A 115343-nucleotide genomic window follows, 5' to 3' on the forward strand; every position below is an offset into this window, starting at 1 on the left:
TCTCCACGGTCTCGTCCTCGTCGACGAGGATCTTGGTGAGTACGCCCGCGACGGGTGACGGAATCTCGGTGTCCACCTTGTCGGTGGAGACCTCAAGGAGCGGCTCGTCCACCTCGACGGTGTCGCCGACGCTCTTGAGCCACTGGGTGACGGTGCCCTCGGTGACGCTCTCACCCAGGGCGGGCATGGTCACCGACGTGGTCGGGCCCTCGTCGGAGGACGAGGCCTGCGCGTCGGACCCGGCCTTCGGCTCCGGGGCGGGCTCCGGCTCCGGCTCGGGCTCCTCGGCGGCCTGGGGCTCCGGGGCGGACTCCGGCTCGGGCTCCTCCGCGGACTCCTCGGCGGCGGGCTCGGCACCGTCCTCGTCGGCGCTCTCGCCCTCACCGCCGATGACGGCGATCTCCGCGCCGATCTCCACGGTCTCGTCCTCGTCGACGAGGATCTTGGTGAGTACGCCCGCGACGGGTGACGGAATCTCGGTGTCCACCTTGTCGGTGGAGACCTCAAGGAGCGGCTCGTCCACCTCGACGGTGTCGCCCACGTTCTTCAGCCACTGGGTGACGGTGCCCTCGGTGACGCTCTCACCCAGGGCGGGCATGGAAACGGAAGTCGGCATGGGTTTCCTCGTTGGATCTGGGCGCGGTCTCTGCCCAACCCCTTGATGGGCAGCGCGGATGTGTGCGGGGGCGGGCCCTCGCGGCCCGCCCCCGGTGGTGCGGTCAGTCGTGGACGTGCAGCGGCTTGCCCGCCAGCGCGAGGTGCGCCTCGCCCAGCGCCTCGGACTGGCTCGGGTGCGGGTGGATCAGCTGGGCCACCTCGGAGGGCAGCGCCTCCCAGTTGTAGATCAGCTGCCCCTCGGCGATCAGCTCGCCGACGCGGCTGCCGACCATGTGGACGCCCAGTACCCGGCCGTCCTTCTCGGCGATGACCTTCACCGCGCCCTGCGTCTGCAGGATCTGGCTCTTGCCGTTGCCCGCGAGGCTGTAGTTCATCTCCACGACGTCGTGTCCGCGCTCCTTGGCGACCTTGGTGGTCAGGCCCACGGACGCGACCTCGGGCTCGCAGTAGGTGACGCGGGGGACACCGTCGTAGTCGATCGCGGGCGGGTTCTGCCCGGCGATGTGCTCGGCGACGAAGATGCCCTCGGCGAAGCCGACGTGGGCGAGCTGGAGGGTGGGGATGAGGTCGCCCACGGCGTAGACGTTGCCCACGCCGGTGTGCAGGTTCTCGTCCACCTGGACGAAGCCGCGGTCCAGGGTGATGCCCTGCTCCTCGTAGCCCAGGCCCTCCGAGACCGGCCCGCGGCCGATGGCCACCAGCAGGACCTCGGCCTCCAGGGTCTTGCCGCCCTTGAGGGTGACGGTCACACCGGAGTCGGTGGTCTTGACCGACTCGAACGGGGTGCCCAGCTCGTACTTGATCTTGCGCTTGCGGAAGGCGCGCTCCAGCAGCTTGGAGCTGGACTCCTCCTCCACCGGCACCAGGTGCGGCAGGGCCTCGACGATGGTGACGTCGGCGCCGTAGGAGCGCCACACGCTGGCGAACTCCACGCCGATCACGCCGCCGCCCAGGACGATGACCGACTCCGGCACGCGGCCCAGGTCGAGGGCCTGGTCGCTGGTCATGACCTTCTCGCCGTCGATGTCCAGCCCCAGGGTCTTGGGCTGGGAACCGGTGGCCAGGAGGACGTTGCGGCCCTTGTAGACCGTGCCGTCGACGGTGACCTCGTCCTTGCCGGTGAGCTTGCCCTCACCCGCGACGACGGTGATCTTGCGCGACTTGACCAGGCCGGTCAGGCCCTTGAACAGGCCGCCGATCACCTTGTCCTTGTAGGTGTGCACGGCCTCGATGTCGATGCCCTCGAACGTGGCCTTGACCCCGAAGTTCTCGCTCTCCTTGGCGGAGTCGGCGACCTCGGCCGAGTGCAGCAGGGCCTTGGTGGGGATGCAGCCGCGGTGCAGGCAGGTGCCGCCGAGCTTGTCTTTCTCGATCAGGACGACGCTCATGTCCAGCTCCGCGGCGCGCAGTGCCGCCGCGTAGCCGCCGCTGCCGCCGCCAAGGACGACGAGGTCGAAGGTGCCGCCGCTCTCACTCACGGGAACGAACTCCTTGTTGTGGCTGGTGATGGGTGGTGGGCCGCGGCCGGGCCCCGCGCGGGCGGAGGGAGGGTGTGCGCGGCCGCGGTGGCCGGGAGGGGCGGCGCTCCGGCTGGTGGAGGGCCGCCCCCTGGGCGGGTGCTACCCGGCGTACTCCTCGGCGATGCGGACCAGGGTGCGCGTGCCCGCGCCGGTGCCGCCCTTCGGGGTGTAGCCGTGCGGACCGCCCTGGTTGAAGGACGGACCGGCGATGTCGAGGTGCGCCCACGTGACGCCCTCCTCGATGAACTCCTTGAGGAAGACGCCCGCGGAGAGCATGCCGCCCCAGCGCTCGCCCGCCACGTTGGCGATGTCGGCGACCGCGGAGTCCAGGCCCGCGCGCAGCTCCTCGGGCAGGGGCATCGGCCAGGAGGCCTCACCCGCCTCGGCGGCCGCGGCGACGATCCGGTCGCGCGCCTCGTCGTCGTTGGACATGACCGCGAACACCCGGGTGCCGAGCGCGACCAGCTGGGCGCCGGTCAGGGTGGCGATGTCCACGACCAGGTCGGGCTCGTCCTCCTGCGCCCGCACGAGGGCGTCGGCCATGACCAGGCGGCCCTCGGCGTCGGTGTTGAGCACCTCGACGGTCTTGCCGCCGTAGATGGTCAGCACGTCGGAGGGGCGCTGGGCGGTGCCGCTGGGCATGTTCTCGGCCACGGCCAGGTAGCCGACGACGTTGACCCGCAGGTTCAGGGCGGCGATGGCGCGCATGGCGGCGAGCACGGAGGCGGCGCCCGCCATGTCGGACTTCATCCAGTCCATCGAGCCCGCGGGCTTGAGGGACAGGCCGCCGGAGTCGAACGTGATGCCCTTGCCGACGAAGGCGACGGTCCTGGTGGCCTCGGGGTGGCTGTGGGCCAGGCGGACCAGGCGGGGCGGGTTGGCCGACCCCTGGCCGACGCCGGTCAGGCCGCCGTAGCCGCCCTCGGACAGGGCGGCCTCGTCCAGCACCTCGACGCGCAGGCCGGACTGCTGGGCGATCTCCTGCGCGGTGGCGGCCAGGTCCTCGGGGACCAGGTCGGCCGGTGCGGTGTTGACCAGGTCGCGGGTGAGGTTGACGGCCTCGGCCAGGACGGCGGCGCGCTCGGCGGCGTCCGCGGCCTCCGCGGCGGAGCTGGCCAGGACCAGCTCGGCGGCGGGCTTGTCCTCGGCGCCGGTGCGGTACCGGTCGAAGCCGTAGGCGCCGAGGCGGGCTCCGAGGGCGACGGCGCCGGCCTCGGCGGCGGTCCCCGCGGGCAGGGCCAGGACGACGCGGCCCGCTCCCCCGGGACGCGAGGTCAGCGAGCGCAGCGCGGCACCGGCGGCGCGGGACAGGGTGTCGGGGTCGACGGGGCCCTCGGCGGGCGCCGGGCCGAGACCGACCGCGACGACGACCGGGGCCTTGACGGCTCCGAGGGAGGCAAGGGTGTGCACCTCCTCGGGGGCGCCGCTCGCTCCCAGGAGCGACAGGGTCTGGGCGAGGCCGCCGGAGAAGGCGGCATCGACGTCATGAGCGCCCGACGCGGGCTCCGGAGCGTCGCCTCCGGAGTGGTAACCGACGACAACCGCGTCGGCGTCGAGCGAACTGGGGGACTCCGTATTTACTGACAACGACGTGCTCACGTCCCCGATGCTAGTCGCCTCGCGCGCCCGGCGGGGACGCGGCGCCCCGGGGTCGCGGGGGCCCTGACGCGGCGCTGCGGGGGTCGCGGGAGCCGGGGGTGTGCGGGGTCGGCTCCGGTCCGCGCGCGCGGCGAGGGTGCCTCTGGCCGCCGGTGAAGGGTGTCGTGGGCCGCCTCCGGGGCGGACTCCGCCTTCCCGCGCGGGAGAACCGTGAAACCCGTGTGAAAAAATGTGATGATCGCGACATCGGGAACCCCCGATCGGGTTACCGGCTGGTAGGAAACCGCCTGGTGGGACGCCTCGCGGCCCGCGGACCGGGGCCGTGAATCCCCGTGCCGCGCCTCACAGCCGGACCGCGGCCGCCGCGGACACCACCAGCGCCGTCGTCACCGCCGTCTCCGCCAGTGCGCCCAGCACGTCGCCCGTGACACCGCCCAGCCGCCGCACCGCCCGGCGCAGCACGAGGCCCGCCGCGAGCAGGCCCGCCGCCGCGGCGAGCACGCAGGCCAGCGCGAACCCCGGCGCGTGCGCCCAGCCCGTCAGGCACACCAGCAGAACGGGTGCGGCGGCCAGCAGCGCGCCCGGAAGGCGCACGGTCCCCGCCACGAACGCGCCCAGGCCCTCGGGCCGCGCCGAGGGTACGCGGGGGGTGCACGCCAGGGTCACCGCCAGCCGCCCCGCTGCCCCGGCCGCCGCCGCGCCCGCCAGCGCCGCCTCCGCCGAGGCCTGCGCCAGCTGGCCCAGGGCCAGGGCCTGCGCGGCGAGCACGACCACCAGGGTGACCACGCCGAACGGGCCGATGTCGGACCGCCGCATCACCTCCAGGGCGCCCTCGGCCGGACGCGCGCTGCCCAGCCCGTCTGCCAGGTCGGCCAGGCCGTCCAGGTGCAGTCCCCGCGTCAGCAGCGCTCCCAGCCCGACGGCGAGCACCGCCGCCAGCGCGGCGGACAGGCCGACCGCCGTCCCGAGCACGGCCGCGGCGCCGGTGAGGCCGCCCAGGAGCGCGCCCAGCACAGGTGCCCACACCATCGCCCACCCGGCCACGCGGCGGTCCAGCCGCCCCGCGCGCACCGGGAACACGGTGAACGTCCCCAGCGCCATCCGGGCCCCCGCGACCGCGTCGGCGGCGCGGGAGGGGCCGGAGGGGGAGTCGCCGGTCGGGGAGCGGTCAGGGGAGGGGCCGTACGCCGGGGAGCCGTCCGGAAAAGGGTCGCCGGAGGGGGAACCACCCGACGGCGAGCCGTTCGGGGGAGGCCCGTCGGAGGAAGGGCCGTCCGGAGGGGGACCGGCGGCACCGCTCACGACAGCTCCAGGACGCGGCCCGCGGTCACCAGCACCACGTCCTCGGACTCGGCGCCGATCCACTGGTTCAACCGGCCCAGGTGGTCGCGGAACAGACCCCCCGCGCGGGTCGCGGGCACCACGCCCGACCCCACCTCGTTGGTGACCGCCACGACGTAGGCCTGGGAGGAACGCCAGGCCTCCAGCAGTCCGTGGACGGCCGCCTCCACCTCGTCCTCCGCGCCGGGGGGAGGGCTCTCCTCCCACAGCCCCGCCTCACCCATCACCCAGGTCAGCCAGGTGCCCAGGCAGTCCACCAGGACCGCGCCCCGGGCGCCCTTGAGCAGCGCGGCCAGGTCGGTGGTCTGCTCGGTGCGCCACCACCAGGGGCGGCGCCGCACGTGCCGGGCCACCCGGTCGGCCCAGTCCGGGTCCGCGACCGGGTCGGGTACCGGACCGGTCGCCGCGTACAGCACCTTCGGCTCCGACATCAGGCGCAGTTCCGCCTCGGTGGACTTGCCCGAGCGCGCGCCCCCGGTCACCAGGGTCCGGTGCGGCCCGCGCGGCCGCGACTCCGGCCACACCACAGGAGGGCACGACAGGACCTGCCCGTCACCCGGCACCAGGGCGCCCCACAGCCGGGCCCGGCGGGCGAACTCCCAGGGGGAGCGGACGCGGTGGTCGCCGCCGACCGCCACGACGGCCGTGGTCACCCCGATCACACCCGAGCGGCGCAGCTCGCCGATGACCTCCGGGCGCTGCGCGGCGTCCACGATGACCATGTCCACCTGCTGGTCGGGGCGGGTGGAGGAGTAGCCGGAGGAGCCCTCGGCGCGCGCCTCCGCGGGGGGGACTCCGGGCAGGGGGCCCGGGCCCGTGCGCGCGTACATCAGCCTGCCCCCGTCGGGGCCTTCGACCAGGACGCCGTCGGGGGTCGGGGTCACCGAGTACCCCGGCGGCACAGGGCCGACCGCCCCGGCCTCCCGGACGCGGAAGCGGTCGTCCACCGTCACGCGCAGGGGCAGTCGGCGCTCGGCGAGGGCCTTGTTGCAGGAGGCGCAGGTGCACTGGGGGGCGGGCCACCCCGAGTGCCCGGCTGTCCCGAGAAAACGGATACGCACCAAAAAAGTAAACAGCATGGTCAGCCAAGCGTCTCTGATCAGCTTGGTAATCCCAGGTAAGACGTGGTGTCTGGTAACGGGATCTGCCCCCGTGGTGGGGTGGCGTGGGCGTGCAGGTGGAAGCCCGCGCCCAATGCCGCCCCTCTCGGCCTGTGCCGGATGGTGGGTGTGCTGATCGTGTTCACGCCCTGGTGCCGGTGGGCCGCTCGGGGCAGCCGGGACCGGTCCGGTGGTGCGTGTCCCTCCGGACGTTGACCCGCCCGACCGTGTGGTCTGGTGGGGGAGGGCGCCCTGCGTCGCCTGGGCGCAGGGCGTGTGAGTCGTCGCCGGGTGGGGCCGGTCTTGGACCGATCCCTCTGGCGGGTTCTTGTGGTGGCGGGTGCGGTGACCGCGCGGGTTTCGAGCGTGTCCACCACCGTGCGGATGCCCATCGCCCCCGTGGCGTGGTCGGTGACGGTCCTGGTCTGGTGGGTCAGGCCGCGTGCGGCCACGCGTTGCCAGGCTCCGGTGTCGCGGTCGCCCTGCCGCCCGCAGCCCGAGTCGGGGCACAGGGCCCACTTCCACCCCCGGGTGAGCCGGTCAGGGGTCTTACGGTGCCCCAGTGGGGCCAGGCAGCGGGGGCAGTGCTTGGAGGTGCCTCGGGCGGGGACGGTGACCACCGCGATCCCCACCTCGGCGGCCGCATGGTGCATCCGCCCCACGACGCGTCCGCGCACCTGCTGGGACAGGCGGGTGTTCATGGTCCGCCCCATACCCCGCGCCTCTATGGAGCGCAGGTCCTCCACGTAGATCACCGTGGCACCGGCGGCGACGGCCTGGTCCACCGCCCACCGGGCGGCGGAGGCGGCCAGGGCGTCGTTGAGACGGGAGCGCTTGGCGGACACCCGCCGGGCCTCTGCGGCCAGGACGGCGTGTTTGGTGTGCAGGGGATGTGCGGCGTCCCCGGTGGTGAGCCGCTGGTGGTGGTCGGTCTTGGCGTGCAGGAACTCGCCCTGGCGGCGCAGACGGTGCTGCTTGGCCAGCACACCACCGGCCCGGAACATCGCACCCGAACCCAGGGCGGTGATATGCCCATCGCCGTGCAGCCGGACCGCCCCGGCGGACAGCAGGGTGTTCAGACCCCAGTCCACACCGAGCGCAACCGTGTGCCCGCTGCGGCGAGCTTGGGGCACAGCATGGCTGTAGGCCACATCTGCGCGGACCTTCCCATCGCGTGGGCGCAGAGCGGGCAGGTGCAGCACCGCGCTCGGGGGAACGGTGGGCGGCAACGCCAGGGGGCAAGCCACCCACGTCCAGTCCGCATACGTGCGCGGGTCAGGGCGGGTGGGCAGCTTGAGCCGCAGCAGGATCCGTCCCGGATCACTTTCGTGCCGTTCCAGGGTGGCCTGCTGGGCATCGCACGCCGACAACACCAGCATCCGCGCGGCGCGGGGCACACCCTCCAGATCGAACACGTCAACCGGCATCCGGCCGTGCTTGTGGGCGAACGCGGTGATCTGCCGGGTACGGGAACCGATGATGGTGGAGGGCAGGTGCTTCCCACCGGACACCCGCGCACGTACCTGGCCCCACTCGGCAGGAGTGCGCTTGGCCGGGTCAGCAGGCCAGACGGCCAAGACCCCGGTGGTGAGGTCGGCGCGCCACTGCGCGGAGCGCAAAATCCGTCCGGCCATCTCCTGGGCCATGCGCATGATCCGGTCGTTGACCCGCACACCCTGCGGCGGAGCGATGGACCAACCCAAGCGGCGCGGCGCCATCCATGCGTTCGAGGGCAGCCTTCTACCGGCCGCGTCCACCCCCGCGGCCAGCGTGTTCACGTCGGCGGCGTTGAAGTGTGCCTTCAGTAGTTCGGTGGTCATGGCCGACACCAGGTCGGCGCACCAGCCCACACGCTGAGCCAGCACTGAGGCTGACACGGGCTCGCCGGTTCTCTCCTCCACTCCGGTGCGCAACACGACCGGGGCGCACGCGGTACGCGAGGTCTCGCCCGGGGCGAGAGGCACCTTGCGGCTCACCGGATACCATCCCGACCAACTCGAACCAGTGCACCCGGTCCGGGGCGGGTGGCCCCTACGGCCACTCGCCCCCGGGAGATCCCGGACGTGTGCCAGGAAAGGGTGTGCATGAAGGGGACCATGGCATGAGGAAGCGACAGACGAAGGGGTTTCAGCGGAACCCCGCGGTCAGTACATTCCGGCCAGCCGGAGCGAAGTTGAAGAAAACCGAGGGCAACCGAGAAAACTGATATGCCTTGGCTAAGCTCGGGCCAGGATCACGGTGACCGGCGCTGTGACCTCCGTGACGAAGGGGCGGTCGAACATGGCGTGGACCTGGCGGTACTTCGAGGCCGACGGAGCCGACCCGTTGGGGGCGGACCTGCCCTCGGAGTCGTTCACCTCGCGTGGCGACGCGGAGAGCTGGCTGGGGGAGAACTGGCAGGAGCTCGCCGAGGGCGGCGTGGGACGCGTCGCCCTGCTCGACGGCGACAAGGAGGTCTACGCGATGTCCCTGGATCCCGTCGAGTAGGACCCGAGCCGCCCGGCCGGGGCCGCGAAGGCCCCCGGAGCGGTGGGACGCCTCCGTGACAATGGGGGCGTGATCCCCGCTCTGCGCAACCTGGCCGTCCTGGAACTGGTCAACATCCCCCTGTTCGCGACGGTGCTGTTCCTCCTGCTGGGTGTGCCCGCCTCACCCGCCAACCTGGTCGGCTTCGCCCTCTTCGCCCTGCTGCTGGCGGAGGGCGGCGCCTACTGGTGGGTCAAGGCGCGCCAACTGCGCGCGCGGGCCCGCCGCCCGGCGGGCATGGCGCTCTTCCGCGCCCTGGGGCGGGCCAACATCGCACTGTTCCTCGCGGGCGGCGCGGTGGTGGCCGCGGCCCTGCTCGCCGACGCCCCGTGGACGAGGGTGTGGCCGGGCCTGGGCCTGTGGCTCTTCGCCCTCCTGGAGCACGTCAACTACTTCCACGTCCAGCTGTCCCACCAGACGCGCGCCGACCTGGCGCGGCTGGTGCGAACCCGGCGCCTGCACCGCTCCCACCTGTCACACGACATGGCGCGCTGACCGTCCCTGCGCGGACGGTCGGCCGGGGCCCCGGGAGAGGGTCAGCCGGTGCCGGAGAGGGAGCGGCGGCCCTGCCACGGCCAGCGGTTCTCCAGCTCCACCTCCAGGGAGAAGCTGAGGAAGGTCCGGATGAGGACGATCCCGGCGAGCACCCCCACGCTGGCGAAGGTGGGCGACACCGCGACCGTGCGGATGATGTCCCCGGCGACGAGCAGCTCCAGACCCAGCAGGATCGCCCGGCCCAGCCCCTGCCGGTAGGGCCGGTAGGCCGCGTCCAGCCCGTGTCCGCTGACCCACCGGTACAGGAACAGCGCGGTCGCGCCCAGTGCCCCGACCACGATGACGCCGACCCCGGCGACGTCGACGGCGGTGCCCACCGCCTCGATGACGTGCGCGATGTCCATGGAGCCCCCCTGTGCCGCGTGCGTGCGGGCCAGCAGCTACCCAGGGCTGGCGGCGTGACACCAGGGGGAGGACGGACGCTTCGGGCCGGGCGACCCGGCCAGCCGCGGACGGCGGGAACGCGAACGGGCCCGGCCGCCCTGGGGGCGGCCGGGCCCGCTGCGCCGAACACGGACCGGAGGCCGGGGGCGGGCCGGCGGCGGTCTAGCCGCGGATGTTCTCGGGGCTCCTGGTCAGCGCAGGATCGCGCTGGACGCTGTCGCCCAGGACCTCGTCGATCCCCGCCATCAGCTCGGCGTCCAGCCTGACCCCGGCCGCCTTGACGTTGCCCTCCACCTGCTCGGGGCGGGAGGCGCCGATGATCGCGGCCGACACGTTCGGGTTCTGCAGCACCCAGGCCACGGCCAGCTGCGCCAGCGTCAGGCCCGCCTCGGCGGCCAGCGGCTCCAGTCTCTGCACGCGCTCCAGCAGGACCTGGTCCTTCATCTGCTCGCTCAGGAAGCGGCCGCCGCCGGGGTCGGCGGCGCGCGAACCGGCGGGCAGCTCCTGTCCTGGCCTGTACTTGCCGCTCAGGACACCGCCCTCGATCGGCGACCACACGATCTGGCCGACGCCCTCGCGCTCGGAGAGCGGAACGACCTCGGGCTCGATGACCCGCCACAGCATGTTGTACTTCGGCTGGTTGGAGACGATCCGGTCGAAGCCCAGCTCGTCGGCGATCTTGAGCGCCTGCTCGATCTCCTCGGCGCGCCACTCGGAGACGCCGACGTAGAGGACCTTGCCCTGGCGGACCAGGTCCTCGAAGGCCCGCACGGTCTCCTCCAGCGGGGTGGAGTAGTCGAACCGGTGGGCCTGGTACAGGTCCAGGTAGTCGGTCCCCAGGCGGCGCAGGGAGTTCTCCACGCTGCGGACGATGTGCTTGCGGGACAGGCCCCGGTCGTTCTTGCCCTCGCCCGTGGGCCAGAAGACCTTGGAGAAGATCTCCAGCCCGTCGCGGCGCTCGCCCTTCAGCGCGCGGCCGAGCACCTCCTCCGCCCTGCCCCCGGCGTAGCCGTCGGCGGTGTCGAACGTGGTGATACCGGCGTCCAGCGCGGCGCGGACACAGGCCTTGGCCGTGTCCTCCTCCACCTGGGAGCCGTGCGTGATCCAGTTCCCGTAGGCGATCTCGCTGACCATGAGACCGCTGTTGCCCAGATGCCGAAATTCCATGTCGAGCACTCTAGTGGGGGATTGTGCTCGTTCGCGAGGTTCCGCGCAGGGCGAGTGGAAGCGCTCCCAACCACGGGGCGGCGAGGACTCGGGAGAGGGAGTGAGGGGCCGGTGCTGTGACCGGCCCGGGCTCACGTCGTCGGGGAGGCGGTGGTGGGAGGCGTCAGCGCGTGCGGCGGGGCGTGGGGTCCTCGCGGACCTTGAGCCGCGGCTTGGGCAGGCGCAGGCGGCGGAACTGGAGCTGGCGCATGGCCGCGTACATCCCGATGCCCTTGATGGCGGGGTCCTCGGGGAAGTACTCGGCGGCGCGCTTCTTGACCGTGCGGCCCACCATGACGCCCTCGGCGATGATGGTGACCATCATCAGCGGCCACAGAACGTAGGCCACGCCGATCTGGAACATCGGGTTGTTGACGAACAGCAGCGCGATGATCACGATCGAGAACGGCAGGAAGAACTCACTGGCGCTGCGGCGCGAGTCGACGAAGTCGCGGGCGAACGCCCGGGCCTCGCCGAGGTCCTGCTGCCGGTAGTAGCGCGCCTCGTCCTTGGGCACGCCCTTGATCGCGGAACTCGCGGTGCCCCTCCCGCGTTGGCGGTCGAGACGGTCCCGGTAGGCCTGGTAGGCCTCCTTGCGCGTCTCGGGCGCCTTGAGCGGTCGGCGGGGGGCCACCTCGGACTCCCTGCGCTTTGGGGTGGGCACACCCTTCTTGGGTGTGTATCCCTTAGGTTGGGTGGACTCAGTGGCCTCAGGGCTGGCGGATTCGGCGGAGGCCGGATCCGTGGCTGCGGAAGCGGAGCGACGTCGGAACACACCTTCAGGGTAGCCGGTCATAGCTTTATGGCGACCGCGGACCAGAGCGCGTAGGGTTGGGCAAAGCGCCCGCTGGGAACAGCCGATGTACGCACCGAGAAGGGGACGGCCACGCCGATGAGCGTGTTTCAGCGACTTTCGATGATCTTCAAGTCCAAGGCCAATAAGGCCTTGGACGCAGCCGAGGACCCAAGGGAAACCCTCGACTACTCGTACCAGAAGCAGCTTGAGCTCCTACAGAAGGTGCGACGGGGTGTGGCCGACGTCGCGACCTCCCGTAAGCGCGTCGAGCTCCAGATCCAGCAGCTGGAGCAGCAGTCCGGCAAGCTGGAGAACCAGAGCCGCGCCGCCCTGACGCAGGGGCGCGAGGACCTCGCCCGCGAGGCCCTGACCCGCCGCTCCGGTCTGTCCCAGCAGATCGAGAGCCTGCGTGAGCAGCACGCCAACCTCCAGGGCGAGGAGCAGAAGCTCACGATGGCGGCCCAGCGCCTCCAGAGCAAGGTGGACGCCTTCCGCACGCGCAAGGAGACCATCAAGGCCAACTACACCGCGGCCCAGGCCCAGACGCAGATCAGCGAGGCCTTCTCCGGCATCTCCGAGGAGATGGGCGACGTCGGCATGGCCGTCCAGCGCGCCGAGGACAAGACCGCCGAGATGCAGGCCCGCGCGGGCGCCGTGGACGAGCTCCTCGCCTCGGGCGCGCTCGACGACGTCACCGGCACCGCCAGGGACGACATCCAGAGCGAGCTGGACCGCATGGCCAGCACCACCGGCGTCGACGCCGAGCTGGAGCGCATGAAGATGGAGCTCGGCCAGGGCAGCGGCGGTTCCACCCCCCAGATCGAGGGCGGCAACGGTGCGGGCAGCACCGGCAGCACCGGCAACCGGGAGGGCGCGTGATCGTCCGCATCATGGGTGAGGGGCAGCTCGACCTCACCGACGCCGACCTCGAACTGCTCAACTCCTTCGACTCCGCGCTGGAGTCGGCGATCGAGTCGGGTGACGAGGCCACGTTCCGCCGTGCCCTGCACGACCTCCTGGCGAGGGTCCGCGAGGACGGTCGGCCGCTGCCGCCCGACGCGCTGGAGCCCTCGCAGTTCATCCTCCCGCACGCCGACGCCACCATGGAAGAGGTGCGGGAGATGCTCCAGGACGACGGACTCATCCCCGGTTAGGACCGGCTTCTCCGTCCGGCGCACCGTCTCCGTCCAGGTGCGTCCGGACCGGTGAGTGCGCCCGGCGGGCCGCCGGGCGGCCGGTGCGACGCTCGGTGCCCGCGCGCGTGTTTCCAGGCCGTCGTGACCACGTGTCACGGCGGCCTTCGCATGTCCGGGGCACGCGGGCCGTGCGACGGGACCGCGCATGACGCGGTCGCGCCGGGGCACCCGTGACGGAAGCCGCGCGCGGGTCGTGTGGCGTGCGCCGCCCCCGGCAGAGGAACCCCGGCGGGGCCCCCGTCCGTTGGACGTGGTGGAGACGCGAGGGGGAGAACAGGGGCCGCGCCCGGTCCCGCGGGCAGGGGCCGGCCGGGGGAGGACCGGCGAACACGCGGCGGGCGGACCGCCTCATACCCTTTCCCACCTGGGCGAACTACACTCCGAGACAGTCGACGCGTCGGCGGAGAGGACTGCGGCATGGCCGGATCCAAGTTCAGACCTGACCGGGGACTGACCGCCCGCATGGTGACGACCATGGGCCTGCTCGCCCTCGTCTACGCGGCCTTCGTCGTCGGGCTGGTCCTGGTGGGCCTCAACGTGTGGCTGGTGCTGGTCATCGTCGTCGGGTTCGCGCTGTTCAGCTACTTCGCCTCCGACAGGATCGCCATGTTCGCCATGGGGGCCAAGGAGGTCTCCCCGGAGCAGGCACCCGAGCTGCACGCCCTCATCGACCGGCTGTGCGCCATGGCGGACATGTCCAAGCCCCGCGTGGGGATCGCCGACACCGACGTGCCCAACGCCTTCGCCACCGGGCACAACGAGAAGTCCGCGGTCGTGTGCGTGACCACCGGCCTCATGCGCCGCCTCGACGGCCCCGAGCTGGAGGCGGTCCTGGCGCACGAGCTGTCCCACATCGCCCACCGCGACGTCATGGTGATGACCGTCGCCGGGTTCCTCGGCATCGTGGCCGGGTTCCTGACCCAGGCCGGGCTGCGCTTCGCGATGTTCGCCGGGGCGACGCGCGGCAACAACAACAACGGGCCCGCACCGGCCGCGGTCGCCCTGCTCGTCGTGGTCGTCAGCGCCGCGGCCTGGGCGCTCAGCTTCCTGCTCACCCGGGCGCTGTCGCGCTACCGGGAGCTGTCGGCCGACCGCGCCGCCGCCTACCTCACCGGGCGCCCGTCCGTGCTGGGCAGCGCCCTGACCAAGATCACCGGCGACATGTCCCGCATCCCCACCCGCGACCTGCGCCAGGCGGAGCCGTTCAACGCCTTCTTCTTCGCTCCGGCCTCCTCACGCAAGGGGTTCAGCTTCAGCCAGCTGGTCGCCACCCACCCGCCCGTGCAGCAGCGGCTGGAGCAGCTGTCCGACATCTCGCGCCAGCTCGGGCAGGGGCACTGACCCCGTACGCGGAGGCCTGCCGGAGGGGACGACCGCGTCGGGCCGCTCCCTCCGGGAGCGGACGGCGGCCGTACCGATCCGCCCCGGAGCGGGGCCGACCCGGCCCGCGCGGAACCGACACGACCACGACGAGAGGACCGGCCACGATGAGCTTCTGGCGAGCGCTGTTCGGGCGCTCCGAACCGGCCCAACCCGACCTCGACGCCCTGTTCGGCCTGCCCTCGGCGTCCGTCACCCTGCGGGCCGCCGCGGGCTTCACGCCCACCGGCACCGGATCCGTCGCCTTCCGCGCCACGGAGGGAGCCGCCTTCGCCGACCTGGAGCGCGACGTCACCGAGCTGCTCAACGCCGACGGGGGGCCGCCCGTAGGACAGGTCACCGACGACTACGGCTACACCTGGCTGGTGGTCCGCTCCGGTCAGCCCGCCCAGGAGCCGGGCGGGGCCGCCGCCCCCGACATCACCGGCCTGGTGACCGACCTGCACGCCGTCAACTCCACGCTGGAGGCCAACGGCTACGGGCCCTCGCTCCTGTGCTCCCTGGTCGGCTTCACCGACGGCACGCGCTCACTGGGACTGGTCTACCTCTACAAGCGCGGCACCTTCTACCCCTTCGCCCCCGTCGGCGACGGCCGCCGCCGGGACAACGCCCTGGAGCTCCAGGCCGAGGCCGCCATCGGCCGCGACCTGCCCCTGGAGGAGGACCGCTCCCGCTGGTTCCCCGTCTACGGGGCGCCCGGCCTCTGACCAGCGGGGGGTACCCCGCACCGGGATGAATGTGGCCTGGCACACTGGTGCGGTGCGTATCCTCATCGCTCCTGACAAGTTCGCCGGTACCCTCTCCGCCCTCGAAGCCGCGCAGGCGGTCGCCGACGGCTGGCACCGGACCGATCCCTCCGCCACGACGGACCTGCTGCCGCTCTCCGACGGCGGCCCCGGCTTCGTCGAGGTCCTGCACACGGCCCTCGGCGGCAAGGTGCACCGGACCCGGGTGACCGGCCCCCTCGGCGCGCCCGTGACCGCGGAGTACCTCCTGGACGGCGACACCGCCTACGTGGAGAGCGCCCAGGCCTGTGGTCTCCACCTGGTGCCCGCCGGTGACCGCGACCCCGGCCGCACCACCACCCACGGCGTCGGCGAGCTCGTCGCCCACGCGGTCCGCTCCGGCGCCCGCACCGTCGTCGTCGGCCTCGGCGGCAGCTCCACCAACGACGCCGGAGCAGGCCTCCTGGCCGCCCTGGGCGCCGCCCCCGCCGACCGCCTCAGCCACGGCGGCGGCCCCCTGGCCGAGACCGGGGACGTCGACCTCGACGCGGCCCGCCGGGCACTGGCCGGGGTCCGCGTCGTCGCCGCCACCGACGTCGACAACCCCCTGCTGGGCATCCACGGAGCCAGCGCGGTCTTCGGGCCCCAGAAGGGCGCGGACCCCGACCAGGTGCAGCGCCTGGACGCCGCACTCACCGCCTTCGCCGACCGCGTCGACCCCGCGGGCACCGTCCGCGACACCCCCGGAGCCGGTGCCGCGGGCGGCCTGGGCTTCGCCCTGCTCCTGCTCGGCGGCACCGTCGAGTCGGGCATCAGCCGCGTCCTGGACTCCGTGCGCCTGGCCGAGCGCCTCTCGGGGGCCGACCTGGTCATCACCGGCGAGGGCTCCTTCGACTCCCAGTCCCTGCGCGGCAAGCTGCCCCACGGCGTCGCCCAGGCCGCCAACAAGCACGGCGTCCCCTGCGTCGTCACCGCGGGCGCGGTCAAGGTCGGCCGCGCCGAGGCGGCCGCCGCCGGGATCACCGAGACCTACTCCCTCGTGGAGTCCTCGGGCTCGGTCGAGGCCGCCATGACCCGTTCCGCGGACGAGCTGCGCGCCCTGGCCGCCGACATCGCCCGCCGCTGGGCCCGCTGAGCCCCGGGTGACGCCTGGTCTCGGGTGACCCCGGGCCCGGTCGGCGCTGAGCCCCGTCGAACACGGCGGGGGGTGGGGACGGCTCCGGGCCGCCCCCACCCCCCGTCTCTCCTGCTCCCGCGCTCCCAGCGTCCCCCGCGCCGTGGAGCTCGGCCGCCCGGTGCGGGACGCGCGCAAGAGAGAGCGGCGCCCCGGGAGGACCTCCTCCCGGGGCGCCGCTCCGTGCCGTGACGGATCAGGCCGTGTGCGGCGCGGGCCGCTGCGAGCCGTTACTCCTCCAGGGCGTGCTCCTCGTAGGCCAGGATCTCGTGGCCGTCCTCCCCGTAGTGGAAGATCTCGAAGGTGGCGGCGGTCGGGTCGCCGTTGTCGTTGAAGTCGATGTTGCCGCTGACGCCCTGGTAGTTGATCTCCTCACCGTCGGCCAGCAGGTCGCGGCACTCGGCGAAGGTGCCGCACTCGGTGCCCTCGGGGCGGCTGACGTTGGGCAGCTCGGCGACGTACTCGGACGGGTTCACGCTGCCCGCGGCCTCGGCGGCCAGGGCGATCACGGTGACGCAGTCGTAGACCTGCGGGGCGAACTGGAAGACCTCCAGGTCCTCGGCGAAGCTGGTCAGGCCCTCCGTGAACTCGGGGTTGTCGGCGCTGGGGGCGATACCGGTGATGCCGGTGACGCTCTCGGGGTTGTCGGCGCTGACGGTCTCGCCCAGGTTCGGGTCGTTGAGGCCGTCGGTGACGTAGAGCTGCTCGCCCTCGACGTCGCTCTCCAGGAGCTGGGCGATGACCTGCGCGCCCTCCTCGAAGGCGATGAGCGCGACGGCGTCCGGCTCCTCGCTGGTGACGCTGGTGACGACCGAGTCGAAGGTGGTGGCCAGCGGGTCGTAGGTCTCGTTGACCACGACCTGGGCGCCCAGGCTCTCCAGTTCGGCCTGGAGGGCGCCCGCGTAGCCGCCGCCGTAGTCGTCGGCGCGCGCGACGATGGCGATGTTCTGGTTGCCGTTCTCGACCATCGTGCGGGCCATCACGACGGCGGAGAGCAGGTCGCTCGGCGCGGTGCGGAAGTAGTAGCCGTTGTCCTCGATCTCGCTCAGCTCGGCGGCGGTGTTGGAGCCCGAGCACTGGACGATCTCGGCACCGGTGATGGTGTCGTAGGTCGCCTGCGTCATACCGGAGGCGGCGGCGCCGATGACGGCGTTCACCTGGTCGGAGACGAGGTTGTTGGCGGCCTCGTTGGCCTGGGCGTTGTCGCCGGCCTCGTCGCCCTCGACCAGGTCGGGGACGTCGGTGCCGAGGATGCCGCCGGCCTCGTTGATCTCGGAGATCGCGTACTCGGCGGCGCGGAGCTGCGGCGGGCCGAGGAAGGCGAGGTTGCCGGTCTGCGGGTAGAGGATTCCGTAGGTGAACTCCTCACCGCCCTCACCGCCGCCGCCTCCTTCGCCCCCGTCGCTGCCACACGCGGTCAGGCCGAGGACGAGGGCCGCGGTTGCGGCAGTGAGGCCTAGGACCTTCTTGCTAGCCATGATCGTGGTCACTCCGTTCAACCGGCGAAGCACGCGCTGCGCGGGGCAGCCGTGCCATGAGCATGCGCGTCCTGAATGTCCGTGATGTGTGGCATGACTTAATCAGGAGCGTTAGCGGAGCTTAATCATGAAAGTTCTGGTGCGGAAAGGACGGAACGGGCGTTGGTGCCGACTCGCCGTCAGGCTGTTATGGCTCTGTAGTCATCATTGACATCCGGTGTTTCGTCTCTGTACAGATCACAGCTTTCCGTGCTCGCGGGGTAGCGAACTGTCGCGGTGAGCAGGGATGACGAAGCCCGACCGTCAAGGGTGGCGGCCGGGCCGGAGGAAAGCCACAGGCGGGCTACACGAGGGTGTGAAGCGGTCCTTCCTTAAAACGAGAAAACCCTTGACCGCTATACGCGGCACGGAAGGCGCGACCACACCGGGGGGACCACACCGCGGTCCTGTCCCAGGGCAGCCGTCGGCGGGTTCGGGACGGGCCGCGGACGGCGGGTCCGCCGGATGCGGAACCGCCCCGCCGGACCCCGCTACGCCTCAGGCAGCTCGCGCAGCATGCACGTGAGCCGGGAGGTGCACACCTTCCGGCCCCCGTCGTCGGTGATGGTGATGTCCCACGTGGCCAGTGTCCGGCCCAGGTGCACCGGGGTGGCCACCCCGGTCACGTACCCCTCGGTGGCCGAGCGGTGGTGCGTGGCGTTGATCTCGATGCCGACCGCGACCTTGCCGAACCGGGACGCGTGGGCCGTGGCGCCGATCGACCCCAGGGACTCTGCCAGCACGCACGACGCGCCGCCGTGCAGCAGGCCGAACGGCTGGACGTTGCCCTCCACCGGCATCCGGCCCACCACGCGCTCGGCGGACGCCTCCGTCACCTCGATGCCCATGCGCTCGCCCAGACCGCCCGTCAGGGCGCCCGTGTCGAGCATCCGCCGCATCGCCTCGGAGTCCGTCGTCATGTGCCCTCCGCCTCCTCGGGACCCCGCCGCGGCCGGGCCCGGGCCGCGCCGGACCGGGGGCGGCGTCCCCGCCGTCGTGTCACTGCCCTCGCGGTATGGCCGCGAAGTGTCTCCGTCGCATCCTAGGATTCGTCTGTGGTGACCAAGCGAGAGACCCCCGAACAGACATCCCGGACCGGCGACGGCGGCAGGCGCCCCCGGCTCCTCCTCCTGGACGGCCACTCGATGGCCTTCCGCGCGTTCTTCGCGCTCCCGGTGGACAAGTTCGGCACGAGTACCGGGCAGTCGACCAACGCCGTGTACGGCTTCGCGTCGATGCTGGTCAAGCTGCTGCGCGACGAGGAGCCCACCCACGTCGCGGTGGCCTGGGACCTGTCCGGCCCCACCTTCAGGCACGAGGAGTACGCCGAGTACAAGGACGGCCGCTCCGACACGCCGCCGGAGTTCCCCTCTCAGGTGCCGCTCACCCAGGACCTGATGCGGCTGATCGGCGTCGCCAACCTGTCCGCCCCGGGGTTCGAGGCCGACGACGTCATCGCCACCCTGGCCCACCAGGGCGGCGAGGCCGGGATGGAGGTGCTCATCGCCTCCGGCGACCGCGACGCCTTCCAGCTGGTCACCGACTCCTGCACGGTCCTGTACCCGGGCAAGAGCCTGTCGGACCTGCGGCGGATGGACCCCGCCGCGGTCGAGGACAAGTACGGGGTCACCCCCGAGCGCTACCGCGACCTGGCCGCCCTGGTGGGGGAGAAGGCCGACAACCTGCCCGGCGTGCCCGGCGTGGGCCCCAAGACCGCCGCCAAGTGGATCACCAAGTACGGGTCCCTGGACGATCTGGTCGCCCACGCCGACGAGCTCGGCGGCAAGGCGGGGCAGAGCTTCCGCGACCACCTGGACGACGTCCTGCGCAACCAGCGGCTCAACCGGCTGGCCACGGACGTGGAGCTGGACGCGGAGGTCACCGACCTGGCCCTGGGCGAGGCCGACCGCACCGGGATCGACGCGCTCTTCGACAACCTGGAGTTCGCCTCCAACCTGCGCGAGCGCCTCTACGCCGTCGTCCGCCTGCCCGAGGACGGCTCCGGGGAGGCCGGGGCCGAGGCGGTCGAGGGCTTCCGCGTGGAGCTGACCGTGGCCGGGACCGGTGAGCTGGCCGCATGGCTGGCCGCGCACGCGGCCCCCGACGACGCGGTCTCCGACACCCTCACGCCCACCGCGCCCGCCGGGCTCGCCCTGGACGGAACCTGGGGGCAGGGCACCGGCCGGGTGGACGCGCTGGCGATCAGCGTGCCCTCCGGCGACGCCGTGTTCGTCGACCCCACCGCCCTGGACCCGGCCGACACCGAGGCGCTGGCGGACTTCCTGGCCGACCCCCGCCGCCCCAAGGCGGTGCACGAGTACAAGGGCGCCCTGCTGGCCCTGGGCGCGCACGGATGGGAACTGGGCGGGGTGGTCAGCGACACCGCCCTGGCCGCCTACCTGGTCCAGCCGGGCCAGCGCCGCTTCGACCTGGCCGACCTGTGCCGCAGGTACCTGGGCCGGGAGCTGGAGGAGGACTCCTCCGGCGACCAGCTGACCCTGGACCTGGGCGACGAGGGCGGGGCGGGATCGGGCCGCCAGCACCTGCTGGCCGTGCGCGCGAGCGCCACCCGCGACCTGGCCGGGGTCCTCTCCGCCGAACTCGACAAGCGCGGCGGCACCCACCTGCTGCACGAGGTCGAGCTGCCGCTGGTGGACGTGCTGGCGCGCCTGGAGCGGGCGGGGATCGCCGCCGACCGCGCCTACCTGGAGGAGCTCCAGGGCGAGTTCGCCGCGGCGGGCCGGGGCGCGGTGGAGCGCGCGCACGAGATCGTGGGCCGCGAGTTCAACCTCGGCTCGCCCAAGCAGCTCCAGCAGGTCCTGTTCGAGGACCTGGGCCTGCCCAGGACCAAGAAGATCAAGACGGGCTACACCACCGACGCCGACGCGCTGGCGTGGCTGGCCGCCCAGACCGACAACGAGCTGCCCGCGGTCCTGCTGCACCACCGCGACCAGACCAAGCTGCGCACCACGGTCGAGGGGCTGATCAAGACCGTCGCCGACGACGGCCGCATCCACACCACCTTCAACCAGACGGTGGCGGCGACCGGGCGCCTCAGCTCCACCGACCCCAACCTCCAGAACATCCCGGTGCGCACCGACGTGGGGCGGCGCATCCGGCGCGCGTTCGTGGTGGGCGAGGGCTACGAGGAGCTGCTCACCGCCGACTACAGCCAGATCGAGCTGCGCATCATGGCGCACCTGTCGGGTGAGCAGGCGCTGATCGACGCCTTCAACAGCGGCTACGACTTCCACGCGCAGATGGCCGCGCAGATCTTCGACGTCGAGGTCGAGCGGGTGGACGGCGAGGCGCGGTCCAGGATCAAGGCCATGAGCTACGGCCTGGCCTACGGGCTGAGCGCCTACGGCCTGTCCCAGCAGCTGGGGATCACGCCGGAGGAGTCCAAGCGCCTGATGGAGGACTACTTCGCCGAGTTCGGCGGGGTGCGCGACTACCTCAACGCCGTGGTGGAGGAGGCCCGCCGGGTCGGCTACACCGAGACCATCCTGGGGCGGCGCCGCTACCTGCCCGACCTGACCAGCGACAACCGCCAGCGCCGGGAGATGGCCGAGCGTATGGCGCTCAACGCGCCGATCCAGGGGTCGGCCGCCGACATCATCAAGGTGGCCATGCTCCGGGTGGACGCGGCCCTGGCCGAGGGCGGGTTCACCTCGCGGGTCCTGCTCCAGGTGCACGACGAACTCGTGGTGGAGGTCGCCCCCGGCGAGCGCGGGGAGGTCGAAAACATCGTGGCGCGCGAGATGAGCTCCGCCTATGATCTGCGTGTGCCGCTGGCCGTCTCGGTCGGCAGCGGCCAGAACTGGCACGACGCCGCGCACTGACAGGGTCCGCGGCCCGCGTACGACGGGAGGGCGGGGAGGGTGACGACACGGGGCACGGCTGACGAGGGGCTGAGCGCGGGTCCGGTGACCGTCCCCGCCGACGCCCTCACGTGGCGCTTCTCACGCTCCTCCGGGCCCGGCGGCCAGCACGTCAACACCTCCGACACCCGGGTGTCGCTGTCGTTGGACGTGGCGACCTGCCCCGGCCTGGGCGGCACGCGGCGCCAGCGCGCGCTGGAGCGGCTCCGGGGGCGCCTGGTCGGGGGCGTGCTCACGGTCACGGTGCAGACCCACCGCTCGCAGTCGCGCAACCGGGCCGAGGCCCGGGAGCGGATGGCCGCCCTGCTGGAGGAGGCGATCGCGCCGCCCGCCCGCGAGCGCCGCGCGACCCGCCCGAGCCGCAGGGCCAAGCAGCGCCGCCTGGACGCCAAGAAACAGCGGAGCGCGGTCAAACGGTCACGCTCCAAGCCTTCCGCGGACTGACCGTAACCGGCTCTTCGTACTTTTTTCTTCCGGGGTCCGCGCCGGCGCTCCAACCGCCGGCGCGGGACCGTCCACGGGGACGAAACCCCCGTTCGGACGTGGGTCTACCCCCCAGTTGATCTTGACCGCCATGCTCGGGTAAATTGCCGCCATTGCGACCTACGCCAGGTTGACCGCCCTGGGTTCCGATTGACCAGGACGCCCTTGTCTCATATTCTGGCGGGAGCGTTGTGGGTTCTTGCGTGCGTCCGCTGTCTCCGGTGAGGGTCGGCGGGGTCGCGCCGCTCCGGTCGACACTCTGCACCTGGCGATTGGCGTCCAGGCGGTTCATCGCCGCCTCGGCTCCACTCCCCGGACGACGGATCGACGGGTTCGAACCCGCGATGTGACCATCTTTCTGAATCTGTCCGTATCCGGAGTCCACCCACACATGACGAGCAGCACCGAGGCCACCTCGACACCCCAGGTAGCGGTCAACGACATCGGGTCCGAGGAAGCCTTCCTCGCGGCGATCGACGAGACCATCAAGTACTTCAACGACGGTGACATTGTCGAGGGCACCATCGTGAAGGTCGATCGAGACGAGGTCTTGCTCGACATCGGCTACAAGACCGAGGGTGTGATCCCCTCCCGGGAACTCTCGATCAAGCACGACGTCGACCCCGGCGAGGTTGTTGCCGTCGGTGACCAGGTCGAGGCCCTCGTCCTCCAGAAGGAGGACAAGGAAGGTCGCCTGATCCTGTCCAAGAAGCGCGCCCAGTACGAGCGCGCCTGGGGCACGATCGAGAAGATCAAGGAGGAGGACGGCGTCGTCACCGGCACCGTCATCGAGGTCGTCAAGGGCGGCCTCATCCTCGACATCGGTCTGCGCGGCTTCCTGCCCGCCTCCCTGGTCGAGATGCGCCGTGTGCGCGACCTCCAGCCCTACGTCGGCCGCGAGCTCGAGGCGAAGATCATCGAGCTGGACAAGAACCGCAACAACGTGGTCCTGTCCCGCCGCGCCTGGCTGGAGCAGACCCAGTCGGAGGTCCGCCAGACCTTCCTCAACACCCTCCAGAAGGGCCAGATCCGCAAGGGTGTGGTCTCCTCGATCGTCAACTTCGGTGCGTTCGTGGACCTGGGCGGCGTCGACGGCCTGGTGCACGTCTCCGAGCTGTCCTGGAAGCACATCGACCACCCGAGCGAGGTCGTCGAGGTCGGCCAGGAGGTCACCGTCGAGGTTCTCGACGTGGACATGGAGCGCGAGCGCGTCTCCCTGTCGCTCAAGGCGACCCAGGAAGACCCGTGGCAGCAGTTCGCCCGGACCCACCAGATCGGCCAGGTCGTTCCCGGCAAGGTCACCAAGCTGGTTCCGTTCGGTGCGTTCGTGCGCGTCGAGGAGGGCATCGAGGGCCTGGTCCACATCTCCGAGCTGGCCGAGCGCCACGTCGAGGTGCCCGAGCAGGTCGTCCAGGTCGGCACCGAGATCTTCGTCAAGATCATCGACATCGACCTCGACCGCCGCCGCATCAGCCTCTCGCTGAAGCAGGCCAACGAGAGCGTCTCGCCGGACCAGGTGGACTTCGACCCCACCCTCTACGGCATGGCCGCGGAGTACGACGAGCAGGGCAACTACAAGTACCCCGAGGGCTTCGACGCGGACAGCGGCGAGTGGCTCGAGGGCTTCGAGGCCCAGCGCGACGAGTGGGAGCGCAGCTACGCCGAGGCCCAGGCCCGGTTCGAGGCGCACCGCAAGCAGGTCGAGGAGGCGCGCGCGGCCGAGGCCGACGCCGCCAACGCTCCTGCCCCGGTGGAGGAGGACGACTACACCGGCGGCGGACAGAGCGCCAGCTCGTCCGGCTCCGAGTCCTCCAGCGGCGCCCTGGCCTCCGACGAGGCCCTGGCCGCCCTGCGCGAGAAGCTCGCGGGTGGCGAGGCCTGACCGGCTTTGAGACACACCGGCTTCTGAGGCAGTACTGAGAAGCAGCCTGGGGCCGTCCCCTCTCCGGAGGGGGCGGCCCTTCGCCGTGCCCGGCCCCGGCCGGGTTCCGCGGCGCCGCCGGGACCGGGGGCTAGGCTCGTGGCGTGTCCCCGACGGAGGGGCCCTTCAGGAGGTGACGTGTTCGACATCCACCCGGCCGCCCCGGCCGACGCGGGCGAGGTCTTCACCCTCCAGCGGGCGGCGTTCGTCGACGAGGCCCAGGCCTTCGGCGACCCGTTCGTGCTGGCGCTGACCGAGAGCCTGGAGAGAGTGGAGAGACTACTGGGGCAGGAGGACACCCTCGTGCTCAAGGCGGTCGCCGGGACCCGTCTGGTCGGCTCGGTGCGGGCGCGGGTGATGGGCACCAGCGCGGTGCTCTCCCGTCTGGCGGTCGTGCCCGACCTGCGCCGCAGGGGGATCGCGCGGGCGCTGCTCGCCGACCTCGAAGACCGCCTGCGCGAACGCTACCCCGACCTGGCCTCGCTCACCCTGTCCGCGGGGGCCCAGGACACCGGGCAGCAGCGGCTCTACCGCGGCCTGGGGTACGCCGAGACCTCCCGGGAGCGCGTCGCCGAGCACCTGGTCATGGTGCACATGCGCAAGGAGCTCACACCGGCAGGAGAGCGCGCGGACGGCGACGCCCGGGCCGCGCGGTAGGCGGGGGCGCCGTGGACCGGACCGGAGCGGACGTCTAGGGTTTCGGACATGCTCAAAGTGGGACTCACCGGCGGGATCGGCTCGGGCAAGAGCGCGGTCGCGGCCGGACTGGCCGCCTACGGCGCCACCGTGGTCGACGCCGACGCCATCGCCCGGGAGGTCGTCGAACCCGGCACGCCGGGCCTGGAGGCGGTCGTCGCCGAGTTCGGTGAGGGGGTGCTCACCCCTGAGGGGCGGCTGGACCGGCCCCGGCTCGGGGAGATCGTCTTCGCCGACGAGGACAGCCTGAACAGGCTCAACGCCATCGTGCACCCCCTGGTGGGCGAGCGCAGCGCCCAGCTCATGGAGGAGGCCGTCTCCTCCGGCGTGGAGGTGGTGGTCTACGACGTCCCGCTGCTGGTGGAGAACGGCCTGGGGCCGCTCTACGACGTGGTGGTCGTGGTGGATGCCCCCGACGCGGTGCGGGTGGAGCGGGTCGCGACCGACCGCGGCATGCCGCGCGAGCAGGTGGAGGCCCGTATCAGCGCGCAGGCCGACCGGGACACCCGCCTGGCCGCCGCCGACCTGGTGGTAGACAACTCCGGCACCCGTGAGGAGCTGGACGAGCGGGTGGCCGAGCTCTGGCGCGAACTCCTCAAACGGGCGCGGTAGCGCGCCCTCCCCCGACCCCGCCCGCGCCGAGGGCCGCGACGCCCCAGCAGATCAGGGCGGCCGTCAGGTACAGCAGCGCCGTCGCGACGTCGCCCGGGTGCAGGAACAGGTCGGGAGCCAGCTGCTCCACCAGGTACACCGCGACGTCGCGCAGGAACGGCATCAACCCGACACAGGCCACGGCCGCGACCACGGCGTACGCCGCGGCCTCACCCCAGGGCATCCACTCTCCCCGCCGCAGCCTGGCCCACACGACCAGGACGCCGACCGTGGTCCAGCCCAGGACCAGCAGCAGGTGGAAGGCGTCGTACCAGGTCAGTGACAGGGCCGCTCCACCCAGGAACAGGAACCCGGCCAGGGCGGTCGCCACCCGGGACGCGGGGCGCGCCCTGCCGGGGCGGCGGACCGCCTCACGGAGGTCGGCGGCGGAGGGGGTCGGACTCCACAGCCCGGCGCCGGGTTCGCCGAGCTCGGCCGCCCGCCTCCGGAACTCCCGCTCCAGCCGCTCCGACGCCCGGCGGGACCTCCACGGCCCGGTCGGGGAGACCGTTCCCCGGGCGGCCTCCGCCAGCCGCCTCCACTGCCGGTGCGCCTCGACCGCCCTGTGCGCAGCCAGACCGAGCCGGAGCGTGCGGCGGACGTCCCCCTCAGAGAACTCCAGTGGTCCGGGGGTGCCCCTCCTCCGGGCTCCGCGGCCGTACCGCAGGTTCACGCGCACGAACGCCGCCCACTCCTCCCGCCGCGCGAGGGCGACCGCCTCGGCGGTCCCGCTGTCGGGCCCCAGCACGTGGTGGGCCTCGACGACGCGGTCGGTCGCCTCCTGGAGGTCGAGCAGGAGGCGGTGCTCGGGCCAGGGCTCGTCCGACCGGCCCGGGCCGCCGCCCACGTGCGGCAGCAGGTAGTCCGCTCCGTGGACGAGCGTGCCGTCCCCCTGCCGGGCAGGGCCGAGGCGGGCGGTGGCCAACAGCACGAGGGCGGTGATGGCGAACAGCAGGGCCGCGGCGGTGTTGGGCACGGCCCCGGGCATGAGGGACGCGAGCACCCGCGCCAGGAGGGAGTTCAGCAGCGGCGGCTCGACGGTGACGGGGCTGGACACCGCAGCCAGGAGGACGAACTGCCGGGTGCTGAACCCCGGATACCTGTACCGCAGGCCCATGAACAGGTAGACCCACCCGCCGACGCCCAGGAGCAGGGTCGCCACCGCCCCGGCGAGGGGCTCTCCGGAGAACAGGAGCAGCACGGCGGCGCCCGAGCAGACCGCGGCCAGCCACGAGTGCAGGTGATCGCGTGGGGGCGGCCCCTGCGCGGTCCGGCCGGCGGGGCCGCCGCGGGGGGCGGCCGTGTGCGGGGGCAGGCCTTCGGCGAGCTCGATGGGCAGGTCGGGGTGCAGGGTGGCGCGCGCACGCATGGGGTCCTCGTGGGGGAGCGGAGTCCGGTTGGGTGGAGGAGAAGGCTAACCCGCGGGCGCCCGTACGGAGACGGGGCGGCCGCGCGCGGCCGCCCCGCCCCCTGGGCCGTCGCCTGCCACGGGCACCGTCTCCGCCACCGCCACCCCTCCCCTCAGTCCCGCCCGCGGCGCAGGACCTCGGACAGGGACGACCCGGCGGCCACGGCCTCGCGCACCAGCTCCTCGCGGACCGAGTGCGCGGCCTCCACGCTGAGCAGGCTGTCGTCGATCTCCTGGGGACGTACCTGCTCCCGCGCGGAGGACAGCGCCAGGTCGGCGTAGTCCCCGGCGCGGTCGGCGATCTCCTGGCACTGCTCCCACTCGCGGTGCGCGGTCACCGCCGCGTGCACCCGCTCGCCGTAACCGGTCAGCACCCCGACCCGTTCGGTGAGCGCCTCGTGGGCGCGGGCCACCGCCTCCTCCTGCGGCTGGAGCGCCCGGGTGACCTGCTCGGACACGGCCTCGCGCCGGCGCGCCACCAGCTCCCTGCGCAGGGAGCGCAGCCGCAGCAGCTCCTGGGACAGCCGCCACTCCTCCTCGCGGAGCAGGGGCAGGGTCTGGGCGGCGTCGAAGGAGTCGCCGAGCACCCGGACGCCCTCCTCCACCCGGTCGGTGGCCTGCTGGAGCGCGGCGAACAGGTGGGCCTCGGGCTCCTCGTTGCGGGAGGCGTAGCCATGGGTGCGGCCGAAGTCCTGGGGCAGCACGTACCGGTCGGCGTACTCCGAGGCCAGGCGGGCGACCATGCCGGGCCGCAGGATGGCCCCGGCGCCGCCCGCGGCGGCGGTCAGGTAGAGGGCGGCGGTCGCGGGGTCACCGGGAACGGCGGCGCCGACCGGCCCGAGTGCCTGGTCGAGCAGTGTCCGGGCGCCCAGGACGCCCACGGTGGAGGCGGGCAGCGCCCAGAAGGCGTGCATGACCAGGTCGGCCCAGTCGTCGGTGAAGGAGCCCCTGAGCGAGGCCAGGCCGAGGACGGCCGCGGTCGTCCCCAGGCAGAGCAGGGCCACCAGGACGACTCCCGCTGCCGGGGAGAGCAGGGCGAGGGCGGCCAGGGAGGTGCACCCCGCGGCCGTGATCGCGGCGCCCTGGCGCCAGGTGGGCCCGCGCCGCGGGCGTGCCGCGGCCGGGAGCAGCTTCTCGGGACGGGCCCGCATGCGCGCGACCGCGCGTGGGGGGAGGTCCGGGTCGAAGGTCGGTCTGGAGGGGTGTGACACGGCTGTCACCTCGCTTCGGACGCAGAGCGCTGGTCTCGATGGTAACTCCGCGCCCGCGACCGGGAAGGGATGTCGTACGCGGTCTGTAGCGTTAGGGGTGAGGGACACGCGGGCGGCGGGGGCGGCCCGCAGCTCGATGGGAGAAGAGGCGACGTGCGACCGGTCAGCGACATCAAACGCAGCGAGGCGCCCTTCGAGGTGGTCTCGGAGATGACCCCGGCGGGGGACCAGCCGAACGCGATCGCCGAGATCAGCAGGAGGGTGCGGGACGGGGAGCCGCACACGGTGCTGCTCGGCGCGACCGGCACCGGCAAGACGGCGACCGTGGCGTGGACGGTGGAGCAGCTCCAGCGGCCCACCCTGGTGATGCAGCCCAACAAGACCCTGGCGGCGCAGTTCGCCAACGAGCTGCGCCAGATGCTGCCCAACAACGCGGTCGAGTACTTCGTGTCGTACTACGACTACTACCAGCCCGAGGCCTACGTCCCGCAGAGCGACACCTTCATCGAGAAGGACTCCTCGATCAACGACGAGGTCGAGCGGCTGCGCCACTCGGCCACCAACTCGCTGCTCACGCGCCGGGACACGATCGTGGTCGCCTCGGTCTCGTGCATCTACGGCCTGGGCACCCCTCAGGAGTACGTGGACCGGATGGCGCAGCTGGCGGTGGGCATGGAGGTCGACCGCGACGACCTGCTGCGCCGCCTGGTGGAGATGCAGTACTCCCGCAACGACACCGCGTTCACGCGCGGCACGTTCCGCGTGCGGGGCGACACCATCGAGATCATCCCGGTCTACGAGGAGCTGGCGATCCGCATCGAGATGTTCGGTGACGAGGTCGAGCGCCTGCTGACCCTGCATCCGCTCACCGGCGAGGTGCTGGGTGAGAGCCAGGAGATGTTCATCTTCCCCGCCTCTCACTACGTGGCCGGTGAGGAGCGCACCGAGCGGGCGATCGCCACCATCGAGGCGGAACTGGGCGAGCGGCTGGCCGAACTGGAGGGCCAGGGCAAGCTGCTGGAGGCTCAGCGGCTGCGCATGCGCACCACCCACGACCTGGAGATGATGCGCCAGCTGGGCACCTGCTCGGGCATCGAGAACTACTCGCGGCACTTCGACGGCCGCGAGCCGGGCAGCCCGCCCAACACCCTCCTGGACTACTTCCCCGAGGACTTCCTGCTGGTGCTGGACGAGTCCCACGTGACCGTCCCGCAGATCGGCGCGATGTACGAGGGCGACGCCGCGCGCAAGCGGACCCTGGTCGAGCACGGCTTCCGGCTGCCCTCGGCGATGGACAACCGGCCGCTGAGGTGGGAGGAGTTCACCGAGCGCATCGGACAGAGCATCTACCTGTCGGCGACGCCGGGCCGCTACGAGCTGCGCCAGGGCGGCGGCGAGGTGGTCGAGCAGGTCATCCGCCCCACCGGGCTGGTCGACCCCGAGGTGCTGGTCAAGCGGACCGAAGGGCAGATCGACGACCTGGTCCACGAGATCCGGGTGCGCGCCGAGCGCGACGAGCGGGTGCTGGTCACCACGCTCACCAAGAAGATGTCCGAGGACCTCACCGACTACTTCACCGAACTCGGCATCCGGGTCCGCTACCTGCACAGCGAGGTGGACACGCTGCGCCGCGTGGAGCTGCTGCGCGAGCTGCGCGTGGGCGAGTTCGACGTGCTGGTGGGCATCAACCTGCTGCGTGAGGGCCTGGACCTGCCCGAGGTGTCGCTGGTGGCGATCCTGGACGCGGACAAGGAGGGCTTCCTGCGCTCGGAGACCTCGCTGATCCAGACGATCGGGCGCGCGGCGCGCAACGTCGCGGGCCAGGTGCACATGTACGCCGACAACGTCACCGACTCCATGCGGGCGGCCATCGACGAGACCAACCGGCGCAGGGACAAGCAGCTGGCCTACAACGCCGAGCACGGGATCGACCCCACGCCGCTGCGCAAGCAGATCGCCGACATCCTGGACACGCTCAACCGCGAGGACGTGGACACCGAGGAGCTCATGTCCACCGGGTACCGCAGCCCGGGGGGCAGGGGCGGCCGGGCGCCGGTGCCCGCGCTGGGCGAGCGTTCGGCGGACGTGTCGAACATGCCGCGCGCGGATCTGGCCGGGCTCATCGAGCAGCTGAGCGAGCAGATGCACCAGGCGGCCACCGACCTCCAGTTCGAGCTGGCGGCCCGGTTGCGCGACGAGATCGGCGAACTCAAACGTGAGCTTCGCGGCATGGACGCGGCCGGGGTGAAGTGACGCCAGTGCCCATGGGGTAGCGTTTCCAGCTCTGGGAACACCGGGGTCAGATCGGCACTCACATCTCGGAACGGAAACTTTTTGAGAACGGTGAGGTCGCGCAGTTACCTCCGCGTGACATACTCTTGGCTTCGCGCAAGCCGTATGTCGCAATTGCCGGTTATCCGGTTGTGGGGGAGAACATGAGAGTTCGGCTTCTCGTGGCCGCGGGCGGCGGCCTGCTGATCACAGGCCTCCTTCCCGGCTGTGGTCTGGCCTTCGGGCACGAGGACGTCGAGCCGCCCAACGGCGCCCCGGGCACCGAGGGCGCCTCCGGCGAGGACGGGCCCGACATGCCCAAGCACAACGTCAGCACCGAGGACGTGCTCATCGTCGTCGACGACGGTGCCGAGGTGAGCGAGGACTGCGGCGAGCGCGAGGTCGTCGTGACCGCGGACGAGGCCGTCGTCGTGCTGCACGGCGACTGCGGACTGGTGCGCGCCACCGGCCGCGGGTCCACCGTCGACGTGGGATCGGCGGACAAGATCGTGCTGGTCGGGGTGGACAACAGGATCTCCTTCGCCTCCGGTGAGCCCGAGGTGATCAACCACGGGCGCAACACCACCGTGGCCGAGGGCGGCACCGCGCAGCGGTGATCCCGCGGACGTGGGCGCGCGTGCCGGGGCCGCGCGTCGGGAGGTCCGCGTCGGGAGGACCGTGCGGTGGTGGTCCCGCTGCGGCGGGTGCTGGGCGCCGGAAAGGCCGTGTCGGGGAATCCGTGTCGGGGCGTTGACCGCCCCGGCACCCGAGAGTGATCTTCGATCCGTTACCGTGGTGCGCGTCCGTGCGCGCGCAGGAAACGGCGGCGCGGGGACGCCGAGGCCGAGCGGGCGTGGCGACGCGCAGTGAATTCTTGGTTGCAGTTGGCTGTTTCGTCCTCCTGGCCGGCTCTGAGGCGGTACGGTCGTTTCGTCCCGCCTGCGGTGCGGCCTGTTCCCGCCCGGGTGGCACGATCCCGCCGGGGTGGCACGACGGCCCAGGTGCGGCGCACGCGCCCTGCCGGAGCCGTTCCGAGGGCGCGCGTTCGACGTGAGGACCCGCTAGGGGAGGGGTGGATGAGCGGTTATGTCGCACGGGTGCGGCATGATGAGTCGCCCGGGGGCGACGTCGGCCTGGACCCGTTGGTGAGCTCGGCCGCCCAGCGCTGGGCGGCCGTGGATTCGCTGTTGCCCGAGCCGATCAACTTCGCTCCGGGCTCCTATCCCCTCCTGACCGTCAGCGACGAGGACGGCCGCGCCGTCGCCGCTGGCACCATGCACTACACCTGGTACCAGCCGGGCGAGGTCGGCCGGATATGGGGCGTGCCCGACCAGCACTGGCTCACCCCCATCGTGGGCGGCCCCGACCCCGGCCGAGCCCTGGACTCGCTGCTGACCAGCTGGCGCGACCAGCTGGAGGACCTGCCGACCGGCACCGGGTCGGAGTCGGCGGCCCTGGTGAGCTGGCCCGCCCGCGACGTGTGCGGCATCATCCCGCTCCAGCGCCACGGCCTGCAGCCCTACACCGTGCTGGCCGCCCGTCAGCGCCGCCGCGGCGTGCCCCCGTCGCTGCCGCCGCGCGACGTGACCATCCGGCTGGCCGACCGCAGCGACCTGACCCAGGTGGTCGGCCTGCTGATGGAGGAGCACCGCTACGAACAGCACTTCGGCGGGGTGTTCCTGCAACCCGACACCGCCGAGCAGACCCGTGAGGTGGCCGCCAGGGCGCTGAACCGCTCGCGGTCCTGGATCTGGCTGGCCGAGCGGCGAGGCCGCGCCGTGGGCCTGCTGTGGGTGTCCCCGCCGGAGCGCTCCCGTTGGGCCAAGTCGCTGGTCAACGCGCGCCCGATCGCGCACATCGGCTACGGCGTGGTGACCGCGGCGGAGCGCGGCAGCGGGATCGGCACCGCGCTGGTGGGCCAGGCGCACCAGGCGCTGGACAGCCACGGTGTGGGCGTCTCGGTGCTCAACTACGCGGCGATGAACCCGCTGTCGGGGCCGTTCTGGCACCGCATGGGGTACCGCCCGGTGTGGACGACCTGGGAGGTCCGCCCCGCGCTCGCTCTGCGCTGATCCGGCTCGGAGGCGGACCAGCGCCGGGGACGCGCGGTGGGCCGGGCGCCGGGCTGCGGCGGCGGGAGGAGGCGCGCCGGTCCGGACAGCGCGAAACCGGGCAGCACGAAACGGGGAGCTGGGGATGGCCCCCCGGTATCCAGTACACCGCGCTCCGCCCGTCCCGCGCCAGCCCGTTCCCGTGCCTGTGGACAACGGGAGGCGGAGCCCGGGGCGGGCCCGCCCCCCGGGGCTCCACTACCCTGTGCGCTGACGCAACGGCGCGTGGAAGGGGACGGACGATGGCCGCCAGCGACAGCGGGCCCGAGGGCGCGGAGCACGTCGAGATCGTCGAGGTGGGGCCGCGCGACGGCCTCCAGAACGAGGCGAGGACCCTCTCGGTCGAGGACCGGATCGAACTGATCGACCGCGCGGCGGCCGCCGGCGCACGCCGGATCGAGGCGGTCAGCTTCGTCAACCCCAAGCGCGTCCCCCAGATGGCCGGGGCCGAGGAGATCATGGCGGGCGTCACGCGCGCGCCGGGGGTCTCCCACATCGGACTGGTCCTCAACCGGCGCGGCCTGGACCGCGCGGTGGCCGCGCGGGTCTCCGAGGTCAACGTGGCGGTGCCCGCCACCGACGGGTTCTGCGTCCGCAACCAGGGGTGCACCGTCGAGGAGATGCTCGCCGCCCTGGCCGACATCGACGCCGCCCTGGAGGGGACGGGCATCCCGCTGAGCGTCACCGTCTCCACCGCGTTCGGCTGCCCCTTCGACGGCGAGGTGGCGCCCGAGCGCGTGGTGGAGGTGGTCCGCCGCGTCGCCGACACCGGCGCGGTGGAGATCGCCCTGGCCGACACGATCGGCGTGGGCGTGCCCCGCCAGGTGACCGGACTCGTGGCCGCGGTCGGCGAGGTCGCTGGCGGCCGTGCGCTGCGCTGCCACTTCCACAACACCCGCAACACCGGTTACGCGAACGCGCTCGCGGCCGTGGACGCGGGGGTGCGGGTGCTCGACTCCAGCCTGGGCGGCTTCGGCGGCTGCCCGTTCGCGCCCGCCGCCACCGGCAACATCGCCACCGAGGACCTGCTGTACGCGCTGCACCGCAGCGGCCTGCACACCGGGATCAGCCTCTCCGGGACCGCGGCCCTGGGCGAGTGGATGGGCCAGCGCCTGGACAAGCGGCCGCCCGCCTACCTGGGCCGCGCCGGGGCGTTCCCGGCCTGAGGCGCCCCTGTGGCGTTCGTCGCCCGGCCCCCGTCCTCCGCCGACTCCGCGGGCCCCGGCCCCCGGGGCGCCACGAACGGTTTCCGCGCGCCGCTCCGGGGCCCGAACCTCTGCGGAGAAGGCGATCGCGCTGGTGGCGGGAGGGAGCAGGGGGGTGTACGGCGGTCTCCCCGGGTGTGGACGTCCGGGGTGCCTGTTATCCTGGTGCCCCGTGGAGTCCGGCGGCCGGAGCGACGATTCAACCGCCCGCAACCGGACCGCCGCACGGCCGCTCAGCCCGACCCGAGCCCGCCGTAGCCACTCAACCCACGGGAGCACCACTTTGGCATCCGCCGCGAGTACCAAGCACCTTTTCGTTACCGGCGGCGTCGCCTCCAGTCTCGGTAAAGGCCTGACCGCTTCCAGCCTGGGACGACTCCTGAAGTCGCGCGGCCTGCGGGTCACCATGCAAAAGCTCGACCCCTACCTCAACGTCGACCCGGGGACGATGAACCCCTTCCAGCACGGCGAGGTCTTCGTCACCGACGACGGGGCCGAGACCGACCTGGACGTCGGTCACTACGAGCGCTTCCTGGACACCGAGCTGTCCGCGACGGCCAACGTCACCACCGGCCAGATCTACTCCAGCGTCATCGCCAAGGAGCGCCAGGGCGCCTACCTCGGCGACACCGTGCAGGTCATCCCGCACATCACCAACGAGATCAAGGCGCGCATCTACGCGATGGACGCCCCCGACGTCGACATCGTCATCACCGAGATCGGCGGCACGGTCGGCGACATCGAGTCGCAGCCCTTCCTGGAGGCGGTCCGCCAGATCCGCCACGAGATCGGCCGGGACAACTGCTTCTTCCTGCACGTGTCCCTCATCCCCTTCCTCGGCCCGTCGGGCGAGATGAAGACCAAGCCCACCCAGCACTCCGTGGCCGCCCTGCGCAGCATCGGCATCCAGCCCGACGCCATCGTGTGCCGCTCGGACCGCCCCATCACGCAGAGCCTGAAGTCCAAGATCAGCCTCATGTGCGACGTGGACGAGGCCGGGGTGGTCTCCACCCCCGACGCCCCCTCGATCTACGACATCCCCAAGGTCCTGCACCGCGAGGGCCTGGACGCCTACGTCGTGCGCCGCCTGGGCATGCCCTTCCGGGACGTGGACTGGACCGAGTGGGACGAGCTGCTGCGCCGCGTGCACCAGCCCGACCACGAGGTCACCATCGCCCTGGTCGGCAAGTACATCGACCTGCCCGACGCCTACCTGTCGGTCAGCGAGGCGCTGCGCGCGGGCGGCTTCGCCACCGACACCCGCGTCAACATCCGCTGGGTGGCCAGCGACAACTGCGCCAGCCCCTCCGGCGCCGCCTCCGAGCTGGACGGCGCGGACGGCATCCTCATCCCCGGCGGCTTCGGCGTGCGCGGCATCGAGGGCAAGATCGGCGCCATCCGCTACGCCCGTGAGAACGGGGTGCCGCTGCTGGGCATCTGCCTGGGTCTCCAGGCCGTCGTCATCGAGTACGCCCGCGACGTGCTCGGCCTGGAGGGCGCCAACAGCACCGAGTTCGACGACAAGGCCGCCGACCCGGTCATCGCCACCATGGCCGACCAGACCGACGTCGTCGCCGGGGAGCGCGACATGGGCGGCACCATGCGCCTGGGCATGTACCCGGCCGCGCTGGGCGAGGGCACCGTGGTGCGCGAGCTCTACGACGGCGCCGAGGCCTCCGAGCGGCACCGCCACCGCTTCGAGGTCAACAACGCCTACCGCGCCCAGCTGGAGGAGGCGGGCCTGGTGTTCTCCGGGCTCTCCCCGGATGGCAAGCTGGTGGAGTACGTCGAACTGCCCCGGGACGCCCACCCGTTCTTCGTGGCGACGCAGGCGCACCCGGAGCTGCGTTCCCGCCCGACCAAGGCCAACCCGCTCTTCCGCGGGCTGGTCTCGGCGGCCCTGGAGTACCACAACTCCTGACCTGGTGGCCGGGCGGGCGGGGCACGAGTGAGTCCTGAGAGGCGGAACCCATGCCCAGTGACACCCACCCGGCCTTTTCCACGGGGGCGGACGCGAAGGTCGCGGACGCCCCCGAGTCATGGCCGGTGGAGCGCTCCGAGGAACGCTTCCGCAGCGTCAAGTGCGGCATGCGTACGGACTGGGTGCGCATGGTCGGCAGCGACGGCGAGGGCACGACCGTGGCCGCCCGCGACTACATGGAGCACCCCGGCGCCGCCGCGGCCCTGGCCCTGGACGCCGACGGCCGGGTGCTGCTCCAGCGCCAGTACCGCCACGCCACCCGGCACACCCTGTGGGAGCTGCCCGCCGGGCTCATCGACGAGGAGGGCGAGGGGCCGCTGCGCACCGCCCAGCGCGAGCTGGTCGAGGAGGCGGGGCTGCGCGCCGGGCGCTGGCACGAGCTGGCCGACTTCTTCCCCTCGCCCGGGTTCTCCGACGAGCGCATCCACGTGTACCTGGCCCGGGACCTGTCGGTGGTGCCGCCCGAGGAGGTCGGCTTCGAACGCGAGCACGAGGAGGCCGACCTGGTCGCCGAGTGGGTCCCCCTGGAGGAGGCGGTCGCCCTGGTCATGGCGGGCAGGCTGCACAACGGCGCCACCGTCATCGGCGTCCTGGCCGCCCAGGCCGCCGCCGCGGACGGGTTCGCCTCCCTGCGCGAGCCCGCGGAGGACTGACCCGTGGCCGACCGGGCGGGCGAGGGGGAGGAGGATCCGCTGGCTCGGGTGTGCGCCGCCTTCCTGGACCACCTCAGCGCGGAGCGCGCCCTGGCCGACAACACCCTCGCGGCCTACCGGCGCGACCTGAAGCGCTACCGCGGGTACCTGGCGGAGCACGGCGTCCTCTCGCCCGACCGGGTGGGCCCCGCCCGGGTGGGCGACTTCCTGCGGGCCCTGCGCGAGGGCGACGCCGACCACCCGCCGCTCGGCGCCGCCTCGGCCGGGCGGGCCCTGGCCGCCGTGCGCGGCCTGCACCGCTTCGCGGCCCGGGAGGGCTGGGCCGCCACCGACCCGTCCGCCGACGTCTCCCCGCCCGCGCCGCCGATGCGCCTGCCCAAGGCGGTGCCGCTGGCGTCGGTGGAGCGACTCCTGGACGCCGCCGGGCCGGCCGGGTCCCCGGCCTCCGGCGACCGCGCCGGGCTGCTGGCCCTGCGCGACCGGGCCCTGCTGGAGGTGCTCTACGGCACGGGCGCGCGCGTCTCCGAGGCGGTGGGGCTGGACGTGGACGACGTCGCCGACGCGGTGGAGGGCGACGAGGCCGTGGGCCTGGTGCGCTTCCGAGGCAAGGGCGGCAGGGAGCGCGTGGTGCCGCTGGGCTCCCACGCCCGCCGTGCGCTCTCGGGCTACCTGGTGCGGGCCCGGCCGGGTCTGGCCGCCTCCGGCCGGGGCGGTCCGGCGCTGTTCCTCAACGCGCGCGGGGGCAGGCTCACCCGGCAGGGCGGCTGGGGGATCCTGGCGGCCGTGGCCGAGCGCGCCGGGGTCGAGGGCGTCTCACCGCACACCCTGCGTCACTCCTTCGCCACCCACCTGCTCGACGGCGGTGCCGATATCAGGGTCGTGCAGGAGTTGCTGGGACACAGTTCGGTCACCACCACACAGATCTACACGCTGGTGACGGTCGAGCACCTGCGCGAGGTGTACGCGTCGAGCCATCCCAGGGCACGGCGCTGAGCGGGGACGCGACCGCGCGGGGCCCGCGCGCGGGGGCGAAGCGGAACAACCCGGTTCGAGGTTCCGATTTCCCCCAGGGGCGCAGGCGTGGGATTCTACCCGTACGTTTTGTTGAAGTGCGTCGTGTCGGCGTTCTAGAGTCGCCGCGCGGAGGTACGTTGCTGTCGACATATTGAGTTTCCGACGGCGGCCAGGGAGCAGGGGCGCGCGGCATCCCTAGCCGTGGCCGATCCGTAGGGGAGGTCAAGGGTTGTGAACTGGGACAACGAGGCTGCGAACACCGCACCTGTCGGCGAGGGGGAGCGCGTCGACCCGGTGACCAACCCGTGGGGGACGACACGCAACACGGGGGTTGATCTGCACACCTCAAGACCCGACCGGGCCTATCCGGAGCCAGGGCCCGTCGACGAACACGGCCCGGCACGGATTGTAGCACTCTGTAACCAGAAGGGTGGGGTCGGCAAGACCACCACGACGATCAACCTCGGCGCCGCCATCGCCGAGTACGGAAGACGGGTGCTGCTGGTCGACTTCGACCCGCAGGGCGCGCTCTCCGTCGGCCTGGGCCGCCTCGATCCGCGCGAACTGGACCTGACCGTCTACAACCTGCTCATGCAGCGGGACGTGACGGTCGAGGACGTCCTGCTCAAGACCGACATCGACGGCCTGGACCTGATCCCGAGCAACATCGACCTGTCAGCCGCCGAGGTGCAGCTGGTCGGCGAGGTGGCGCGCGAGCAGATGCTGGGCCGCGCGCTGAGACCGGTCATCAACGACTACGACGTCGTCCTGATCGACTGCCAGCCCTCGCTGGGCCTGCTCACCGTCAACGCGCTCACCGCCGCGGACGGCGTCATCGTGCCGCTGGAGTGCGAGTTCTTCGCGCTGCGCGGTGTGGCGCTGCTGATGGACACCATCCAGAAGGTCCAGGAGCGGCTCAACGAGGACCTGGTCATCGACGGCTTCCTGGGCACCATGTACGACCCGCGCACGCTCCACGCGCGCGAGGTGCTGTCCACCATCATCGACGGGTTCGGGGACAAGGTCTACGGCACGGTCATCAACCGCACCGTGCGCTTCCCCGACGCCACCGTGGCGGGCGAACCCATCACCAGGTTCGACTCGTCCTCGGCCGGGGCCAACGCCTACCGGGAGCTGGCCAAGGAGGTGCTGGCGAGGTGGCCTCTCAGCGGTCACGGCGTGTGACCCTACCCGGGGCGGACGAACTGTTCTTCCGTCCCAGCGGCACCGAGGAGGTGCCGGAAGAGACCGACCGCCAGCACAAGGCACCGGAGCAGGGCAGCAGGGGCGAGGCGTCGTCGCGCTCCAACGGCAGCAACAGGGGCACGTCCGCCGCGAAGGCCGCACGCGCGCCCAAACCGAGCGGGCGCCAACGCCACGACGAGAAGATCACCGTCTACATCTCCGGGCCCGAACTGCTGGCGCTGGAACAGACCCGGCTCTCGCTGCGCGCCGAGCACGGGCTGTCCGCCGACAGGGGGCGCCTCGTCCGCGAGGCCGTCGCCGTGCTGCTGGCGGACTTCGAGGAGCACGGACCGGCCAGCATGCTGGTACGCAGGCTGACCGAGGACTGAAGCACGCGCACCGGTACCGGAGGGGGTGCCGGTTCGATGACGGAGGGGGCACGGGTGTCACCGGCGGGTTCTGGCCGGTGACACCCTTGTCTCATGAGGAAGACGACGCGGGGCCGGTGCCATGGGGGCTGAGGGGACGTCGGCGGACACCGGCGCGGAGGTGGACGACAACGCCTTCCAGGTGCACCTCGACAACTTCGAGGGGCCCTTCGACCTGCTGCTGGGGCTGATCTCCAAGCACAAGCTCGACATCACCGAGGTGTCGCTGTCCAAGGTCACCGACGAGTTCATCGCGCACATCCGGGCGCACGGAGACGACTGGGACCTGGACCAGGCCAGCAACTTCCTGCTGGTCGCGGCGACCCTGCTGGATCTGAAGGCGGCGCGCCTGCTGCCGCGCGGCGACGTCGAGGACGAGGCCGACCTGGCCCTGCTGGAGGCCCGCGACCTGCTGTTCGCCCGGTTGTTGCAGTACCGGGCCTACAAGGAGGTCGCCTCCTTCATGCGGGTGCGGCTGGCCTCGCAGGGGCGCCGCTACGCGCGCGCCGTCCCGCTGGAGGAGCGCTTCGCGGGGCTGCGGCCGGACGTGCTGTTCAAACTGGGCCCCCAGGAGTTCGCCGCCCTGGCGGGGATGGTCTTCACGCCCAAGGAGCCGCCCAGCGTCCCGGTCACCCACATCCACCAGGCCAAGACGTCGGTCAAGGAGCAGGGCGAACTGATGGTGGCGGAGCTGCGCGAGCACGGGCGGCTGACCTTCGCCCAGCTCACGGCCGCCTGCACCGGTACCTTCGAGGTCATCGCCCGCTTCCTCGCCCTGCTGGAGCTGTACCGGGCCTCCAACGTGGGCTTCGACCAGCCCGAACCGCTGGGGGAGCTGCTCGTCTCCTGGACCGGCGGCGAGGGCGAGGTCGAGCTGGAGAGCGAGTACGACGAGGCCGACGGCGCCGGGGACACCGGCGGCGGGAGCGGGCCGGGGGAGACGGAGGAGCGCCCATGAGCGTCCGGGACACGACGGCGGGGGACACGGCGGACCGGGAGGCGGTCGGCGCGGCCGGAGCGGTCGGCGGGGAAGCCGCGGGGGAGGCGGCCAGAGCGGCCGTGGAGACCGCCGGGGACGCGCCGGCCACTCTGCGCCGCGACCTGGAGGCCGTGCTGATGGTGGTGGACCAGCCGGTGTCGGAGTACGACCTGGCACGGGCCATGGACGTGCCCGTCACGGTGGTCGTCGGGGTGCTGGAGTCGCTGTCGCGGGAATACACCGAGCAGGGCCGGGGTTTCGACCTGAGGGCGGTGGCCGACGGGTGGCGTGTGTACACGCGGCCCGAATGCGCCGACGTCGTCGAGCACTTCCTCCGGGAGGGGCAGGAGGTGCGGCTCACCCAGGCCGCACTGGAGACGATGGCGGTGGTGGCCTACCGACAGCCGGTCTCCCGGGGCAGGGTCTCCGCCGTGCGCGGTGTCAACTGCGACGGGGTTATGCGTACCCTCGTACTGAGGGGCCTGATCGAAGAGGCCGGACACGACTCCGAGTCCGGTGCGCTGCTGTATCGGACCACCTCCTATTTCCTGGAACGGTTGGGCCTGCGAGGCCTCGACGAGCTGCCTGATCTGGCGCCGTTCCTCCCCGACGACATCGAAGGTCTAGACGACACCGGTGAGCACACCTAACAACAGTTCCCGCGGTGCGCGGGACGACGCCCCGCGCGGTGAGCGCGGCGACTACGACAAGCGCGGCGGACAGGGCCGCGGCGACAGCCGGGACCGCCGGGACGACCGTCCCCGCGGCGGTCACCGGGACGACCGCGGCCCCCGGGGCCGCGACGACCGCGGTGGTTTCCGCGGTGACCGCGACAACCGTGGCGGACGCGACTCCCGGGGCGGCCGCGACGGTCAGCGCGCCGAGGGCCGTTCCTTCGGCGGCGGCCGCGACGACCGCCGTTCCCACGGCGACCGCGACAACCGCGGAGGCCGTGACTTCCGTGACGGCGGGGACCGACGTTCCTTCTCGGGCGGTCGTGATGACCGTGGCGGGCGTGACTTCCGGGGCGGTCGTGATGACCGTGACCGTGGTGGTTTCCGTAGTGACCGCGGTCCGGGCGGTGGCCGTGACGACCGCGGCGGTTTCCGCGGTGACCGCGACAACCGCGACAACCGCGGCGGGCGCGACTTCCGCGGCGGCCGCGACGGCCAGCGCGACGACCGCCGTTCCTTCGGCGGCGACCGCGACAACCGAGGTGGGCGTGACAGCCGTGGCCCCGGCGGCGGCCGTGACTTCCGTGACGGCGGGGACCGGCGTTCGTTCTCGGGTGGTCGTGACGAGCGCGGCGGCCGCGGTCCGGGCGGCGGTCGTGACGACCGCGGTGGTTTCCGCGGCGACCGCGACAACCGCCGCTCCTTCGACAACCGGGACAACCGCGGTGGCCGTGACGGCCAGCGCGGTGAGGGCCGTTCCTTCGGTGACCGGGACAACCGTGGCGGGCGTGACTTCCGGGGCGGTCGTGATGACCGTGACCGTGGTGGCTTCCGCAGTGACCGCGGTCCGGGCGGCGGCCGTGACGACCGCGGCGGTTTCCGCGGTGACCGCGACAACCGCGACAACCGCGGCGGGCGCGACGGTCAGCGTGCCGAGGGCCGTTCCTTCGGCGGCGGCCGCGACAACCGCGGTTCGGGCGCTCGCTCCTACGGTCGTGACGACCGTGGCGGACGCGGCCCGGGCGGCGGCCGTGACGACCGCGGTGGTTTCCGCGGCGACCGCGACAGCCGCGGCGGGCGCGACTTCCGCGGCGGGCGCGACGGTCAGCGTGCCGAGGGCCGTTCCTTCGGCGGCGGCCGCGATGACCGCCGTTCCCACGGCGACCGCGACAACCGCGGTTCGGGCGGCCGTTTCCAGGATCGTGACGAGCGCGGCGGGCGCGACTTCCGCGACCGCGAGCCCCGTGAGGACCGCGACGGCCGCCCTGGCGGCGACCGCTCCGGCGCCAAGCGCGTCACGAGCGAGAACCAGCTCTCCAAGGCGGCCCGTGAGCGGCTCAGCGCCCTGCGCGCCGACTACGACCCCAAGGACGAGGACCACGCCGACGAGGCGCGCGACACCTACACCGACGTCGAGAACGGCATCCGCCTCCAGAAGGCGCTCGCCGCGGCCGGGGTCGCCAGCCGCCGGGCCAGCGAGGAGATGATCGCCGCCGGACGCGTCAGCGTGGACGGCCAGGTCGTGCGCAGGTTCGGCGCCCGGGTCGACCCCGAGTCCTCCGAGATCCGCGTCGACAACATGCGCGTGGTCACCGCCCCGGACAAGCTGTACTTCGCGCTCAACAAGCCGCGCGGCGTCGTCAGCACCATGTGGGACCCGGAGGGCCGCCCCACCCTGGCCGACTACACCGGTCAGACCGAGGAGCGGATCTTCCACGTCGGTCGGCTCGACACCGAGACCGAGGGCCTCATCCTGCTGACCAACGACGGCGAGCTGGCCAACCGGCTCACCCACCCGCGCTACAAGGTCGTCAAGACCTACATCGCCAAGGTGCCCGGTCCGGTTCCGCACCGCGTGGTCCGCGAGATCCAGAAGGGCGTGGAGCTGGAGGACGGCCCGGTCGAGGTCGACTCCTTCCGCGTGGTCGACAACGACCCGCCCAAGTCGCTCGTCGAGATCCGGCTGCACGAGGGCCGCAAGCACATCGTGCGCCGCCTGATGGAGGCCGTCGGCCACCCGGTCGCCGACCTCGCCCGCACCCAGGTCGGCCCGATCGACCTGAACGCCCTCAAACTGGGCACGATGCGGGCGCTCACCTCGCGTGAGGTGAGCGAACTCTACGAGGCGGCGGGCCTGTAGATACAGTTGACGGCGGTCGCCTACCCGGACACCGGGCGGCGGCCGCCGTTCCCCTTTTCCGGGGTACGGCACGGTGAACGAGGACGAGGCGGGATCGAACGTGGCGGTACGGGCCATCCGCGGTGCGGTGCAGGTCGACGCGGACGAACGCGAGCAGGTGCTGGAGGCCACGGCCGAACTGGTCTCGGAGGTGATGCGGCGCAACGCCCTGGAGACCGACGACGTGATCAGCGTGCTGTTCACCGCCACCCCCGACCTGAACAGCGAGTTCCCCGCGCTGGCCGCGCGCAAGCTCGGATTCTCCGACGTCCCGCTGATGTGCGCGACCGAGATCGCCGTCCCCCACGCCCTGCCGCGTGTGGTGCGCCTCATGGCGCACGTGGAGACGGACCGGCCGCGCTCGGAGCTCCAGCACGTCTACCTGCGCGGGGCCCAGGCCCTTCGGCTGGACATCGCCCAGTAGTCCCCGCCACCGGACTCCGGGCAGGTCGTAGGCTTGGGGGAACGGGTACGCGTCGGAGGCGGGAGAACAGTGGACGACAGCAGCGGTGCGCGGGGGGACGGGGAGCAGCGGCTCCCGGTGCGCCGGGTCACGGTGGTGGGGACGGGGCTCATCGGTACGTCGGTGGCGCTCGCCCTGCGCTCGCGCGGCGTCGACGTCGCCCTCTCCGACCCCGACTCCGCCTCCCTGCGCCTGGCCTGCGACCTGGGCGCGGGACATCCCCTGGAGGAGTCCGACGACCCGCCCCCGGCCCCGGCCGACCTCGCGGTCATCGCCGCGCCGCCCGCCGTCATCCCCTCCGTGCTGCGCCGGGCGCAGGACCGGGGGCTGGCCCACGTCTACACCGACGTGGCCAGTGTGAAGGCGAGTGTGCTGGCCGAGGCCGAGCGGCTGGGCTGCGACATGGCCACGTTCGTGGCCGGGCACCCCATGGGCGGCCGGGAGAAGCAGGGCCCCGGCGCCGCGCGCGCCGACCTGTTCCTGGGCCGCTCGTGGGCGCTGTGCCCCACCGGCAAGGCCGACGCGCAGGCCGTCGCCGTCGTCGCCGAGGTCGCCCGCATGTGCGGCGCTGACCCGCTGGTGCTGGACGCGACGGCGCACGACCGGGCGGTGGCGCTGGTCTCGCACGCGCCCCACGTGGCCTCGTCGGCGGTGGCGGCGCGGCTGCTCTCGGGCGACGACGCCGCCCTGGCCCTGGCGGGGCAGGGCGTGCGCGACGTCACCCGGGTGGCTGGCGGCGACCCCGCCATGTGGTCCGAGATCCTCACGCACAACGCCGCCCCGGTCGCGGAGGTCCTGCACGCCGTGGCCGCCGACCTCGCGGCGACCGCCGACGCCCTGCGCGCGCTGGCGGACCGGCCGGAGGCGGTGCCGGCGTCGGACCTCGCTCCGGTGCACGACCTGCTGGAGCGGGGGAGGTCCGGTCACGGCCGCATCCCCGGCAAGCACGGCACGGTACGGCTGCCCGACTACACGGTCATGCCGGTGGTCATCCCCGACGAGCCCGGAGCGCTGGGCCGCCTGTTCGCCGCCGCGGCGGATGCCGGGGTCAACATCGAGGACGTGCGCATCGAGCACACGCCGGGCCTGCCGCTGGGCGTGGCGCAGTTGTACGTGCTGCCCGCGGCGGTGGACACGCTCGCGCGGGCGCTGGCCGCCGACGGCTGGTCGGTCCACCCCGGACTGTGAACCCCCTTCGCCGTGATCTCGTACTCATGGCGAGGATCGGCGCTCCACACTCGCCAAGACACAGGTCAGGGGGCTCGTGTCACACCAGTGGCGGTTCCGGCCCGTCCGGGTCCGACAGGGGCCGCGCGGTCCCGCGCACGCACGGGCCGCGGGTAGGGTTGGGCGTCGGCAACAGTGAACGCAAGCGGGAGTCAACGGCAGTGAGCGCGCAGGACAGCACCGAGGGCATCGTCATCGCGATCGACGGTCCCTCCGGGTCGGGCAAGTCGAGCACCTCCCGGGGTGTGGCCAAGGCGCGGGAGCTGCGGTACCTCGACACCGGCGCCATGTACCGCGCGCTGACCTGGTGGATGCTCTCCCAGGGCGTGAACGTCAACGACGCCGACGCCGTGACCGCCCTCGTCGACACCCCCGTCATCACCATGGGCACCGACCCGGGCGCGCCCTCCGTGGCGGTGGACGGCCGCGACGTCGCCGCCGAGATCCGCGGCAGGGACGTCACCACCAACGTCAGCGCGGTCTCGGCCGTGCCCGCGGCGCGCGAGCGCCTCGTGCGCACCCAGCGCGAGATCATCGCCGCCGCCAGGGCCGAGAGCGCGGGCATCGTGGTCGAGGGACGCGACATCACGACCGTCGTCGCCCCCGACGCCCCGGTCAAGCTCTTCCTGACCGCCAGCCCCGAGGCGCGTGCCCAGCGCCGCAGCCGGGAGGTGCGCAGCGTCGACGTCGCCGCCACCCAGGCCGACCTGGCCCGGCGCGACGCCCTGGACTCCAGCCGGGCGCACTCGCCCCTGCGCCAGACCGAGGACGCCACCGAGCTCGACACCAGCGGGCTGACCCTGGACGAGGTCGTCGCCCTGGTGGTCAAGCTGGCCGACGAGGCCCGCGGCCACTGACCCACACGGCTGGGCGCCGCCGCGCCGCGGCGGACGGGGACACTCCTCGGCCGTAACACCGGACACATCCGTCCCCAACAGCCCCTTCGGGGGAACACAACGACATCCGCGGGGGTTCCTCCCCGTGGCCAGTACACGGGCGCCGTCGGCGCCCGCGTCGACCCGTGCGGCCCGGGACACCGGGTCGGGTCGGCCCTTCGCATCCTCGCGGCACGCATCCTGGGCGCGCGAGGACCCAGAACCGGGAGCAGTTCATGAGTGACTTCGACATCTCCGACGTCGTCCACGGGGGAGCGGACGCCGAAGAGCCCGCCGCCCTCCCCGTGGTGGCGGTGGTCGGGCGCCCCAACGTGGGCAAGTCCAGCCTGGTCAACCGCATCATCGGCCGCCGTGAGGCCGTGGTGGAGGACGTGCCGGGCGTGACCCGCGACCGGGTCGCCTACGACGCCGAGTGGCAGAACACCAGGTTCACCCTGGTCGACACCGGCGGCTGGGAGACCAGTGTCAGCGGCCTGGCCGCCATGGTCGCCCGCCAGGCCGAGTACGCCGCGCAGACCGCGGACGTCATCCTGTTCGTGGTCGACGCGACGGTGGGCGTCACCGACGCCGACGCCGCCGTCACCCGCGTGCTGCGCTCGACCAAGCGCCCCGTGGTGGTGGCCGCGAACAAGGTCGACGGCAGCAGGCAGGAGGCCGACGCCCTCGACCTGTGGCAGCTGGGCGTGGGCCAGCCCTTCCCCATCAGCGCCCTGCACGGCCGCGGCACCGGCGACCTGCTGGACGCGCTCGTGGCCGAGTTCCCCGAGCAGCCCCTGGGCGAGGAGGAGGACGAGGGCGAGGACGGCCCGCCCCGCATCGCGCTGCTGGGCCGCCCCAACGTGGGCAAGTCCAGTCTGCTCAACCGGCTCGCCGGCGAGGACCGGGTGGTCGTCGACGCGGTGGCGGGCACGACCCGCGACGCGGTGGACGAGCTGATCGAGCTGGGCGGGCGGACCTGGAAGTTCATCGACACCGCCGGTATCCGCCGACGCTTCCGCGCCCTCCAGGGCGCCGACTACTACGCCACCATGCGCACCGGCACCGCCCTGGAGCGGGCCGAGGTCGCCGTGGTGCTCATGGACGTCAGCGAGCCCCTCGCCGAGCAGGACATCCGGGTCGTCGAGCAGGTCGTGGAGGCGGGCCGCGGCCTGGTCCTGGCCTTCAACAAGTGGGACATCCTGGACGAGGACCGCCGGACCTACCTGGAGAAGGAGATCGACCGCCAGCTGGCGCGGGTCTCCTGGGCGCCGCGCGTGAACGTCTCGGCGAAGACCGGCCGCCACATGGAGAAGCTGGTCCCGGCGATCGAGACCAGCCTGGGCGGGTGGAACCAGCGCATCCCGACCGGGCAGCTCAACAACTGGCTCAAGGAGCTGGTGGCCGCCACCCCGCCGCCGGTGCGCGGCGGCAAGCAGCCCAAGATCCTGTTCGCGACGCAGGCGGGCTCGCGCCCGCCGCACTTCATCCTGTTCACCACCGGGTTCCTGGAGGACAACTACCGCCGCTTCATCGAGCGGCGTCTGCGGGAGGACTTCGGCTTCGAGGGCTCCCCGGTGCACATCAGCATGCGCATCCGTGAGAAGAAGGGCGGGGTCCAGGGCCGCGCCTCCAAGGGCAGCGTGCGTCCGGACCGCAAGCACCGCCGCCGGTAGCCGTACCGCTCCGGCCACGGCATGAGGAAGGGGGCTCCCCGGTCGGGGAGCCCCCTTCGCCGTGCGCACGGGGTGTCCGGGGCCCGGCTGTCCGGCTTCCCGCACCCGCGGCCGTCGCGTGCGTCGGCCGTCGCGTCCGGGTGCTCAGGCGTCCAGGGAGGCCCAGAAGTCGCGCAGCACGCGGGCGCCCCGCTCGGGGTCCTGGAGCATCCAGTAGTGGGTGAGCCCGTCCAGCTCCTGGAACCGGGCGCCCAGGCGGCGGGCCACCTCCCTGTCCTGCTCCGGGTGCGCCATCGGGTCCCCGGTCGGGGCGAGCACGAGCCCGGGCGCCTTGGCGTGGCCGTCGAGGTCCTGGCCCCAGTCGGCGTGGAAGTTGGGCCACGCCGAACGGTAGAGCGCCAGAACGGCCGCGCTCATCTCCTCGTCGTGGACGTCGTCGACCTCCCGGGCCAGCTCGGGGCTCATGCCGCGGGGCTGGAGGAGGTCCCCGAAGGTGCCCCCGCTGCCGGGAGCGGCCTCGCGCAGCCCGGCCAGGGACTCCTCGCCCCCGGGACTGCTCTGCCAGAGCGTGGCCGCGTCGTGCCACCGGTAGTCGGGGTGCCAGCCGTGGGCGACGTCGGAGACCCAGCTGCGGACGGGGACGTCGTGGGCGGAGACCACGCGCATGGCCAGGTGGGCGCCCCAGTCGTGGCCGACGAGGTCGATCGGCCCGTCGACGGCGCGCAGCTCCTCGGCTAGCCAGGTCGCGTAGTCCTCCTTGCCGCGCATGCGGGCCGGTCGGGGGCCGCCGAAGCCGGGCAGCCGCAGCGCCACGCTGGCCTCGGGGAGGAGCGCGCGGACGGGGTTCCAGACCGAGGGCGTCTCGGGGACCCCGTGGACGAACACGATGGTCATGCCTACTCCTGGGGAGGAAGTTGATAAGCTATCCACTTCAACGTAGCACGATAAGTCGATAAGTTATCCACTTCGTGGACCGAGGAGGCCCCATGCGGGCGGACGCCGCGCGCAACAACCGCAGGATCTTCGAGGAGGCGCGACAGGCGGTCGCCGCCGGGGAGACCGACCTCACGCTCAACGCGCTCGCCCGGCGCGCGGGTGTCGGAGTGGGGACGGTCTACCGCCTCTTCCCCACCCAGCGGGCGATGCTGGAGGCCGTGGTGGAGGACGCGGTGGTCGAACTCCGCCGCCTGGCCGCCGAGGCCGAACGCGAACCGGACCCGCGCGGCGCCCTCGACGGGTTCCTCCGGGCCGCGTTGGCCGAGGCGCTCGCCCGCCCCGGCCTGTTCACCGTCCTGATCGCCCTCGACGACGAGAGGGAGTCCCTGCGACGGGCCAAGGCCGAACTGGTCGGGGAGACCTCGCGCCTGCTGGGACGCGTCCACCCGCAGCCGCCGCTGACCGGTGAGAACCTGCTCAAACTGCTGTGCGGCCTGATCCACGCGGTCAGCGAGCACCCGGCCGACCGGCGCTCCGCCGCCACCGACGCCTACCTGAGCCTGCTCCGGAACGGCCTCATGCCCGCGGGCGCCGCCTGAGCGGTGGGCGCGGCCCCGGCGGCGAGCAGGTCGACGCCTTCCCCGTGCCCGGGTCAGGACTCCCCGGGCAGGCGGCGTACGTTGCCCTGCGTCGGGCGGCTTCCCGCCGGTCCGCCCTTGCGGGTGCGGGGCGGTCGGCCCGTCTCCTCTCCGGGGACCGGGATCGCGGGGGCGCCGGGCAGCGGGCGGTTCGCGCTCTCCTTCATCCGCCACACCACCACCAGCCCCACCACGCCCGCGACCATGAGCAGCCACGCCGGTGCGTACAGGTTCCCGGTGGACTGCACCAGCGCCTCGGCGACCAGCGGGGTGGTGCCGCCGAACAGCGCCACCGACACGTTGAAGCTGATGGCCAGCGCGCCGTAGCGCACGCTGGTGGGGAAGAACGCCGGGAGCGCCGCGGGAGCGCCGCCGGAGAAGTGCACCAGGGTCACCGCCAGCACCACCATGCCCAGGGCCACCGTCCACAGGCCGCCCCGTTGCAGCAGCCAGAACGCGGGCAGGGCCAGCACGATCGAGAGCAGGCTGCCCGAGAGCAGCACGGGCCTGCGCCCCACGAGGTCGCTCAGGTGCCCGAACCCGGTCACCGCGAACAGCATCAGCACCATCGCGGCCAGGGTCAGCACCAGGGCCGTGGTGGGGTCGTACCCCAGCTCGGCCTCCAGGTAGGTGGGCATGTACGCGGTCAGGACGTAGTTGTTGACGTTGAAGACCAGCACCAGGCCCACGCACAGCAGGATGTGGCGCCACTGGTCCACGACCGTCGCGCGCAGCTGGCCCTCGCGGTGCCCGCCGTGGGAGTCCTTGGCGAAGCCCTCGGTGTTCTGCTCGAAGACCGGGGTGTCCTCCAGCTTCACCCGCAGGTACAGGCCGATGGCGCCCAGCGGCAGGGCGATCAGGAAGGGGATGCGCCACCCCCAGTCCTGCATGGTGTCCGAGCCGAGCAGGAGGGTCATCACGGTGACGACGGTGGCGCCGCCGACGTAGCCGCTGACCGTGCCGAACTCCAGCCAGGAGGCCAGGAAGCCGCGCCGCCGGTCCGGCGCGTACTCGGCGATGAAGGTCGTGGCGCCGCCGTACTCGCCGCCGGTGGAGAAGCCCTGGAGCATCCGCGCGACGAGCAGGAGCACGGGTGCGGCGAAGCCGATGCTCGCGGCCGAGGGGATGAGCCCGATCGAGAACGTGCTCACCGCCATGAGCAGCATCGTGAAGGCCAGGACGCGCTTGCGGCCGATCCGGTCGCCGAGGGGACCGAAGAACAGGCCGCCCAGGGGTCGCACCAGGAAGGCGGCGGCGAAGGTGGTGAAGGTGGCGATGAGCTGGGTGCCCTGGGTCTGCTCCGGGTAGAACACCAGGCCGATCGTGACGGCCAGGTAGCTGTAGACGCCGAAGTCGTACCACTCGGTCGCGTTGCCGACCGCCGCGGCCACCACGGCCTTGCGCGTCGCCCTGCGGTCCGTGGCCAGGGCCGTTCGCCCCTGCGGCTGCGGCTCGTTCACGTCTCCCCCTCGCTGCCCCGCGGTCCTGGTGCTCCCCCCACTTAATCACTCTGGGTGACGAGAGTGTGTGCTCTGTCCGTGTCGCCGCCCCGGTAGCGTGGTGGCGGCCGAGAGGGGGAGTCCATGCACAGGGTGCTGGTCAGCGCGTGTCTGATGGGACGCCGGGTGCGCTACGACGGGCGCGCGAAGCCGGTCGAGGACGACGTGGTCGCCCGCTGGCGCGCGGAGGGGCGCCTGGTGGTGCACTGTCCGGAGGTCGCCGGCGGTCTCCCGGTGCCCCGGCCGCCCGCCGAGATCGAGCCCGGCGCGAGTGCCGCCGACGTGCTCGCGGGCCGCGCGCGCATCCTCACCCCGGAGGGGCGGGACGTGACCGGGCACTTCGTGGACGGTGCCCGCGCGGCGCTGGCCACCGCCCGCGCGCACGGCGTGGCGGTGGCGGTGCTCAAGGAGTCGAGTCCCTCCTGCGGGGTGCACCGGGTCTACGACGGTGCCTTCGGCGGGCGCAGGGTGCCCGGCGAGGGGGTCACCGCGCGGCTGCTCGCGGACGGCGGTGTCGCGGTGTTCACCGAGGACGAGATCGCCGGGGCCGCCGCGCGCCTGCGCGAGCTGGACGGGGCCTGAGGGGCGCCGACAGGACGCCGTCCGCGCTCCCGTGCGCGTCGGGCGGCGCCGGAACGCCGTCGAGGTGCCGCCGTCGGCGCTCGGGGCGCGGCGCCCGCCCCGTGTGTACCGGGGGAGCGGTCCCGTGTGGCGGGGACGCCCGTCCGGGCCGGGGCGGAGAGCGGCAGGCCCCGGGGCCCGGCCGGTGGTGCGCGGGCGGGCCCCGGTTCGGGAGCGAGGCGCGGGTTCCGGGAGCCCGCCGGTGGCGGCGGGCCCCGCGCACCCCGGGTCAGGAGCGGACGACCTCGTAGCGCATGCAGGCGAAGTCCCCGGCCCGGTGCACGTCCAGCACCCTCAGGTCCACGCGCCCGGCCAGCAGGGGCGAGCCCGCGCCCAGGGTGACCGGGGCGACGGACACGACCACCTCGTCCAGGAGGCCGAGCCGGGCCAGGTCCGCGGCGACGCCGCCACCGCCGACCACCCACACGTCGCGCCCGTCGGCCGCCTCGACCATCTCCCCGTGCAGGTCGCGCAGTTCCTGGTCGGTGTCGGCGCTGGCGAAGCGCAGGTCGCCCTCGACCTTGGGCAGGTCGCGGTGGGTGAGCACCCAGGTGGGGACCTGGTAGGGCCAGGGATCGCCGCCCTCGTGCTTCAGGATCCACTCGTAGGTGCCCGCACCGGACACGATCGCGCCCGCCCCGCGGATGAAGGCCTCGGTCTCGTTCAGGGCATCGCCCCCGTCGGCGGCGAACAGCCACTCCAGGGAGTGGTCCTCGGTGGCGATGAAACCGTCCAGGCTCGTCGCGGTGTTGTAGACCGTCCTGCTCATCGTGTACCTCCGTCGTGGTGTCGGTCCTGAAGCCATTCGATGGGGTCGCCGTGGTCCACCTCCAGGCCCTCCGCGCGCAGCATGTGGCGCACGAGCTGCCTGCGGTGGGCGGAGAAGGTGAGCATGTGCGCGACGACGCTGCCCAGCACGAAGCTCTCGGGCGGGTCGCACAGGGCGTCGATCAGCCGGTCGCCCCAGGCTCCCCTGCGCCCGATGTCGTCGACCGCGGCGATCCAGCGAGCCCCCGCCAGCGTGTGCCGCTCCGCCAGCGCCTCCACGCCGTCCGCGCCCCGTTCGGGCAGGTCGGCGCCGTCGATCGAGGCGAGCCACATCTCCTTGGCCCGGACCAGGTGGTCCAGCACGGCGGCCACGGACTCCTCCGGCCCGTCCCACTCCAGGACGGTCTGTCCGGGAGCCCGCACCCGCCGGTAGGCCTCCTCGGGCAGCTGCCCGGCGAGGCGGATCAGGTGGGCGGTGTCGTCCACGTCGTGGTGGACCTGGAGGGTGGTCAGGTCCATGCCGGGACGCTCCCTGGGGCTGTCCTCGATCCACAGGTGGATCGGCGGATGGAAGTGGATGCCGTTGGGCGCGGGCAGCCACGTGCCGCTGCCCGCCGTGGTGGCGCTGGGCGGGTGCCCGAAGGCGCGTCCGAAGGCGCGCGTGAACCCCTCGACCGACTCGTATCCGGCCGCGAACGCGGCGTCGGTCACGCTGCTGCCCTGGCTGATCTGCCAGGCGGCGCGTTCCAGGAGCACCCGGCGGCGCAGCGCGACCGGTGACTCCCCGGTGTCGCGGGTCAGTCTGCGGGTGAAGTGGAACGGTGAGGCGAAGGCGTGGTCCGCCATGTCGGCGAGGCGGGTGTTCTCCTCGTCCAGGACCGCGTCGAGCAGTTCGCGCAGGCGGTCCCGGCCTGGGGTGGGCTCGGTCATGGAACCCAGTATGTTCACCGGCGGCGCGCGGGCGCCTGACCGATCTTGCCCACCCGGGCGACCGGTGCGGCCCGGGGCTTGGCGGACTCTCCGCCGGTGCGAGCGCCCCGGCGGATGCGGTAGAGTCTTCTGCGTCGGCGGGGCCGGAAACGGTGACCGCTCGACGAACGGGACGTAGCGCAGTTTGGCAGCGCACTTGACTGGGGGTCAAGGGGTCGTGGGTTCAAATCCCGCCGTCCCGACAGAGGAATAGCAGGTCACGAAGGGGCTCGCCGTGAGGCGGGCCCTTTTCTGCGTCTCCGGTGGGCTGGGAAGTGGGGTTGAACCGGGGTCGGGTGGGCCGTCAGCCCACGTCGTGCAGGATTTCGTCCATGGCCTTGGCTGCCGACCGGCGCACCGGCCGGAGCTGGTGGCGGTAGACGCGTTCGGTGGTGTCGGTGCCGTCATGGCCGACCAGGAGTGAGATCTCTTCGATGCTCACGCCGTGGTCCGAGAGCAGGGACACGAACGTGTGGCGCAGTTCGCGCGCGGTCCATTCGTTCTCGTTGAGTCCTGCCTTTCCGATGGTCCGTCTCAGGTCCCGCAGGACGTTGTGGCGGTCCAGCGGGGTCCCGTTGCTCGTGCAGAACACGAGATCGTTGTCCTGCCAGAGTTCGGCTGCCGCGAGGCGTTCGCGGGCCTGCATCACCCGATGGGTGTTGATGGCTTTGACGGCGATGGAAGGCAGTTCCAGGGAGCGCCGTGACTGCCTGGTCTTGGTGTCCCCGTCGCCGCGCACTGACGTCCACACGTGGATCGTGGGGATGTCACCGGTGGTGTCGACCTGGTCCCACGTCAGGGCCCGGATCTCCTCGGTTCACGCGCCGATGACGAGGGAGAGCACCAGGTAGGCGTACCACCGTGTGCCCTCGGCCGCACCGAGCACTGCGACCGCCTGTTCCAGCGTCATGGACTTGGAGGGCCGTCCGGGCTTGTCGCCTTTGAGCCTGCCCCGCTGGTCGAGTCTGGCCAGTTCCGCGACGTTGCGGGCGACCATCTCCTGTACCTGTGCGTAGCGGATGGCGCGCTCCAGCAGGTTGAGCACCAGCCGCAGCGTCCGCGACGACAGATGCCGCTTGCGTCCCCGCAGCCACGCCAGCACATCGGCCACTCGCAGCTCTGCCAGCAGGTACCGGCCGAGGTAGGGCGTGATGTGGGTGTTGGCGAGCCGTGTGTAGTTGTCCTGGGTGTTGGGGTCCAGGTCCGTGATCTGGTCCCGCAGGAACTCTGCGACGCAGTCGGCGACGGTGTAGCGGGCGGGGGAGTTGACCCCCTGGTCCAGCTCTTCGAGGACCGTGGACAGCTTGTCGTAGAGGGTGTTCTTGTTCTTGCTGCTGACCTTCTTGACCTGGCAGCGGCCGGTGTGCGGGTCCTGCCGGAGGCGGATCTCCGCGCGCCAGAGCTTCTTGGCCCGGTCGAAGTAGACCGAGACGTCGGGCCGGTCGGTCAGAAATGCCCTGGTGGGCTTGCGTGGCGTCCTGGGCACCACTCCTCGTCTTTCCCGGGAACGGTCCCGTACAGCCTAAGCCGGTGCCTGGTCCTCTATGAGCTGGTTGACGTAGTCCTCCAGAGCCGAACGAGGAATGAGCCGCCGACGCCCAACACGGACCGAGGGGAGTCGCCCGGTGGCGATGAGCTTCTTGACCGTGGTCTGTCCCAGACTCAGAGCCTGTGCTGCTTCCTCGACCGAGTACGCGACCTTCTCACCCACTGGCACTGCCTCCCATCGCGATTGCTGCTCTCATCTACTGGTTGCGATCGAGAGGGCCTTTCTGGGCCATGTGCTCGGGGGTCGTGTCGGGATCGTTGCGTACGCAGGGCGTGAGCGGACAGCAGTGAGCCCCGCCGCTGGTGCGCGGCGGGGCTCAGGGGCGGTTCAGGATCAGGGCTTCCAGTTCACGGCGCGTTCCACGACGTAGGGCTCCAGATTGCTCACGGTCGCTCCGCACATGTGGTGGCGCTGGATCTCGACCAGGGCCGAAGCGATCAGGATCGCGCTGCGTCGGGCGTCGACCTCGGTGCCTCCGGTGGGGATGACACGGCGCACGTGGTGGCACTGCCCTCCGTCCACGTTGTGGACGAGTCCGACGACGTAGGTCCGTGCCAGACGCCGAAGGGCGACCATGCGGGGGATGGGCTGACGAAACCGGCAGCGGACCCGGGTGCCCTCGGAGTCCGTGGCCTCGGCCTGGAAGGTGATGGACCGCCAGTCCTCGGCGACTTGGGTCACCTTGGCGTTCATGGATCGTGCCCATGATTCGAGCACCGCGCGGTTCTTGGCGGTGAACGTGGTGGTGTCGCTCATCGCTCCTCCCGCATCGCCAGATAGCAGCGGGTGAGAGCGGCGAGTTCGTCGAACTCACCGGGCTGGTGCCGCGTACGCGAGACCCAAGCCAGCGCATCCACACTCTGACGCTGATGGGTTGATCGGGGCGTTCGGCGGGGGAGGGGCGGGGGCGTTCCGCGGCGGTGATGCCGTCCCTGCGGACCGGACAAAGGTCGTGTCAGCATCGCCCAGAAACGGGCGATAGTGTGCGTCATGTCAGCGCTCCTGGTAAGCGTTGGCCGTGCCCCCGGACGCCTCATCCGCGTTGCGGGGGTCGATTCGTTGCCTGACGCTAGGTCGCCGGACATGACTCAGGGGGCACAAAGTGTGCCCCCTGCCGTTGATCGGTGGCTACGCGAGAATGCCGATCTTGTCAGCCAGTGTGTTCGCTTGCTCTCGCCGCTCCCGTTGCCGGGAATCCAGCTCTTCGAGAATCATGCGACGTGCGTACCCGTTGTACCTGATCGTCTCCGGCGCTGCCTCGTGTGCCTCAGCCAGAACGCGAAGGGCTTCGTCCGGTTGGGCGTCCAGGTAGAAAGCACGTGCCCTTTCGATCTGGTGCCGTGCTCGTCGGGGGCGCGACGGGATGACGTCCGACGCCGTTCGTCCGGCCTGGCGTACGCTCTCGCCGCCATTGCGCAGTTCGACCGCCACGGTGACAGCGTGGGCACCCATGATCGCCTGGGAGAACGACGTCACCGAGTGGTAGTAGCAACCGGGAAGCCGGTCAGCGACCTGTTGGGCGGTGTCCCAGTGTCGCCATGCGTTTCCGGTCTCACCGCGCCGTGCGGCGGTGTATCCGGCTTCGAATTGCAAGGCACCCCAGATGGCGAGAACGTCATCCGTGCCGTCCTCGAGGTTGCCGCTCAGTTGCCGTGTGGTGTTCGTGGTGACCACGTCGGCCGCATCCCAGTCGCCGGCGTCCCGGTGAGCTTGGGCCATGAGCCAGGCGGAGACGCCCAACGCGTGCGGGTCGCCTGATTCCTGGGCAGCGACCACGCTTCGCTCGCACACACGCCACAGGAGGCTCTGTGCGGGCTGGTAGGCGATGAAGAACTGTGCGAGCGCGTACACCTCGGACAGCACTGCCTGAGCCGCACGCCGTGTCGGTCCGTCAACCGCTTGGTGCACGGCGAGTTGTGCGTCCTCGATCAGCCCGGGAAGGAGATCGCCTAGCACTTCACGGTGGTTGGGCGCGGAGTGCCTTGCACTCCATGCCCGCGACAGACGGGCCTTGAGGTGGGCGACCGGAGGAGCGGGACGCGAGATGACCATGGGGAAGGCGTTGATCGCCGCTGTCACGGCCGGAAGGTGAGCGTGCCCGGGGCCGGTGAACAGCTCGACAGGGACGGACTGCTCACCCGTCAGTTCGGACAGGTCGCGTATACGCAGCGCTTCCGCAAGCCGGAGCAGGATGGGTAGCTTGGGGGTTCCCAACCGCCCGTTCTCCAGCGCCTTCACCCAGGACGCGGACCGTCCGACCAGGCCGCCGAGGACCTCGCGGGTCATGCCACGTCTGGTGCGGTTGAGCTTGAGCCGGGTACCGAAGGGGACCTCGATCTCGTGCGGGTCCGGAGTGCCGTCGAGGGGCATGGCGCCGTCCTTCCCTGGTCAGGTCGCGGTTCCCAGGCTACGGCTCAGCCCCCTGAGGGGACAGGGCTTTCCGGAGGTTGTCGGACGCGCCTTCCTTGGTCACTGCGTGAAGGTGTAACCCCACCCGTCAGTCGGCCACTCGGTCGGTCGCCCGGGTAGTCGCTATGACTGGTCGGGGTGTGTGCATGACTTCTCCCAGGTCAGTTCAGGTCCTACCCCAGCCAGCGACCCTCCCGATAGGTGGCATCGGCGTCCCAAACTGTGGGAGTTAGTAATTTCCCCCATGCGATAGCAGTTGGGTTTCGATCGGTGGCATATGCGGACTGCCTGAAGTCCCTTGGCCTCTCCAAGCTCCGATGGGGCTTCTGATGCCATCCGCACCCGCACGAATCCGTGCGGCAACCCGAAGGTTCTCACCTCCGGGCCTAATATCAGGGAAATGTCTTAACTGCAATAGGGTGGCCGAATCTGGTCATGTTTCATCGGTCCTTACTAAAGGCACACGCTAAGCGCTTTTGGTGACTATGATGCTGCGGTGTCCATGATTACTTTGGCTGCCTCGTTTGTTCGAGAATGGGGCCCAAGTCTATTAATAGTCTTCTCGGCGCTTCTGTTCTTCTGGGTCATGTATAAGGAGAGGGGAAAAGTAAGGAAGTCTCAGGACCCGAGCAACTTAACGCCCGTACTTCGATCCGGTGGAGGGTTTGAAAAGTCTATATTAGATGCTGAGGAGATGAACTCGTATAGATTGATTGACCATGCTGGGCCGAGTGTTCGTCTTAGTGGAGTTGCCAGGTTCTCTCCGTCTGAGTACCGAGCTGCCGCGCATTTGATTTCGGAGAGATTCCGTGAGGGTCGTGTGGTCTCGATTGACTTTGGAAAAATGGATCCGAATCAGGCCGCACGGCTGGTTGATTTCTGTAGCGGCATGCTCGCATTTTCTTCGGGATGGGTATTTCGGGTGACCGACAAGGTTATTATTTTAACTCCGCCCGAGTGAGAGTTTTTGTCGGACTAATTATTTGAGAGGTGTGCTATGTCTGAAAATGAGATTATGCCAGAAGGGTCCGCCGAGGGGGAAGGGTCTGGCGAAATGGAGAGTGAATCTGAACGTGCTATTGAAGAGGTTGATCCAGAGGTCAATGAGAATCTTCTTCTGCTCAATCATGAGATTCGCGAAGCTGAATTCGCCCTTGGCGTAGCCAGGCGGAGGAGGAAGTGGTCAAACGTATCGCTTGTTCTTGGTCCGGTCGTCATTATTCTCTTGTATGCGATGTTGTGGGTCCCTTGGATTGGCGATTCGCTCAAGTTTGCTATCTGTCTCCCGGCTGTCCCTATGGCGCTAGCGTTTTGTGTGGCCTCGTATCGTTTGAAGAAAGATCCTGGTGGCCCGCTCCATTATTCTGGAATCAGCGAGGCTGGGGCCGGTGAGGAAGAAAGTGACGGTCAGGATGATTCGTATGAAGACAGGCGTGTCCGGGAGGGAGTTCGCCTCGGCGAGGGAAAGATTGAGCTGATCATTTCTCGGAAGCGCGATCAGCGTAAGCTGATGATGGCGAAAGCAGGTGTCCATATGAATGTGAGGAGGGTTACCTATAAGGAAGATGCATATTCAGATGTTGACCAACTTCGCATGGAGAGCAGGTCCTACCGAAGGGTTCATAACTTCCTTCAAGGCATGGTGATTGTAGGGTCTCTTGCTGCAACGGGAATGGCCGGTCTGGTCGTCCAGGTTGTTGAACTTCGTTGGGTTATTCTTGCTGTTACTTTCGTTGTTGGGGTGTCCAGTGGCTTTATGGGGTACTTCAAATACAAGGAGCGCAGCTTCTATTTGCAGCAAACCGCTGATTCAATTGAAAGTGAATGGGAGGCGGTTGAGATTGGAGTTGGGCGCTACAAGCACATCAAGAAAGAAACTGACCAACTTGCTGAATTTGTCGCAGAAGTGCATCGCCTGAAGTCTGAGCAGAAAAAGCGACAGCAGAATCTTGAGCAGCCCCCTGAGGCGCGTTCTGCAAGTGAATAGGATGATCCCTTTTGGGTTTTATAGAATCATAAACAGGTTGTGTCATTTCCCCGCTTGTTGGTGGGGTGGAGGTGGGGTTGGGAGAGGGGCGCCCGTCGGCACCCCTCCTTGACCGTTCCCGTCCTCTGGTGGCCGGGACTGGCGTCCTGGCCTGCGGGTTTGTGTTGTCTGGTGACCTCCAATGACCCCTGGCGGCCACGGTGGGCGTGACTGGGGGTCAAGGGGTCGTGGGTTCAAATCCCGCCGTCCCGACAGAGGAATAGCAGGTCAGTGAGGGGTCCGCCGCGAGGTGGGCCCCTTTCTGCTTCTCCGGTGGGCTGGGAAGTGGGGCTGTGACCGGGGAATGCGGGCCGTCAGTCCACGTCGTCGAGGACCTCGTCCATCGGCTTTGGCCGCTGTCCCGCGTCCACGGGCCCGCGTCGTCCGGCGGACGCTGACCGCTGTGACCGCGACGGCTAACAGCTCCGAGGAGAACCGTGACCGTCGGGGGCTCGGCGCCCTCGGCGCCCTCGGCGCCCTCGTCGTCCCGCGCCGCGCCTCGCTCCACGCGTGGAGCGCCTACTCCCGGCGCCGGTGTCGTCCTGCTCCCAGGCCGCCCCGTGCCCCCGTGTCCCGGACGTCCGTCTGCCCTGCGGGCGGGCTTCCCGGGGCTGCGCGGTCAGCCCCGTGGCGCCGGTTCTCCTGGGGTCTCAGGAGTCGGGGTCGCATCCGTGGGATTAAAGGTGCTATACATGGACATACCGGCAATGAAAACGGTTTTCATTACTGACTATCCTGTCCAGCGCGACCGCAGGGGTGTACAGCTCAGTGCCGAAGGAAGCCGGGCCGGAGGCCGAGGCCGCCCCGGGTGCCCTCTTCGAACGGATCCCCACCCGCCGATCCAACCCCCGGTGGAGGACCCTCCGTCCCGTCTGTCCCGTCCGTCCCTCGCGGTTGTCGGGCGCGGCGGGGTGCCGGCTCCGTGGTGACAGCCCGATTCCCGCCCCGCTGCCGGCCGTCGGCCGCGTGGACCGGCTCGGAACCGGACGACACCTCCGCGCCGACCCGACCCGTCCGACCAGGACGACGGGGATCCGACCCCCTTGTTCCACAGCGACATGTCAGTCCGGGGACCAGTGCGGGCCCTGAACGCGGTCGCCTGGCGCCCCCTCAGGCACGGGGACCGCACCCGACCCCCGGTCGCAGACACCTCCCGAGGCCGTTTCGCCCGCGGCCCCGCCCCCGAGAAAGGCCGAACGATATGAGAAGACGGTCCATGCCCGCGGTCACCTTCGCGGTGCTCCTGGCGGCCACCGCCTGCGGCGGCGGTGAAGGCGAACAGGCCTCCGCCGACGGCGCCACCCTGCGTTACGCGGCGGTCGGAGCTCCGGCGGCCACCACCCACGACCCGCACGGCCGCGTCAGCAACGAGGCCGACTACATGCGGTTCGCCATGCTCTACGACGTGCTGACGGTGACCGACGCGGAGGGTGCGGTCCAGCCGCGCCTGGCCCAGTCCTGGGAACCGGTCGGGGAGACCCTCGACCTGTGGACCGTCAGCCTGCGCGATGACGCCGTCTTCTCCGACGGCCAGCCCGTCACCGCCGACGACGTCCTGTTCTCGCTGGAGCGGATCCAGGGCAAGGGCGCCGAGAACAACGGACGCCTGGCGGTGTTCGACCTGGAGTCCTCCTCGGTGGTGGACGAGCACACCCTGGAACTGGCCACCCACCAGCCCTATGCCGAGGTCGGCAGCGCCCTCGCCTCCCTGACCTTCGTCGTCCCCGAGGGCAGCGACGACATCACCGAACCCGTGGCCGGCTCCGGACCGTTCCGGTTGGAGGAGCACGACGACACCACCGCGGTCCTGACACGCAACGACGACTGGTGGGGCGGGGCCGCCGACTACGAGACCCTCCAGATCACCGCCATGCCCGACCCCGCCGCGCGGGCCGAGGCGGTGGCCTCGGGGCAGGCGGACGTCGCGGGCAGCGTGGCGCCCGTCAGCGCGCGACAACACGAGGAGTCCGACGGGGTCCAGGTGGTCACCAGGCCCGCCGGGGTGAACTACCCGCTGGTCATGGACCTGGAAACCGAGCCCTTCGACGACCCGGGTGTGCGTGAGGCCGTCAAGCTCGCCCTGGACCGCGAGCAACTCGTCGAGACGGTCTTCCTCGGTTACGGGGAGCCCGGCACCGACGTCCTGAACCCCGATGCGCCCTTCGCCCCCGACCTCGAACCGGTCGAGCGCGACCTGGACCGGGCCCGCGAACTGCTGGAGGAGGCGGGGCACCCGGACGGTGTCGAACTCACCCTGCACGCCACCAACTCCTACCCGGGCATGGAGGAGACCGCGGCCCTGGTCGCCGAACAACTCGCCGAGGCGGGCATAGGCGTCGGGATCGAGATGGGTGCGCCCGACACCTACTGGACCGAGGTGTGGAACGTCGAACCCTTCTACCTCAACAGCCTGGGCGGGAACGGGTTCGTGGACTTCGCTCGCATGTCCCTGCTCTCCGACGGCCCCGTCAACGAGACCGCCTGGAACGACCCCGAGTGGGACGCCGACCTCACCGAGGCGCTGGCCACCGCGGACGAGGAGGACCGCCACGCGATGCTCGCCGACCTGCAGGAGCGTGTCGCCGACGAGGGCGGTTACGTGGTCTGGGGTACGGGAGACGGCATCGACCTGACGGGCCCCGGCGTGAGCGGCCTGCCCACCGGTCCCGGTTTCCACCGCCTGTTCGTCGAGCGGGTCGAGGTCGCCGGCTGATGTCTCGCCCCGAGGCCGCCCCCGCGGTCGGCCGCCCCCGCGACCCAGGGGCGGCCGCGGGGGTCTCGCTCCCGTTCGCCGTCGTCCGGGCGGTGTCCCTGCTGGCTCTGGTGTCGGTGGCGGTGTTCACCGCCACCGAGTTCCTGCCAGGGGACGCCGTGGACCTGCGTGCCTCACCCGGGGCCGACGAGGCGCAGGTGCGGGAGTTGCGGGAGGAGCTGGGCCTGGACGCCGCGCCCTGGCGGCGCTACCTCGGCTGGGCCGGATCCCTGCTCACCGGCGACCTCGGCACGTCCCTGGTCAACGGCCGCCCCGTCGCCGACGCCCTCGCCCAGCGGCTGCCGGCCACCTTCACGGTCGTCGGGGGAGCGTTGGCGGTGGCGGCCCCCGCGTCCCTGGCCCTGGCCTGGTGGGCGGGGGGGAACAGGCGGGCCCGCCGGGCGTCCACGGCCGTCCTCACCGGAGGCGCGGCCGTGCCCACGGCTGTCACGGCCGCGGCGCTGGTCACCGTCTTCTCCGGAGTGCTGGGTCTGGTGCCCCCGGTTTCCCTGCTCCCGCCTGGAGCCGCGCCCTGGCAGCATCCGGAACTGCTGTTTCTCCCCGTGGCGGCTCTGGCGCTGCCCACGGCGTTCTTCGGTGCGAGCCTGTTGACGGGCGCGGTGGCCGACACCGTGCGCCTGCCCCACGTGGCTGACGCCCGCCGACGGGGAGTCCCCCCTTGGCGGATCGCGGCGACCGACGTCCTGCCCTTTCTCCTGGCCCCCTTCACCCGGGTCATGGCGGTGTCCGCAGGGGGGCTGATCGCCGCCGCGGCACTGGTGGAGACCCTCTTCGGCTATCCGGGCGTCGGATCCCTGCTGGTCTCCTCGATCGCCTCCCGGGACCTGCCCGTCGTCCAGGCCACCGCTGTGGTCGCCGCCGCGGTCGTGTTGGCCGGACTGCTGGTCGGCGACCTGGTCTCCGCCCTGACCGAACCGCGCCGGAGGCGCTCGCCGTGAACCGTCGTCCCCTTCCGCTCCTCGCCTCCGCGGCCGTCCCCCTGCTGTCGGCCGCGGTCCTGGCCGTAGCCCTGTTCGGCGGATGGTGGGCGCCGCACAGCCCCACAACCCCGTTGGGGGCGCCCTGGCAGGAACCCACTCCCGGCCACATCCTGGGAACCGACGCCCTGGGCCGCGATGTGTGGTCCCGTGTCCTGGCCGGCGGAGGAGGCCTGATCAGTGTCTCCGTGACGGCCGCCGTGTGCGCCTGTGCGGTCGGGACCGTCGGAGGCCTGACCGCGGGGTGGTTCGGCGGTCCGGCCTCGCGGGCCCTCACGGCGGCGGCCGACCTGCTGCTCGCCCTGCCCTCCCTGCTGCTGGCCCTGGTGGCGGCGATCGCCCTGCCCTGGCACACGGCGGTGGTCTTCGCGACGGTGTGCGGAGGGGCCCCGCTCACCCTGCGCGTGGTCAGGGACGCGGTCCGTGCCGTCCGCACCTCCGGGTACGTGGAGGCCGCACTCCTGCGCGGCGAGACGGCCGCTTCGATCCTGGCGAGGGAGGTCCTCCCCGCCATGCGGGGGGTGGTCACCGCCGACCTGGGGCTTCGCCTGGTGGTCGCGCTCCAGGTCGCCGCCGCCCTGAGCGTCCTGGGCATGGGCGCCGAACCGCCCGCCCCCGACTGGTCCCTCATGCTCAGGGAGAACATGCCCGGTGTGGCGGTCAACCCCTGGGCCGTCGGTGCGCCGGCCGCGGCACTGGGCGTCACCACCGTCCTGCTCGCCCTCCTGGCCCAGCTGTACCTCTCCGACGGCCGCACGAGCCGGGTCCGTGACAGCGGACCCGTACTGAAGGAGTCCACGGATGGCTGAGGGACTGTGCGCGGAGGCGCTGCTGGTCGAGGACGAACACGGCGCCCGCGTGGTGGGCCCGGTGGACCTGCGGGTGCCGGACGGCACGGTGCTCGCGGTCATGGGCGCGTCCGGAAGCGGCAAGACCAGCGCCGTCCTGGCCGCCCTGGACGCGTTGCCGCCCGGACTGGTGCGCCGGGCCGGTCAGGTGCGCTGGCAAGGAGCGCCGGTGCCCGCGGGACGTGCGGCGCGCCGGTGGCGCCGGGCCAGTACCGGCGTGCTCGGACAGGACCCCGCCTCGGACCTGCACCCCCTGCGCCCGGCCTCCGCCCTGGTCGCCGAAGCCCTGCCGGGCGGTCTCCGGCGCGCGAACGCCGAGGCCGTCCGCGCGGCGCTCACCTCACTGGGGTTGGACGCCGACGCGCTGTGGCGTCGTCGCCCGCACGAACTCTCCGGAGGCCAGGCCCAGCGTGTGGCCCTGGCGCGGGCGGTCGTCGCCGACCCCGGGCTCCTCGTGCTCGACGAACCCACGAGCGGCCTGGACCCCGCCACGGTGGAACTCCTGCTCGGCGTCCTCGAACAGCGGCGGGGGCGCCCCGGAAGGAGCACCGTCGTGATCACCCACGACCGGGGTTTCGCCGATCGCGTGGCCGACGTCCGCCTCGACATCGGTGAGTCCGAACCGGTTCGCGGGGTCAGCACCGCGACAGCGGGTCCCCGGGACCCGGGCGGTGCCGAGGTCCTCGGCCTGCGGGGGGTCCGTCTCACGGCTCCGGACGGCCGGGAGCTGCTCGACGAGGTGGACCTGACCGTTGGCCCGGGGGAGGCGGTCGCCGTCCTGGGACCCTCCGGATGCGGTAAGTCCACGCTGCTCAGAAGCCTGGCAGGGCTCCATCCTCCCGCGGCGGGCTCGTTCTCGCTCGGAGGTCGGCCCCTGCCCGCCAGACACACGGACCGTGCCAGGGAAACGCTGCGGGCCGTCCAGCTGATCGCCCAGGACCCGGCCGGAACCCTGAACCCGGCTCAGCGAGTCGCTACGGCACTGGCACGCCCGGCCATGGTGCTCCGTGGGCTGACCCGCGGCCAGGCCGCGGCCGAGGTGCCCGAACTCCTGGAACGGGTCGGTCTGCCGGCGGACACCGGACGCGCGCTGCCGGCCCGCCTCTCCGGCGGCCAGCGCCAGCGCGTGGCCGTCGCCCGCGCCCTGGCCGCACGCCCCCGGGTGCTGCTGGCCGACGAGGTGTCCTCCGCTCTGGACGCCGCGAGCGCACGCACGGTCCTGGACCTCCTGGACACCCTGCGGGCCGAGGAGGGCCTGGCCGTCGTCATGGTGACCCACGACCGGCGTGTCGCCGACCGTGCGAACCGGGTGCTGACGTTGGACCCGGAGCACCGCGGCCTGGTACCGGGGCCGTAGCACCGCCCGCGGCGGCGCTTGCGTCCTGTCGTGGGAGCCCTTCCCCCCAGACCCGCGAAGCCGACCGGCCCCGCTCGGCAGGGGCCGGTCGGCCGGGGGATCAGTCCGAGGACCGCCGCCCCAGGGCGAGCACGGTCGGATGGACCATGTAGTAGCCCGGGGCGTCGAGGACGTAGTCCGGATGGCCCGGGGTCAGGAGCCGCTCGACTTCGGCCACCTCCTCACCGCTCAGGCCCGCGTCGGTGCCGCGCTTGAGCACCGACTCCCGCATTTCCGGCCAGACGGCGTTCTCCAGGTAGGGGCGCACGGTCGGGTCGGCGTCGACGGGCGAGCCCACTCTGGGGAAGACGTTCACATGCACGTCGAGCAGTCCCGCGGCGGCCATCCAGGCGGTGTGGCGCTCATAGTGGGCGGTCCCCCCGGAGGGGATCCCCCAGTTGAGTTCGGACGCGGTGCGCGCCGCCCGCTCCAGCCGTGAGCGGCCGGGCAGGAACATGGCCTGGTAGTAGTTGCTGGTGAACAGCCCCAGCAGGCCGCCGGGGCGCAGGGCGCGCGCGGCGCGCGCGACCAGGGCCCCGGGGTCGTCGAAGTTGCCGGGCCAGACCACGTCCGACGCCCAGATCGCCTCGAACCCGTCGCCGGATTCAGCGGCCTCGTCGAGCACGTCGACCAGGTCGGCGGCGCGTACCTCGACCCTGTCCGACACCCCCTCGGACCGCGCGTGCTCACGGGCGAGGTCCAGCACGTCGGGGTTGCGGTCGACGGCCAGGACCCGGGCCCGCGGGCCGGCCGCCCGGGCCAGCGCCACCAGCCCGCCTCCGGCGCCGGTGCCCGCGTCGAGCAGGCGCGTGCGTCCGGACAGGCCCATCGCCGCGACCGCCTGTTCGACGGCCGGGGCGACGAAGGCCCGGTTGGCGAGCAGGTAGGGGATCAGTCCGTTCTGTTGGATGTCTGTCAAGGCATGACCACCTCAGCTGTCTCGGATAAGGGACGGTCGCGCTTGTCCGTCAGCGCGGTCACGGCCGCGAGGCGGGCACGACGTGCGGCAGTACGCTGCCCAGTTTCTCGCTGGTCTCCTCGAACTCGCGTTCGGGCCGGGAGCCCTCCACGATTCCGGCGCCGGCGCGGAGCCAGGCCCGGCCCTGCTCCTCGTAGACCGCGCGCAGGACCAGCGCGGCGTCGAGCTCACCGCGGGATGTGGCGGTCACCACGGCCCCGGAGTACAGTCCGCGCTCCTCCTCCAAACGGGTGATCGCCTCGATCGCCCGGGACTTGGGGATCCCCGACGCGGTGATCGCCGGGAACAGGGCCTCGAAGGCGTGCCACGGGGTGGCGTCCTCGCCCAGGCGCCCCCGGACGGTGGACGCCAGGTGCTGGACGCTGCCGCGGACGGAGACGCCCATGAACTCCGACACCGCGACGGAGTCCGGCACGCACACCGAGCGCATCTCCGCGACGGCTTCGCGAACCGATATGGCGTGCTCGTGGATCTCCTTGGGGTCGGCCTCCAGTTCGGCGCGGGCGGCGCTGTCCGCCGCCTCTCCGAGCCCCGCCGCCCGGGTGCCCGCGAGCGGGTTGGTCAGGACCTCGCGGTCGGGTCCGACCGTGACGACCAGTTCGGGGCTGAAACCCGCGCTGCGGAGCCCGTCCAGATCCAGCAGGAACGACCGCGCCGGGGTGTTGGCCCTGCGGCCGACCGCGTAGGTGGCGGGGACGTCCACGGGCGAGGGCAGCTCGACCTTCCGGGACAGGATCACCTTGTGGTAGTCGCCGCGTCCGATCTCGCGCAGGGCCCCGCCCACGAGCGCGCGGTAGGCCGGGGAACCGGCTCGTGGATCGACCGTGACGCGGTTCCGCGCCGGTTCGGCGACCTGCTCGCGCAGCACGGAGAGCACCTTCCCGCGCATCTGCGCCCCGCCCCCGCTGATCCGGGCCCCGTCAGCGGTGATGCGGACTTCGGTCCGGGGCACGATGAGGCGGGCGAGCCGCGCGGACTTCCCGGGGGCGGACGGGTGGGCCCCGCGTGACCGGAGCGCGAAGTCGAACCCCACCCAGCCGTAGGCCCGCCAGGACGGGTCGGGCAGCCCGGCCAGGGCCGTGTTCAAGGCGTCGGCCGGGCTGCCGGTGTAGTCGCGGGAGTCGGCGGTCCCGTCGGCGCCGCGGACCGTGACCCGGTCGCTGTCGAGGTCGACCCCCCACCGCACACCGCCGCCGAAGAGCCAGACCCCCTCGCGTTCGTAGAGGACGTATTCGGGGAAGAGCCCCGAGCCCGCGAGCCGGGCGGCGGCCGCGACGGGGTCGAGCGGCCCTTCGACCTGTTCGGTTTCACGACTGCTCACGGCCGTCTCCTCGCCCGGGACGACCCGGAGGCCGCGTCTGGTGTACCCGTGGTCAACATTCTTCTCCGGTCTTCTGTGGAGGCCAGCGAGGACGCCCGCCTCTTCGTCGGACGTGCGCGGCCGCCCACCCGCGGCCCGGTGGCGGGCGCATCCGCCGGTCACGGCCGCCTCGGCGACCGCCGCCGTGGCCGGTCTCAGTCCTTCGCGTCCAGGGGGGTGCCGATCGGGGCCGACCAGATCCCCTTCCCGTGCGGGGCCGGGGGAGGAGCGGGGGGAGAGCGCGCCCAGGGTTCAGTCCGAGGTGAGCTCGATCGCGCCGGAGGGGCAGCGGTCGACCGCGTTGCGCACGTGCGCGGCATCGCGGGGGCCGGGCCGGTCGGTGCGCAGTCGCACGAGCCCGTCCTCCTCGCCCTGGTCGAATACCCGGTCGGCGGCGATGACGCACTGGCCAGCGCCGATGCAGACCTCGGGGTGGACGGTGACTCGCACGCGGGGACGTCCTCCTCACTGTGGAGCGGCCCGGACAGGGCCGCCGAACGCCCGAAGGCGCTTGTGTGATCGTAAATGATAATCATTTTCGCCAGAAGCGTTCGTCCGTGTGGCTGAGGTCGCAGCGCTCTACGTGTCGCTCCGGTCGCGGAAGGTGGCGAAGGCCCTCACCGGATCCGCTCGCGCAGGGCGTTCTTGTCGACCTTGCCCACGGGGGTCAGGGGCAGCGCGTCGACGGCCTCGATCCGGTCGGGGGCCTTGTAGCCGGCCAGGCCCCTCCCGCGCAGGAAGGCACCGAGTTCGCGCACCGTGGGAGGGGTGCCCGCGCAGACCAGGAAGGCGACCGACCGCTCGCCGAGGTCCGGGTCGGGGGCGGCCACCAGGGCGACCGCCGACACGTCCGGGTGGGCGAGCAGCTGGCCCTCCACCTCGGTGGCGTCGATCTTCTCGCCGCCGCGGTTGATCTGGTCCTTCACCCGGCCGACGACATTGATGTGGCCGCTGGGGCGGAGCCGGACGAGGTCGCCGGTCCGGTAGAACCCGTCGGGTGTGAAGTGCGTGGTGGCGAGTTCGGGGGCGCGGTAGTAGCCGCGCAGTGTGTAGGGGCCCCGTGTCAGCAGCTCGCCCACGGCGCCGACGGGCACGGGGGCACCCGACTCGTCGACCACCCGTACCTCGTCACCGGTGGAGATGGGGCGCCCCTGCGTGGTGCACACCAGCTCCTCGGGGTCGTCGAGGCGGGTGACGTTGATCAGGCCCTCGGCCATGCCGAACACCTGCTGCAGGCGGCACCCCAGCGTCGGGCGGACGCGGCGCGCGAGGTCGTCGGCCAGCCGCGCTCCCCCCACCTGGAGGACCGAGAGGCTGTCCAGCTCCGCTGAGCCCGGAGCCCGGTCGGCGTAGGCCTCCAGCCACACGGGCACCATCGGCGGACTGAGCGCCGTGACGGTCACGCCCTCGCGTTCGATCAGGGGGAACGCCGACTCGGGGGCGGGGCTGGGCGCCATGACCACCGTCGCGCCCGCGGTGAGCGCGCCCAGGACCCCCGGGCAGGACATCGTGAAGTTGAAGGCGACGGGCAGTACCGCGAGGTAGACGCTGTCCGGAGTCAGGTCGCATGCGGCCGCCGCGGCGCGGGCGTTGTAGGCGTAGTCCCGGTGCGTGCGCGGGATGAGCTTGGGCGTCCCCGTGGTCCCGCCGGAGAGCAGGAGGAGACCGATGTCGCCGGCGGCGGGGCGTCCGGAGTCGGGGGCGCGCTCACCGGAGGCGTCGGAGCGCAGGTCCTCGAAGCCGACGGCGGCCTCGAGTCCGCCGGTGTCGCCGACGACGATCACATGGCGCAGCTCCCCGTGCTCCTCGCGCATGGACGCGGCCAGCGTCCGGTAGTCGAACCGCGCGTGGCGGTCGGCCACCGCGTAACCGACCGCGCGGGTGACCCGCAGGAGGTGGGAGATCTCGTGTCCCCGGTGCCCGGGCATGGCGTGGACCGGGACCGCGCCGAGGTACTGCAGCCCGAACCAGAGCAGCAGGAACTCCGCCCGGTTGGGCAGCTGCACCACCACCCGGTCGCCCCGGCGCAGCCCCCGCCGGTACAGCCCGGCCGCCACCGCCCTCGCCTCCGCGGCCAGCTCGGCGTAGGACCACCGGCGCTCGCCGTCGACGAGCGCGACGGCGTCGGGGCGCTGCTCCGCCTGGTGCGTCAGCAGGTCGGCCAGGACCTCCTCGCGCCAGAACCCGGCCGCCCGGTAGCGCTGGCTCGCCTCCTCCGGCCACCCCGGCCAGTCCTGCTCCGGAGCTGTTACGGGCATGTTTGCGCTCTTGGTCATCTCTGCTCCTTTTGCGTTCTATGCCACACATAGGGGGGATCGCGCTCGGCGCCCAGCTTAGGATAAAAAAGATAACGGTTTTCGTTTTCAAGCGAATCATCGGCCCCCGGCTCCCACCGGGTTCAGGTCGGCCCCCGAAGCCCGCTGCGAGTCAAGGAGACGATCACGCGTGTCGCTGCCAGCCGATCCGCCAACGGTGCCCACGACGGAAGGGGAACTGCGCGCCGCGGTCGCCGCGCTGGTGGACATCCCCCCGGAGGAGGTCGGCCCGGATGACGACTTGTTCGAGCTCGGCCTGGACTCCATCGCCCTGATGCGCCTGGCCTCGCGGTGGCGGCGCGCCGGTCTGGGGGTCGGCTTCGACGAACTCGCGGAAGCGGCGACCCTGCGCGGTTGGCAGCACCTCCTGGCGCCGACCGGTCCGGCCGGGGGGCCGGGCCCCGAGGCGGAGGACCCCGGCGGCCCCTTCCCGCTCGCCGCCATGCAGCACGCCTACTGGATCGGGCGCCAGCCGGGCCAGCCCCTCGGCGGGGTCGGCGCGCACTTCTACGCCGAGCTCGACGGCTCGGGAGTCGACGCGGCACGCCTTGAGGCCGCGGTGACGGCGCTGCGCCGCCGCCACGGGATGCTGCGCGTCACCGTGCTCGACGACGGCCGCCAGCGCGTGCTGGACCGCCAACCCGAACCCGCGCTGACCGTGCGCGACCTGCGGGAGGAGACGGCCGAGCGGGTCGACCAGGTGCTGGCCGAACTGCGCGAGTACTACACCCACCGGCGGATGGACGTTGAGCGGGGCGAGGTCTTCGACCTCGCGCTGACGCTCCGCCCCGGCGGCGCCACCCGGCTGCACATCGACCTCGACATGCTGGCGGCCGACGCCGCGAGCATGCGGGTGCTGCTGCGCGACCTCCAACTGCTCTACGCCGACCCCGACGCGGACCTTCCGGAGATCCCCCTGGACTACCGCGCCTACCTGAGCGCGGCCGAGACCACCCGGGCGAGGGAACGGGAGGAGGACCGCGCCTGGTGGAGCGGGCACCTGGAATCGCTGAGCGCCCCACCGGCCCTTCCCACCGTCGTGGACCCGCTCGACCCGGACTCCTCCTCGCCGCGCTTCCACCCGACCACCCGGCTGCACCACTGGCTCGACCCCGAGCGCAAGGAACGGCTGATCGCCGCCGCACGCGGCCACGGGGTCACCCCCGCCGCCGCGTTGGCGGCCGCCTTCGCCGAGGCCCTCGGGGCCTGGAGCGACTCCCCGAGATTCCTGCTGAACCTCCCGCTGTTCCACCGCGACCTGGACCTGGCGGGGGCCGAATCGCTCGTCGGCGACTTCAGCAGCTCGATCCTGCTCGACGTCGACCTCACCGAGGAGCGGACCTTCGCCGAGTCCGCGCGCCACGTACAGACCCGCCTGCGCACGGCGGCCGCCCACGGCTCCTACTCCGGTGTCGAGGTGCTCCGGGACCTCTCCCGCACCTCCGACGGCGTGCCGGCCCTGGCCCCCGTCGTCTACACCAGCGCCCTGGGCCTGGGCGAGATCTACGACTCCGAGGTCAGGAACGCGTTCGGCGATCCGGTGTGGATCATCTCCCAGGGCCCCCAGGTCTGGCTGGACGCCCAGGTGACCGAACTCGACGGCGGGCTGCTCCTGAACTGGGACGTGCGGCACCGCGCGTTCGAGCCGGGCGTTCCCGAGGCCGCGTTCGCGGCCTACCGCGACCTCGTCGAGGACCTGGTCGACGACGCCTCGGCGTGGACCAGGCCCGCGGATCCGCCGTTGCCCGCGGCTCAGGCGCGCGTGCGCGAAGCGGTCAACGCCACCGACGCGCCCGCCGTGACCGAACGGCTGCACGAGGGCTTCTTCCGCTCCGCACGCGAGAATCCCGCAGCCGTCGCGCTGGTCCCCGACTCCGGCGAACCGGTGACCTACGCCGTGCTCGCCGATCGCGCGGGTCGTGTCAGCGCGCTGCTGTCGGAGGCGGGGGTGGTGCCGGGCGACGCCGTGGTGGTCAGCCTGCCCCGTGGCGTGGAACAGGTCGCCGCGGTGCTCGGAGTCCTGGGCGCGGGCGCCGCCTACATCCCCGTCGGGGTGGAACAGCCCGCGGATCGGATGGCGCGCGTCCTGAACGCGGCCGACGCCGCGGCCGTGCTCACCGACTCCGCGCACGCCGACCGGTTCACCGACCCACCGCGGGGCCGGCAGGGGACGCCGGTCGTGCGGATCGAGGACGCGGACCGGCTCGCACCCGCGCAGCCGGAGCTCCGGCAGCCCCTCGACACGACCGCCTACGTCATCTTCACCTCCGGTTCCACCGGGGTTCCGAAGGGCGTGGAGGTCGCGCACGCGGCGGCCATGAACACCATCGCCGCTCTGAACGACCACTTCGACGTGGGGCCGCGGGACCGGGGCCTGGCACTGGCGGACCTGGACTTCGACATGTCCGTCTACGACCTCTTCGCCCCCCTGTCCGCGGGAGGTTCGGTGGTCCTCGTCGGAGACGAGTCCCGCCGCGACGCCCACCACTGGGTCACGATGATCCGTGAGCACGGGGTCACGCTCCTGAACTGCGTGCCCGCTCTGCTCGACATGGTGCTGACCGCCGCCGAGTCACGTCCCGAGGGCCTCGGCGACCAGCTGCGGTTCGTGCTGCTCGGCGGTGACTGGGTCGGTCTCGACCAGCCCGCGCGCCTGCGCGCCCTGGTCCCGGGCGCCCGGTTCACCGCCCTGGGCGGGATGACCGAGGCCGCCGTGCACTCCACGGTGTTCGAGGTCGACCGGGTCGACCCCTCGTGGGCCTCGGTCCCGTGGGGCAGGCCGCTGCCCAACATGCGCGCCCGGGTCGTGGACCACCGCGGCCGCGACCGCCCCGACTGGGTGGCGGGCGAGCTGTGGGTCAGCGGCGCGGGACTGGCGACCGGCTACCGCGGCGACCCCGAGCGCACCGCCGACAAGTTCGTGACCGACCAGGGCCGCCGGTGGTACCGCACCGGGGACCGGGCGCGCTACCGGTCCGACGGCGTCCTGGAATTCCTCGGCCGTGCCGACCACCAGGTGAAACTACGCGGACACCGCATCGAGCTGGGCGAGGTCGAAGCGGCCGCCGCCTCGTGCCCGGCGGTCACGGCCGCGGTCGCGCTCATCACGGGCACACCGCGCAGGCTCGCCCTGGTGGCGGCCGGGGCGACGGGGCCGGCGGCCGAGGCGCAGCTCCGCGCCGCTTTGGAGCGCAACCTCCCCTCCTACATGGTCCCCTCCCAGACCGTGCTGGTGGACGAACTCCCCCTGACCGCCAACGGCAAGCTCGACCGGCGGCGCGCCGAGGCGCTGGCGGAGGCCGTGACCGGCCGCGCACCCGAAGGCGAGCGCGTCGAGGACCAGTCCCCGCGGGGATGGGCCGAGACCGTGGTGGCCGAGGTCTGGGGCGAGCTCCTGGGCGTCGGGGCCATCCGGCGCGACGACGGGTTCTTCGCCCTGGGCGGTGACTCGCTGCTGGCGACCCGGATGATCGGCGCCCTGCGGGAACGGGGCGTCGGCGGAGCGCGGGTCGCGCGCCTGTTCTCCTCGCCCGCGCTGGCCGACTTCGCCGCCACGCTCACACGGCAGGAGCCGTCGACCAGCGCCGTCCTGGGAGAGGGCGACCCGGCCAACCGCCACCAGCCCTTCCCGATGACCGACGTCCAGAGGGCGTTCTGGATCGGGCGCGACAGCAGGCTCTCCCTCGGGGGCGTGGGTACCTACCACTACAGCGAGTTCGACGGCGCCGACTTCGACCTCGACCGCTTCGAACGCGTCTGGGCGGCCCTGGTGGACCGGCACGAGATGCTGCGCGCCGTCTTCGACGAGGACGGACGGCAACGCATCCTGCCGCAGGCGCCACCGGTCACGGTGGCGGTCACGGAGGTCGACTCCGCGGAGGAGGCGGAGGAGGCCCTGGCCAGGCTGCGCGAAGAGGCTTCCCACCTGAGCATCGACCTGACCCGGTGGCCCCTGTTCGAACTGCGGGCCGTGCGCTACCCCAGCGGCGGCGCGACGCGCACGCGCCTGGCGATCGGGCTCGACTACATCGTCCTCGACGCCGCGTCCATCATCGCCCTGTACGGGGAGCTCGACCGGCTCTACAGCGACCCCGAGGCGGAGCTGGAGCCGATCGACGTCTCCTTCCGCGACTACGTCCTGCACTCCGAGCCCGACCCCGACGCGGTCGAGCACGCGCGCCGGCACTGGACGCGCCGGCTCCAGACGCTGCCTCCGGCGCCCGCGCTCCCGCTGGTCGCCGACCCCTCCACCGTGGAGCGCCCCCGCTTCACCCGGCGCCAGCGCCCCGTCCGCGCGAAGTCGTGGGAGGCGATCACCGACAAGGCCCGAGCACACGGCCTGACACCGTCGGTCGTCCTGCTCACCTGCTACGCCGAAGTCCTGTCGGCGTGGAGCGACCACCCGGACGTGGCGGTCAACCTCACCCTGTTCAACAGGCAGCCGGTCCACCCCCGCATCGACCTGATCATGGGCGATTTCACCTCGGTCTCCCTGCTCGGGTACGAGCCGCGCACCGGGGAGCCCTGGTCGGACGCCGCCCACCGCCTCCAGCGCGTCATGAGCGAGGACCTCGACAACCGCGAGGCCTCCGTGACCTGGCTGCTCCAGGAGCTCGCCAAGCGCACCGGCGCGGTCGACGCGGCCATGCCCGTGGTCTTCAGCAGCTCCGTCGGGGTGGGCGACCGCACCGTCAAGGACCTCTCCGACGGTTTCCCCGAGAAGGTGTGGGGCATCTCCCAGACCCCGCAGGTGCTTCTGGACAACCAGGTCACCGAGTCCCACGGCGGTGTCATGGTCACCTGGGACGCCATCGAGGAGCTGTTCCGTCCCGGCGTGCTCGACGCCATGTTCGACGCCTACAACGCGATGCTGGCCTGGCTGGCCGAGAACGACTGGGACACGGCCGCCCCGCCGGTGCTGCCGCGCGCCCAGGCGGACGTGCGCCTCCCCGCTCAGGGCGCCCTCCCCGCCGCCTCGGAGGGCACCCTCCACGGCGAGGTCCTGCGCCGGGCGCAGGAGCGGCCGGACCTCCCCGCCGTACTGGGAGCGCCGGAGCACGAACCCCTCACCTACGGCGGGCTCGCCGCGCGGGCCGCCCGGGTCGCGGGCGGACTGGCGGAGCGGGGCGTGGGCCCCGGCGACGTCGTCGCTGTCGCCCTGCCCTCCGGAACCGACCGGGTCGTCGGGATCCTGGGTGTGCTCTCCGTCGGCGCGGCCTACCTGCTGACCGACCCGGGGGCGCCCCGGTCGCGGCGCGAAGCCGACCAGCGGGCGGCCGGTGCCCGTACCGTGATCGTCGGTCCCGGGCGCGCGGATGGACCGGAGCAGGCCGACATCGGGGATCTGGCGGCAGCCGAACCCCTGCGGGGCGCGGTCGCCGCCGATCCCGGAGCACCGGCCTACGTCACCGTCGGAGCCGGTCAGGACGGGGAGGACCCCGTCGTCGAGTTCGTCGATCACCGGTCGGCGGTGGCGACGATCGCGGCGGTGCGTGAGAGGTTCGGCGTCGACGCGCGGGACCGGGTGCTCGCGGTCGACCCCCCGGAGGCCGGAGTGGGCGCGTTCACCGTGTTCGGTCCGCTCGGCGTCGGCGGCGCACTCGTGTGCCCCGGGACCGAGGGGACGGGTGACCCGCACACCGCGGTCGCGCTGGCCGCCGAGCACGGCGCGACGGTGTGGAACGGCCCGCCGACGCTGCTCGACGAGTTGATCGCGGCGGCCTCGACCGAGGAGGGGGTGCCGCTGCGGGGCCTTCGCCTGGCGCTCGTCTCGGGCGACCGGGTGAGCAGCGGCCTGCCCGGGCGCCTGCGCGGGGCCACCGGCGGTGGAGGAGCACTCGTGGCGCTGTACGGCGGCCACGGTGTCTCCGGCTGGGCGAGCGCCGTCGAGCTCGACGGCGGCGCGGACCGCTCCGCGCCGTCCGGGACTCCTCTGCCGGGCCACCGGTTGCGCGTCGTGGACTCCGTGGGCCGGGAATGCCCCGACCAGGTGATCGGCGACCTCTGGATCGGCGGTCCCGCCGACCCGTCCGAGCCGGTCGGACGCCTGCGCCCGGCGGGTGTCCGGGCCCGGTACCTGCCGGACGGCACGGTCGAGTTCCTCGGCCCCGAGCCGCAGGTCGTACTCAGCGGTCGCCGCGTCGACCTCGGCGCCGTCGAGAGCGCGGTCGAATCCCACCCGGGCGTCGTCCACGCGGCGGTGGTCACCGTGGGGGAGGGGCGCGAACGGCGGCTCCACGCCTTCATAGTGACCGCTGACGACGGGGAGGCGGACGGCCTCTCCCGGCACCTGGCCGACCTGCTGCCCCCCTTCGCCGTGCCGGCCCGGCTCACCCGGCTGCCCCGCCTGCCCCTGACCGCCGCGGGCGCCGTCGACCGCGGCGCGCTGGCCGAACTGGCCGTCGCCGAGGAGCACGCCGCCTCGGGCCCGCCCACGGGGGAGACCGAGATCCGGATCGCCGCCGTGTGGACCGAGGTCCTGGGCACGCGGGCCGACCACCGCTACGCCGACTTCTTCGCCGCCGGCGGCGACAGCCTGAGCGCGCTGCGCCTGGTCACGGCCACGGGCGAGGCGTTCGGCGTCGAGATCTCGGTCCGTTCGTTCCTCACCGCATCCACCCTCGCCGACCTGGCGCGACAGGTCGACCACGCGCTCGCCTCCCGCGACGACGAAGAAAGCGGAGTCCTTTGAACGCCCATCAGATCGTTTCCGAAATGGAGAAGGACGGCATCCGGCTCTGGGAGGACGGCGGTGCCCTGCGGTTCCGAGCCCCCAAGGGCGTGCTGACCGAAGAGCGCAAGGCCCTGCTGCGCGAGAACCGTGCCGAGGTCCTCTCCCACCTGACCGCGCGCCGCCGCGCCGCCCGAATCACCCCCGACCCCCAGCAGGCCGGCACCCCCTTCCCGCTGACCGACATCCAGGCCGCCTACCTGGTCGGCCGCGGCAGCGCCTACGGGTACGGCGGAGTGGCCTGTCACGTCTACGTCGAACTCTCCTTCCCGGCCGACACCGACCCGGAACGGCTCCAGGACTCCTGGTGGTCCGTGGTGCGCCGCCACGGCATGCTGCGTGCGGTGGTCCACCCCGACGGTTTCCAGGAGGTGCTTCCGGAGATCCCGGAGACGCCGGTGCCGACCGCCGACCTGCGCGGTGCCGCCTCCGCCGAGGTCGAGGCGCGTGTGGACCTGGTGCGTCGCGAGCTGGCCTCCAGGGTTCCTCCCACCGACGTGCCGCCGCTGTTCGAGCTGCGCATGACGCGCTGCGACGACGAACTCATCCTGCACCTGTCGATCGACCAGCTCATCGTCGACTACGCCAGCCTGCTGCTGGTCCTGTCCGAGCTGGAGGACACGTACCACGGCCGGGAGGGCGAGACCCTGGAGATCGGGTTCCGCGACTACGTCCTGGCGCGCCGCAACCAGACCCTGACCGGTGAGTACGACCGGGCACGCGACTACTGGACCCGACGGCTGCCCACCCTGCCTCCCGCCCCCGACCTGCCGCTGCCCGCGGACGGCGGGCAGGTCGGCGCCTTCCGGCGCTTCGAGGAGGTGCTGAGCGCCGAACAGCGCGCGTCCTTCGAGGCCAACGCCGTCCGCGCGGGCGTCACCGCCTCGGCCGCCGCGATGGCCGCCTACGCCGAGGTGCTGGGCCGCTGGAGCCGCAGTCCCCGGTTCACGCTCAACGTCCCCACCTTCACCCGCCTGCCCCTGCACGCCGACGTCGATCGCCTCGTGGGGGACTTCACCTCCGTCGAGCTCCTCGCCGTCGACCTGCGGCCCGCGCAGACGTTCGCCGAACGCGCCGCCACCCTGCGCGACACCCTGCTGGAGGACCTGGAGCACTCCCTGTACACCGGGAGCCAGGTCCTGGCCGACCTCACCCGTCGCAGCGACAGCGACACCGTGCTCATGCCGGTCGTGTTCACCAGCACGCTCGGCTCCGCGGCGGCCCGCCGCCCCGCGGCCGCGATCCGGCACGCCCAGACCCAGACCCCCCAGGTCTGGCTCGACTGCCAGGTCATGGAACGCGCCGATGAACTGGCCCTGAGCTGGGACGTCCGTGAGGGGGTCCTGGGCGGTGACACCGCCGCCGACCTCTTCGCCGCCTTCACGGCCCTCATGACCCGCCTCGCGGAGGATCCGGACGCCTGGAACGAGGCGGCCCGCATCGAGCTGCCCGAAGCCACCCGCGCCGTCCGTGAGCGGGTCAACGACACCAGTGCTCCGGTGCCGCGCGCCCTGCTGCAGGACGGGGTGCTCGCGGCCGCCGAGCGCGACCCCCGGCGCGTCGCCGTCCTCGACCGGGACCGCTCGCTGACCTACGGCGAGCTGGTCGCGCACGCGACGGCTGTCGCACGGGCGCTGGGCGCCAGCGGTGTCGGCGCGGGCGACCTCGTCGCCATCACGATGGAGAAGGGATGGGAGCAGGTCGCCGGTGTCCTGGGCACCCTGCTCGCGGGAGCCGCCTACCTTCCCCTGGACACCACGCAGCCGCCGCAGCGCCGCGGGGCGATCCTCACCGACGCCGGTGCCTCGGTGGTCCTGACCCAGTCCTGGCTGGTCGAGGAGGGCGAGTGGCCCCCGGGGTGCAGGACCGTCGCCGTCGACGGCCTCCCTCCCGTGTCCGGTCCCGCGCCGCGGCCCGACACCAGCCCCGACGACCTGGCCTACGTCATCTACACCTCGGGGTCGACCGGGGCGCCCAAGGGCGTCATGATCAGCCACGCCGCGGCGTTGAACACGATCACCGACGTCAACCGCAGGTTCGGCGTGACCGCCGACGACCGTGTCCTCGCGCTGGCCCAGCTCGGCTTCGACCTGTCCGTCTACGACATCTTCGGCCCGCTGGCGGTGGGGGCGGCCGTGGTGCTGCCGGACCCCGCGCGCCGCGGTGACCCCTCCGAGTGGATCGAGACCGTCCGGAACAGGCAGGTCACCTTCTGGAACTCGGTACCGGGGCAGCTCCAGATGGTGCACGACTACCTGCGCGCCGACGACCCGCCCCTGCCGTCCCTGCGCGTCGCGCTGCTGTCGGGGGACTGGATCCCCACCGCCCTGCCCGAGGCCGTGCGGTCCTGGGCCCCGAACATGGCGGTGCACAGTCTCGGCGGGGCCACCGAGGCCTCCATCTGGTCCATCCACCACCCGATCGACCGGGTCGACCCCGCCTGGCGCAGCATCCCCTACGGCAGGCCGATGGACAACCAGACGTTCCACGTCCTCGACACGGCGCTGCGCCCCTGCCCCGACCTGGTCGTCGGCGAGCTGTACATCGGAGGCGTCGGCCTGGCGCAGGGCTACTTCGGCGACCAGGAGCGGACCGAGGCCCGGTTCATCCGGCACCCGGAGACCGGTGAGCGCCTCTACCGCACCGGTGACATGGGCCGCTACTGGCCCGACGGGGTGATCGAGTTCCTCGGACGCGAGGACCAGCAGGTCAAGATCCGCGGCTACCGGATCGAACTCGGCGACGTCCAGGCGGCGGTGGAGTCGCTGCCCGAGGTGGGCGCCGCCGCGGTCGTGCTCACCGGCGGGCGCGGCACCGCGCCCACGGGCGCGGGACAGAGCCTGACGGCCTTCGTCGAACCCGCCCGTCTGGACACCCCCCTCCCCATCCCCGAGACGCTGGTCCCCGCCGTCCGGAACGCCGCCCGGGAGGCCGGGCGGCGGGTGGACACCGCGGGGCTCGCCGCGTTCCGCGCCGCGCTCAGCGAGGCGGCCGCGGCGTCCGTCGCCGACACGCTCGCGCCGGTGTTCGCCGATGGCGGCGCGTACTCACCGGAAGAGGTGTCCGACGCTCTGGGAGCGGCCCCCGCACACCACCGGCTGGTACGGCGCTGGCTGAACGGGCTCGTCACGGCCGGTCTCCTGGAGCGCACGCCCCAGGGGAAGCTGAGCGGCCTGCGTGCCCCCGGTCCGCAGGCCACCGCCCGCGCCTGGGCCGAGGCGGCCCGACTCGAAAGCAAGGCGGGGTGGAGCACCGAGCTGTTCGCCACGGTGCGTTCCAGCGCCGAGCACCTGTCCGACCTGGTCGCCGGCCGTGAGGAGGCGGCGGCCCGGCCGTTCTCCGGAGCCGATCCGCAGGCGCTGACCGCCGCCTACGCGGAGAACGCGGGCTCCTCGGCACTGCGTTCGGTCCTGGCCGCCGCGGCCGCCGAGATCGCCCGGACCCGCGACACCCCGGACCCGCTGCGGGTCATGGAGGTCGGACTGCGCGGCGGCGGAGTGGCCGCCGACCTGCTGTCCGCCCTCTCCGACCACCCGGTCGACTACCTGGCGACCGACGGGTCGGCCCAGAACCGCTCCGCGTTCGAGCGGAACTTCTCCGACGACCCCCGGGTGCGCTGCGCGGCCTTCGACCCCGCGCAGGACCCGGCCGAACAGGGACTGGCGCGCAACTCCGTCGACCTGCTGGTCTGCGTCGGCGTCCTGGACAACCTCCCCGACGCGAACGCCGCCCTGGACCGGCTCTCCACCCTGGTGGCGCCGGGCGGGTGGATGCTCCTGCTGGCCAACACCGATGACGACGACCACGCGCTCCGCGTCTCCGCGGAGTTCATGGCCGAGCACGCGGGGCCGTTCACCGACGTCCGCCAGGAGCGGGAGCAGACGTTCCTTCGCCACGAACAGTGGCGGGAGCTGCTCGGCGACGGCGACAGCGGCCGCCGGATCGCCGCGGAGTTCCCCGAGGACCCCGAAACGGCCCGGGCCTTCGGACAGCACGTGTATCTGGTCCAGGCCAAACCGATGCAGGCCCCGGTGGCGGTGGAATCACTGACGCGCCGCGGCCACGAGCTGCTCCCCGAGTACTCGGTGCCCTCGCACTGGGAGATCGTCGACGCCCTGCCGAGAACGGAGAACGGCAAACTGGACCGCGGCGCGCTGGAGAAGCGGTCGCTCCAGCTGGGAACCGGCTCCGCGGAGGAGGCCGGTGACCAGACGCCCCGCGACGACCTCGAACGCGCACTGGCGGACCTGTGGGCCGAGCTGCTCGAAACGGAGCACATCGGACGCGACGACGACCTCTTCGCGCTGGGCGGCGACTCGCTGCTGGTGGCCCGCATCGTCGGGCGGCTGCGCGACGGGTTGGCCGGGCATGAGTGGGACCTCGAGTGGGAGGTGGTCCTGCGCCACCTGCTGCGCCGACCGACCATCGCGGGCCTGGCAGCCTACCTGCGCGAACTCTCCGCCCCCGAAGCGGAGGACGAGGCCGAGAACTCGCCGCTGGTGGAGCTGATCGCGCCCCGGCCCGGCGCCCCGGTGACCGTGCTCGTACACGCCGGAACGGGGACCCTGCTCCCGTACCGGCCCCTGGTCACCCGGCTCCGCGCCCGTTCCACCGAAGGACACGGCCTGGTGGGTCTGGAGCTGCCGGCGCCCGAGGACTTCCGCAACGCCGACCCGAACGGGCTCATCGACCGCACGGCCGCCGAGTACGTGCGCGCCCTGATCGACGCCGGGCACACGCGGGTCGACGTCGTCGGCTACTGCGTGGGCGGGGTCATCGCCACCGAGGTGGCCCGCGGGCTCGCCGAGGCCGGTGCCACCGTCCGGAGTCTCACGGTCATCAGCAGCCACAGCCCGACCTTCCGTATCGACGACGAGCTGCTCTCCGAGTACTCCTTCTCGCTCATGATGGGCATGGACCAGGCCCGTATCGGGTTCCCCGCCGACTCCGACCGCGTCGGTGAGGCGGTCTCCGCCCTGCTCGACCGTTCTCCGGAGGCCGTCCTGGACGGCGCGATCGCCGATCTGGACGGGGAGTTCGCCGATGTCGGGGCCTCCTTCGAGGCCCTGGAGGCGCTGCCCAGGATGGCCCGGGTGAAGCGCATGTGCGAGGCGCTGCCGCCCGAGCTCGCCGACACCTACCAGCCCGAGGGCCTGCTGCGGGCGCTGCGCACCTACCAGCAGAGCATCTTCGCGCTGAGCCGGCACCGGGCCGAACCCTACGCGGGCGACATCACCTTCCTGCGGCACAACGGCGCCTACCCCTTCCCGGGAAGCGCCGACACCATCGCCGACCACTGGGCGCGGATCTGCCTCGGCGAACTGCGCACCCGCGACATCCCCGGCGAGCACTTCACCTGCATGACGGGTCAGAACGTCCCCACCGTGGACGGTCACCTGCACGAGATCATCGAAGGGAAGACGTCATGATCGGCCTCATCGGCGCCTCGGGCGCGGTCGGTCGCCATACCGCCGCCGCCCTGGCCCAAGCCGGCGTCGGCCCGTTGCGCCTGGGAGCCCGGCGGCCCTCCGCCGTGCCCCCGGGCCCCTGGCCCGAAGGCAGCGAGACCGTCGGGGTCGACGCCCTGGACCCCGCCTCACTCGCCCGGTTCAGCGCGGACTGCACCCTGTTGGTCAACTGCGCCGGACCGAGCTACCTGCTCAAGGACACCGTCGTCCGGGCCGGGCTGGCCGCGGGCGCCGACGTCGTCGACGTCCTCGGCGACGACCCCGTCCACGAGTCCCTGACGGAGTCGGGCGCGGTCGGGTCGGACCGCTGCGTCGTCCTTTCGGCCGGGACCGTCCCCGGCCTGGCCGGCCTCGTCCCCCTCTGGCTCGCCGGAGCCGACCCCGGGAGGGGGCCGGCGCGCAGGATGACCGGTTACGCCGGCGGGCTGGAGCACGCGACCGAGAGCGTGGCGGCCGACATCGTGCTCTCCCTCGACACCGGCGGAGCGGGCGGCGAGCGCTTCGGCCGCCCCTTGGCGGCCTGGCGACACGGCCGCCGCGCCGACAGGGCCCTGCGGGTGGCCGACGGCGCCGAGGTCCCCTACTTCCCCCACCGGGTCACCCTGCACCCGCTCCTGACCGCCGAGGTGGAGCGCCTGGCCGCGCGGATGGGCCTGGCCGAGGCCGACTGGTACAACGTCTTCCCCGGAGCGCAGGTGCGCGCACTGTTCACCGCGCTGCCGACGCTGCCGATGGACACAGCCGGGGAGCGGGCCGCGGTGACCGAGCGCATCCGGCGCGCGGCCGAGGTCGACGCCGCGGGCAGCGCGCCCTACTACCGCCTGGTGTTCGGCCTCTCGGGGCAGGACTGGGCGCGCACCTGCGTCGTGTACAGCGAGAGCAGCTACCAGCTCACCGGCGCGGTCGCGGCGCTCGCGGTCCTGGACGTCCTCGCCGGCCGCATCGGCAGGGGGCTGCACTACGCCGCCGAGGCGATGGATCCGCGAGCCACGGTGGCGGCGCTCAGCGCCAACGGGGACGCGGAGTTCGCGGTCCATGAGCACGCCTCCGCGCTGCCGGACCCCGGGGACGCGGACGCCGCCGTCGAGGACGGTGAACTGTGAGCGCCCCGGCGCCGCTGCGCGCCGTCGTCTGCGGCACGAACTTCGGCCGCCTCTACATCGACGCCGTCCAGCGCCACCCGGAGTTCACCCTGGCGGGGATCCTCTCCACGGGCAGCCGTTACTCCCGGGAGCTGGCCGCACGGCACGGTGTACCCTGCCACACCTCCCCGGAGGAGCTGCCCGACGACATCGACGCCGCCTTCGTGGCGGTTCCCGCGGCGGTCATGGGCGGTAGGGGCTCGGAGCTCGCGCGCACCCTGCTCGACAGGGGGGTGCACGTGCTCCAGGAGCACCCGCTGCACCCCGACGAGCTGTCGGAGTCCCTGCGCGCGGCGCGGCGGGCCAACCGGCAGTTCCAGGTCAACACCCACTACCCCCACGTGGCCCCGGTGCGCGGCTTCATCGAGGCGGCCGGCAGGCTGAGGAGGCTGCAGCGCGTCCTGTTCGTCGACGCGGCGGCCCCGGTCCACGTTCTGGCCCCCCTGATCGACATCCTGGCCCGCGCCCTGGGCGGTACACGCCCCTGGCGGCTGGGCGATCCGGCTCCGGTGCCCGAGGACGTCGCCGCGGCCGCGAACGGCGAGGCGCCGCTGAGGCTGCTGCACGGCGCCATCGCCGGTGCCCCGCTGACGTTGCGGGTGCACAACCAGCTCCATCCCGGCGACCGCGACAACCACTCCCTCTTCTGGCACCGCGTGGCGGTGGGTACCGAAGGCGGGGTCCTGACCCTGGCCGACACCCACGGTCCGGTGCTGTGGCACCCGCGGGTGCACTCCCCCCGGGACTCCGGGCACCGGCTGGTGTTCACGCCCGAGGCCGGTGCCGAGGCGCTCCGGCTGCCCGCGTCGGCGGTCCTGGACCGGGTGGACCCGGCGCCCCGCATCTCCGACATCTTCTCGGAGCTGTGGCCCGAGGCGATCGGCGAGGCCCTCGACGGCTTCGCCGCGGCGATCGCCGCGGGCGGGGACCCGCTCCGGTCGGCCCAGCACGACCTCGCGGTCTTCGCGGTCTGGCGGGACCTGATGGCCCGTCTGGGACCACCGGAGCTGATCCGTCCCGCCGACCCCGAACCCCTGGCTCCCGCCGTGCTCGCGTCGCCCGGCGCCCCGGCGGGGTCCGCCGGCCCCCGGGCCGACGAGGCCCGCCCGGCCCTTGCCGGTGAACCGGCCCGCCCGCACGCGGCGGACCTGTCGGACTACAACGAGGCCGCGGAGTTCTTCGACCTCGGTGCGCGCGAGCACACCGCCCGCACCGGCCCCGCGGTCGTCGCGTGCCTTTCCGGGATCGACCCGGGCGCCGGGCTCCTGGTGGACATCGGTGCGGGCAGCGGACTGGTCACCCGGCAGGTCGCGGCGGCCTACCCCGACTCCCGGCTGATCGCCACCGAACCCGCCGCGGGGATGCGCGCCCTGCTCACGGCCCGGGTCGGCGACGACCCCGGGCTCGCGCGGAGGGTGACCGTCCTGCCCCACGCCGCGGAGCGCCTGCTGGAGCCGGGAGTCCTCCCCGAACGGCTGTGCGGGGTCGTGGTCTGCGGGGTGCTGGGTCACCTCGAACCCGACCTCCGACGCGAACTCCTGCTGGGGCTGGCCCGGCGCCTGGCGCCCGGGGCCCCGATCGTGGTCGAGCTGACGGGGATGCGCGAGCCCACGACGATCCGCCCGACCCTCCTGCGCCACGCCGAGCTCGGCGACCAGCGGTACGAGTGGTGGATGTCCGGAGAACCGGACGGCCCGGACCGGATGCGCCTCGACACCGCGTGGCGCGTCTTCCGGGGGGATGAGCCCGTACGCGAGGTCCGGGAGCAGTACCGCTGGTACACGCTGGAGCTCGCACAGCTCGCCCGGGAGTGCGGTCTGCGCCTCACCCCGCCGCCCGCACCCCACACCGCGAGCGTGCCCTACCTGGGTACGCTCACGGCGCCGGGGGACGGTTCGGTCACCACGTGACGAGTACCCGTTCGGGTCCGAAGGCGATTCCGTCGTGACGAAAGCGGACCGACTCGAACGGCTCGGCCGCCCGCAGCCCGGGCATCCGGTCGACCAGGGTGCCGATGGCGACACCCAGTTCGAGGCGGGCGATGTTCTGGCCGACGCACTGGTGGATCCCGTAGCTGAACGCCACGTGGGTCCTGCCGGTGCGGTCGAAGTCGATCCGCTCGGGGTCGGGGAACACCGCGGGGTCGTGGTCGGCCGCCGCCAGCAACGGGATGATCCCGTCGCCGGCGGGGATCACGGTCCCGCCGACCTCGATGTCCTCGGTCGCCGTGCGCAGCGCGATGGAGTCTCCCACGGAGAGCGCCCGCAGGAGTTCCTCGACCGCCTGCGGGAGCACCGCGGGGTCGCGTCGCAGCCGGTCGAGCAGGTCGGGCCGCTGCAGCAGTGCGAGCACGCTCAGCGCGATCTGGTTGGTGGTGGTCTCCCATCCCGCGACGATCAGGATGCTGATCGTGGTCACCAGTTCCTGCCGGGTCAGCTCGCCCGAACGCAACTGCTCGTGGACCAGTCGGCTCAGCAGGTCCTCGCCGGGGGCGCTCTCCTTCGCGCGCACGGCGTCCTCCACCACGGCGCCCAGGGCTCCGATGCCTTCGCTGGCGCCCTCGGCTGTGCTGCCGCCCCCTCCGAAGACCTGCGAGCCCAGGGTCTCGGTGACGCGCCGAAACAGCTGGTCGCCGCGACGCAACCCGATCAGTTCGCACATGACGGTACTGGAGACCACGTGGGCGAAATGGGTCACCAGATCGGCCGGCGGTCCGTAGGCCAGCAATTCGTCGATCCGGTCATCGACGATCCGCTGGATATCACGGCGCATCCGGCGGGCCTTGCGCACCGTCATCTCGGCCAGCAGCATCCGGCGGAACCGCGAGTGCTCGGGCGGGTCCATCCGGATGAACGGCGTCGTCTTCGTGCCGGCCTCCTGCTCACCCTCCACCAGCGCGGGGAAGCCGGGGCGGCGGATGTCCGCGCTCACACGGGGGTCGGCGAGTACCGCGCGGACCTCCTGGTAGCCGGTGACCACCCAGGCCGTGCGGCCGGTGGGCAAACGCACCTGCGACACGGGCCCCCGCCCGCGCAGGTCGGCGTAGGCGCTCGGCGCAGAGAACGGACACTCGCGCGGCATGGGAAAACCCGGAAGCCTCGCGCGGTCGGCGTCGGTCATACGCACACCAGCCCTTCTGTGCAGGGTTCAAAAACGGCAAGAAAAATCGGGGAAACGGAGAATTCGACTGATCTTCACTGATAACTTTACAGCGCACGGATCCGATTTCCAACCCGATTGGCAATATGCGATCCGAGATCAATGTCACCGACGTCGCCAATAGCGGTGCCATTAAAAGCCATTCTATTCTCACCGGAAAAGAACGCGAGGAGTGGAATTCCCATGGACCTGAGGCACCCGCCCATCAGCCCGTGGCTGCGTCGGCCCCAGCACCGCCCACGCGCGGACGTGCGGCTCGTCTGCCTGCCCCACGCCGGGGGATCGGCGTCCTCGCTGAGACCGTGGCAGTACCTGCTGCCCCCCGGTATCGAAGCGCTGACCGTGCAGTACCCCGGGCGCGAGGACCGGTTCGGGGATCCCATGGTCGACACGATGCCCGAGGTCGTCGACGCGGTCGTGGACGCGCTCGCCCCCCTCCTGGACCGCCCCTACGCGCTCCTGGGCCACAGCATGGGAAGCGCCGTCGCCTACGAGGTGGCCGTCGAGGCGCGCCGGAGGGCGATCCCGGCCCCGGTCCGGCTGTTCGCGTCGGGACGGCCCGCGCCCCTCCACGTCAGGCCCGGAGACGTCCACCTGCGCGACGACGAGCACCTGGCGGCCGACCTGACCCGGCTTGGCGGCACCCCGCCGGAGGTCCTGGCCGACGAGGAGCTGCGGACCGCGGTTCTGCGCTACGTGCGCAACGACTACCGGTTGATCGAGACCTACCAGCCCACCCGGGCCGAACCGCTCGACACGCCCGTGCACGTCTTCGTCGGCGCACAGGACCCGGAGTGCTCCGAGGAGGACGCGGCGACCTGGAAGACCACGACGACCGGCGAGGTCACGACCGAGGTGTTCCCGGGCGGTCACTTCTTCCTCGCCCAACAGCGCCGCCGGGTCGCGGCGGCCGTCGCCCGGGCCCTGGGCCACGCACCGGCCGAGACGGCACCCGCCTGGCCCAGCACACCCTGACGCCACCACGACAAGGGAGATCACCATGGTCGCCGACTACTACACGGCCTCGGCCGAGTTCTACGAGATGGTCGCGGCACGCCATGTGCGCACCAGTGCCGGACCGCTGCGCGCGGCGCTGGCCGGGGTCGCCCCCGGCTCCGGCCCCGTCGTCGAGATCGGAGCCGGCACGGGCCGCATCACCGAAGTGATAGCGGAGGCCCTGCCGAGTGCTCCGATCATCGCCGCGGAACCGTCCACGCCCATGCGGGCGATGCTCACCAGCCGGGTCGTCGGCAACGACGACCTGCGCCGACGCGTGACCATCAGCGCCGAACCCGCCCAACACCTGCGGCTGCCCGACCGGGTCGGCGCGGTGGTCGTCTTCGGGGTGATCGGCCACCTGACCAAGGACGAGCGGCTGGCGCTGTGGCACGAGCTGAGGGCCCATGTCCCGCCCGGTGCGCCGATCGTCGTGGAACTCATGGGCACCGGTTCCGCCAGAGCCGTTCCCCCCTTCCGTATGCTGCGGGAACGCATCGGCGAGCAGACCTACGAATGGTGGACGCGGGCCGAACCCGTCGAGGGCGCCGAGACCGAGGTCCTCCGGTGGGAGACCACCTGGAAGGTCCTCCGCGGCGACACGGTGGTGCGCAGCACCAGCGACAGCTACGTGTGGGAGAACCTCAGCATCGCCGGGCTCGCGGAGGAAGCCGGTGCGACCGGGCGCCTGGTCAGCGAGCCCGGTCTGCCCGGAGCCCCCGAGATCGGCGTTCTCACCTTCCCGGGGCCCGACCGGGGCCGCTGACCGGTCCCGTCGGCGGCGCGCCCCGTCCCGCGGGGCGGGGCGGGGCGAACCGTACCCACCGCGGTGGGTACGTGTCCCGCTGGCGGCGCGGCCGCGCCCCGCCCCGGTTACCGCTCCGGGTTCGGGGCGGGTCGGCTCCGGGCCGTCCCCCGGCCGGTGTCAGTGCACGTAGGGCCATCCGGCGGAGTCCCAGCCGAGCCAGTTGAGGCCCAGCAGCGCCGTGCCGTCGTCGGCGTAGTAGTGGTAGGCGAGGATGTCGTGGTCGGTGTCGGCGAAGACGTCCTGGTGGCCGGGGCCGTGGACGCCGCCGTGGCCGGACAGGACCTCGGTGCCGCCGCCCGCGGTCATGGCCCTTCCGGCGCGGTCGACGTAGGGGCCGGTGATGTTGGCGGAGCGGCCGACCATGATGCGGTAGGTGCTGTCCGCCCCCCGGCAGCACAGGTCGAAGGAGACGAACAGGTAGTACCAGCCGCCGCGCTGGAAGAGGGTCGGGGCCTCGACGGCGTCGCCGCCGCGGCCCGCGATCGAGTGCAGGACGCGGTCACCGCGCCTGCCGGTCGCCGGGTCGATGCGGACCATCTTGATCCCCGACCAGAACGAGCCGAACGCCAGCCACCAGCGGCCCTGGCTGTCCACCTCCAGGTGGGGGTCGATGGCGTTGAAGTCGTCGGAGGGGAACGACTCGATGACCAGGCCCTCGTCGCGCCAGGTGCCGGAGTTCCCGCTGGTGCTGGTGGCCAGGAAGATCGCGGACCGGTTGGAGCCGAAGGTCGAGGCGGAGTAGTAGAGGCGGTACCGCCCGTCGGCGTGGGACAGGTGCGGGGCCCACAGGTTGCGGGCGCCGCCCGTGTAGGGGCTGGTCCACGGGGCGCCGCCGGGGAAGGCCGGGCCCGCGTCGCGGAAGGCGGTCCGGTCGGCGGAGGTCTTCAGGGCCACGCCGTCGCCGGTGTGGGCGATCAGGTAACCGCCGTCGGGTCGCCGGACGAAGGAAGGGTCGTGCACCCGGACGTCGCCGGTCACGTGGCCGGGGCCGGGGTAGTCGGCGGCAGCGGCGGGGCGGGGGGAGATCACGTCGGCCGCGGTCGTGGTCGCGGCCAGCGCACCCGCCGCCAGGGCGGCGCCCAGCATTCCGCGGCGTGAGAGGGGGGTGGAGGGGGTGTGCGGTTGTCGTGTCACGGGGAGCCTCCCGGGGCTCGGTTCTGGGGGGTGGGGGGTGGCGTCGCCGTGGCGGCGCCGTGTTCCGGTTCGCGGAGTTCCCCGGCCGGGAGGTCGGGGCCAGGGGCGATGGGTGTTCGACCACCACGCGAGAGCGTGTCGCCGACGCTTTGTTAGCGCTAACAAAGCGCGTCGCGCGAGTGGCGTGTGACGGACTCCGGAAGCGGGGGTCGTGCGGGCGCCGGTCGCGGGACAGGTCGCGCGTCGCGGTCCGTTCTCGGTCCGCCCGGGTGCGGGGGTGGTACGCCGGGCGTCCGTGCCGGCACGGGGGGTCGTGTGCCGTGGGGTGGGGGCGGGTGTCGTTCACGGTGGCGAGTACGCCTCATCACCGTGCGTGCATCGTAAGGGCGGGGTCGCGCAGCGTCAACCCTCCTTCGGGTGCCGCCCGCCCACGGTTTTCCCGCTGCCTCCGGGCTGTCCCCGACGGCGGGATTTCATGAGGAAAAGCCCCGAAAGCACACGATAGGCCCGTCTCGGCGGGGTAGTTGCACAGGCGCCCCACCCCCCGGCGCCGAGGAGGAGGCCTCCCGCAGCGCCGCCCTCTCCGGTGCCCACGGCCTGGTCAGTGCCCCGGACGCCATCCCGAACAGGGCGGCGCCAGCCCCTTGACACGCCGGTACTTGTGCAAGATGGTTGCTTACCTTGATGGTTAATGTTTGGTTCCGTGGAAAAATGTGGAGAATGGTCCCCATGCGCACGGCGCACATGCGTGAACGGAGTAAGAACATGGGCGCACCCCGTCCTGAGGTGGAGATACGGGTACCGGTTCGCGACGCCGCGTTCCCCGACGCCCGCGATCCGGTGACGGCTCACGCGCGTCACCTCCGATGGTGCGGCCAGGCCTGCCGCGGAGGGGCCGCCGCGTCGAGAGAGGACCAGCCGACGTGACCGTGCTAGCACAGGACTCCCTGCGGCTGGACGCCAACGCCATCGACTACACCCTGCTCGCGGTGTACTTCGCGTTCGTGCTGGGCATCGGCTTCATCGCCCGGCGTTCGGTCTCCAACAGCCTCGACTTCTTCCTGTCGGGGCGCTCCCTGCCCGCCTGGGTGACGGGTCTGGCCTTCATCGCGGCCAACCTCGGCGCCATCGAGATCATCGGCATGTCGGCCAACGGGGCCAACTACGGCATGCCGACCATGCACTACTTCTGGATCGGCGCCGTCCCGGCGATGCTGTTCCTGGGCCTGGTCATGATGCCGTTCTACTACGGCTCCAAGGTCCGCAGCGTCCCCGAGTTCATGCTCCGCCGCTTCGGCACCGCCGCCCACCTGCTCAACGGGATCAGCTTCGCGGTCGCCCAGATCCTGATCGCGGGCGTCAACCTCTTCCTGCTGGCGACCATCGTGGACGCGCTGCTGGGCTGGCCGCTGTGGCTGTCGCTCCTGGTCGCCGCCGCGATCGTCCTCAGCTACACCGCGCTGGGCGGGCTCTCCGCGGCGATCTACAACGAGGTGCTCCAGTTCTTCGTCATCGTCGCGGCGCTGCTGCCGCTGACCCTGGCGGGGCTGAACCGGGTCGGCGGCTGGTCGGGCCTGGTGGAGGAGGTCACCGCCTCACCGCAGGGCGCCGAACAGCTCTCCGCCTGGCCGGGCAACGCGCTGACCGGTTTCGGCGACAGCTTCCTGAGCATCCTCGGCATCGTCTTCGGCCTCGGCTTCGTCCTCGCGTTCGGCTACTGGACGACGAACTTCGTCGAGGTGCAGCGCGCCATGGCCTCCAAGAGCATGTCGGCCGCGATGCGCACCCCCATCATCGGCGCCTTCCCCAAGCTGTTCATCCCGTTCATCGTCATCATCCCCGGCATGATCGCGGGCGTGAGCGTCTCGGAGATGGTCCAGCTCAAGGCCGGTGAGAACCCCGGTGTCGACTACAACGACGCGATCCTGCTGCTGATGCGCGACGTGCTCCCCAACGGGCTGCTGGGCGTGGCCCTGGCCGGTCTGCTCGCGTCGTTCATGGCCGGTATGGCCGCCAACCTGAGCTCGTTCAACACCGTGTTCACGTACGACATCTGGCAGGCCTACGTCGTCAAGAACCGGCCCGACTCCTACTACCTGGGCATGGGACGGTGGGTCACGGTCGGCGCCACCGTCGGCGCCGTGGGCACGGCGTTCATCGCCTCGGGCTACTCCAACCTGATGGACTACCTGCAGCAGCTGTTCTCGTTCTTCAACGCGCCGCTGTTCGCCACGTTCATCCTCGGTATGTACTGGAAGCGGATGACGCCCCACGCCGGCTGGAGCGGTCTGGCGGCGGGAACCCTCGCGGCCGTGGGCGTGTTCCTGCTCGCCGAGACCGGCGTGCTGGCCCTGTCCTCGCAGGGTGCGAGCTTCGTCGGCGCGGGCGCGGCCTTCGTGGTCGACATCCTCGTCAGCGTCGTCGTCACCATGTTCACCCGGCCCAAGCCCGACTCCGAGCTGGTGGGCCTGGTGCACTCGCTGACCCCGCGCGAGTCGCGCAGGGCCTCCACCACCGGTGAGGACTCCGGCTGGTACCGCCGACCGTGGCTGCTGGCCGGGATCGCCCTGGCGATCGTCGTCGTCTTGAACATCATCTTCGCCTGAGCGACCCCGAGAGGTGCACCCGTGCTGAGACAAGCTGGCAAGGAGGTCATCCGATGAGTGCTGACAGCCCCGGAAAGAGGAGGGGCCGCACCGCCTCCCGGGTCTTCGACATCCGGACCGTCATCGCGCTGCTGTTCGCCATCTACGGCGTCGTGCTCACGGTCATGGGGTTCTTCACCACGCCGGAGCAGATCGAACAGGGCAGCACGAACCTGAACCTGTGGTCGGGCCTGGGCATGCTCGCCTTCGCCGTGTTCATGGGCGGCTGGGCGCTGGTCAAGCCGCTGAAGGCCCCCGAGGAGCCGGGCTCCGACACCGAGGCCTGACCCCGGGCCCCGGCCCCGGGCCGCGCCGGCGGCCCGGGGCCTCAGGCGCCCGGGAGCCCCCGCAGCAGGTCCCGCACCAGGTCGGGGCGTTCGTGCAGCGCGAGGTGCCCCGCGCCCCGGACGGTGTGGACAGCGGCGTCCAGGAAGAGCAGGGCCGGGCTGTACAGCAGATCGGGGGAGAAGAAGGGGTCGTGCGACCCGGTGGCGACGCTGACCGGGGTCCGCCCCCAGTGGTGGAGGGCTTCCGCGCGCAGCGGCCGGGGCGGCAGCGCGTTGACCGCGCGGCAGGACCGGCCGACCAGGGTCGTCCACTCCAGCAGGGTGGTGTCACGGGCTTCGGCCGCGCCGGGGCCGCACATGGCGCGCAGCAGCGCGGAGCTGGACCGGGTGCCGGGGTGGAACCTCCAGCGCACCAGGGCGGCTGCCAGGGCGGTGCCGCCGGTCGCCGGTGTCAGGCCGCCGGGGTTGACCAGGCAGAGCCCGGCCACCAGGGGGCCGGGGGTCGCCGAGAGCGCGATGGCCGCGCCGATGCCGTGGCCCAGGACCAGGACGGGCCGGTCGGTGACCTGCGGCAGCACCTCGTCCAACCAGCCGCCGTAGTACGCCGGGCGCTCGACCAGGGGGCGGTCGCCGTCGCTGAGGCCGGGCTGCCCGGGCGGGTCGGCGATCAGGACGGGGCGGTCCTCGGACAGGACGCCGACGGCGTCCAGGAGCGTGGCCGTGCTCAGGACCGATCCGGGCAGGACGAGGACCGGGGTGCCGGGGCCTCCGGAGGCGCTGAAGACGCGGGTGACGCCCAGGGAGCAGGGGACGGTCGCGAGCGGGGTGAGCAGGGACTGGGCGTTGAGCCTGTCCCAGCACCAGTCGTGGACGGCCTGTCTGGTGGTCCGGGAACGGTAGACGCGCTGTGCGGGGGAGGGGGCGGGGTGGTTCACGTTGCCTGGTTCCGTGGAGACGCCGGGACCGGATGGACCCGACTGCCGACACACCTAACGTCTCATCGTACGCCCCCGGGGGGTGTTCGACCAGGGGAGTGCGCGGGGTCCGTGCGTTCGCGCCGAGGCGTCTCCCGGGTCCGGTTCCGGGACGGGCGAGCACGGTTGCGGCGCCTGCGCTGACCACCCGCCTCGCACGCCCCGGGGGCACTCGTGCGGCTCATGCGCCCCATGCACACCTGACGCCTTGCGCTTCCCACGCGCCCCGTGGGCCCCGGCGGGTCAGATCCGCTTGGCCGCCGTGAACGCCGACGCCACGAGCACCAGCGCCGCGAACCACAGCGCCCCGGGCGCGCCCACCGCGCCCGCGACCCCCGCGCCCGCGGCGGGGATCCCGACCTGCCCGAGCCGGTTGCCCCAGATCCGCAGCGCCAGGGCGGCCCCCCGCGAGCCCTCCGGTGCGGCCGTGGCCACCGCCGACATCGTCAGCGGCTGGCCCAGGCCCAGCAGGAACCCCCCGACGGCCAGCACCGACCCCAGCACGAACAGGTTGCTGACCGGCAGCGCCACCGCCGCCATCGACAGGCCCGCGGCTCCGGCGCTGACCGCGATCAGCGTCTCGCGCGACCACCGGAGCACCAGGCGGGACAGCACCAGGCGGGACAGCAGCGAGAACCCCGCGCGCAGGCTCAGCAGGACGCCGACCATCATCGGCGAGATGCCCCGGTTCTCGGCGACCAGCGGCAGGTAGGCGGTGAGGATGTCCACGGCCGAGAGCAGCGCGAGGCTGGCGAACAGCCCCGAGGGCAGGCCCGGCCTGCGCAGCAGCTCCCGTGCGGGGGGCCTCTCCGAACCCTTCTCGCGCGCGGGCGCGGGCATGCGCACCCGGGCGAAGGCCAGGATCGGCACCAGCCCCAGCCCGCCGGTCACCGCGGCGACGAGCAGGGCGGACGAGGTCGCCGACAGCAGCGCGTCCCCCGACGCGTCGGCCAGCATCGCGCCCGACAGCAGGGGTCCCACGAGCTGGCCGAGGGAGGCCGCCGCGGTGAACCACCCGAAGTCGCGGTCCAGGTTCCCCGGTGCGGCCAGGCGCGCGATGAGCCCCTGACCCGCGACCATGCACAGCAGGTGGCCCATGCCCAGCACCGTGCTGGCCGCGGCGATCGCGAACAGTCCCGTGCCGTACGCGAGCAGCAGGGAGCCCGCGCCGAGCACCGCCGCGCCCAGGCCGACGATCCACGCCGTGCGCCGGGACCGGTCGGTCGCCCGCCCCAGCGGGACCGCCACCAGCAGGGGCAGCAGCGCGTAGGCGGCGGTGACCAGGCCGACCGCGACGGCGTCACCGCCCAGGGCGATCGTCCGGTAGGAGACCAGGGGGCGGGCGAGGTTGAGCGCGGTGTGGGTGCACATGACGCTCAGTAACAGTGGCCAGAGCCACGAAGCCCCCCTGACGCGGCCGCTTCCCAACGTTCTCCCCCTCGTCCGTGTACTCCCCGTCCGACGCCGCGGCGCCCCGGGGGCTGGGGGTCCCCCGGGGTCATCCGATGACGTGACCATCTGGTTCTACACGGTGTCCACCCGGCGCTCGTCGGCCGGGGTCGCGGACCGGCGCCGGTCCCGCACCCGCTTGACCGCGAAGGCCGCCACCACCGCCACGAGGATGGTGTAGATGCCGACCGCGATGCCGCTGTCGAACAGGATCGACACGTCCCCCTGGCTCGCGGCCATCGCCCGGCGCAGCTCGCTCTCGGCCAGCGGCCCCAGGATGACGCCGATGAGGACCGGCGCCACGGGGATGTCGTACCTGCGCATCAGCAGCCCGAGGGCGCCGACCGCGAACAGCAGGGCGACGTCGAACACCGAGCCCTTGACCGAGTACACGCCCACCGCGGCGAAGACCATCAGCCCCGCGAACAGGTGGCGCTGGGGCAGGCGCAGGAGCCGCGCCCACAGCGGGGCGAAGGGCAGGTTGATCACCAGCAGCAGGAAGGTGCCGATGAACATGCTGGCCAGCAGGGCCCAGACCAGGTCGCCCTCCTGCTCGAAGAGCAGGGGCCCCGGCTGCATCCCGTACTGCTGGAACGCCGCCAGCATCACGGCGGCCGTCGCGGACGTGGGCAGGCCGAGCCCGAGCAGGGGGACCATCGCGGTCGCCGTGGTCGCGTTGTTGGCCGCCTCCGGACCGGCCACGCCCTCGATCGCGCCCCGGCCGAACTCGCTGTTACCGCGCCGCTTGGCCAGCGCCTTCTCGGTTCCGTAGGACAGGAAGGTGGGGATCTCGGCGCCGCCCGCGGGGATCACGCCGAAGGGCAGGCCCAGCGCCGTGCCCCGCAGCCAGGGCTTCCAGGAGCGGCGCAGGTCCGCGCGTCCCAGCCACGGCGTGCCCGACGCGACCAGCTGCCCGGCGGAGGCCCGCCTCGGCCGGAAGCCGGTGTGCAGGACCTCGCCCACGGCCAGCAGCCCGACCGTGATCACGACGATGCTGACCCCGTCCAGCAGCTGCGGGACGCCCAGGGTCAGGCGGACGGCCCCGCTCTGGTCGTCGATGCCGACCACGCTGACCGCCAGGCCGATGCCCAGCGCGGCGATGCCCCGCAGGGGGGAGGAGGTCACGACGGCGGCGGTGCACACGAAGGCCAGGACGGCGAGCGCGAAGTACTCGGCCGGTCCGAACCCGAGTGCCAGGACCACCATGCGCTGGGCGAAGAAGGCCACCACGGTCGTGGCCACGATGCCGCCGATGAAGGAGCCGATCACCGCCGCGGCCAGCGCCTGGGAGGCCCTCCCGCCCCGCGCCATGGCGTGGCCCTCGAACGCGGTGGCGATCGAGGAGCTCTGCCCGGGGGTGTTGAGCAGGATGGACGTGGTCGCGCCGCCGAACTGTCCGCCGTAGTAGATGCCCGCGAACATGATGAACGCCGCGGTCGGCTCCAGCAGGAAGGTCAGGGGGAGCAGGAGGGCGACCGCCATGGACGATCCCAGACCCGGCAGGACGCCCACGGCCGTGCCCAGGACCACGCCGAGGAGGCACCACAGCAGGTTCACGGGGGTCAGCGCCTCGGCGAACCCCGACATCAGGAGGGAGAAGGTGTCCACGGTGTCACAGGACCTTTCCGAGCAGGCCGCTGGGCAGCGACACGTCCAGCAGACCGGAGAAGCAGATCTGCACGATCGCGGCCAGGGCCACGGCCACGCACAGGTCCAGCAGCGGTGAGCGCCGGTCCAGGGCGAAGCTGACGCCCCAGAAGAGCAGGGTGCCCGAGACCAGCCAGCCGAGCGGCTGGAGCAGGAGGACGTGGGCGGTCAGGGTCGCGGCCATGATGCCCAGGGTGCGCCAGTCGCCGTGTGCGCTCTCCGAGTTGTCAGTGGCGTTGGCGTCGGAGCCGGTGGCCGCGCTATCGGTGACAGGGACGGAGCCGGTGCCCGAGCCGGTCGCGGTCGGATCGGTCGAGGTCCCGGAGGACGGGGACCGCCGCACGGTCAGGAACGCGCGCACCCCCGTCACGCACGCCGTGACGCCCAGGAGGGCGCCCACGGTCAGCGGGAAGAACTGCGGGCCCAGGAAGCCGCTGCTCTCCGGTGCTCGGATCGCCACGCCCCCCACGAGCAGGAGGAGGGCCGTCACCAGGGTCACCGCGGGTACGGCCAGGGCCGCGCCGAGGGTGGCGGGTGCGGGATCGACCGCGGGTCCGGGCTCCGGGGCGCCGGTGCCGCCTCCACTCTCGGCCGCGGGCCCGGCCTCCGTCCCGGTTCCCGTGCCGGTGTCCGGGGACTGCACCCCGGCGGGTCCTTCTCGGGTCACGACAACCCCAATCCCTCGATGATCTGTTCCAGGCGCGCGGTCTCCTCGGTGAGGAACGCGTCGAAGTCCTCCCCGGCGACGAACGCCTCCCGCCACCCGAAGCGCTCCACGGTGTCCTGCCACTCCGGCGTCCCGACCAGCGCGTGGACCAGGTCCAGCAGGACCTCGCGCTCGTCCTCGCCCAGCCCGCCCGGCGCCGCCAGGCCGCGCCAGTTGGCCAGGTCCAGGTCCATGCCCGCCTCGCGCAGCGTGGGGACGTCCACACCGGGCAGCGGTTCGGCGGCGGAGACGGCCAGCGCCCGCACCTCCCCGGCCTCGATCTGCGACTGGAAGCCGTTGTAGCTGGACACCGCGATGTCGGAGGTGTGCGAGAGCAGGGAGGTCAGCACCTCGCCGTCGCCGGAGTAGACGATGTAGTTGAGCTCGGAGGGCGAGATCCCGAGTCCGTCGAGCATCAGCGCGGCCAGCAGGTGGTCCGAGGTGCCGATGGCGCCCCCGCCCACCACGAGGTCGCGGGGAGCCTCGGTCCAGGCCGCGGCCAGGTCCTCCAGGGACCGCAGCGGGGAGTCCTGGCGGACCGCGACCACGATGTAGTCCTCGGCCAGCCGGGCCAGCGGTGTGATGTCGGCGAGGGTGGTCCGCGAACCGGTGATCTCGATGCCGCCCAGGATCGAACTGCCCATCACCATGAGCACGTCCCCGCGCCCGCGCTGCTGCGCCGTGTGGTTGAGGCCCACGGTGCCGCCTCCGCCGGGCAGGTTGAGCACCTCGACCCCGCTGGCCAGGCCGTTCTGCTGGAGCGCGTACTGCGTCTGCCGGGCGACGGTGTCGAAGCCGCCGCCCGCCGCGGCGGGGACCACGACCTCCAGGCGCCCACCGCCCGTACCCGCTTCACGGGAGGTCTCGCCAGCGCGGACCTCCACCAGGGCACCGGCGAGGGCGACCGCTCCGATCGCACCCGCGATCGCCTCGCGCCGGCTCGGAGCCGTTATCTGCATTGCTTCCCCCACGGATCGCGTGACCGGTGCCGGGCCCGGCCCCTGTGTGACGTGTGCCTCGTGAGGCGGGGCACATACCTGGAGATATTGCACCAAGATGAACGCGAGTGCAATATGCGGAACCCGAGATCAGTGCTCGGTGGCCTCGGGGGCCTCCCGGTTCGCCCCGCGTCGGCCCGGGTGCCACCGGGTGCTGCCGGTGCGGTGTGCGGCGTTCTGGCCTCGGTGATCTTGTCCTTGTAGCGAGGTTGGGCGCTCGAACCCCGCTGCAAGGACAAGATCGCGGGAAGGGGGGCGGGTCGGACGCGACCTGGAGGGGCGTCCCGAGGGGGCGGGTGGTCGTTCCCGGGGGCGGGGTCCACGGAGTATTCCCACTTTGTATTAGTCTCGTTGCCAGAACAATCATGGGTGTGCCGGGTACACCGGCGCACCCGAGGACCACCGTGGGGAGACGATGGACGACTCCGTGGCCAGAACCGCCGCGACAGCGGTACTCAGTGCGACCGGAAGCGAGTTCCGCTACGTCGCGCTCGACCGGCTGCTCACCCCCGACGAGCTGGACCGCACGCCCTACACGGTCCGCGTCCTGGTGGAGAACGTGGCCCGCCGGGCGCCCGAGGCCCTGCCCGCGGTGCTCGCCCGCGTGCGCTCGGGCCGCGGGGGCTGCGAGGTCCCCTTCCACCCCAACCGGATGATGCTGCACGACACCACGTGCCTGCCCACGCTCACCGACCTGGCCGCCCTGCGCGACACGGTCACCGAACTGGGCGGCGACGCCGCGGACGTCAACCCGGTCATCGCCACCGACCTGGTCGTGGACCACTCCGTGATCGCCGAGGCGCACGGTTCGGCCGCCGCCTTCGCCCGCAACCTCGACATCGACTTCCGGCGCAACGCCGAACGGTACGAGTTCGTCAAGTGGGCCGAGCGCAGCGTGCGCGGCTTCCGCGTGGTCCCCCCGGGCCGGGGCATCATCCACCAGGTCAACATGGAGACCCTCGCCCGCGTGGTCTGGCGCGAGGACGGCGGGGACGGCCCCGACCTCCTGCACCCCGACGTCCTCGTGGCCACCGACAGCCACACGCCGATGATCAACGCGATCGGTGTCCTGGGCTGGGGGGTAGGCGGACTCCAGGCGCAGGCCGCCATGCTCGGCGAACCCGTGATGCTCAACTTCCCCGAGGTCGTCGGCGTCCGGCTCACCGGGGGCCTGCGGCGCGGCGTCACCGCCACCGACCTGGCGCTGACGCTCACCGAGCTGCTGCGCGAGACGGGCGTCGTGGACGCGTTCGTGGAGTTCTGCGGGCCGGGGGTCGAGGGCCTGTCCTGGTCGGCGCGCGCGGCCGTGGCGAACATGGCGCCCGAGTACGGCGCCACGTGCGCCTACTTCCCCTACGACCGCGAGGTCCGCGACTACCTGCTCCTGACCGGGCGCGAGGACGAGCACGTGGAGACGGTCGACGCCTACATGCGCGCCCAGGGGCTGGCGCGCGGCGCGGACTCCCCGGAGCCGCGCTTCGACCGGCTCGTGGAGTTCGACCTGGACACGGTGGAGCCCTGCCTGGCGGGTCCGCACCGCCCGGACCAGCGGGTTCCGCTGTCCCGGGTGCCCGCCTCCTTCCTGGAGACCGCGTCCGCTCCGGTGGAGGACGCCGCGGCGGCGAAGGGGGAGGACCTCTTCGGCGAACCCCTTCCGCGCGGACCGGTGGGCATCGCCTCCATCACCAGCTGCACCAACACCGCCAACCCCGCGCTGATGATCCAGGCGGGCCTGCTCGCGGCACGGGCCATGGAACGCGGCCTGCGCGTCAGGCCCTGGGTCAAGACCACCCTGTCCCCGGGCTCGCGGGTGGTCGTCGGCTACCTGGAGAAGGCCGGGCTGATGGAGCCCCTGGAAGCCGCCGGTTTCCACACCGTCGGCTTCGGCTGCATGACCTGCATCGGCAACTCCGGCCCCCTGGTCCCCGAACTGGAGGAGCTGGCCGGGGAGGGACTGGAGGCCGCGGCCGTGCTGTCCGGCAACCGCAACTTCCCCGGCCGGGTCAACCCGCGCGTCTCGCACGCCTACCTGGCCTCGCCTCCCCTCGTGGTGGCCTACGCCCTGGCCGGGACGGTCCTGCACGACTTCGCCGCCGACCCCCTGGGCCGCGACCGCGACGGGAACCCGGTGTACCTGGCGGACCTGTGGCCCGACGACGAGGAGGTCGCGCGCGTGGCGGAGGAGGCGGTCGACCCCCAGGCCTTCCGGGAGAACGCCGCCGAGGTCTGGGAGGGCACCGAGCAGTGGCGGGCGCTGGACGCGGCCGGGAGCACGCACTTCCCCTGGAACGGGCGCTCCACCTACATCCGCCGACCGCCCTACCTCACCGGCGTGCGCCCCGAGCCCGGCGGCGAGGTCCGGGTCGAGGACGCCCGGGTCCTGCTGTGGCTGGGCGACCACGTCACCACCGACCACATCTCACCGGCCGGGGCCATCCCGCGGAACAGCCTGGCGGGCGCCTACCTGCGGGAACTGGGCACCGAGCCCCGCGACCTCAACCAGTACTCCACCCGGCGCAGCAACGCCGAGGTGATGCTGCGCGGGGCCTTCACCAACCCGGCCGTGGCCAACCTGCTCCTGCCGGAGGACGAACGCGGCGGGGGAGGGCGCGCCCGCGTCCTCGACGGCTCGCGCGTGGAACCGGTCTTCCACGCCGCCGCGACCTACCGCGAGGCCGGGGTGGACCTCGTGGTCGTGGCGGGCCGCTCCTACGGGACGGGGTCGAGCCGCGACGTCGCGGCCAAGGTCCAGGCCCTGCTGGGCGTGCGGGCGGTGATCGCGGAGAGCTTCGAGCGCATCCACCGCAGCAACCTCATCGGCATGGGGGTCCTGCCGCTGCTGTTCCCCGAGGGGAGCACCGCCGCCGACCTGGAACTCGACGGCAGCGAGCGGCTGACCGTCCTCGGGCTCGGCGGGATCGGGGTCGGGGTGACGCCGCTCGTCCTCAGGGTCACCGGAGCCGACGGGAGCGCGCGGGAGCACACGGTGCTGCTGCGCCTGGACTCGGGGCACGAGGTCGCCTACCTGCGGCACGGGGGCACGATGCCCTACGTGGCGCGCCGCTTCGCGGACCGCCGCCCCTGAGACGGCCGGGCGCCCGAGGGCGACGGCAGCCGTCCGTCACAGCAGGGCGGGCGGCTCCGCGCCGATCCCGGTCTTGATCCACCGGACCCGGTCCAGGTGCGCGTGCAGGGCCCGGGACGCCTCCTCGACCCGTCCCTCCTTGAGCAGGTCCATCAGGAGCAGGTGCTCGCGGGCCTGGTGCACCATCCGCGTGCGGTCCACCTGGTGGCGGTACTCGATGAGCCTGCGCACCCGGTTCTGCCGACGCACCGCGTCGAGCAGGACCGGGTTGTTCGCGCACCCCACGAGCATCTCGTGGAACTCCGCCCCCGTCTGGAACAGGGTGCCGCGCGCGGACGACAGCGCCCTGCCCCGCACCAGGCCCTCCTGGCGCTCCCGGTGGAGGGCGAAGGCCTCCGGGTCCACCGCGAAACCCGGCTCCAGCAGCGCGGCGGGCTCCACGATCATCCGGAACCGGTAGCTGTGGTCGTGCCCCTCAGCGGTGGAGAGCACCTCCTGGAACTCCCACCCCCGGCCCGTCCGCCGGCGCACCAGGTCCTCGGCCTCCATCCGGACCAGCACCTGCTGCACGTGCCGGGCCGCCACCCCGTGGCGGCGCGCGATCTCCGCGGCCGTGAACTCCCGGTCGAGCCGGTCGTTGAGGAAGTCGTCCACCACACGGAAGTACAGCTCCTCCTGCCCGTCCCGCTCCGGCGCGGCGTCCACGGAGGCCAGTTCGCTGCCCGGTCGGGTGAGGAAGTACCCCCGGTTCGGGATGTGCTCGACGATCCCCATCTCGTCCAGCAGCGCCAGCGCGCGCCGGACCGGGGACCGCGACACCTGGAGCCGGTCGGCGATCCACTGCTCGGTCAGGTGCGCGCCCTCGTCCAGGCCGCCCGTCCGCGCCAGCTCGCTGATCCGCGTCGCGAGCGAGAGCGCGAGCGCGGAGGCCCGGCCGTCCGCGCTCTTCCTGGCGCCCGTCTCGACTGCTCCGGTCATGCACGTTCCCGTCGTGTGGCTGCGTCCCCTCCCTATGATGCCGGTGTTCTCCGCCCGGGGGGCGGGCGCCCGCGGGATCGGGGGCCGGGGGCGGGCCGAGCCCGGGACCCGGGGACAGGGGACTCGGGTTCGGGGCCTCGGGAACGGGCACCTCGGGAACGGGGTGTCAGGATCGCGGCCTCAGGAGCCGTCCAGCTCCCGGGCCAGGGCCTTCTCCAGCCAGGTCCGGGCGGTGGCGAGGTAGCCGCGGGCGACGGAGGTCCCGGCACCCCAGGAGTCGAACCCGTGGGGAGCGCCGGGCTCCAGGTGGAAGGTCGTGTCCACGCCGGCGTCGCGCAGCCTGTGCGCGTACTCGCGGGACTCGTTGTGGAACAGGTCGATGTCGCCGACGCCGATCCAGGCGGGCGGCAGGCCGCCGAGGTCCTCGCGGCGTGCGGGCACGGCGTAGCGCGGGACCGTGGCCGCGCCGGGTTCGGTGCCCAGGTAGGAGCGCCAGCCGAAGCGGTTGACCTCGTTGTTCCAGATCCGGTGGCGGACCCTGTCCAGGTCGCGCCGGGCGGCGGTGCGGTCGTCGAGCATCGGGCACAGCAGCCACTGCCCGATCGGCTGGGTTCCGCCCTCGTCGTGCAGCCGCTGGACGAGTGCGGCGGTGAGCCCGCCGCCCGCGCTCTGGCCGCCGATGGCCACGCGCGCGGGGTCCACGCCCAGGGAGGCGGCGTTGTCCTGGAGCCAGGTCCAGGCGGAGTGGCAGTCGTCCAGGGCGGCGGGGTAGGGGTCCTCGGGGGCCATGCGGTACTCGGCGGAGACGACGGTGACGCCCAGTTCCCGGGCGGTGGCGTTGCACAGCGGGTCGTCCTGCACGGAACGGCCCATGACCAGGCCGCCGCCGTGGATCCACACGAGCGCGCCGTCCGAGCGCTTCTCGTCGGGTCGGTAGACCCGGACGCCGGGGGCCGCTTCCTCGGGGAGTTCCAGTGTGACGCCGGGCAGGTGCTGGGCGTCCAGGTCCTCCATCAGTTTGCGTGTGAGTTGCAGGGCCCAGGGGCGGTGTACGGGGATCTCCGGTGAACGGAGCAGGGGGCCGCGCAACTCCGGTGCCACCCTCGACAGCTTCATGACAGCGGTCCAGGGGCGGTGGTCGTCGGCACGGGGCCTCCCTCGGTTCGCGGGCGGGCGAGCAGGGCGTCGCGCCGTCCGCCGCCGGGCGGCGCGGATGCCGTCCGGAGCATACCGGAACGCGTTGTGGGGGTGGATGCCCTGGTCGTGTGTCCGGGCATCCGCGTCTGGGGCCCCGGCGGCAGCGTCCGCGTCCGATTTCCATCCAGCGCGGCCCTTCCGGGGAGCTTCCCGGAAGGGCCGCCGCGTTCCGCGGCCTACGCGCTGTACTGGTACGCCGGGTAGGTCAGGTAACCCCGGTCGCCGCCCTGGTAGTAGGTCGCCTCGTCCACCGGGGCGATCGGCAGCCCGGTGCGCATCCGCTCCACCAGATCCGGGTTGGCGATGAACGCGCGGCCGAAGCTGACGAGGTCGGCCCCCAGCCCGAGCCAGCGGTCGGCTTCGGCCCGGTCGGTCTGCTTGGGACCCATGGGAACGGTCGGGTTCATGATGAGGGTGGACGGCCAGGCGCGGCGCAGCTCCAGCAGCAGCTCCTCGTCGGTGGTGGCTTCGAGGTGGACGTAGGCCACCCCGATCCGGGCCAGCTCGGCCAGCAGCGCGGTGTACAGCTCGCGCACGCCGGTCTCCTCGACCCCCCAGAACCCGCCGCCGGGGGAGAGGCGGATGCCGGTGCGCTCCGCCCCCACGGCGTCGGCGGTGGCGGCGGCCGCCTCGACGGCGAACCGGATCCGGTTGGCCACCGAGCCCCCGTAGGAGTCGGTGCGCAGGTTGGCGTTGTCGGAGAGGAACTGCGAGATCAGGTAGCCGTTGGCCCCGTGCAGCTCGACCCCGTCGAACCCGGCGGCGACGGCGCGGCGGGCGGCCCGGGCGTAGGACTCGGCGTGCTCGGGGACCTCGGCCTCCTCCAGCGCACGCGGCACCGGAACGGGCTGGGGGCCGCTCGGGGTGAACACGTCGCCGACCGCCGCGACGGCCGAGGGGCCGACCGGCCGCATACCGGTGGTCTCGGGGTGCGAGACGCGCCCGCCGTGCATGATCTGGGCGAAGACACGGCCTCCGTTGGCGTGCACCGCGTCGGTCACCGGCGTCCAGGAGGCGACCTGCTCGTCGGTGTGCAGTCCCGGTGTCCCCGGGTTGGACTGCCCCACCAGGCTCGGCTGTACTCCCTCGGAGACGATCAGTCCGGCGGTCGCGCGCTGGGCGTAGTACGCCGCCATGGACGGCGTCGCCAGGCCGCCCTCTGCGGCGCGGATGCGGCTCATCGGCGCCATCACCACCCGGTTGGGCAGGTGCAGGCCGGCGAGTCGGTAGGACTGGAACAGGCTGGTCACGACGGGTTCTCCTCCGTGGTCGGTGTGCCCCGGGCGGGCACGTCGACTACGCTAAAACCTCACATTGATGTGAGAGGCAAGCGGTTGTGCCGCAGGTCACGAGGGAGGAAACCGTGCGCATCGGAGAACTGGCCAGACGGACGGGTGTGAGCGTCCGGTCCCTGCGCTACTACGAGGAGCAGGGGCTGCTCAACAGCATCCGCAGCGCCAGCGGGCAGCGGCACTACACCGAGGCCGCCGTCGAGCGCGTCGCCTTCGTCCAGCGGCTGTACGCCGCCGGGCTCTCCAGCCGCACCATCGCCGAGGTGCTGCCCTGCGCCGAGGCGCCCAGCGAGAGCAACTCCGACGCGGCGATCGAGCGCATGGCCCAGGAGCGCGACCGGCTCACCGAGCACATCGCCGAGCTGGTGCGCACGCGCGACGCGCTCGACGGTCTGACGGAAGCGGCCCTCGCCTACCGGGAGCGGTTCCGCTCCGGAGCCCCCGTCTGAACCGCCTTCGCCTGACGCGCCCGCCCGGCTCTGCTCGCCTGACCCGAGTCCCTGACGTGCTCGCCGCCTGACCCAGCCCCGGGCGCGGTGATGGTGAGGGGACGCGCGGTCAGGGGAAGAGGACGCCGTCGAGCATGGTGACGAGCTCCTCGGCCGCCGCGAGCGGGTCGTAGTCGGGGTGGTCCAGGTGCTCGGCCACGATCGCGTCGATGCCGCCGCCGACGATCAGCGCCATGGTGCGCAGGTCCGTCCCTTCCAGGGCCGGGCCCTCCGTGCCCGAATCCGTTCCGCGCGCCCGCCGGGCGGCCGCCATCAGGTCCGCCAGGGGGCGCCAGCGCTCGCTGGAGCGGCGGTCGTCGTCGCTCACCGCCGCGATGACCACCCGGGTGTGCCCCGGGTGGTCGCGCAGGTAGCCGACCATCGAGCGGATGTAGGCGGCGGGGGCCTGCTCGGCGTCGGCGCTCTCCACGGCCCGGCCCACGTGCTCGACCAGGCCGGTGAGCGCGCTCTCGTGCGCCGCGCGCACCAGGGCGTCCTTGGAGCGGAAGTGGTACAGCACCGCCGCCTTGGTGATTCCGGCGGCCTCGGCGATGCGGGCCAGCGAGGTCGCCGCGTCCCCGTGTTCGGCGATGAGCCGGACCGTCACGTCGATGAGCTGCGCGCGCCGCGCCTGCTCGGTCAGGGTGAGCTTGCGCGGCTCCTGCCCCTGCCCCCGCTCCTGCCCGTGCCCGTGCCCCGGCGACCGGGGGTCCTCTCTTGTCATGACTCCAGAACTTACCGTATGGTCAGATTACTTACCAAGCGGTTAGGGAATGTGATGGACAAGAAGAAGCGGAACCGCTGGCTCCTCGTGTCGTGCGTCGTGGTCGCCGGGGTGCTCCTCGCCGCGGCCGCCCTGCGCACGCCCTCCCCGGTGGGGCACTGGCGCTCGGCCGAGGGACGGGAGGCCTTCATGCGCGCCTACGAGAGCGCGATGGCGGACCTGCCCCGGACCGACGCCGAGATCGACGTGCGCACCGACTACGGCGTCGTGCGGATGTACCGCTTCGAGGGCGAGGGCGAGGGCGAGGGCGAGGGGGACCGGGAGCGCCCGCTGGTCCTGCTGCCCGGCCGGGCGGCGCCCTCGCCGGTCTGGGCGGACAACCTGCCCTCCCTGCTGGAGGTCGGGGACGTCTACACGGTCGACCTGCTGGGCGAACCCGGAATGAGCGTGCAGGACCGGCCCGTCGAGGACGACGCCGACCAGGCGGCGTGGCTGCACCAGGCCCTGGACGGTCTGCCCGAGGAGGAGTTCCACCTGGTGGGGCTGTCGATCGGCGGCTGGACGGCGGCCAATCTGGCCGTCCGCGAACCCGCGCTCCTGGCCTCGGTGACGCTGGTCGACCCGGTGTTCGTCTTCGACGACATGCCCCTGGAGACGATCCTGCGCTCCCTGCCCGCCTCGCTGCCCTGGCTGCCGCGCTCCTGGCACGACGGGTTCAACTCCTGGACCGCGGGCGGGGCGCCGGTGGAGGACGTGCCGGTCGCCCGGATGATCGAGTCCGGTATGCAGGACTACGCGCTCAAACTGCCCCAGCCCGGCCGGATCAGCGAGGAGGCCCTCGCGGACCTGGACATGCCCGTGCTGGCGTTCATTGCCGGACGGTCGGTGATGCACGACCCCGACACCGCCGCGGCCACCGCCGAGCGCGCCCTGCCCCACGGCACGGTGCGGGTCTACCCGGAGGCCTCGCACGCGATCAACGGCGAGCACCCCGGGGAACTGGCCGCCGACATCGCCGCCTTCCTGGACGAGGCCGACCGGTCCTGAGGCCACCCGGACACCGTGCCGTGTATCGGTGATCTTGCTACCAGCGTCACTTTGGACGGCGAACGTGACGCTGGTAGCAAGATCGTCACGTCCGCGGGGTGCGTGCCCCGGCCTGGACGATGGTCACCAGTATGTACTCGGGGCGTTGGAGGTCCCGCCAGGTGAACCGGACGACCCGGGTCTGCGGGTGCCATGTCTGTAGGGCGTTCTGCCGTTCGCGGTCCCTGGCCAGCACGTGGGGCTGGCTGTGCGGACCGATACCGTCCGCCTCACCGATGAGCCCAAACTCCTCCCACCAGAAGTCGACCACACCGATGAGCCTTCCGGTGCCGTCGTGGAAGCGGCGCTGCAAGTCGGTGGGCGGCAGACCGCCGTCGGTGCACACCAGGCGCACGCGGGTCTCCAACGGGCTCGCCGAACGACCGTCTGCCAGGGGCCACCAGCTGCGTATCCGCACGCACCCCCTGCGTCCGCGATTGGCGAGTTCCAGGTGTTCGACGTCCTCGTCGCGGACCAGGCCCTGGTTGAGCACCGAGTCCATGAGGCACACGGCGGTCTCCCGGTCAACCTGTAGGAGTGTGTCCCGCAGGGTCCTGCCCGGGGTGGTCAGACGGATGCCGTGGCCGATGGTGCCGACCTCCTCGGGGAGGGTGTCCCAGCTGTGCAGGGTGATGCCGTGGACGTGCCTCTGGGCACCGAGTGCCGGTATGACCATGTGGACCGAGAACCCGTCCCATGCTGGCAGACCCTGCATCCCCCACAGGCGCGCGGCGGTCTCGCCAGCGGCGAAGGACCGGGGACCGAGCGCCAGCTGGGCGGCCATCGCCGCTGTTCGGAGGCGCAGGGCGGGGTCGGCGAGGCCGAGCAGGGCGCGCACGGAGTACACCCTTGGATAGGGGTGCCCCCAGGTTCCGTTTCGCAGCAGCCTGCGCACGTCGCTCTTGGTGAGTCCGGCGTGGCGGGCCTGGCTCCAGCTCAGGAGGCCGTACTGCCGTGAGGCCGTCGCCAGCGCGGCGGCGGTGGGGTGGGAGCCGGTGGCGGTTGAGGTGGGGTGGTATGCGGTAGTGGCTGAGACGGCGCCAGTGTAGGGGCGCGCAACAGAGGTGTCCATGTCCCAACCGTGCGGTAGAGCCGCCCTTGACGTCTGCGGTTCTTCGTGACCTGTGGACAACACACGCCTTATGAGCGGTGATCTTGCTACCAGCGTCACGTTCGCCGCCCAAAGTGACGCTGGTAGCAAGATCACGGCGGCGAGGCGTTGCGCGGGCGGTCGGACCGGCGCTTGCCCGGGACCGATCGCGGGCACCACACGGACATGCCCGAACGCACCGAGGACGGGCGCTATGTCGTGGTCTCCGGCCGCCGTTGGCGCGCGAGCGACCCGCGGCTGCCGGAACCGGTACGCGAGCGCCTGGTGAAACACCTGATGTCCGCGCGCAGGGACGTGGCCGCCGCGCTGCGCGCCGGGGACCGGGACGCCGAGGGGCGTGCGCGCGCACGCGTGGCCCTGGCCAAGGAAGGCCTGGGCGAGCGCGGTACGCCCTGGTGGGACCTGCCTGAGGCTGATCGCCGCCACCGCTGGGAGGACGCGCTGCGCCGCCTCGGCTCCTGAGGGACGGCACCGAGGACACACGGCGTGGGCCGTGGACGGCTCGGGCGCCCCCGTCGCGTCAGGGAGGGGCGAGGGGCGCGCGTGTAGTCTGACAACCGAACGGGGATGGTGCTCCGTTCGGAGAGAGTCCGGCCCGCCGGGCCGGGGGTGCGCCGACGCGCGTTCCGGCCGTGCGGGACCCGGGCCGCCCCGATCCCGGTACGGGCCGGGGACCCGTGCCCTCTTCCGCGCACCCGTGACGCGCCCATCGCGCGCACGTCTCTTCGTCCGGAGCGGCCCGAGCACGGCCCGTCCGCCCCGGGGATGGTGGAGCACTCCACTCATGGCTCCTTGCACGCTCCGTCCGCCCTCCGCCGCCGACACCCCCGCCCCGGTTTCCGTCGTCGTCGACCCGACCGGTGTGACCTTCTTCGGCTCTGCGGGTATATCCCTCCTGGTCGGGGCCCGTATCCGGGCCCGAACGCCGGGCGTGGACCCGCGGCTGGCGTCCCCGCCGGTCCGGGTCCGCAGGCTCCTGGGACCCGCCGGGACGCAGGACCTCCCGCCGGTGCACGCGACAACGGAGGAGGCCCTGGTTGATGACCGAAGGTGACCAGACGGATTCCGCCAACGCCACACGAACGCGGCAGCGGAGGGGAAGCGACTTCGCCGTCCTCTCCCGGACCGTGGACGAGTCCGGACTGCTGAGGAGGAGACCGGGCCACTACGCGCTGCGGATCACCGTCACACTGTCCCTGCTCGCCGCGACCTGGACGGCCTTCGTGCTGATCGGGCCCTCCTGGTGGCAGATGGTGACGGCCGCGGTGCTCGCGGTGCTCTTCACCCAGACGGCCTTCATCGGGCACGACGCCGGGCACCAGCAGATCTCCGCCAGTCAGCGGGTCAACCGCCTGATCGGACGGATACACGGAAACCTGCTGGTGGGACTGGGGTTCGGCTGGTGGGTCGGCAAGCACGACCGCCACCACGCCCACCCCAACCACGAGGGGAGGGACCCCGACATCGCCGGGGCCGCCCTGGCCTTCAGCCGGGAGCAGGCCCTGCTGCGCAGACGGGGCCCGGCCCGGTGGCTGGCCCGCAGCCAGGCGTGGCTGTTCTTCCCGATGCTGCTCCTGGAGGCCTTCCACCTGCACGTCGCCTCGGTGCGCGAGCTGGCCGGGGACACGCTGCCGGTGCGGACCCGCGTCCTGGAGGGCGTGCTGTTGGCGCTCCACCTGGGCGGCTACCTCACGATCGTCCTGCTCACGCTCACCCCGCTCCAGGCGCTGTGCTTCGTCCTGGTGCACCAGGGCCTGTTCGGCCTGTACATGGGGTGCTCCTTCGCGCCCAACCACAAGGGCATGCCCGTCCTGGAGGAGGGGACCAAGACGGGTTTCCTGCGCCGCCAGGTCCTGACCTCGCGCAATATCCGAGGCGGGCCGCTGACCGACCTGGTCCTGGGCGGACTGAACTACCAGATCGAGCACCACCTGTTCCCGTCGATGCCCAGGCCCAACCTGCGCCGCGCGCAGCCGCTGGTCCGGGCCGCGTGCGAGCGGTACGGGCTGGCCTACCACGAGACGGGCCTGCTGCGCTCCTACGCCGAGGTGCTGCGGCACCTGCACAGGGTGGGGGGACCGCTGCGCCCGGAGCTGGAGTACTGAACACCCTTCCCGCGGAGCCTCAAGACGGGGAGCGACCCGGTGCGCGTGCGGGCCCGCGTGTCCGCGCACGCCCCGTGGGACGCTCGGTGCCCTCCCGCGCACGCGAAGGCCCCGGCCAGCGGACTTCCTCGCTGGCCGGGGCCTCCTGTTCACGGGTGCGGGTGCGGGTGCGGATCCGGGGACCGAACCGGGGCGGGCGCCTCGGTCGCGTCAGCGCACCCGTCCCGCGGTGCCGCTTCCGGCGCGGGCGCCGGTCACGGCGTGACCCGCTGGCCCCCGAAGGTCACGACCAGGGTGCCGTCGGCGGAGTAGGACCAGTCCAGGCCGCCGTCGTAGGAGGAGCACCGCGACCCGTTCGAGCCGGACCAGAACTGGTTCGAGCTGTCGGCGCTGCCGATGATCCGGTCGTTGGACCCGCTGTCGCACGAGGTGTTGTCCCGGAACACCGAGGAGCCTCCGTCGAAGTTGAAGTTGCGCTCCTCGTTGCCGATGCTGACGTTGTCCGAGACCGTCATCGAGCCGGTGTTCCTGTTGTAGGTGAACCCGTGCTTGCCGTTGTCGTAGGCGATGTTGCCCGTGATGACGTGGTCGACCCCGATGTCCTCGCCGCCGAGCTTGAAGCCGTTGCGGTCGCCGTTCCCGGCCTGGGAGCCGTCGCTGAGGACGCCGTTCTCGTAGGCCAGGGAGTCCTCGACGGTCACGGCGCCGATGGGGCCGGTCTCGCTCTTGGTGTAGAGGTCCCAGCCGTCGTCGATGTTGTTGTGGGCCACGGCGTAGCGGAAGACGTTGCCGGGACCGGAGGTCAGCTTGGCGGCGAAGCCGTCGGCGTCCTCGCCGTCGGAGTCGGCGTTGTCGTGCGACTCCGCGCTCAGGATGAGGTTGTGGGAGGGCCACTCGCTCTCGGGGGTGCTGGAGACGCGGCGCGAGAGCTGGAGGCCCGTGTCGCGGTTGAAGCGGGTCACCGTGCCCTCGATGACGTTGTGGCTGCCGCTGACGAAGATGCCGTTGTCCCCGGCGTGCTCGACGACGATGCCCTCGATGTGCCAGTAGGACGCCTCCAGCGCCAGGCCGCGGTTGGCGGAGTCCTCGCTCTGGGCGGAGAAGTTCAGCACCGGGGTCTCACCCGGGTAGGCGGACAGCTCCGTGCGGTCGCCCGCGGTGCCGTCGCTGCCCTGCGGGATGGTGACCGTGTCCGTGAGCCCGTAGGTCCCGCCGCGCATGTGGATCGTCCCGCCGGGCTCGATCCGGTCGATGGCCGAGGTCAGCGTGGTGGGGTCGGACTCGGTGCCGTCCGCGCCCGCGCTGCCGTCCGGAGCCACGTACAGGGCGGAGGCCGTCGGCGGGTTGTCGTCACCGCCGCCGTCGTCGCCACCGCCGTCATCGCCGCCACCGTCGTCACCGCCGCCGCTCACCTCCACGTCGAGGTAGTCGACGTTGGGCATGCCCTGGGAGCCGGTCGGGTCGAACCGGATCGTGTTGTCGCCCTCCTCCAGTTGCACGGTGAGCGTCTTGGTCGCCCACTCGTCCCAGTCGCCGGTGCCCTCGAAGGAGACCGACGCCGCCCGGGAGCCGTTCACGAGGACGTCGGCGGGGCGGGCGGAGGAGGTGCCGTTGGCGAAGTGCACGGTCAGCGTGGCCGTTCCCGAGGCGGAGGCGTCCACGCTGAACTGCACGTGGGCGCCCTCCTCGTTCTCGGTGTCGCAGAACCCGTCGCCGGAGTAGCCCGGCCACTCGGTCTCGATGCTGCCGTTGCAGGAGGCGGAGGGACCCTCGGCCTCGTAGCGGGTGGTGGCGGCGTGCGCCGCGGTGCCGGAAAGCGTGACGAGCGTGCCTGCCAGCAGGACGGCGCACGCGAGGGCGGGTCTCGTTTTCATCGTTCGTCTCCAGGGGGGTTGGTGCGTCTGACCAGTGGGACGGTGAACGGCAAGGGACGGTCCGGAAGGGGGATGGGGACCGGGGCGGGCTGGGGGCGGGGACTCGGCGGGTGCGGGCCGGTGCGGCGCGGCCGACCGTGCGGCGGCGGTGCCGCGGGAGGCAGCCGTGCCGACGAAACAGTGGCAACCGCATACGGAAAGCGCTTTCAACGGAGAAGTTAAGTGTTCGTTCCCAACACGTCAACGGTCTTGTTCTCCGCGCGGGTTCGTGTTAAGGGCGCGGCGTTCTTCCTGTTCGGGGCGGTGTCCGTTTTTTCGGAACTGCTCCGCGCCGAGCTTGGTCACGCTCGGGTGCGGCGGCGGTGCTGTGTGTTCGTGGTGCCGGGGCCTTTGTTTGTGCGTCCGGTGGGAGACGAGGTGCGCAAGTGAAGAACGGTATTTCGGTTGTGTTCGGGCGGTGCACTTCGCGAGAGCGCTGACCTGGTCGAACGGTGCGTCCGGAGATGCGGGACCAGGTGGTACGGAAAGCCCTTACCAAGCAGCCGGTGAACGCTGGCGCCGTGCGACGCCAGGAGGCGGACAGGGGCTTGGGGTGCCCGGGGGCCTTCCGGGTGTCGAGGGTGCCCGGGCCTCCGGGACGGGCAGCGTCCCGTTCCGGGCCTCCGGGGTCTTCTGGGGGCCCGGGACCTGCGAGACGCCCCGGGTCTCCGGGGCCTCCTGGGCCCTCTGGTGTTCGGACCTGAGAGATGCCCCGGGTCCGCGGAACCTAGGGGCCCTCCGGGGTCCCCGCGCCCTCGCCGGGGTCGGGGGCGTCCGCGACCCGCCACGTGCGCAGGCGTCCGCACATCCCGAACGCCCGGGGCCCCGGTTTCGGCTCGGTGCGCACCACCGCGGCCTCCCGCATGATCCCCGGATCGCCCCCGGCCAGCGCCGCGAGCTGGTCCCGGGTCCGCTCCACCTCCCGTTCCACGCCCTCGCGCCAGATCTCCCGCCACTCCTCCACGCGCGGCCGCACCACCTCCGCCGCGAGCCGGTGGAACTCCTCCAGCGCCCCCGCGCCCTCCTCCCGGACCGACGCGACCAGCTCCAGGTAGCCCCGCATGGCCAGGTCGCGCCGGGCCCGCGCCCGCTCCGCGCGCACCTCCTCCGGCCCCTCCGCGGGCAGGGCCGCCGCGGCGGCGTAGGCCCCGTGGTCGGCCAGCACCTCGCGCGGGAAGGTGAACACCGCGTCGCCCGCCTCGGGCAGGCCCGCGTTCTGCATGACCACGGTGATCTCCAGTCCGCCGGAGTTCACCAGCCGGTGCACCGTGCCCGGGGCGAACCACAGCACGGCGCCGGCCGCGAGCGGGTCGGCCGCCACGCCCTCCGGGGTGACCGTGTGCACCTCGCCCTCGCCCGCGACCACCACATAGGCCTCCGACGACGCGGTGTGGACGTGGGGCGTGCCGCCGTGCAGGCCGTCGGGCGCCTCCCAGTCGTAGACCCGCAGGCCGCTGACGGCGGTGCCGCCGGGGAAGCGGGGCGTGCTCATGGCGTGTCCTCCCCCGGCGCGTACTCCCGCGCGAGCGCACCGGCCTCGTCCGCGGCGCACACCCGGTCGACGAACACCAGGCGGTGGCGCAGGTGCAGCGTGCGGTCCGGGTCCAAGACGATCTCCTCGTCGAAGGACGGGGAGGGGCTGAACACGGGGAAGGGCTCGGTCCGCACGAACCACCTGATCGGGACGGAGGCGCTCGTGGTCCCGGCGTAGGCCAGGACGGTCGCGCCGCCGTCGATCTCGTCGTGCTGGCCGCTGAAGGCGATCCAGTTCGCCTCCGTGCCCATGACGTCGGCGCCGGTGAGGCCGGTCGCGCTGACCACGTCGCCGCCGGTCCACGACCGGGGGCCGCGCCAGAAGAGCCCGGTGTAGCCCGCGGCGGCGCGTCCGTGGGTGGTGGGGCTGCCCAGTTCGAGCGCCTCCCCGCGCACGTTGGTCAGCGAGGTCGCGAAGTCCAGGGCCCAGATCCCCCGTTCGCGGTCCACCGAGTGGAACCGGTGGGTGCGCACCTCGGCGATCCACCGCTCGCCGCCCGAACTCGTCCAGGCCAGGCGCTCGGTGACCGAGACGCCGTCCCCGTCCCGGGCGACGGAGGTGAACCCCTCGTGGCTGATGCCGCCGTTGTTGCCCAGCCACTGGTAGCCGTCGCCGCGGACGAAGGTCGGCCCTCCCCAGAAGTTCTGCCCCGAGACGTGGGACCAGGTCATCTGCAGGCCCTTGTGCCACCGGTGGTCCCACGGCCGGAACGCGGTCAGCGGCGCGCCGCTGAGGGTGCGCAGGGGGTGCAGGTAGGGCTTGGGCGACTCGGTGGCGAGGGAGTCGGGACGCAGCACGTAGCGCGCGATCTCGACTCCTCCCACCGCCACCGTGAGCGCGTCGCCGCCTTCGGTCAGCGTGGGGATCTCAGACACCTGTGCTCGCCTCCGTCCGGGTGAGGACGGCCGCGGCGGTGTCCGCGTCGCCCCCGTGCATCGCGTGGTAGAAGCCGTCGTCGGGGGTCAGGTCCCGCCGACGCGCCGTCGTGCCGGTCAGGGCCGACCGGTACATCCCCGCGACGAGTTCGAGCGCGCGCCGCCCGTCGCGGCCGCTGGCGCGGGGCCGCTCCCCGCGTTCCATCGCGTCGAGCAGCGCGGAGAGCTGGGCCCGGTGCGAACTCGGCTCGTCCTCCACCGGCGGCCAGGACGCGACCGCGTCGGCGTCGCGCACGTGCGGCGCCGGGGTCCAGCGCCAGTGCGCGTTGTCGTAGCCGTAGAGGTGTTCCAGCTCGACCGTGGCGTGCTCGAAGTCGAAGCGCAGGTAGCTGGTCTCGCGGGGGGAGAGCAGGCTGTTGGCCACGGAGACGGTCGCGCCCGACTCCAGGCGCACGATCGCCATCGACACGTCCTCGGTCTCGGTGGACCGCGCGGTCGTGGACATCACGGCCGTGACCTCGGACCAGTCGCCGAGCAGGGAGAGCATGAGGTCCATCTGGTGGATGCCGTGGCCCATGCTCGGCCCGCCGCCCTCGGTCGCCCAGCGGCCGCGCCAGGGGACCTCGAAGTAGCCCGGGGCGCGGAACCACAGGGTGTTGCACACGCCGACGAGCGGGCGGCCGAGCGTGCCCTCGGCGAGGTGGCGGCGCAGGCGCTCGGCGCCGGAGCCGAACCGGTGCTGGAACACGTAGCTGGCGAAGGGGCCGTGTCCGCTCCCCTCGTGGGCGCTGACCTCGTCGTACTCGGCGAGGGAGAGCGCGGGCGGCTTCTCGCACCACACCCAGGACCCGGCGTCCAGGCCCGCGATCACCGTGTCCTTGTGCGCGACGGGCGGTGTGCACACGATCACGAGGTCGGGGGACTCCGCGCGCAGCAGGGCGTCGAGGTCGGTGTAGCGGCCGGGTACGCCCCACTCGTCGGCGGTCGCGGCCACGAGGGACGCGTCGAGGTCGGCCAACGCGACCACGTCGACCCTGCCGCCCAGGGCGGTGAGCGCGGGCAGGTGCCTGCCCCGGGCGATGCCGCCGCTTCCGACGACGGCTACGCGAATCGGTGAACTGGGACTCGGCACTGGCACACCCCTCGGATCACGAACCCATGGTGAACGTTCACTTTCTGCGGCCGGGTCTAAAATAGTGATCGTTCACATCCGCGGTCAAGACCGATCCCGCCGACGGACGCCGCCGACGGGCCCCGCCGAAGGAGGAGCCGATGGCCGAGCCCGAACCGCCGAGGCGTCGACCGACCATCATGGAGGTCGCCCGCCTGGCGGGCGTCTCCCACCAGACCGTCTCGCGCTACCTGCGCTTCGAGGGCGGGCTCAGGGAGGAGACCCGCGAACGCGTCGACGCCGCGGTCCGGGAGCTCAACTACCGCCCCAACCTCGTGGCCCGGTCGATGCGCACGCGCCGGACCGGGCGCCTGGCGATCCTCCTGCCCGGCGTGCCCGCCGCCAGCCCGAGCCGCCTGCTCGCGGGGGCCATCGCGACCGCCCACGCGGAGGGCTTCGTCGTCGAGGCGGTGAGCATGGACGGCGGGGTCGGGGCCCGGACCGAGCGCGTGCTCGAACTCGCCGACTCGGGCCAGGTGGAGGGCATCCTCTCCCTGGCCCCCGTCGCCCCCGACAGCCTCCGGGGAGCGGGCGAGGGCGCCTCCGTGGTCGTCTCCGCCGACTACGACGACGAGATGCGCGGCCTGGGCGAGATCGCCGACGGGTCGATCGTCGCCGACCTCGTCGAGGGGCTGGCCAAGGCCGGGCACCGGCGCTTCCTGCACGTGTCCGGCCCCCTCCAGTACGCCTCGGCGCGGGGGCGCAGGCAGACCTACCTGGAGACGGTCGAACGCCTGGGGCTGGAGTCCCACTGCGTGGTCGACGGCGACTG

94 protein-coding genes and 1 tRNA gene (1 of these 95 running past the window's edge) are annotated in these 115343 nt (G+C 72.4%); 53 read left to right on the plus strand and 42 right to left on the minus strand.

Annotated elements, in window-relative coordinates; genetic code table 11:
- From HGB44_RS15710 to HGB44_RS15735, 6 genes are all read right to left on the minus strand, one after another.
- A partial coding sequence (locus HGB44_RS15710; protein ID WP_325096971.1) for a biotin/lipoyl-containing protein occupies positions 1 to 598 on the minus strand: 598 nt, incomplete at its 3' end.
- A gap of 121 nt (positions 599 to 719) precedes the next feature.
- The gene (gene lpdA, locus HGB44_RS15715; protein ID WP_061078532.1) at positions 720 to 2096 is read right to left on the minus strand and encodes a dihydrolipoyl dehydrogenase; all 1377 of its coding nucleotides are present in this window, start codon (positions 2094 to 2096) and stop codon (positions 720 to 722) included.
- A gap of 141 nt (positions 2097 to 2237) precedes the next feature.
- The gene (locus tag HGB44_RS15720) at positions 2238 to 3737 is read right to left on the minus strand and encodes a leucyl aminopeptidase (RefSeq protein WP_082768183.1); all 1500 of its coding nucleotides are present in this window, start codon (positions 3735 to 3737) and stop codon (positions 2238 to 2240) included.
- A 342-nt stretch (positions 3738 to 4079) separates the two neighbouring features.
- Positions 4080 to 4838 (minus strand): adenosylcobinamide-GDP ribazoletransferase, encoded by a 759-nt coding sequence (locus HGB44_RS15725; protein ID WP_061078666.1) that lies wholly within the window; start codon positions 4836 to 4838, stop codon positions 4080 to 4082.
- A 197-nt stretch (positions 4839 to 5035) separates the two neighbouring features.
- Positions 5036 to 6031 carry a bifunctional adenosylcobinamide kinase/adenosylcobinamide-phosphate guanylyltransferase gene (locus HGB44_RS15730; RefSeq protein WP_061078534.1) on the minus strand — a complete coding sequence of 332 codons (996 nt, stop codon included), beginning with the start codon at positions 6029 to 6031 and terminating at the stop codon, positions 5036 to 5038.
- A gap of 146 nt (positions 6032 to 6177) precedes the next feature.
- Positions 6178 to 8055, minus strand: coding sequence for a transposase (locus tag HGB44_RS15735; RefSeq protein WP_231972213.1), 1878 nt, complete (start codon positions 8053 to 8055; stop codon positions 6178 to 6180).
- Between the two features lie 403 nt (positions 8056 to 8458).
- Here HGB44_RS15735 and HGB44_RS15740 point away from each other — a divergent pair, with 403 nt between their 5' ends.
- Both HGB44_RS15740 and HGB44_RS15745 read left to right on the plus strand, forming a co-directional pair.
- The gene (locus tag HGB44_RS15740) at positions 8459 to 8665 is read left to right on the plus strand and encodes a hypothetical protein (RefSeq protein ID WP_061078667.1); all 207 of its coding nucleotides are present in this window, start codon (positions 8459 to 8461) and stop codon (positions 8663 to 8665) included.
- A 69-nt stretch (positions 8666 to 8734) separates the two neighbouring features.
- Entirely contained in the window at positions 8735 to 9199 is a 465-nt protein-coding gene (locus tag HGB44_RS15745; RefSeq protein ID WP_061078536.1) for a hypothetical protein, read from the plus strand.
- Positions 9200 to 9240: 41 nt separating this feature from the next.
- Here HGB44_RS15745 and HGB44_RS15750 read toward each other — a convergent pair whose 3' ends face one another.
- The 3 genes from HGB44_RS15750 to HGB44_RS15760 form a co-directional block, all read right to left on the minus strand.
- Complete coding sequence (locus HGB44_RS15750; RefSeq protein ID WP_061078537.1) at positions 9241 to 9603, minus strand: DUF1622 domain-containing protein; 363 nt, start codon at positions 9601 to 9603, stop codon at positions 9241 to 9243.
- 202 nt (positions 9604 to 9805) lie between these two features.
- On the minus strand, positions 9806 to 10810 hold the full coding sequence (locus tag HGB44_RS15755; RefSeq protein WP_210751729.1) for an aldo/keto reductase family protein: 1005 nt from the start codon (positions 10808 to 10810) through the stop codon (positions 9806 to 9808).
- Between the two features lie 163 nt (positions 10811 to 10973).
- Complete coding sequence (locus tag HGB44_RS15760) at positions 10974 to 11645, minus strand: DUF3043 domain-containing protein (RefSeq protein ID WP_061078539.1); 672 nt, start codon at positions 11643 to 11645, stop codon at positions 10974 to 10976.
- 96 nt (positions 11646 to 11741) lie between these two features.
- On the opposite strand from HGB44_RS15760, the gene HGB44_RS15765 reads away from it, so the two are divergent.
- The 5 genes from HGB44_RS15765 (at position 11742) to HGB44_RS15785 (ending at position 16081) form a co-directional block, all read left to right on the plus strand.
- Positions 11742 to 12524: a PspA/IM30 family protein gene (locus HGB44_RS15765; RefSeq protein WP_082768184.1), complete on the plus strand. Its 783-nt coding sequence runs from the start codon at positions 11742 to 11744 to the stop codon at positions 12522 to 12524.
- Positions 12521 to 12799 (plus strand): PspA-associated protein PspAA, encoded by a 279-nt coding sequence (gene pspAA / locus HGB44_RS15770; RefSeq protein WP_061078541.1) that lies wholly within the window; start codon positions 12521 to 12523, stop codon positions 12797 to 12799. The genes HGB44_RS15765 and pspAA overlap by 4 nt, the downstream gene beginning before the upstream one ends.
- Positions 12800 to 13258: 459 nt before the next feature.
- Entirely contained in the window at positions 13259 to 14182 is a 924-nt protein-coding gene (gene htpX, locus HGB44_RS15775; protein ID WP_061078542.1) for a zinc metalloprotease HtpX, read from the plus strand.
- Positions 14183 to 14328: 146 nt separating this feature from the next.
- Positions 14329 to 14928 (plus strand): PspA-associated protein PspAB, encoded by a 600-nt coding sequence (gene pspAB, locus HGB44_RS15780; protein WP_061078543.1) that lies wholly within the window; start codon positions 14329 to 14331, stop codon positions 14926 to 14928.
- A gap of 52 nt (positions 14929 to 14980) precedes the next feature.
- Positions 14981 to 16081 carry a glycerate kinase family protein gene (locus HGB44_RS15785; RefSeq protein ID WP_061078544.1) on the plus strand — a complete coding sequence of 367 codons (1101 nt, stop codon included), beginning with the start codon at positions 14981 to 14983 and terminating at the stop codon, positions 16079 to 16081.
- Between the two features lie 269 nt (positions 16082 to 16350).
- Here the strand turns inward: HGB44_RS15785 and HGB44_RS15790 are convergent, their stop codons facing one another.
- Both HGB44_RS15790 and HGB44_RS15795 read right to left on the minus strand, forming a co-directional pair.
- The gene (locus tag HGB44_RS15790) at positions 16351 to 17598 is read right to left on the minus strand and encodes an ABC transporter substrate-binding protein (RefSeq protein ID WP_061078668.1); all 1248 of its coding nucleotides are present in this window, start codon (positions 17596 to 17598) and stop codon (positions 16351 to 16353) included.
- Between the two features lie 530 nt (positions 17599 to 18128).
- Positions 18129 to 18557, minus strand: coding sequence for a PaaI family thioesterase (locus HGB44_RS15795; RefSeq protein WP_061078545.1), 429 nt, complete (start codon positions 18555 to 18557; stop codon positions 18129 to 18131).
- 135 nt (positions 18558 to 18692) lie between these two features.
- Between HGB44_RS15795 and polA the strand changes: the two genes are divergently transcribed.
- From polA to coaE, 5 genes are all read left to right on the plus strand, one after another.
- Complete coding sequence (gene polA, locus HGB44_RS15800) at positions 18693 to 21479, plus strand: DNA polymerase I (RefSeq protein WP_061078546.1); 2787 nt, start codon at positions 18693 to 18695, stop codon at positions 21477 to 21479.
- A gap of 39 nt (positions 21480 to 21518) precedes the next feature.
- Positions 21519 to 21962: an alternative ribosome rescue aminoacyl-tRNA hydrolase ArfB gene (arfB, locus tag HGB44_RS15805; protein WP_061078547.1), complete on the plus strand. Its 444-nt coding sequence runs from the start codon at positions 21519 to 21521 to the stop codon at positions 21960 to 21962.
- A 430-nt stretch (positions 21963 to 22392) separates the two neighbouring features.
- Positions 22393 to 23883 (plus strand): 30S ribosomal protein S1, encoded by a 1491-nt coding sequence (gene rpsA / locus HGB44_RS15810; RefSeq protein WP_061078548.1) that lies wholly within the window; start codon positions 22393 to 22395, stop codon positions 23881 to 23883.
- A 177-nt stretch (positions 23884 to 24060) separates the two neighbouring features.
- Positions 24061 to 24579, plus strand: coding sequence for a GNAT family N-acetyltransferase (locus HGB44_RS15815; protein WP_061078549.1), 519 nt, complete (start codon positions 24061 to 24063; stop codon positions 24577 to 24579).
- A gap of 48 nt (positions 24580 to 24627) precedes the next feature.
- Positions 24628 to 25230, plus strand: a complete 603-nt coding sequence (gene coaE / locus HGB44_RS15820; RefSeq protein WP_061078550.1) for a dephospho-CoA kinase — start codon at positions 24628 to 24630, stop codon at positions 25228 to 25230.
- Here the strand turns inward: coaE and HGB44_RS15825 are convergent.
- Both HGB44_RS15825 and HGB44_RS15830 read right to left on the minus strand, forming a co-directional pair.
- The gene (locus HGB44_RS15825) at positions 25214 to 26638 is read right to left on the minus strand and encodes a hypothetical protein (protein WP_061078551.1); all 1425 of its coding nucleotides are present in this window, start codon (positions 26636 to 26638) and stop codon (positions 25214 to 25216) included. The two genes, coaE and HGB44_RS15825, sit on opposite strands and share 17 nt — an antisense overlap.
- Before the next feature lie 152 nt (positions 26639 to 26790).
- Positions 26791 to 27888: a hypothetical protein gene (locus HGB44_RS15830; protein WP_231972214.1), complete on the minus strand. Its 1098-nt coding sequence runs from the start codon at positions 27886 to 27888 to the stop codon at positions 26791 to 26793.
- A gap of 153 nt (positions 27889 to 28041) precedes the next feature.
- On the opposite strand from HGB44_RS15830, the gene uvrB reads away from it, so the two are divergent.
- The 16 genes from uvrB to der all read left to right on the plus strand — a co-directional run bounded on the left by uvrB (position 28042) and on the right by der (position 46806).
- Positions 28042 to 30141, plus strand: a complete 2100-nt coding sequence (gene uvrB / locus HGB44_RS15835) for an excinuclease ABC subunit UvrB (RefSeq protein ID WP_061078552.1) — start codon at positions 28042 to 28044, stop codon at positions 30139 to 30141.
- A 182-nt stretch (positions 30142 to 30323) separates the two neighbouring features.
- A complete protein-coding gene (locus HGB44_RS15840) occupies positions 30324 to 30776 on the plus strand; it encodes a DUF3060 domain-containing protein (RefSeq protein ID WP_082768185.1) in 453 nt (150 codons plus the stop codon).
- 459 nt (positions 30777 to 31235) lie between these two features.
- A complete protein-coding gene (locus tag HGB44_RS15845; protein ID WP_061078554.1) occupies positions 31236 to 32231 on the plus strand; it encodes a GNAT family N-acetyltransferase in 996 nt (331 codons plus the stop codon).
- A gap of 281 nt (positions 32232 to 32512) precedes the next feature.
- Entirely contained in the window at positions 32513 to 33436 is a 924-nt protein-coding gene (locus HGB44_RS15850) for a hydroxymethylglutaryl-CoA lyase (protein WP_061078555.1), read from the plus strand.
- A gap of 322 nt (positions 33437 to 33758) precedes the next feature.
- On the plus strand, positions 33759 to 35396 hold the full coding sequence (locus HGB44_RS15855; protein WP_082768186.1) for a CTP synthase: 1638 nt from the start codon (positions 33759 to 33761) through the stop codon (positions 35394 to 35396).
- 50 nt (positions 35397 to 35446) lie between these two features.
- Positions 35447 to 36109: an NUDIX domain-containing protein gene (locus tag HGB44_RS15860; RefSeq protein WP_061078557.1), complete on the plus strand. Its 663-nt coding sequence runs from the start codon at positions 35447 to 35449 to the stop codon at positions 36107 to 36109.
- Between the two features lie 3 nt (positions 36110 to 36112).
- Complete coding sequence (locus HGB44_RS15865) at positions 36113 to 37102, plus strand: site-specific tyrosine recombinase XerD (RefSeq protein ID WP_061078558.1); 990 nt, start codon at positions 36113 to 36115, stop codon at positions 37100 to 37102.
- A gap of 252 nt (positions 37103 to 37354) precedes the next feature.
- On the plus strand, positions 37355 to 38308 hold the full coding sequence (locus HGB44_RS15870) for a ParA family protein (RefSeq protein ID WP_061078559.1): 954 nt from the start codon (positions 37355 to 37357) through the stop codon (positions 38306 to 38308).
- Complete coding sequence (locus HGB44_RS15875; protein WP_061078560.1) at positions 38305 to 38697, plus strand: hypothetical protein; 393 nt, start codon at positions 38305 to 38307, stop codon at positions 38695 to 38697. The genes HGB44_RS15870 and HGB44_RS15875 overlap by 4 nt, the downstream gene beginning before the upstream one ends.
- A gap of 121 nt (positions 38698 to 38818) precedes the next feature.
- Positions 38819 to 39694 (plus strand): segregation and condensation protein A, encoded by an 876-nt coding sequence (locus HGB44_RS15880; protein ID WP_061078561.1) that lies wholly within the window; start codon positions 38819 to 38821, stop codon positions 39692 to 39694.
- A complete protein-coding gene (gene scpB / locus HGB44_RS15885) occupies positions 39691 to 40365 on the plus strand; it encodes an SMC-Scp complex subunit ScpB (RefSeq protein WP_231972215.1) in 675 nt (224 codons plus the stop codon). Before HGB44_RS15880 ends, scpB begins: the two co-directional genes overlap by 4 nt.
- On the plus strand, positions 40352 to 42529 hold the full coding sequence (locus HGB44_RS15890) for a pseudouridine synthase (RefSeq protein WP_082768187.1): 2178 nt from the start codon (positions 40352 to 40354) through the stop codon (positions 42527 to 42529). Before scpB ends, HGB44_RS15890 begins: the two co-directional genes overlap by 14 nt.
- A gap of 100 nt (positions 42530 to 42629) precedes the next feature.
- Entirely contained in the window at positions 42630 to 42992 is a 363-nt protein-coding gene (gene aroH / locus HGB44_RS15895) for a chorismate mutase (RefSeq protein ID WP_026115058.1), read from the plus strand.
- A 69-nt stretch (positions 42993 to 43061) separates the two neighbouring features.
- Positions 43062 to 44219: a prephenate dehydrogenase gene (locus HGB44_RS15900; protein ID WP_061078562.1), complete on the plus strand. Its 1158-nt coding sequence runs from the start codon at positions 43062 to 43064 to the stop codon at positions 44217 to 44219.
- A gap of 200 nt (positions 44220 to 44419) precedes the next feature.
- Positions 44420 to 45115 (plus strand): (d)CMP kinase, encoded by a 696-nt coding sequence (cmk, locus tag HGB44_RS15905; RefSeq protein WP_061078563.1) that lies wholly within the window; start codon positions 44420 to 44422, stop codon positions 45113 to 45115.
- 254 nt (positions 45116 to 45369) lie between these two features.
- Positions 45370 to 46806, plus strand: coding sequence for a ribosome biogenesis GTPase Der (gene der / locus HGB44_RS15910; protein ID WP_061078564.1), 1437 nt, complete (start codon positions 45370 to 45372; stop codon positions 46804 to 46806).
- Positions 46807 to 46950: 144 nt separating this feature from the next.
- On the opposite strand, the gene HGB44_RS15915 is transcribed toward der, so the two are convergent.
- Positions 46951 to 47700, minus strand: coding sequence for an alpha/beta fold hydrolase (locus HGB44_RS15915; protein ID WP_061078565.1), 750 nt, complete (start codon positions 47698 to 47700; stop codon positions 46951 to 46953).
- Between the two features lie 92 nt (positions 47701 to 47792).
- Between HGB44_RS15915 and HGB44_RS15920 the strand changes: the two genes are divergently transcribed.
- Positions 47793 to 48341, plus strand: a complete 549-nt coding sequence (locus tag HGB44_RS15920; protein ID WP_061078566.1) for a TetR/AcrR family transcriptional regulator — start codon at positions 47793 to 47795, stop codon at positions 48339 to 48341.
- A 53-nt stretch (positions 48342 to 48394) separates the two neighbouring features.
- Here HGB44_RS15920 and HGB44_RS15925 read toward each other — a convergent pair whose 3' ends face one another.
- Positions 48395 to 49840, minus strand: a complete 1446-nt coding sequence (locus HGB44_RS15925) for an MFS transporter (RefSeq protein WP_061078567.1) — start codon at positions 49838 to 49840, stop codon at positions 48395 to 48397.
- A 123-nt stretch (positions 49841 to 49963) separates the two neighbouring features.
- On the opposite strand from HGB44_RS15925, the gene HGB44_RS15930 reads away from it, so the two are divergent.
- Entirely contained in the window at positions 49964 to 50461 is a 498-nt protein-coding gene (locus HGB44_RS15930) for a DUF523 domain-containing protein (protein ID WP_061078568.1), read from the plus strand.
- Positions 50462 to 50729: 268 nt separating this feature from the next.
- Here HGB44_RS15930 and HGB44_RS15935 read toward each other — a convergent pair whose 3' ends face one another.
- Positions 50730 to 51269 (minus strand): dihydrofolate reductase family protein, encoded by a 540-nt coding sequence (locus tag HGB44_RS15935; protein WP_061078569.1) that lies wholly within the window; start codon positions 51267 to 51269, stop codon positions 50730 to 50732.
- Entirely contained in the window at positions 51266 to 52198 is a 933-nt protein-coding gene (locus HGB44_RS15940; RefSeq protein WP_061078570.1) for a helix-turn-helix domain-containing protein, read from the minus strand. Before HGB44_RS15940 ends, HGB44_RS15935 begins: the two co-directional genes overlap by 4 nt.
- Positions 52199 to 52366: 168 nt before the next feature.
- On the opposite strand from HGB44_RS15940, the gene HGB44_RS15945 reads away from it, so the two are divergent.
- Positions 52367 to 52440 (plus strand) — tRNA-Pro (locus tag HGB44_RS15945).
- Positions 52441 to 52541: 101 nt separating this feature from the next.
- On the opposite strand, the gene HGB44_RS15950 is transcribed toward HGB44_RS15945, so the two are convergent.
- The 5 genes from HGB44_RS15950 to HGB44_RS15970 all read right to left on the minus strand — a co-directional run bounded on the left by HGB44_RS15950 (position 52542) and on the right by HGB44_RS15970 (position 56156).
- Positions 52542 to 53045 (minus strand): tyrosine-type recombinase/integrase, encoded by a 504-nt coding sequence (locus tag HGB44_RS15950; RefSeq protein ID WP_168444035.1) that lies wholly within the window; start codon positions 53043 to 53045, stop codon positions 52542 to 52544.
- Between the two features lie 9 nt (positions 53046 to 53054).
- Positions 53055 to 53723 (minus strand): tyrosine-type recombinase/integrase, encoded by a 669-nt coding sequence (locus HGB44_RS31960; protein WP_168444032.1) that lies wholly within the window; start codon positions 53721 to 53723, stop codon positions 53055 to 53057.
- Between the two features lie 36 nt (positions 53724 to 53759).
- On the minus strand, positions 53760 to 53948 hold the full coding sequence (locus tag HGB44_RS15960) for a helix-turn-helix domain-containing protein (protein WP_082768189.1): 189 nt from the start codon (positions 53946 to 53948) through the stop codon (positions 53760 to 53762).
- Positions 53949 to 54119: 171 nt separating this feature from the next.
- Positions 54120 to 54542, minus strand: a complete 423-nt coding sequence (locus HGB44_RS15965) for a hypothetical protein (protein WP_210751733.1) — start codon at positions 54540 to 54542, stop codon at positions 54120 to 54122.
- 372 nt (positions 54543 to 54914) lie between these two features.
- A complete protein-coding gene (locus tag HGB44_RS15970; RefSeq protein ID WP_061078572.1) occupies positions 54915 to 56156 on the minus strand; it encodes a helix-turn-helix domain-containing protein in 1242 nt (413 codons plus the stop codon).
- A gap of 541 nt (positions 56157 to 56697) precedes the next feature.
- Here HGB44_RS15970 and sepF point away from each other — a divergent pair.
- The 6 genes from sepF (at position 56698) to HGB44_RS16000 (ending at position 64176) form a co-directional block, all read left to right on the plus strand.
- Entirely contained in the window at positions 56698 to 57156 is a 459-nt protein-coding gene (sepF, locus tag HGB44_RS15975) for a cell division protein SepF (protein ID WP_231972234.1), read from the plus strand.
- 36 nt (positions 57157 to 57192) lie between these two features.
- Complete coding sequence (locus HGB44_RS31595) at positions 57193 to 58182, plus strand: SLATT domain-containing protein (protein ID WP_210751734.1); 990 nt, start codon at positions 57193 to 57195, stop codon at positions 58180 to 58182.
- Between the two features lie 1240 nt (positions 58183 to 59422).
- Positions 59423 to 60934: an ABC transporter substrate-binding protein gene (locus HGB44_RS15985; protein WP_061078573.1), complete on the plus strand. Its 1512-nt coding sequence runs from the start codon at positions 59423 to 59425 to the stop codon at positions 60932 to 60934.
- Entirely contained in the window at positions 60934 to 61932 is a 999-nt protein-coding gene (locus HGB44_RS15990) for an ABC transporter permease (RefSeq protein WP_061078574.1), read from the plus strand. The genes HGB44_RS15985 and HGB44_RS15990 overlap by 1 nt, the downstream gene beginning before the upstream one ends.
- The gene (locus tag HGB44_RS15995; RefSeq protein ID WP_061078575.1) at positions 61929 to 62780 is read left to right on the plus strand and encodes an ABC transporter permease; all 852 of its coding nucleotides are present in this window, start codon (positions 61929 to 61931) and stop codon (positions 62778 to 62780) included. The genes HGB44_RS15990 and HGB44_RS15995 overlap by 4 nt, the downstream gene beginning before the upstream one ends.
- Entirely contained in the window at positions 62773 to 64176 is a 1404-nt protein-coding gene (locus HGB44_RS16000) for an ABC transporter ATP-binding protein (protein ID WP_061078576.1), read from the plus strand. The genes HGB44_RS15995 and HGB44_RS16000 overlap by 8 nt, the downstream gene beginning before the upstream one ends.
- Before the next feature lie 100 nt (positions 64177 to 64276).
- Here HGB44_RS16000 and HGB44_RS16005 read toward each other — a convergent pair whose 3' ends face one another.
- From HGB44_RS16005 to HGB44_RS16020, 4 genes are all read right to left on the minus strand, one after another.
- Positions 64277 to 65134, minus strand: coding sequence for an SAM-dependent methyltransferase (locus tag HGB44_RS16005; protein ID WP_061078577.1), 858 nt, complete (start codon positions 65132 to 65134; stop codon positions 64277 to 64279).
- A gap of 58 nt (positions 65135 to 65192) precedes the next feature.
- Complete coding sequence (locus HGB44_RS16010; RefSeq protein WP_061078578.1) at positions 65193 to 66515, minus strand: salicylate synthase; 1323 nt, start codon at positions 66513 to 66515, stop codon at positions 65193 to 65195.
- 291 nt (positions 66516 to 66806) lie between these two features.
- Complete coding sequence (locus tag HGB44_RS16015) at positions 66807 to 67004, minus strand: ferredoxin (protein ID WP_061078579.1); 198 nt, start codon at positions 67002 to 67004, stop codon at positions 66807 to 66809.
- Positions 67005 to 67171: 167 nt separating this feature from the next.
- Positions 67172 to 68830: a (2,3-dihydroxybenzoyl)adenylate synthase gene (locus tag HGB44_RS16020; protein WP_082768191.1), complete on the minus strand. Its 1659-nt coding sequence runs from the start codon at positions 68828 to 68830 to the stop codon at positions 67172 to 67174.
- A 169-nt stretch (positions 68831 to 68999) separates the two neighbouring features.
- On the opposite strand from HGB44_RS16020, the gene HGB44_RS16025 reads away from it, so the two are divergent.
- The 4 genes from HGB44_RS16025 to HGB44_RS16040 are packed head-to-tail and all read left to right on the plus strand — an operon-like array spanning position 69000 to position 84119.
- A complete protein-coding gene (locus HGB44_RS16025) occupies positions 69000 to 75560 on the plus strand; it encodes a non-ribosomal peptide synthetase (protein ID WP_231972217.1) in 6561 nt (2186 codons plus the stop codon).
- Positions 75557 to 81028 carry a non-ribosomal peptide synthetase gene (locus HGB44_RS16030; RefSeq protein ID WP_061078580.1) on the plus strand — a complete coding sequence of 1824 codons (5472 nt, stop codon included), beginning with the start codon at positions 75557 to 75559 and terminating at the stop codon, positions 81026 to 81028. Before HGB44_RS16025 ends, HGB44_RS16030 begins: the two co-directional genes overlap by 4 nt.
- The gene (locus HGB44_RS16035) at positions 81025 to 82170 is read left to right on the plus strand and encodes an NAD-dependent epimerase/dehydratase family protein (RefSeq protein WP_061078581.1); all 1146 of its coding nucleotides are present in this window, start codon (positions 81025 to 81027) and stop codon (positions 82168 to 82170) included. The genes HGB44_RS16030 and HGB44_RS16035 overlap by 4 nt, the downstream gene beginning before the upstream one ends.
- Positions 82167 to 84119 (plus strand): Gfo/Idh/MocA family oxidoreductase, encoded by a 1953-nt coding sequence (locus tag HGB44_RS16040; protein WP_061078582.1) that lies wholly within the window; start codon positions 82167 to 82169, stop codon positions 84117 to 84119. Before HGB44_RS16035 ends, HGB44_RS16040 begins: the two co-directional genes overlap by 4 nt.
- Here HGB44_RS16040 and HGB44_RS16045 read toward each other — a convergent pair.
- Positions 84109 to 85329: a cytochrome P450 gene (locus tag HGB44_RS16045; protein ID WP_061078583.1), complete on the minus strand. Its 1221-nt coding sequence runs from the start codon at positions 85327 to 85329 to the stop codon at positions 84109 to 84111. The genes HGB44_RS16040 and HGB44_RS16045 overlap by 11 nt on opposite strands.
- Positions 85330 to 85551: 222 nt before the next feature.
- Between HGB44_RS16045 and HGB44_RS16050 the strand changes: the two genes are divergently transcribed.
- Positions 85552 to 86343 (plus strand): thioesterase II family protein, encoded by a 792-nt coding sequence (locus tag HGB44_RS16050; protein ID WP_061078584.1) that lies wholly within the window; start codon positions 85552 to 85554, stop codon positions 86341 to 86343.
- 25 nt (positions 86344 to 86368) lie between these two features.
- Complete coding sequence (locus HGB44_RS16055; RefSeq protein WP_061078585.1) at positions 86369 to 87130, plus strand: class I SAM-dependent methyltransferase; 762 nt, start codon at positions 86369 to 86371, stop codon at positions 87128 to 87130.
- Positions 87131 to 87289: 159 nt separating this feature from the next.
- On the opposite strand, the gene HGB44_RS16060 is transcribed toward HGB44_RS16055, so the two are convergent.
- On the minus strand, positions 87290 to 88306 hold the full coding sequence (locus HGB44_RS16060) for an arabinan endo-1,5-alpha-L-arabinosidase (protein ID WP_231972220.1): 1017 nt from the start codon (positions 88304 to 88306) through the stop codon (positions 87290 to 87292).
- A gap of 923 nt (positions 88307 to 89229) precedes the next feature.
- Between HGB44_RS16060 and HGB44_RS16065 the strand changes: the two genes are divergently transcribed.
- Together HGB44_RS16065 and HGB44_RS16070 are read left to right on the plus strand one after the other, a co-directional pair.
- The gene (locus HGB44_RS16065; protein ID WP_061078586.1) at positions 89230 to 90912 is read left to right on the plus strand and encodes a sodium:solute symporter family protein; all 1683 of its coding nucleotides are present in this window, start codon (positions 89230 to 89232) and stop codon (positions 90910 to 90912) included.
- A gap of 53 nt (positions 90913 to 90965) precedes the next feature.
- Positions 90966 to 91238, plus strand: a complete 273-nt coding sequence (locus HGB44_RS16070; RefSeq protein ID WP_061078587.1) for a hypothetical protein — start codon at positions 90966 to 90968, stop codon at positions 91236 to 91238.
- A gap of 41 nt (positions 91239 to 91279) precedes the next feature.
- Here HGB44_RS16070 and HGB44_RS16075 read toward each other — a convergent pair whose 3' ends face one another.
- The 5 genes from HGB44_RS16075 to HGB44_RS16095 all read right to left on the minus strand — a co-directional run bounded on the left by HGB44_RS16075 (position 91280) and on the right by HGB44_RS16095 (position 96973).
- Complete coding sequence (locus HGB44_RS16075; RefSeq protein ID WP_061078588.1) at positions 91280 to 92173, minus strand: alpha/beta fold hydrolase; 894 nt, start codon at positions 92171 to 92173, stop codon at positions 91280 to 91282.
- A 282-nt stretch (positions 92174 to 92455) separates the two neighbouring features.
- Positions 92456 to 93640 (minus strand): MFS transporter, encoded by a 1185-nt coding sequence (locus HGB44_RS16080; protein WP_267909096.1) that lies wholly within the window; start codon positions 93638 to 93640, stop codon positions 92456 to 92458.
- 96 nt (positions 93641 to 93736) lie between these two features.
- Complete coding sequence (locus tag HGB44_RS16085) at positions 93737 to 95269, minus strand: tripartite tricarboxylate transporter permease (protein ID WP_231972221.1); 1533 nt, start codon at positions 95267 to 95269, stop codon at positions 93737 to 93739.
- Positions 95270 to 95273: 4 nt separating this feature from the next.
- A complete protein-coding gene (locus HGB44_RS16090) occupies positions 95274 to 95975 on the minus strand; it encodes a tripartite tricarboxylate transporter TctB family protein (protein ID WP_061078590.1) in 702 nt (233 codons plus the stop codon).
- Positions 95972 to 96973 carry a Bug family tripartite tricarboxylate transporter substrate binding protein gene (locus HGB44_RS16095; protein ID WP_061078591.1) on the minus strand — a complete coding sequence of 334 codons (1002 nt, stop codon included), beginning with the start codon at positions 96971 to 96973 and terminating at the stop codon, positions 95972 to 95974. The genes HGB44_RS16090 and HGB44_RS16095 overlap by 4 nt, the downstream gene beginning before the upstream one ends.
- Positions 96974 to 97427: 454 nt before the next feature.
- Here HGB44_RS16095 and acnA point away from each other — a divergent pair, with 454 nt between their 5' ends.
- Positions 97428 to 100097: an aconitate hydratase AcnA gene (acnA, locus tag HGB44_RS16100; RefSeq protein WP_061078592.1), complete on the plus strand. Its 2670-nt coding sequence runs from the start codon at positions 97428 to 97430 to the stop codon at positions 100095 to 100097.
- A gap of 36 nt (positions 100098 to 100133) precedes the next feature.
- Here the strand turns inward: acnA and HGB44_RS16105 are convergent, their stop codons facing one another.
- From HGB44_RS16105 to HGB44_RS16115, 3 genes are all read right to left on the minus strand, one after another.
- Entirely contained in the window at positions 100134 to 101075 is a 942-nt protein-coding gene (locus HGB44_RS16105) for a GntR family transcriptional regulator (protein ID WP_061078593.1), read from the minus strand.
- Positions 101076 to 101255: 180 nt separating this feature from the next.
- A complete protein-coding gene (locus HGB44_RS16110) occupies positions 101256 to 102191 on the minus strand; it encodes an alpha/beta hydrolase (RefSeq protein WP_061078594.1) in 936 nt (311 codons plus the stop codon).
- A gap of 257 nt (positions 102192 to 102448) precedes the next feature.
- The gene (locus tag HGB44_RS16115; protein WP_061078595.1) at positions 102449 to 103522 is read right to left on the minus strand and encodes an alkene reductase; all 1074 of its coding nucleotides are present in this window, start codon (positions 103520 to 103522) and stop codon (positions 102449 to 102451) included.
- Between the two features lie 113 nt (positions 103523 to 103635).
- On the opposite strand from HGB44_RS16115, the gene HGB44_RS16120 reads away from it, so the two are divergent.
- Positions 103636 to 104013, plus strand: a complete 378-nt coding sequence (locus HGB44_RS16120) for a MerR family transcriptional regulator (RefSeq protein WP_061078596.1) — start codon at positions 103636 to 103638, stop codon at positions 104011 to 104013.
- 109 nt (positions 104014 to 104122) lie between these two features.
- Here the strand turns inward: HGB44_RS16120 and HGB44_RS16125 are convergent, their stop codons facing one another.
- Positions 104123 to 104776 carry a TetR/AcrR family transcriptional regulator gene (locus HGB44_RS16125; RefSeq protein ID WP_231972222.1) on the minus strand — a complete coding sequence of 218 codons (654 nt, stop codon included), beginning with the start codon at positions 104774 to 104776 and terminating at the stop codon, positions 104123 to 104125.
- A gap of 54 nt (positions 104777 to 104830) precedes the next feature.
- Between HGB44_RS16125 and HGB44_RS16130 the strand changes: the two genes are divergently transcribed.
- Positions 104831 to 105823, plus strand: coding sequence for an alpha/beta fold hydrolase (locus HGB44_RS16130; RefSeq protein ID WP_061078597.1), 993 nt, complete (start codon positions 104831 to 104833; stop codon positions 105821 to 105823).
- Positions 105824 to 105908: 85 nt separating this feature from the next.
- Here the strand turns inward: HGB44_RS16130 and HGB44_RS16135 are convergent, their stop codons facing one another.
- Positions 105909 to 106934 carry an endonuclease domain-containing protein gene (locus tag HGB44_RS16135; RefSeq protein WP_231972223.1) on the minus strand — a complete coding sequence of 342 codons (1026 nt, stop codon included), beginning with the start codon at positions 106932 to 106934 and terminating at the stop codon, positions 105909 to 105911.
- Positions 106935 to 107138: 204 nt separating this feature from the next.
- On the opposite strand from HGB44_RS16135, the gene HGB44_RS16140 reads away from it, so the two are divergent.
- The 3 genes from HGB44_RS16140 (at position 107139) to HGB44_RS16150 (ending at position 109078) form a co-directional block, all read left to right on the plus strand.
- Positions 107139 to 107435: a hypothetical protein gene (locus HGB44_RS16140; protein WP_061078598.1), complete on the plus strand. Its 297-nt coding sequence runs from the start codon at positions 107139 to 107141 to the stop codon at positions 107433 to 107435.
- A gap of 322 nt (positions 107436 to 107757) precedes the next feature.
- Positions 107758 to 108027 (plus strand): STAS domain-containing protein, encoded by a 270-nt coding sequence (locus HGB44_RS32845; protein ID WP_061078599.1) that lies wholly within the window; start codon positions 107758 to 107760, stop codon positions 108025 to 108027.
- Positions 108014 to 109078 carry a fatty acid desaturase family protein gene (locus tag HGB44_RS16150; protein ID WP_061078600.1) on the plus strand — a complete coding sequence of 355 codons (1065 nt, stop codon included), beginning with the start codon at positions 108014 to 108016 and terminating at the stop codon, positions 109076 to 109078. Before HGB44_RS32845 ends, HGB44_RS16150 begins: the two co-directional genes overlap by 14 nt.
- 254 nt (positions 109079 to 109332) lie before the next feature.
- Here HGB44_RS16150 and HGB44_RS16155 read toward each other — a convergent pair whose 3' ends face one another.
- Positions 109333 to 110952, minus strand: coding sequence for a carbohydrate-binding protein (locus HGB44_RS16155; protein WP_061078601.1), 1620 nt, complete (start codon positions 110950 to 110952; stop codon positions 109333 to 109335).
- A 222-nt stretch (positions 110953 to 111174) separates the two neighbouring features.
- Between HGB44_RS16155 and HGB44_RS16160 the strand changes: the two genes are divergently transcribed.
- Positions 111175 to 111381 carry a hypothetical protein gene (locus HGB44_RS16160; RefSeq protein WP_168444033.1) on the plus strand — a complete coding sequence of 69 codons (207 nt, stop codon included), beginning with the start codon at positions 111175 to 111177 and terminating at the stop codon, positions 111379 to 111381.
- A 337-nt stretch (positions 111382 to 111718) separates the two neighbouring features.
- On the opposite strand, the gene HGB44_RS16165 is transcribed toward HGB44_RS16160, so the two are convergent.
- From HGB44_RS16165 to HGB44_RS16175, 3 genes are read right to left on the minus strand one after another with little or no spacing between them, the layout of a single operon-like run.
- Complete coding sequence (locus tag HGB44_RS16165) at positions 111719 to 112483, minus strand: cupin domain-containing protein (RefSeq protein ID WP_061078602.1); 765 nt, start codon at positions 112481 to 112483, stop codon at positions 111719 to 111721.
- Positions 112480 to 113400, minus strand: coding sequence for a DUF6807 domain-containing protein (locus HGB44_RS16170; RefSeq protein ID WP_061078603.1), 921 nt, complete (start codon positions 113398 to 113400; stop codon positions 112480 to 112482). The genes HGB44_RS16165 and HGB44_RS16170 overlap by 4 nt, the downstream gene beginning before the upstream one ends.
- Positions 113393 to 114532 (minus strand): Gfo/Idh/MocA family protein, encoded by a 1140-nt coding sequence (locus HGB44_RS16175; protein WP_061078604.1) that lies wholly within the window; start codon positions 114530 to 114532, stop codon positions 113393 to 113395. The genes HGB44_RS16170 and HGB44_RS16175 overlap by 8 nt, the downstream gene beginning before the upstream one ends.
- 140 nt (positions 114533 to 114672) lie before the next feature.
- Between HGB44_RS16175 and HGB44_RS16180 the strand changes: the two genes are divergently transcribed.
- Positions 114673 to 115343 carry the 5' portion of a LacI family DNA-binding transcriptional regulator gene (locus HGB44_RS16180; protein ID WP_061078605.1) on the plus strand. It continues 346 nt past the right edge of the window, so the window shows 671 of its 1017 coding nt (coding positions 1–671); it begins with the start codon at positions 114673 to 114675; its stop codon lies beyond the right edge, outside the window.

This window comes from Nocardiopsis alborubida, from assembly GCF_012396365.1.
Taxonomy (GTDB): Bacteria; Actinomycetota; Actinomycetes; order Streptosporangiales; family Streptosporangiaceae; genus Nocardiopsis; species Nocardiopsis alborubida.

Excerpts from the sequence above, each read along its gene's own strand:
- HGB44_RS15915 (WP_061078565.1), bottom strand. The coding sequence starts at position 47,700 with ATGACCATCGTGTTCGTCCACGGGGTCCCCGAGACGCCCTCGGTCTGG.
- HGB44_RS16140 (WP_061078598.1), top strand. The coding sequence starts at position 107,139 with ATGCCCGAACGCACCGAGGACGGGCGCTATGTCGTGGTCTCCGGCCGC.
- HGB44_RS15965 (WP_210751733.1), bottom strand. The coding sequence starts at position 54,542 with ATGAGCGACACCACCACGTTCACCGCCAAGAACCGCGCGGTGCTCGAA.
- HGB44_RS16035 (WP_061078581.1), top strand. The coding sequence starts at position 81,025 with ATGATCGGCCTCATCGGCGCCTCGGGCGCGGTCGGTCGCCATACCGCC.
- der (WP_061078564.1), top strand. The coding sequence starts at position 45,370 with ATGAGTGACTTCGACATCTCCGACGTCGTCCACGGGGGAGCGGACGCC.
- rpsA (WP_061078548.1), top strand. The coding sequence starts at position 22,393 with ATGACGAGCAGCACCGAGGCCACCTCGACACCCCAGGTAGCGGTCAAC.
- HGB44_RS16020 (WP_082768191.1), bottom strand. The coding sequence starts at position 68,830 with ATGACCAAGAGCGCAAACATGCCCGTAACAGCTCCGGAGCAGGACTGG.
- HGB44_RS16050 (WP_061078584.1), top strand. The coding sequence starts at position 85,552 with ATGGACCTGAGGCACCCGCCCATCAGCCCGTGGCTGCGTCGGCCCCAG.
- HGB44_RS15985 (WP_061078573.1), top strand. The coding sequence starts at position 59,423 with ATGAGAAGACGGTCCATGCCCGCGGTCACCTTCGCGGTGCTCCTGGCG.
- HGB44_RS16105 (WP_061078593.1), bottom strand. The coding sequence starts at position 101,075 with ATGACCGGAGCAGTCGAGACGGGCGCCAGGAAGAGCGCGGACGGCCGG.
- HGB44_RS15935 (WP_061078569.1), bottom strand. The coding sequence starts at position 51,269 with ATGAGCAGGACGGTCTACAACACCGCGACGAGCCTGGACGGTTTCATC.
- HGB44_RS15860 (WP_061078557.1), top strand. The coding sequence starts at position 35,447 with ATGCCCAGTGACACCCACCCGGCCTTTTCCACGGGGGCGGACGCGAAG.
- HGB44_RS32845 (WP_061078599.1), top strand. The coding sequence starts at position 107,758 with ATGGCTCCTTGCACGCTCCGTCCGCCCTCCGCCGCCGACACCCCCGCC.
- HGB44_RS16110 (WP_061078594.1), bottom strand. The coding sequence starts at position 102,191 with ATGAAGCTGTCGAGGGTGGCACCGGAGTTGCGCGGCCCCCTGCTCCGT.
- HGB44_RS15930 (WP_061078568.1), top strand. The coding sequence starts at position 49,964 with ATGCACAGGGTGCTGGTCAGCGCGTGTCTGATGGGACGCCGGGTGCGC.
- HGB44_RS15750 (WP_061078537.1), bottom strand. The coding sequence starts at position 9,603 with ATGGACATCGCGCACGTCATCGAGGCGGTGGGCACCGCCGTCGACGTC.
- HGB44_RS15825 (WP_061078551.1), bottom strand. The coding sequence starts at position 26,638 with ATGCGTGCGCGCGCCACCCTGCACCCCGACCTGCCCATCGAGCTCGCC.
- HGB44_RS15760 (WP_061078539.1), bottom strand. The coding sequence starts at position 11,645 with ATGACCGGCTACCCTGAAGGTGTGTTCCGACGTCGCTCCGCTTCCGCA.
- acnA (WP_061078592.1), top strand. The coding sequence starts at position 97,428 with ATGGACGACTCCGTGGCCAGAACCGCCGCGACAGCGGTACTCAGTGCG.
- HGB44_RS16070 (WP_061078587.1), top strand. The coding sequence starts at position 90,966 with ATGAGTGCTGACAGCCCCGGAAAGAGGAGGGGCCGCACCGCCTCCCGG.
- sepF (WP_231972234.1), top strand. The coding sequence starts at position 56,698 with ATGATTACTTTGGCTGCCTCGTTTGTTCGAGAATGGGGCCCAAGTCTA.
- HGB44_RS15880 (WP_061078561.1), top strand. The coding sequence starts at position 38,819 with ATGGGGGCTGAGGGGACGTCGGCGGACACCGGCGCGGAGGTGGACGAC.
- HGB44_RS15840 (WP_082768185.1), top strand. The coding sequence starts at position 30,324 with ATGAGAGTTCGGCTTCTCGTGGCCGCGGGCGGCGGCCTGCTGATCACA.
- pspAB (WP_061078543.1), top strand. The coding sequence starts at position 14,329 with ATGAGCTTCTGGCGAGCGCTGTTCGGGCGCTCCGAACCGGCCCAACCC.
- HGB44_RS16150 (WP_061078600.1), top strand. The coding sequence starts at position 108,014 with ATGACCGAAGGTGACCAGACGGATTCCGCCAACGCCACACGAACGCGG.
- HGB44_RS15920 (WP_061078566.1), top strand. The coding sequence starts at position 47,793 with ATGCGGGCGGACGCCGCGCGCAACAACCGCAGGATCTTCGAGGAGGCG.
- htpX (WP_061078542.1), top strand. The coding sequence starts at position 13,259 with ATGGCCGGATCCAAGTTCAGACCTGACCGGGGACTGACCGCCCGCATG.
- HGB44_RS16165 (WP_061078602.1), bottom strand. The coding sequence starts at position 112,483 with ATGAGCACGCCCCGCTTCCCCGGCGGCACCGCCGTCAGCGGCCTGCGG.
- HGB44_RS16155 (WP_061078601.1), bottom strand. The coding sequence starts at position 110,952 with ATGAAAACGAGACCCGCCCTCGCGTGCGCCGTCCTGCTGGCAGGCACG.
- coaE (WP_061078550.1), top strand. The coding sequence starts at position 24,628 with ATGCTCAAAGTGGGACTCACCGGCGGGATCGGCTCGGGCAAGAGCGCG.
- HGB44_RS15940 (WP_061078570.1), bottom strand. The coding sequence starts at position 52,198 with ATGACCGAGCCCACCCCAGGCCGGGACCGCCTGCGCGAACTGCTCGAC.
- HGB44_RS16130 (WP_061078597.1), top strand. The coding sequence starts at position 104,831 with ATGGACAAGAAGAAGCGGAACCGCTGGCTCCTCGTGTCGTGCGTCGTG.
- HGB44_RS16000 (WP_061078576.1), top strand. The coding sequence starts at position 62,773 with ATGGCTGAGGGACTGTGCGCGGAGGCGCTGCTGGTCGAGGACGAACAC.
- HGB44_RS16055 (WP_061078585.1), top strand. The coding sequence starts at position 86,369 with ATGGTCGCCGACTACTACACGGCCTCGGCCGAGTTCTACGAGATGGTC.
- HGB44_RS15845 (WP_061078554.1), top strand. The coding sequence starts at position 31,236 with ATGAGCGGTTATGTCGCACGGGTGCGGCATGATGAGTCGCCCGGGGGC.
- HGB44_RS16095 (WP_061078591.1), bottom strand. The coding sequence starts at position 96,973 with ATGCAGATAACGGCTCCGAGCCGGCGCGAGGCGATCGCGGGTGCGATC.
- HGB44_RS15725 (WP_061078666.1), bottom strand. The coding sequence starts at position 4,838 with ATGGCGCTGGGGACGTTCACCGTGTTCCCGGTGCGCGCGGGGCGGCTG.
- HGB44_RS16135 (WP_231972223.1), bottom strand. The coding sequence starts at position 106,934 with ATGGACACCTCTGTTGCGCGCCCCTACACTGGCGCCGTCTCAGCCACT.
- HGB44_RS15970 (WP_061078572.1), bottom strand. The coding sequence starts at position 56,156 with ATGCCCCTCGACGGCACTCCGGACCCGCACGAGATCGAGGTCCCCTTC.
- HGB44_RS31595 (WP_210751734.1), top strand. The coding sequence starts at position 57,193 with ATGTCTGAAAATGAGATTATGCCAGAAGGGTCCGCCGAGGGGGAAGGG.
- HGB44_RS15765 (WP_082768184.1), top strand. The coding sequence starts at position 11,742 with ATGAGCGTGTTTCAGCGACTTTCGATGATCTTCAAGTCCAAGGCCAAT.
- HGB44_RS15740 (WP_061078667.1), top strand. The coding sequence starts at position 8,459 with ATGGCGTGGACCTGGCGGTACTTCGAGGCCGACGGAGCCGACCCGTTG.
- HGB44_RS15990 (WP_061078574.1), top strand. The coding sequence starts at position 60,934 with ATGTCTCGCCCCGAGGCCGCCCCCGCGGTCGGCCGCCCCCGCGACCCA.
- HGB44_RS16125 (WP_231972222.1), bottom strand. The coding sequence starts at position 104,776 with ATGACAAGAGAGGACCCCCGGTCGCCGGGGCACGGGCACGGGCAGGAG.
- HGB44_RS15850 (WP_061078555.1), top strand. The coding sequence starts at position 32,513 with ATGGCCGCCAGCGACAGCGGGCCCGAGGGCGCGGAGCACGTCGAGATC.
- HGB44_RS16045 (WP_061078583.1), bottom strand. The coding sequence starts at position 85,329 with ATGACCGACGCCGACCGCGCGAGGCTTCCGGGTTTTCCCATGCCGCGC.
- HGB44_RS15790 (WP_061078668.1), bottom strand. The coding sequence starts at position 17,598 with ATGGCTAGCAAGAAGGTCCTAGGCCTCACTGCCGCAACCGCGGCCCTC.
- HGB44_RS15795 (WP_061078545.1), bottom strand. The coding sequence starts at position 18,557 with ATGACGACGGACTCCGAGGCGATGCGGCGGATGCTCGACACGGGCGCC.
- HGB44_RS15755 (WP_210751729.1), bottom strand. The coding sequence starts at position 10,810 with ATGGAATTTCGGCATCTGGGCAACAGCGGTCTCATGGTCAGCGAGATC.
- scpB (WP_231972215.1), top strand. The coding sequence starts at position 39,691 with ATGAGCGTCCGGGACACGACGGCGGGGGACACGGCGGACCGGGAGGCG.